103 protein-coding genes and 14 pseudogenes (2 of these 117 running past the window's edge) are annotated in these 115,343 nt (G+C 38.1%); 28 read left to right on the forward strand and 89 right to left on the reverse strand.

What is annotated here, in order from left to right; genetic code table 11:
* The 15 genes from polA to dnaE all read right to left on the reverse strand — a co-directional run.
* Positions 1–1,463, reverse strand: the 5' portion of a protein-coding gene (gene polA, locus ACVIJU_RS14995; protein ID WP_456687718.1) for a DNA polymerase I. The gene continues 1,168 nt to the left of window position 1, outside the view; 1,463 of the gene's 2,631 nt are visible here — the first part of the coding sequence; its start codon is at positions 1,461–1,463; its stop codon lies off the left edge, out of view.
* Positions 1,464–1,552: 89 nt separating this feature from the next.
* On the reverse strand, positions 1,553–2,467 hold the full coding sequence (gene hflC / locus ACVIJU_RS15000) for a protease modulator HflC (RefSeq protein WP_063387405.1): 915 nt from the start codon (positions 2,465–2,467) through the stop codon (positions 1,553–1,555).
* Positions 2,454–3,464 (reverse strand): FtsH protease activity modulator HflK, encoded by a 1,011-nt coding sequence (gene hflK, locus ACVIJU_RS15005; RefSeq protein WP_063387404.1) that lies wholly within the window; start codon positions 3,462–3,464, stop codon positions 2,454–2,456. The genes hflC and hflK overlap by 14 nt, the downstream gene beginning before the upstream one ends.
* 204 nt (positions 3,465–3,668) lie before the next feature.
* Positions 3,669–5,429, reverse strand: coding sequence for a two-component system histidine kinase PnpS (gene pnpS / locus ACVIJU_RS15010; protein ID WP_339197028.1), 1,761 nt, complete (start codon positions 5,427–5,429; stop codon positions 3,669–3,671).
* Complete coding sequence (locus ACVIJU_RS15015; protein WP_063387489.1) at positions 5,422–6,144, reverse strand: response regulator transcription factor; 723 nt, start codon at positions 6,142–6,144, stop codon at positions 5,422–5,424. Before ACVIJU_RS15015 ends, pnpS begins: the two co-directional genes overlap by 8 nt.
* Before the next feature lie 243 nt (positions 6,145–6,387).
* Positions 6,388–7,326 (reverse strand): malate dehydrogenase, encoded by a 939-nt coding sequence (mdh, locus tag ACVIJU_RS15020; RefSeq protein WP_063387488.1) that lies wholly within the window; start codon positions 7,324–7,326, stop codon positions 6,388–6,390.
* Between the two features lie 95 nt (positions 7,327–7,421).
* Positions 7,422–8,693, reverse strand: a complete 1,272-nt coding sequence (icd, locus tag ACVIJU_RS15025; protein WP_066247811.1) for an NADP-dependent isocitrate dehydrogenase — start codon at positions 8,691–8,693, stop codon at positions 7,422–7,424.
* Between the two features lie 96 nt (positions 8,694–8,789).
* Entirely contained in the window at positions 8,790–9,908 is a 1,119-nt protein-coding gene (citZ, locus tag ACVIJU_RS15030) for a citrate synthase (protein WP_063387400.1), read from the reverse strand.
* Between the two features lie 301 nt (positions 9,909–10,209).
* Positions 10,210–10,599: an FxsA family protein gene (locus ACVIJU_RS15035; RefSeq protein WP_311066381.1), complete on the reverse strand. Its 390-nt coding sequence runs from the start codon at positions 10,597–10,599 to the stop codon at positions 10,210–10,212.
* Positions 10,600–10,735: 136 nt separating this feature from the next.
* On the reverse strand, positions 10,736–12,496 hold the full coding sequence (pyk, locus tag ACVIJU_RS15040; protein WP_311066382.1) for a pyruvate kinase: 1,761 nt from the start codon (positions 12,494–12,496) through the stop codon (positions 10,736–10,738).
* 49 nt (positions 12,497–12,545) lie between these two features.
* Positions 12,546–13,505 (reverse strand): 6-phosphofructokinase, encoded by a 960-nt coding sequence (gene pfkA / locus ACVIJU_RS15045; protein ID WP_063387397.1) that lies wholly within the window; start codon positions 13,503–13,505, stop codon positions 12,546–12,548.
* Between the two features lie 179 nt (positions 13,506–13,684).
* Positions 13,685–14,659 carry an acetyl-CoA carboxylase carboxyl transferase subunit alpha gene (gene accA / locus ACVIJU_RS15050; protein WP_063387396.1) on the reverse strand — a complete coding sequence of 325 codons (975 nt, stop codon included), beginning with the start codon at positions 14,657–14,659 and terminating at the stop codon, positions 13,685–13,687.
* Complete coding sequence (accD, locus tag ACVIJU_RS15055; RefSeq protein ID WP_066247816.1) at positions 14,653–15,516, reverse strand: acetyl-CoA carboxylase, carboxyltransferase subunit beta; 864 nt, start codon at positions 15,514–15,516, stop codon at positions 14,653–14,655. Before accD ends, accA begins: the two co-directional genes overlap by 7 nt.
* Positions 15,517–15,708: 192 nt before the next feature.
* Positions 15,709–16,941, reverse strand: a complete 1,233-nt coding sequence (locus tag ACVIJU_RS15060; RefSeq protein WP_456687719.1) for an NAD(P)-dependent malic enzyme — start codon at positions 16,939–16,941, stop codon at positions 15,709–15,711.
* 107 nt (positions 16,942–17,048) lie between these two features.
* The gene (gene dnaE, locus ACVIJU_RS15065; RefSeq protein ID WP_456687720.1) at positions 17,049–20,387 is read right to left on the reverse strand and encodes a DNA polymerase III subunit alpha; all 3,339 of its coding nucleotides are present in this window, start codon (positions 20,385–20,387) and stop codon (positions 17,049–17,051) included.
* Positions 20,388–20,600: 213 nt separating this feature from the next.
* On the opposite strand from dnaE, the gene ACVIJU_RS15070 reads away from it, so the two are divergent.
* On the forward strand, positions 20,601–20,939 hold the full coding sequence (locus ACVIJU_RS15070) for a YtrH family sporulation protein (RefSeq protein ID WP_063387392.1): 339 nt from the start codon (positions 20,601–20,603) through the stop codon (positions 20,937–20,939).
* Positions 20,936–21,439, forward strand: coding sequence for a sporulation membrane protein YtrI (gene ytrI / locus ACVIJU_RS15075; RefSeq protein ID WP_094246336.1), 504 nt, complete (start codon positions 20,936–20,938; stop codon positions 21,437–21,439). Before ACVIJU_RS15070 ends, ytrI begins: the two co-directional genes overlap by 4 nt.
* A 46-nt stretch (positions 21,440–21,485) precedes the next feature.
* Here ytrI and ACVIJU_RS15080 read toward each other — a convergent pair whose 3' ends face one another.
* Positions 21,486–22,424 carry a DHH family phosphoesterase gene (locus ACVIJU_RS15080; protein WP_094246337.1) on the reverse strand — a complete coding sequence of 313 codons (939 nt, stop codon included), beginning with the start codon at positions 22,422–22,424 and terminating at the stop codon, positions 21,486–21,488.
* An 88-nt stretch (positions 22,425–22,512) separates the two neighbouring features.
* Between ACVIJU_RS15080 and ACVIJU_RS15085 the strand changes: the two genes are divergently transcribed.
* A complete protein-coding gene (locus tag ACVIJU_RS15085; RefSeq protein ID WP_063387389.1) occupies positions 22,513–22,812 on the forward strand; it encodes a YtpI family protein in 300 nt (99 codons plus the stop codon).
* A gap of 47 nt (positions 22,813–22,859) precedes the next feature.
* Here ACVIJU_RS15085 and ACVIJU_RS15090 read toward each other — a convergent pair whose 3' ends face one another.
* From ACVIJU_RS15090 to ACVIJU_RS15110, 5 genes are all read right to left on the reverse strand, one after another.
* Entirely contained in the window at positions 22,860–24,179 is a 1,320-nt protein-coding gene (locus tag ACVIJU_RS15090; RefSeq protein WP_066247825.1) for a CBS domain-containing protein, read from the reverse strand.
* A 142-nt stretch (positions 24,180–24,321) separates the two neighbouring features.
* On the reverse strand, positions 24,322–25,002 hold the full coding sequence (locus ACVIJU_RS15095; RefSeq protein WP_094246338.1) for a metal-dependent hydrolase: 681 nt from the start codon (positions 25,000–25,002) through the stop codon (positions 24,322–24,324).
* Between the two features lie 69 nt (positions 25,003–25,071).
* Positions 25,072–25,833, reverse strand: coding sequence for an SDR family oxidoreductase (locus ACVIJU_RS15100; protein WP_063387386.1), 762 nt, complete (start codon positions 25,831–25,833; stop codon positions 25,072–25,074).
* A 229-nt stretch (positions 25,834–26,062) separates the two neighbouring features.
* Positions 26,063–27,433, reverse strand: a complete 1,371-nt coding sequence (argH, locus tag ACVIJU_RS15105; RefSeq protein WP_063387385.1) for an argininosuccinate lyase — start codon at positions 27,431–27,433, stop codon at positions 26,063–26,065.
* Positions 27,430–28,635 (reverse strand): argininosuccinate synthase, encoded by a 1,206-nt coding sequence (locus ACVIJU_RS15110; RefSeq protein ID WP_063387384.1) that lies wholly within the window; start codon positions 28,633–28,635, stop codon positions 27,430–27,432. The genes argH and ACVIJU_RS15110 overlap by 4 nt, the downstream gene beginning before the upstream one ends.
* Before the next feature lie 172 nt (positions 28,636–28,807).
* On the opposite strand from ACVIJU_RS15110, the gene ACVIJU_RS15115 reads away from it, so the two are divergent.
* Entirely contained in the window at positions 28,808–29,104 is a 297-nt protein-coding gene (locus tag ACVIJU_RS15115) for a hypothetical protein (protein WP_375338757.1), read from the forward strand.
* 12 nt (positions 29,105–29,116) lie between these two features.
* Here ACVIJU_RS15115 and ACVIJU_RS15120 read toward each other — a convergent pair whose 3' ends face one another.
* From ACVIJU_RS15120 to sppA, 9 genes are all read right to left on the reverse strand, one after another.
* The gene (locus tag ACVIJU_RS15120) at positions 29,117–29,938 is read right to left on the reverse strand and encodes an EcsC family protein (RefSeq protein ID WP_117017226.1); all 822 of its coding nucleotides are present in this window, start codon (positions 29,936–29,938) and stop codon (positions 29,117–29,119) included.
* Between the two features lie 75 nt (positions 29,939–30,013).
* Positions 30,014–31,471, reverse strand: a complete 1,458-nt coding sequence (locus ACVIJU_RS15125; RefSeq protein WP_456687721.1) for an alkaline phosphatase family protein — start codon at positions 31,469–31,471, stop codon at positions 30,014–30,016.
* A gap of 326 nt (positions 31,472–31,797) precedes the next feature.
* Entirely contained in the window at positions 31,798–32,988 is a 1,191-nt protein-coding gene (locus ACVIJU_RS15130; RefSeq protein WP_063387378.1) for an acetate kinase, read from the reverse strand.
* Between the two features lie 365 nt (positions 32,989–33,353).
* Entirely contained in the window at positions 33,354–34,343 is a 990-nt protein-coding gene (locus tag ACVIJU_RS15135; protein ID WP_144597838.1) for a class I SAM-dependent methyltransferase, read from the reverse strand.
* 90 nt (positions 34,344–34,433) lie between these two features.
* Positions 34,434–34,934, reverse strand: coding sequence for a thiol peroxidase (gene tpx / locus ACVIJU_RS15140; protein ID WP_063387376.1), 501 nt, complete (start codon positions 34,932–34,934; stop codon positions 34,434–34,436).
* A gap of 101 nt (positions 34,935–35,035) precedes the next feature.
* Complete coding sequence (gene ytfJ / locus ACVIJU_RS15145; protein ID WP_066247839.1) at positions 35,036–35,503, reverse strand: GerW family sporulation protein; 468 nt, start codon at positions 35,501–35,503, stop codon at positions 35,036–35,038.
* A complete protein-coding gene (locus ACVIJU_RS15150) occupies positions 35,500–36,204 on the reverse strand; it encodes a DUF2953 domain-containing protein (protein ID WP_063387374.1) in 705 nt (234 codons plus the stop codon). Before ACVIJU_RS15150 ends, ytfJ begins: the two co-directional genes overlap by 4 nt.
* 68 nt (positions 36,205–36,272) lie before the next feature.
* Positions 36,273–36,758 carry an RDD family protein gene (locus tag ACVIJU_RS15155; protein WP_063387373.1) on the reverse strand — a complete coding sequence of 162 codons (486 nt, stop codon included), beginning with the start codon at positions 36,756–36,758 and terminating at the stop codon, positions 36,273–36,275.
* 11 nt (positions 36,759–36,769) lie between these two features.
* Positions 36,770–37,771 carry a signal peptide peptidase SppA gene (gene sppA / locus ACVIJU_RS15160; protein ID WP_063387372.1) on the reverse strand — a complete coding sequence of 334 codons (1,002 nt, stop codon included), beginning with the start codon at positions 37,769–37,771 and terminating at the stop codon, positions 36,770–36,772.
* A gap of 136 nt (positions 37,772–37,907) precedes the next feature.
* Here sppA and ACVIJU_RS15165 point away from each other — a divergent pair, with 136 nt between their 5' ends.
* Positions 37,908–38,708 carry an NAD kinase gene (locus ACVIJU_RS15165; protein WP_094246343.1) on the forward strand — a complete coding sequence of 267 codons (801 nt, stop codon included), beginning with the start codon at positions 37,908–37,910 and terminating at the stop codon, positions 38,706–38,708.
* A gap of 53 nt (positions 38,709–38,761) precedes the next feature.
* Here ACVIJU_RS15165 and ACVIJU_RS15170 read toward each other — a convergent pair whose 3' ends face one another.
* The 7 genes and pseudogenes from ACVIJU_RS15170 to ezrA form a co-directional block, all read right to left on the reverse strand.
* Positions 38,762–38,980: an alpha/beta-type small acid-soluble spore protein gene (locus ACVIJU_RS15170; RefSeq protein WP_063387370.1), complete on the reverse strand. Its 219-nt coding sequence runs from the start codon at positions 38,978–38,980 to the stop codon at positions 38,762–38,764.
* A 92-nt stretch (positions 38,981–39,072) separates the two neighbouring features.
* Positions 39,073–40,290, reverse strand: coding sequence for a tRNA uracil 4-sulfurtransferase ThiI (gene thiI, locus ACVIJU_RS15175; protein ID WP_456687722.1), 1,218 nt, complete (start codon positions 40,288–40,290; stop codon positions 39,073–39,075).
* A 2-nt stretch (positions 40,291–40,292) separates the two neighbouring features.
* On the reverse strand, positions 40,293–41,441 hold the full coding sequence (locus ACVIJU_RS15180) for a cysteine desulfurase family protein (protein WP_429646377.1): 1,149 nt from the start codon (positions 41,439–41,441) through the stop codon (positions 40,293–40,295).
* 172 nt (positions 41,442–41,613) lie between these two features.
* Positions 41,614–41,702 (reverse strand): annotated as a pseudogene (locus ACVIJU_RS15185) (ATP-binding cassette domain-containing protein); the annotation flags it as partial.
* Between the two features lie 236 nt (positions 41,703–41,938).
* Positions 41,939–42,175: a hypothetical protein gene (locus tag ACVIJU_RS15190; RefSeq protein WP_456687723.1), complete on the reverse strand. Its 237-nt coding sequence runs from the start codon at positions 42,173–42,175 to the stop codon at positions 41,939–41,941.
* A gap of 184 nt (positions 42,176–42,359) precedes the next feature.
* Positions 42,360–43,258: pseudogene (locus ACVIJU_RS15195) on the reverse strand (aldo/keto reductase).
* Between the two features lie 494 nt (positions 43,259–43,752).
* The gene (gene ezrA / locus ACVIJU_RS15200; protein WP_456687724.1) at positions 43,753–45,453 is read right to left on the reverse strand and encodes a septation ring formation regulator EzrA; all 1,701 of its coding nucleotides are present in this window, start codon (positions 45,451–45,453) and stop codon (positions 43,753–43,755) included.
* Positions 45,454–45,639: 186 nt separating this feature from the next.
* On the opposite strand from ezrA, the gene hisJ reads away from it, so the two are divergent.
* Positions 45,640–46,437, forward strand: a complete 798-nt coding sequence (hisJ, locus tag ACVIJU_RS15205) for a histidinol-phosphatase HisJ (protein WP_456687725.1) — start codon at positions 45,640–45,642, stop codon at positions 46,435–46,437.
* On the opposite strand, the pseudogene refZ reads toward hisJ, so the two are convergent.
* Positions 46,434–47,071: pseudogene (gene refZ, locus ACVIJU_RS15210) on the reverse strand (forespore capture DNA-binding protein RefZ). The gene hisJ and the pseudogene refZ sit on opposite strands and share 4 nt — an antisense overlap.
* Before the next feature lie 124 nt (positions 47,072–47,195).
* On the opposite strand from refZ, the gene ACVIJU_RS15215 reads away from it, so the two are divergent.
* The gene (locus tag ACVIJU_RS15215) at positions 47,196–47,675 is read left to right on the forward strand and encodes a GAF domain-containing protein (RefSeq protein WP_066247848.1); all 480 of its coding nucleotides are present in this window, start codon (positions 47,196–47,198) and stop codon (positions 47,673–47,675) included.
* A 145-nt stretch (positions 47,676–47,820) separates the two neighbouring features.
* Here ACVIJU_RS15215 and ACVIJU_RS15220 read toward each other — a convergent pair whose 3' ends face one another.
* Positions 47,821–49,626, reverse strand: coding sequence for a diguanylate cyclase domain-containing protein (locus ACVIJU_RS15220; RefSeq protein WP_456687726.1), 1,806 nt, complete (start codon positions 49,624–49,626; stop codon positions 47,821–47,823).
* A gap of 385 nt (positions 49,627–50,011) precedes the next feature.
* Between ACVIJU_RS15220 and rpsD the strand changes: the two genes are divergently transcribed.
* Positions 50,012–50,614: a 30S ribosomal protein S4 gene (gene rpsD, locus ACVIJU_RS15225; RefSeq protein ID WP_063387361.1), complete on the forward strand. Its 603-nt coding sequence runs from the start codon at positions 50,012–50,014 to the stop codon at positions 50,612–50,614.
* A 1,441-nt stretch (positions 50,615–52,055) separates the two neighbouring features.
* On the opposite strand, the gene ACVIJU_RS15230 is transcribed toward rpsD, so the two are convergent.
* The 15 genes and pseudogenes from ACVIJU_RS15230 to ACVIJU_RS15300 all read right to left on the reverse strand — a co-directional run.
* Positions 52,056–52,379: a hypothetical protein gene (locus ACVIJU_RS15230; protein ID WP_456687727.1), complete on the reverse strand. Its 324-nt coding sequence runs from the start codon at positions 52,377–52,379 to the stop codon at positions 52,056–52,058.
* Between the two features lie 87 nt (positions 52,380–52,466).
* Positions 52,467–52,793, reverse strand: coding sequence for a hypothetical protein (locus ACVIJU_RS15235; RefSeq protein ID WP_456687728.1), 327 nt, complete (start codon positions 52,791–52,793; stop codon positions 52,467–52,469).
* Complete coding sequence (locus ACVIJU_RS15240; RefSeq protein WP_161939801.1) at positions 52,777–52,929, reverse strand: hypothetical protein; 153 nt, start codon at positions 52,927–52,929, stop codon at positions 52,777–52,779. The genes ACVIJU_RS15235 and ACVIJU_RS15240 overlap by 17 nt, the downstream gene beginning before the upstream one ends.
* Positions 52,930–54,007: 1,078 nt before the next feature.
* Positions 54,008–54,241 (reverse strand): annotated as a pseudogene (tnpA, locus tag ACVIJU_RS15245) (IS200/IS605 family transposase); the annotation flags it as partial.
* On the reverse strand, positions 54,242–55,033 hold the full coding sequence (locus ACVIJU_RS15250) for a hypothetical protein (RefSeq protein WP_456687729.1): 792 nt from the start codon (positions 55,031–55,033) through the stop codon (positions 54,242–54,244).
* A gap of 4 nt (positions 55,034–55,037) precedes the next feature.
* Positions 55,038–55,280, reverse strand: coding sequence for a hypothetical protein (locus tag ACVIJU_RS15255; RefSeq protein ID WP_117017538.1), 243 nt, complete (start codon positions 55,278–55,280; stop codon positions 55,038–55,040).
* A gap of 11 nt (positions 55,281–55,291) precedes the next feature.
* Positions 55,292–55,732: pseudogene (locus tag ACVIJU_RS15260) on the reverse strand (RHS repeat-associated core domain-containing protein); the annotation flags it as partial.
* Between the two features lie 135 nt (positions 55,733–55,867).
* Complete coding sequence (locus ACVIJU_RS15265; RefSeq protein WP_456687730.1) at positions 55,868–56,089, reverse strand: hypothetical protein; 222 nt, start codon at positions 56,087–56,089, stop codon at positions 55,868–55,870.
* Positions 56,090–56,297: 208 nt separating this feature from the next.
* Positions 56,298–56,957 (reverse strand): hypothetical protein, encoded by a 660-nt coding sequence (locus ACVIJU_RS15270; RefSeq protein WP_130158294.1) that lies wholly within the window; start codon positions 56,955–56,957, stop codon positions 56,298–56,300.
* Positions 56,958–57,164: 207 nt separating this feature from the next.
* A pseudogene (locus ACVIJU_RS15275) lies at positions 57,165–58,111 on the reverse strand (RHS repeat-associated core domain-containing protein); the annotation flags it as partial.
* A 245-nt stretch (positions 58,112–58,356) separates the two neighbouring features.
* A complete protein-coding gene (locus tag ACVIJU_RS15280; protein ID WP_130158295.1) occupies positions 58,357–58,776 on the reverse strand; it encodes a YxiG family protein in 420 nt (139 codons plus the stop codon).
* A gap of 445 nt (positions 58,777–59,221) precedes the next feature.
* On the reverse strand, positions 59,222–60,022 hold the full coding sequence (locus ACVIJU_RS15285) for an ExeA family protein (protein WP_063389145.1): 801 nt from the start codon (positions 60,020–60,022) through the stop codon (positions 59,222–59,224).
* On the reverse strand, positions 60,015–61,265 hold the full coding sequence (locus ACVIJU_RS15290; RefSeq protein ID WP_066252198.1) for an IS481 family transposase: 1,251 nt from the start codon (positions 61,263–61,265) through the stop codon (positions 60,015–60,017). Before ACVIJU_RS15290 ends, ACVIJU_RS15285 begins: the two co-directional genes overlap by 8 nt.
* 140 nt (positions 61,266–61,405) lie before the next feature.
* Positions 61,406–61,609 carry a hypothetical protein gene (locus tag ACVIJU_RS15295; RefSeq protein ID WP_235600483.1) on the reverse strand — a complete coding sequence of 68 codons (204 nt, stop codon included), beginning with the start codon at positions 61,607–61,609 and terminating at the stop codon, positions 61,406–61,408.
* An 87-nt stretch (positions 61,610–61,696) separates the two neighbouring features.
* Positions 61,697–61,969, reverse strand: a pseudogene (locus ACVIJU_RS15300) (DUF6431 domain-containing protein); the annotation flags it as partial.
* Between the two features lie 170 nt (positions 61,970–62,139).
* Between ACVIJU_RS15300 and ACVIJU_RS15305 the strand changes: the two are divergent.
* Positions 62,140–63,308, forward strand: a protein-coding gene (locus ACVIJU_RS15305) for an IS3 family transposase (protein ID WP_456687731.1) whose coding sequence is annotated in 2 segments (ribosomal slippage) — positions 62,140–62,407 and positions 62,407–63,308 — 1,170 coding nt in all. Because the reading frame shifts where the segments join, the coding sequence is not laid out codon by codon here.
* On the opposite strand, the pseudogene ACVIJU_RS15310 reads toward ACVIJU_RS15305, so the two are convergent.
* The 6 genes and pseudogenes from ACVIJU_RS15310 to ACVIJU_RS15335 all read right to left on the reverse strand — a co-directional run.
* Positions 63,283–63,950 (reverse strand): annotated as a pseudogene (locus ACVIJU_RS15310) (RHS repeat domain-containing protein); the annotation flags it as partial. The gene ACVIJU_RS15305 and the pseudogene ACVIJU_RS15310 sit on opposite strands and share 26 nt — an antisense overlap.
* A gap of 50 nt (positions 63,951–64,000) precedes the next feature.
* Positions 64,001–65,578, reverse strand: a complete 1,578-nt coding sequence (gene tnpC / locus ACVIJU_RS15315; RefSeq protein ID WP_327864003.1) for an IS66 family transposase — start codon at positions 65,576–65,578, stop codon at positions 64,001–64,003.
* Between the two features lie 61 nt (positions 65,579–65,639).
* Positions 65,640–65,996: an IS66 family insertion sequence element accessory protein TnpB gene (tnpB, locus tag ACVIJU_RS15320; protein ID WP_157727923.1), complete on the reverse strand. Its 357-nt coding sequence runs from the start codon at positions 65,994–65,996 to the stop codon at positions 65,640–65,642.
* The gene (gene tnpA, locus ACVIJU_RS15325; protein WP_327864002.1) at positions 65,990–66,310 is read right to left on the reverse strand and encodes an IS66 family insertion sequence element accessory protein TnpA; all 321 of its coding nucleotides are present in this window, start codon (positions 66,308–66,310) and stop codon (positions 65,990–65,992) included. Before tnpA (ACVIJU_RS15325) ends, tnpB begins: the two co-directional genes overlap by 7 nt.
* Positions 66,311–66,731: 421 nt before the next feature.
* The gene (locus ACVIJU_RS15330; RefSeq protein WP_261308773.1) at positions 66,732–66,854 is read right to left on the reverse strand and encodes a hypothetical protein; all 123 of its coding nucleotides are present in this window, start codon (positions 66,852–66,854) and stop codon (positions 66,732–66,734) included.
* Between the two features lie 179 nt (positions 66,855–67,033).
* Positions 67,034–68,190, reverse strand: a protein-coding gene (locus ACVIJU_RS15335) for an IS3 family transposase (RefSeq protein ID WP_445659443.1) whose coding sequence is annotated in 2 segments (ribosomal slippage) — positions 67,034–67,929 and positions 67,929–68,190 — 1,158 coding nt in all. Because the reading frame shifts where the segments join, the coding sequence is not laid out codon by codon here.
* 484 nt (positions 68,191–68,674) lie between these two features.
* On the opposite strand from ACVIJU_RS15335, the gene ACVIJU_RS15340 reads away from it, so the two are divergent.
* The 4 genes from ACVIJU_RS15340 to ACVIJU_RS15355 all read left to right on the forward strand — a co-directional run bounded on the left by ACVIJU_RS15340 (position 68,675) and on the right by ACVIJU_RS15355 (position 70,947).
* Positions 68,675–68,914: a type II toxin-antitoxin system PemK/MazF family toxin gene (locus ACVIJU_RS15340; RefSeq protein ID WP_268753444.1), complete on the forward strand. Its 240-nt coding sequence runs from the start codon at positions 68,675–68,677 to the stop codon at positions 68,912–68,914.
* 32 nt (positions 68,915–68,946) lie between these two features.
* Entirely contained in the window at positions 68,947–69,135 is a 189-nt protein-coding gene (locus ACVIJU_RS15345) for a type II toxin-antitoxin system PemK/MazF family toxin (RefSeq protein ID WP_268753445.1), read from the forward strand.
* 868 nt (positions 69,136–70,003) lie between these two features.
* Entirely contained in the window at positions 70,004–70,321 is a 318-nt protein-coding gene (locus ACVIJU_RS15350) for a thioredoxin family protein (RefSeq protein WP_456687732.1), read from the forward strand.
* A gap of 260 nt (positions 70,322–70,581) precedes the next feature.
* Positions 70,582–70,947: a hypothetical protein gene (locus tag ACVIJU_RS15355; protein ID WP_063386436.1), complete on the forward strand. Its 366-nt coding sequence runs from the start codon at positions 70,582–70,584 to the stop codon at positions 70,945–70,947.
* Positions 70,948–70,994: 47 nt separating this feature from the next.
* On the opposite strand, the gene ACVIJU_RS15360 is transcribed toward ACVIJU_RS15355, so the two are convergent.
* Positions 70,995–72,311 carry a (Fe-S)-binding protein gene (locus ACVIJU_RS15360; RefSeq protein WP_063386467.1) on the reverse strand — a complete coding sequence of 439 codons (1,317 nt, stop codon included), beginning with the start codon at positions 72,309–72,311 and terminating at the stop codon, positions 70,995–70,997.
* Entirely contained in the window at positions 72,311–73,723 is a 1,413-nt protein-coding gene (glcD, locus tag ACVIJU_RS15365; RefSeq protein ID WP_063386437.1) for a glycolate oxidase subunit GlcD, read from the reverse strand. Before glcD ends, ACVIJU_RS15360 begins: the two co-directional genes overlap by 1 nt.
* 134 nt (positions 73,724–73,857) lie before the next feature.
* Here glcD and ACVIJU_RS15370 point away from each other — a divergent pair, with 134 nt between their 5' ends.
* Entirely contained in the window at positions 73,858–74,988 is a 1,131-nt protein-coding gene (locus ACVIJU_RS15370) for a CdaR family transcriptional regulator (RefSeq protein ID WP_066249907.1), read from the forward strand.
* Positions 74,989–75,384: 396 nt separating this feature from the next.
* Here ACVIJU_RS15370 and ACVIJU_RS15375 read toward each other — a convergent pair whose 3' ends face one another.
* From ACVIJU_RS15375 to ACVIJU_RS15390, 4 genes and pseudogenes are all read right to left on the reverse strand, one after another.
* A complete protein-coding gene (locus tag ACVIJU_RS15375) occupies positions 75,385–75,957 on the reverse strand; it encodes a DJ-1/PfpI family protein (RefSeq protein WP_063386439.1) in 573 nt (190 codons plus the stop codon).
* 56 nt (positions 75,958–76,013) lie between these two features.
* Positions 76,014–76,724, reverse strand: coding sequence for an iron-sulfur cluster assembly protein (locus ACVIJU_RS15380; RefSeq protein ID WP_117017476.1), 711 nt, complete (start codon positions 76,722–76,724; stop codon positions 76,014–76,016).
* 52 nt (positions 76,725–76,776) lie between these two features.
* Positions 76,777–77,805 carry an amidohydrolase family protein gene (locus ACVIJU_RS15385; protein ID WP_456687733.1) on the reverse strand — a complete coding sequence of 343 codons (1,029 nt, stop codon included), beginning with the start codon at positions 77,803–77,805 and terminating at the stop codon, positions 76,777–76,779.
* A gap of 268 nt (positions 77,806–78,073) precedes the next feature.
* Positions 78,074–78,243, reverse strand: a pseudogene (locus ACVIJU_RS15390) (NAD(P)-binding domain-containing protein); the annotation flags it as partial.
* 408 nt (positions 78,244–78,651) lie between these two features.
* On the opposite strand from ACVIJU_RS15390, the gene ACVIJU_RS15395 reads away from it, so the two are divergent.
* From ACVIJU_RS15395 to rpsN, 3 genes are read left to right on the forward strand one after another with little or no spacing between them, the layout of a single operon-like run.
* Entirely contained in the window at positions 78,652–79,851 is a 1,200-nt protein-coding gene (locus ACVIJU_RS15395) for a GTP-binding protein (protein WP_117017475.1), read from the forward strand.
* Between the two features lie 20 nt (positions 79,852–79,871).
* Entirely contained in the window at positions 79,872–80,414 is a 543-nt protein-coding gene (gene dcd, locus ACVIJU_RS15400; RefSeq protein ID WP_094245416.1) for a dCTP deaminase, read from the forward strand.
* Positions 80,415–80,458: 44 nt separating this feature from the next.
* Entirely contained in the window at positions 80,459–80,704 is a 246-nt protein-coding gene (gene rpsN, locus ACVIJU_RS15405; protein ID WP_456687734.1) for a 30S ribosomal protein S14, read from the forward strand.
* Positions 80,705–81,067: 363 nt separating this feature from the next.
* On the opposite strand, the gene ACVIJU_RS15410 is transcribed toward rpsN, so the two are convergent.
* From ACVIJU_RS15410 to ACVIJU_RS15420, 3 genes are all read right to left on the reverse strand, one after another.
* Positions 81,068–81,592 (reverse strand): GrpB family protein, encoded by a 525-nt coding sequence (locus tag ACVIJU_RS15410; RefSeq protein WP_339212351.1) that lies wholly within the window; start codon positions 81,590–81,592, stop codon positions 81,068–81,070.
* 741 nt (positions 81,593–82,333) lie between these two features.
* Positions 82,334–83,248, reverse strand: coding sequence for a TIGR03943 family putative permease subunit (locus ACVIJU_RS15415; protein WP_066249890.1), 915 nt, complete (start codon positions 83,246–83,248; stop codon positions 82,334–82,336).
* 12 nt (positions 83,249–83,260) lie between these two features.
* Entirely contained in the window at positions 83,261–84,253 is a 993-nt protein-coding gene (locus ACVIJU_RS15420) for a permease (RefSeq protein WP_456687735.1), read from the reverse strand.
* Between the two features lie 896 nt (positions 84,254–85,149).
* Here ACVIJU_RS15420 and ACVIJU_RS15425 point away from each other — a divergent pair.
* From ACVIJU_RS15425 to bioA, 3 genes are read left to right on the forward strand one after another with little or no spacing between them, the layout of a single operon-like run.
* Positions 85,150–85,713, forward strand: a complete 564-nt coding sequence (locus ACVIJU_RS15425) for a biotin transporter BioY (protein WP_063386449.1) — start codon at positions 85,150–85,152, stop codon at positions 85,711–85,713.
* On the forward strand, positions 85,713–86,435 hold the full coding sequence (bioD, locus tag ACVIJU_RS15430; protein ID WP_456687736.1) for a dethiobiotin synthase: 723 nt from the start codon (positions 85,713–85,715) through the stop codon (positions 86,433–86,435). The genes ACVIJU_RS15425 and bioD overlap by 1 nt, the downstream gene beginning before the upstream one ends.
* Positions 86,425–87,798, forward strand: a complete 1,374-nt coding sequence (bioA, locus tag ACVIJU_RS15435; protein ID WP_456687737.1) for an adenosylmethionine--8-amino-7-oxononanoate transaminase — start codon at positions 86,425–86,427, stop codon at positions 87,796–87,798. The genes bioD and bioA overlap by 11 nt, the downstream gene beginning before the upstream one ends.
* Before the next feature lie 316 nt (positions 87,799–88,114).
* On the opposite strand, the pseudogene ACVIJU_RS15440 reads toward bioA, so the two are convergent.
* The 5 genes and pseudogenes from ACVIJU_RS15440 to ACVIJU_RS15460 form a co-directional block, all read right to left on the reverse strand.
* Positions 88,115–88,219, reverse strand: a pseudogene (locus ACVIJU_RS15440) (transposase); the annotation flags it as partial.
* A 235-nt stretch (positions 88,220–88,454) separates the two neighbouring features.
* Positions 88,455–89,427, reverse strand: a pseudogene (locus ACVIJU_RS15445) (carbohydrate kinase family protein).
* A gap of 16 nt (positions 89,428–89,443) precedes the next feature.
* A complete protein-coding gene (locus ACVIJU_RS15450) occupies positions 89,444–90,925 on the reverse strand; it encodes a glycoside hydrolase family 32 protein (protein ID WP_339199309.1) in 1,482 nt (493 codons plus the stop codon).
* A gap of 79 nt (positions 90,926–91,004) precedes the next feature.
* Positions 91,005–92,447 carry a sucrose-specific PTS transporter subunit IIBC gene (locus ACVIJU_RS15455; RefSeq protein ID WP_117017468.1) on the reverse strand — a complete coding sequence of 481 codons (1,443 nt, stop codon included), beginning with the start codon at positions 92,445–92,447 and terminating at the stop codon, positions 91,005–91,007.
* A 96-nt stretch (positions 92,448–92,543) separates the two neighbouring features.
* Complete coding sequence (locus ACVIJU_RS15460; RefSeq protein ID WP_456687738.1) at positions 92,544–93,542, reverse strand: LacI family DNA-binding transcriptional regulator; 999 nt, start codon at positions 93,540–93,542, stop codon at positions 92,544–92,546.
* Positions 93,543–94,561: 1,019 nt separating this feature from the next.
* Here ACVIJU_RS15460 and ACVIJU_RS15465 point away from each other — a divergent pair.
* A pseudogene (locus tag ACVIJU_RS15465) lies at positions 94,562–94,894 on the forward strand (T7SS effector LXG polymorphic toxin); the annotation flags it as partial.
* Between the two features lie 12 nt (positions 94,895–94,906).
* The gene (locus ACVIJU_RS15470; protein WP_066249867.1) at positions 94,907–95,302 is read left to right on the forward strand and encodes a CDI toxin immunity protein; all 396 of its coding nucleotides are present in this window, start codon (positions 94,907–94,909) and stop codon (positions 95,300–95,302) included.
* Between the two features lie 332 nt (positions 95,303–95,634).
* Here the strand turns inward: ACVIJU_RS15470 and ACVIJU_RS15475 are convergent, their stop codons facing one another.
* A complete protein-coding gene (locus tag ACVIJU_RS15475) occupies positions 95,635–95,757 on the reverse strand; it encodes a helix-turn-helix domain-containing protein (protein WP_395994382.1) in 123 nt (40 codons plus the stop codon).
* A 2-nt stretch (positions 95,758–95,759) separates the two neighbouring features.
* Between ACVIJU_RS15475 and ACVIJU_RS15480 the strand changes: the two are divergent.
* The 6 genes and pseudogenes from ACVIJU_RS15480 to ACVIJU_RS15505 form a co-directional block, all read left to right on the forward strand.
* Positions 95,760–96,230, forward strand: a pseudogene (locus ACVIJU_RS15480) (transposase); the annotation flags it as partial.
* A gap of 143 nt (positions 96,231–96,373) precedes the next feature.
* Positions 96,374–96,748, forward strand: a complete 375-nt coding sequence (locus tag ACVIJU_RS15485; RefSeq protein ID WP_094245388.1) for a hypothetical protein — start codon at positions 96,374–96,376, stop codon at positions 96,746–96,748.
* A gap of 11 nt (positions 96,749–96,759) precedes the next feature.
* On the forward strand, positions 96,760–97,053 hold the full coding sequence (locus tag ACVIJU_RS15490) for a hypothetical protein (RefSeq protein WP_066249852.1): 294 nt from the start codon (positions 96,760–96,762) through the stop codon (positions 97,051–97,053).
* Between the two features lie 325 nt (positions 97,054–97,378).
* Complete coding sequence (locus ACVIJU_RS15495; protein WP_456687739.1) at positions 97,379–97,816, forward strand: hypothetical protein; 438 nt, start codon at positions 97,379–97,381, stop codon at positions 97,814–97,816.
* A 7-nt stretch (positions 97,817–97,823) separates the two neighbouring features.
* Positions 97,824–98,105 carry a hypothetical protein gene (locus tag ACVIJU_RS15500; protein ID WP_094245393.1) on the forward strand — a complete coding sequence of 94 codons (282 nt, stop codon included), beginning with the start codon at positions 97,824–97,826 and terminating at the stop codon, positions 98,103–98,105.
* 196 nt (positions 98,106–98,301) lie between these two features.
* A complete protein-coding gene (locus ACVIJU_RS15505) occupies positions 98,302–98,640 on the forward strand; it encodes an immunity 22 family protein (RefSeq protein ID WP_456687951.1) in 339 nt (112 codons plus the stop codon).
* A gap of 103 nt (positions 98,641–98,743) precedes the next feature.
* Here ACVIJU_RS15505 and treR read toward each other — a convergent pair whose 3' ends face one another.
* The 14 genes and pseudogenes from treR to ACVIJU_RS15575 all read right to left on the reverse strand — a co-directional run.
* A complete protein-coding gene (gene treR / locus ACVIJU_RS15510; RefSeq protein ID WP_144598512.1) occupies positions 98,744–99,490 on the reverse strand; it encodes a trehalose operon repressor in 747 nt (248 codons plus the stop codon).
* A 23-nt stretch (positions 99,491–99,513) separates the two neighbouring features.
* Positions 99,514–101,199 carry an alpha,alpha-phosphotrehalase gene (treC, locus tag ACVIJU_RS15515; RefSeq protein ID WP_456687740.1) on the reverse strand — a complete coding sequence of 562 codons (1,686 nt, stop codon included), beginning with the start codon at positions 101,197–101,199 and terminating at the stop codon, positions 99,514–99,516.
* 117 nt (positions 101,200–101,316) lie between these two features.
* Positions 101,317–102,733: pseudogene (gene treP / locus ACVIJU_RS15520) on the reverse strand (PTS system trehalose-specific EIIBC component).
* A 35-nt stretch (positions 102,734–102,768) separates the two neighbouring features.
* Entirely contained in the window at positions 102,769–103,254 is a 486-nt protein-coding gene (locus tag ACVIJU_RS15525) for a PTS sugar transporter subunit IIA (RefSeq protein ID WP_063386461.1), read from the reverse strand.
* 207 nt (positions 103,255–103,461) lie between these two features.
* Positions 103,462–104,037: an HXXEE domain-containing protein gene (locus tag ACVIJU_RS15530; RefSeq protein ID WP_340855642.1), complete on the reverse strand. Its 576-nt coding sequence runs from the start codon at positions 104,035–104,037 to the stop codon at positions 103,462–103,464.
* 1,037 nt (positions 104,038–105,074) lie between these two features.
* Positions 105,075–105,452 carry a hypothetical protein gene (locus ACVIJU_RS15535; RefSeq protein WP_063387544.1) on the reverse strand — a complete coding sequence of 126 codons (378 nt, stop codon included), beginning with the start codon at positions 105,450–105,452 and terminating at the stop codon, positions 105,075–105,077.
* A 1,198-nt stretch (positions 105,453–106,650) separates the two neighbouring features.
* Positions 106,651–106,956, reverse strand: coding sequence for a TIGR04104 family putative zinc finger protein (locus ACVIJU_RS15540; RefSeq protein ID WP_066248242.1), 306 nt, complete (start codon positions 106,954–106,956; stop codon positions 106,651–106,653).
* Between the two features lie 788 nt (positions 106,957–107,744).
* Complete coding sequence (locus tag ACVIJU_RS15545) at positions 107,745–108,995, reverse strand: benzoate/H(+) symporter BenE family transporter (RefSeq protein WP_456687741.1); 1,251 nt, start codon at positions 108,993–108,995, stop codon at positions 107,745–107,747.
* Between the two features lie 97 nt (positions 108,996–109,092).
* The gene (locus ACVIJU_RS15550; RefSeq protein WP_456687742.1) at positions 109,093–109,881 is read right to left on the reverse strand and encodes an enoyl-CoA hydratase/isomerase family protein; all 789 of its coding nucleotides are present in this window, start codon (positions 109,879–109,881) and stop codon (positions 109,093–109,095) included.
* Between the two features lie 30 nt (positions 109,882–109,911).
* Positions 109,912–111,471, reverse strand: coding sequence for a class I adenylate-forming enzyme family protein (locus ACVIJU_RS15555; protein ID WP_456687743.1), 1,560 nt, complete (start codon positions 111,469–111,471; stop codon positions 109,912–109,914).
* 7 nt (positions 111,472–111,478) lie between these two features.
* A complete protein-coding gene (locus tag ACVIJU_RS15560; RefSeq protein ID WP_063387539.1) occupies positions 111,479–111,970 on the reverse strand; it encodes a (2Fe-2S)-binding protein in 492 nt (163 codons plus the stop codon).
* On the reverse strand, positions 111,957–112,844 hold the full coding sequence (locus tag ACVIJU_RS15565; protein WP_456687744.1) for an FAD binding domain-containing protein: 888 nt from the start codon (positions 112,842–112,844) through the stop codon (positions 111,957–111,959). The genes ACVIJU_RS15560 and ACVIJU_RS15565 overlap by 14 nt, the downstream gene beginning before the upstream one ends.
* Positions 112,845–113,430: 586 nt before the next feature.
* On the reverse strand, positions 113,431–113,886 hold the full coding sequence (locus tag ACVIJU_RS15570) for an SRPBCC family protein (protein ID WP_094245378.1): 456 nt from the start codon (positions 113,884–113,886) through the stop codon (positions 113,431–113,433).
* On the reverse strand, positions 113,883–115,343 hold the 3' portion of the coding sequence (locus ACVIJU_RS15575; protein ID WP_456687745.1) for a xanthine dehydrogenase family protein molybdopterin-binding subunit. Its footprint extends 957 nt past the window's final position; only the last 1,461 of its 2,418 coding nucleotides appear in the window; the start codon falls outside the window, past its right edge; it ends in the stop codon at positions 113,883–113,885. Before ACVIJU_RS15575 ends, ACVIJU_RS15570 begins: the two co-directional genes overlap by 4 nt.

Here is a 115,343-nt window from a genome sequence, read left to right on the forward strand (position 1 = left end):
ATGTCAGATAAAATGGCTGACAGCGGAAGCTCCAATTCGCTGAATAAATGAAATTGTTCATTTTCTTCTAATTCTTGTATTAATAATTCTTCCAGCTCATAAATGGCTAACGCTTTTCTGGCAAGATGTTCGCCTAAAATGTCTTCATCAGGGATATGACGTTTAGCGCCTTTTCCGTAAATCACTTCATCCTTTTGAACTAAATGTTTATTTTTTGCCTTTGCAAGCTCGGCTATGTCGTCAATCGTTTCAGACGGGTTTAAAATGTATGAGGCAATGAGAACATCAAACTCAATACCTGCTAAATCAATGTTTCGCCAGCGCAGCGCCACAATTGATTTTTTCGCATCAAACACCACTTTCCGCTTTGTTTCGTCCTTCACCCATTCTATGAACTCTTTTGAATGTAGCGCAATTTCGGCTGGAATATAAAAACATCCATTTTCGTTTGCGATAGAAAACCCGATGATTTCTCCAGTATGATAATTTTCATCAATGATTTCCACTAAAAGAGCTGCCTTCTCTGATAAAACCTTGTCTGACAGCTTTTCAACTTTTTCGAACTTAATCGTCGGCATTTCATCCGCTTCTTCATTCTCATGCTCTCCCATTTTGTCTAGGAGCGATTGGAAGCCTAGTTCCTTAAAAATTTTCACTACTTTTTCTTTGTCATAGCCTTTATACTCAAGGTCTTGAATTTTTATTTCGACAGGAGCTTCACAATTAATTGTCGCAAGCTGTTTGCTCATTAATGCTTGCTCTTTATAGTTTTGTAAGTTTTCCTTTAATTTTTTTCCATTTACTTCTTCAATCGAATTTAAAATATTTTCGACTGTCTCAAACTGTTTCAGCAATTTAATCGCGGTTTTCTCTCCAACGCCGGGCACACCTGGGATATTATCTGATTGATCGCCCATCAATCCTTTCAAATCAATAATTTGTGCCGGGCTTAGCCCATACTTCTCTTGAATCGATTCAGGCGTGTGCGGTTCAACATCCGTAATTCCTTTTTTCGTGATGGAAACGGTCGTTTTTTCAGTTGCCAGCTGTGTTAAATCCTTATCTCCGGAAATAATTTTCACTTCAAAATCTTGCTTCTCAGCTTGTCTCGCAACTGTTCCAATAATATCATCAGCCTCATAATTTTCGAGTTCATATGTTGTAATTTTGTAGGCATCAAGCAAATCCCGTATAAATGGTAGCTGCTCCGACAATTCAGGCGGGGTTTTTTGCCGAGTTCCTTTATATTCTTTAAAAGTTTTATGCCGGAACGTTGTTTTCCCTGCATCAAATGCAACAAGGATATGTGTCGGTTTTTCTTCCTCCAGTACTTTTAACAGCATATTTGTAAAGCCGTAAATTGCATTCGTATAAATCCCCTTATCATTATTTAAAAGCGGCAAAGCGAAAAACGCTCTGTAAGCAATACTGTTTCCATCAATTAAAACTAGCTTCTTTGTCACTACTACTAGCCTCCTTCAACTAAAAAAGCCATGCCTTCCTTCTATTCTACCATTACTTTCAGCAGAAGAAAAAACATGGCTTATCGATTTTATTCTGTTTCTCCCATTAATATTTTGGCGTATGGAGAATCGAACGGGAGAACGATGACTGTTTCACCGTCGATTGTTTTCTTGTAGGATTGAAGTGTTCTATATAATTCATAAAATTTAGGATCTTTTGAATAAGCCTGGTTATAGAGCTTCGCCGCCTCCGCCTCTCCATGACCGCGGATGGTTTCAGCTTGAGCTTCAGCTTTTGCCAGCATTTCTTTTACTTGTCTGTCCGTTTCAGCAACAATTCGATTTTTCTCTGCATCCCCCATCGATAAATATTCTTGGGCTTTTGATTCCCGCTCTGATATCATCCTAGTAAATACCGATTTTTCATTTGCTTCCGGCAAATCCGTCCGTTTAATTCTTACATCAACCACCTTAATGCCGAAATGATTTTGTTCAAGCAGGTTATTAACAATATTTGTGATTTTGTCATTCAGGCTCCCGCGGGAAGACTTTTCATCATTAATAATTTCATCATAATTCAGTTTTCCAAGCTCCGATCTCACAGTGGAAAAGATAAATTCCGACATTTTTGCCTCTGCATTGACAACTGTTCTTGCATTGGCGATCATTTCTTTCGGATCTTCGATTCTCCAAACCGCATAGTTGTCAATTAATATTCGTTTTTTATCCTTTGTATTGATTTCCGCTTCCTCCACATCATACGTTAATTGATGCTTTGGAAGACTTTCAACTGTTTGTATGAAAGGAATTTTTAAATGGAGGCCAGGCTTCTCTATAATTTTTACAACTTCGCCAAATTGGCGAACGACTTTATATTCATTTTCTTTCACAACAAAAACGTTGCTGAATAAAAATAGCAAACACGCAAATAAACCGGCTATAACAGACCCTAGGCGTATGTATTTCTTCCATTCAAAATTAATTTTCTTTTCATTCTTGTCCATTGTTTTCACCTCTTTTTTGCGTGTTCTCGCTCGATTGATCAGCTTTTTGCTGACTTTGCTGATCATTAGGCAGCACTTGCTGCATAGGCTGAACAGGAAAATACTTCATTGTATTTCCATCATCCTTCATAATGTAAATTTGCGCATTTGGCAGCACGCTGTCTATCGTTTCTAAAATTAGACGTTTTTCTGTGATTTCTTTTGAATTTTTGTATTCATTGTATAAAGAATTAAATAGTGCGACTTCCCCTTTCGCTTGTTCAATTCTGGACGCTCTGTCACCTTCAGCTTTGGAGATGATTGCATCGCGCTCTCCTTCTGCCTCTTTTGTTCGTTTATTCCTATATTTATTGGCTTCGTTTATTTTCGTATTCATCATTTCTCTTGCATCCGTAACGTTTGTAAACGCCTTTCGAACTTCTTCGTTCGGCAAATCAACATCCTGCAATTTGACCGCAATGATTGAAATGCCAATATCATACTTTTTCATCAACGAGCTTAATAATTCTTGCACTTGAGCTTCAATTTCCACTTTTCCGCTCGTTAAAGCATTGTCAATTTTTGAACTTCCAATAATGCTTCTTAACGAAGCAGATGTTGCATCCCGCAAAATTTCCTTTGGATTTTCAGCATTGAACAAATATTTTGCCGGATTCGTTATTTTCCATTGAACGACCATATCTGCTAACACAATGTTTTCATCGCCTGTAATCATTTTTGTTTCCTTTGGAAAAGACTCAACTTTTCCATCTTTTTCTTTATATCCAAATTGTAAACTGAATGTTTCTTTGGATAGTTTTTTTACCGATTGAATCGGCCATGGCCATTTAAAATGAAGCCCAGGCTCAGTTATACCCTCTTCCACTTTTCCAAATGTAGTAATAACCGCTTGTTCCGACTCGTCTACAGTAAACCAGGAAGTAATCGCAGCAAGACCGAGAATGCTGATCAGAAAAATAAATCCAATAATTGTTAATAATCTTCTTATGCTTACCATTATATCCCCCCATCTCTCTCTATTTATTATTTCATACGAAAAAAGTACGATTTTGTTTCATTTAAAAAACGCAGCCAAAAAAAAAAGACGGAAACGTAATTGTTTCCATCTGCAAATGGGCTCCTTGGATGAAGGGGTTTTCGAATGCCATTTTAACAATCAAATGTTAACTTAGCATAAATTGGATGTAAATCTTATGTTAAACTATTCATTGTATCTTTGAAAAGTCACAGTAAAAGTCGTTCCAACACCAACGGTGCTTTTGACTGTCAAATTTGCTTGGTGGGCTTCTACTAAATGTTTTACGATCGCAAGCCCTAAACCAGTTCCACCTGAGTTTCTGCTTCTAGCTTTATCAACTCTATAAAAACGCTCAAAAATTCTAGGAATTTCCTCTTCTCTAATTCCAATTCCGGTGTCTTGAACAGAAATGGCTACTTCATCATGTCCAGCCTTAACAGAAAGGGTCACTTTTCCGCCAGCTGGCGTATACATAATTCCGTTGCTGGCTAAGTTTATAAAAATTTGCTTCAGCCGATGAGGATCGCCTTCAATAAAAACAGGCTCGTCTGGAACATCCAATATAAAATCAATATTTTTTTCTTTCGCTTTTCTATCTAGCAAATGATGAATTTCTTTTAAAAACTCGTTTACATTGCATTTTCTAAGCTCCAGCTGAAAGCCCTGCTGCTCGATTTTTGATAAATCTAATAAATCTTGAATTAAAGATTGCATTCGTTCGCTTTCTTTTAAAATGATGGATAAAAAAAAATGCAATGTTTGTTCATCTTTCATGGCGCCATCCAGCAATGTTTCAGAAAACCCTTTGATGGAGGTGATCGGTGTTTTTAATTCATGAGATACATTTGCTACAAAATCTTTTCGTATTTGTTCAAGCTTTTTCAATTCGGTAATATCGTGAAAAACAAGAACGACGCCTTTCCATACTTCGCTTTTTCCAATGATCGGAGCACCGTAAACTTCAAAATGCTTTCTTTCGATGTTAACAGGAAGCATAATATGCTTTCTTATATTTGATTCCGTCAAAAAAATTTCTTCGACCATTTGAATAATTTCTTTATATGCAATCGCTTCTTGGTAAGATTTATATAAATAATCCTCTTGATTAATTTGGAAAATTTCTTTAAAGGCTTTATTCATCAGGCTAATATAGCCACGTTCATCAATGAAAAGAAGACCGCTTCCCATGTTTTCAATCAATGTTTGCAGCCTTTCCTGGTGCAATTCCTGGGTTCTTGTCATGTCTTGAAGGTTGCGTGCCAAAATGTTGATGGATTTGCTCAACATACTCGTTTCGTCGCCTGATGAATTTTCATATGTTCTCGCTTTGTAATTTCCTTTTGCAAGCTCCATCGCCACTTCTGTCGCCGATTCGATCGGTTTCGTATACTGCTTCATAATGCGGGTGCCAAAAATTAAAATGATCGTTAATGCCGCAATAAGACTCCCTATAATGAAAAACCAAATTTCTTTATTCATCGCTTCGAAATATTTGATGGAAGTCCCGAAAACTAAAAATCCCTTTCGTTCATCTTGTTGAAAGATGGGAATACCGTAAAATAACAAATCAGCTTGATCGAGACCTAGGCGAAATCCTTCCTTTGCATTTCGGTGGTTGGTCAAGATCAGTTCTGATAATCTTTCGTCGCTTTGATGAAAGCTAGGACCTGTTTTAAAAACGATGTTTCCGTCCATATCCATAAAAAGAAGGAGTGAGTTTAATTTTTCGCTCATTTCCTCCATTTTATGCTTCATTTCGGTAGAACCTATCTTTTCATTCTCAATGACCAGCTTGATCAACTCGGCTTCTTTTTTAAATTGCTTCTCATAATTGATGAAGTAAAACGATTGAAATAATTGTCCTAAAATAAATCCAAAACCAAGCAGAACAGTAATAATTAATGCTGTAAACGCAAGAAGCAGTTTTGAACGGAACTTACTCATTTAGCTTTGGATCCTCCAGTTTGTAGCCTAGACCTCTGATCGTTTTAATATATTCAGGCTTTTTCGTATTCCGTTCAATTTTTTCTCTTAAATGGCTGATATGAACATCCACAATTCTTGTATCACCGGCAAAATCATAATTCCAAACAGCGCTTAATAACTGATCCCTTGTCAAAACTCGGCCTTTATGTTTCGCAAGATAAAGAAGCAGTTCAAACTCTTTCGGTGTAAAGTCAAGTCTTTCTTGTTCAAAATAAGCTTCATATCGTTCAGGCATAATTTTTAAATCACCGATAATAATGTTGTTTTCTTCCGCTTCTTTTTTTACATGCATGTGAGCATCTTCTGATCTGACACGCCGCAGGATTGCTTTTACCCGAGCGATAATTTCTCTTGGACTGAACGGTTTTGTCATGTAATCGTCCGCACCTAACTCAAGCCCAAGCACCTTATCAAATTCATCATCTTTTGCCGTAAGCATTAAAATGGGCGTCATCACTTTGCGCTGTCTAAGCTGTTTACAAATTTCCATACCATCTATACTCGGGAGCATTAAATCAAGCACAATTAAATCCGGTGCATCTGTAATTGCTTTTTCAAATCCTTCGCTTCCATCCTGAGCAGTAATGACTTCATAGCCTGCTTGTTCAAGATTATACTGAAGAAGAGTCACAATCGATTGTTCATCATCCACTACTAATATTTTTTTACTCATAAAATCCTCCAATAATTTTCTCCTACTGTTCTTATTATTCTTTATTATTATTATAGTCCACGAAGCAGAAAGAACCAATACAAGAAAAGCTGCTTTCAGAAGATTTTAAAGAATCGATAGAAACATGATGGAGCGGTTTTGAAGCGGAAATTGAAAAAGCGGACGAATTTTCTGTGCAAGCTCTCTTTTTTCTTTTATAAGAAAAAGGAGGAACATAACATGTCCTCCTTTTTCTATCATGCACTATATTAATGCTTTCATAACATTTCTTACAGATTCCGCAGATTTTTCCAAAGCTGCTTTTTCTTCATCCGTCAGTTCAAGCTCAATAATTTGCTCTAAGCCATTGCCTCCAAGAATTGTTGGAACGCCTAAATAAATACCTTCAAAACCGTATTCTCCTTCTAAATATGCAATGGCAGGCAATACGCGGCGCTGATCTTTAACAATCGCTTCCACCATTTCTACAAGAGATGCGGCTGGTGCGTAGTATGCGCTTCCGTTTCCAAGCAGGTTAACAATTTCTCCCCCGCCTTTTCTAGTTCTTTCAACAATCGCATCCAATCGCTCTTTCGGAATTAATTTTTCTAACGGAATGCCCCCTGCGTATGAATAGCGAACTAATGGCACCATGTCATCTCCGTGGCCGCCTAACACAAATCCTGTAATGTCTTTGACTGATAAATTCAATTCTTGAGCAACAAATGTGCGGAATCTTGCGGTATCTAAAACTCCAGATTGACCGATGACGCGGTGTTTTGGAAATCCGGATTCTTTATAAACAGTGTAAGTCATTGCATCAACCGGATTTGTCAGCACAATGATAATGGAGTTTGGGGAATATTTTACAACTTCTTTTGTGACGCTTTTCATTACTTTTTGGTTGGTCTGCACTAAATCGTCTCGACTCATTCCAGGTTTTCTTGCAATTCCTGCCGTGATCACAACAATATCGGAATCAGCCGTTTCCTCATAGTTTGATGTTCCGATAATGTTCGCATCAAATCCAAGAACAGGGCTTGATTCAAGCATGTCCAACGCTTTCCCTTTTGTCGGATTCTCTGCTTGCGGAATGTCAACGAGCACAACATCTCCCAGCTCTTTTTTTGCCAGCAAAAAAGCTGTTGTCGCACCAGTAAATCCAGCACCAATGACAGAAATTTTCTTTCTTTTAATCGCCATTTCAAGCATCCATCCTCTCTTTTATGTAAGTGATTTTTCAAAAATGAATCTAAATGGAGAGCTACTTCGTAAAGAAGCAGCTCTCAGTTCTTTGTTTAACCCATGTTTTTAATCAATTCATTGCCGAATTCAGAGCATTTTACTTCCGTAGCTCCGTCCATGAGGCGTGCAAAGTCATAGGTGACAACTTTTGAAGCGATCGTTTTTTCCATTGCTTGAATGATTAAATCAGCTGCTTCTTTCCATCCTAAATGTTCGAGCATAAGCACTCCAGAAAGAATTACGGAAGATGGATTCACTTTATCAAGTCCGGCGTATTTTGGTGCTGTACCGTGTGTTGCTTCAAAAATCGCATGCCCTGTCTCGTAGTTAATGTTTGCTCCTGGAGCAATACCGATTCCGCCTACTTGTGCAGCCAAAGCATCCGAAATGTAGTCTCCATTTAAATTCATCGTTGCTACTACATCAAACTCGCGCGGACGAGTAAGAATTTGCTGTAGGAAAATATCTGCAATTGCATCTTTAATAATAATTTTTCCAGCTTTTTCTGCTTCTTCTTGCGCTTTGTTAGCCGCTTCTTTTCCTTCTTTTTCAACAATGCGGTCATACTCAGCCCATGTGAATACTTTATCGCCAAACTCTTGCTCAGCCAATTCATATCCCCAATTTTTAAACGCGCCTTCTGTAAATTTCATAATGTTCCCTTTATGAACAAGGGTGACAGATTTTCTTCCGTGTTCAATTGCATAGTTAATGGCCGCACGGACAAGCCGTTTCGTTCCTTCTTCAGAAATAGGCTTAATGCCGATTCCGGACGTTTCAGGGAAACGGATTTTGTTTACTCCCAGCTCTTTTTGTAAAAATTCAATGACTTTTTTTACTTCTTCTGTCCCTTTTGCATACTCTATGCCGGCATAGATGTCTTCGGTATTTTCACGGAAAATTACCATGTCTGTATCTTGAGGACGTTTTACAGGGGAAGGAACTCCATTGAAATAACGGACAGGTCTTAAGCACACAAATAAATCCAGCTCTTGGCGAAGAGCAACGTTTAAAGAACGGATTCCTCCACCTACAGGAGTTGTTAACGGACCTTTGATCGCAATCATATACTCGCGTATCACATCAAGCGTTTCTTGAGGAAGCCATTCCCCAGTCTCTTTAAAAGCTTTTTCACCAGCAAGCACTTCTTTCCAAACGATTTTCTTTTCGCCATTGTATGCTTTTTCTACAGCTGCTTCCAGCACTTTTGACGCAGCTCTCCAAATATCAGGACCAGTGCCGTCTCCTTCAATAAACGGAATTATAGGATCATTTGGAACGTTTAAAGTACCATTTGTCATTGTAATTTTTTGACCTTCTGCCACAATCATTACCTCCTAAATATGTATTCTCTATTTGTGTATAAAAGCATGGCCATGCTTAACAGGGAAGAAAAAGGAATCCCTTTTCTATTTTACCTGTTAGCTGCGCTTTTCGATAGGGATAAATACTTGTTTTTCTGGTCCTGTATATTCCGCACGAGGACGAATCAATCGATTGTTTTCATATTGCTCTAAAATATGGGCTAACCATCCAGATGTGCGGCTTATTGCAAAAATCGGCGTAAATAAATCATGATCAATACCTAAGCAATGGTATACAGACGCTGAATAAAAATCAACATTCGGCGGTAAAGATTTTTCAGATGTTACGATTTCCTCAATTTTAGTTGACATTTCATACCATTTCGTTTCACCGGTGATTTCTGTTAGTCTGCGGGACATTTCTTTTAAATGTTTGGCACGAGGATCCCCTTTGCGATAAACTCGATGACCAAATCCCATAATTTTTTCTTTGTTTGCTAATTTTTCGCGAATGTAAGATTCTACATTTTCAGGTTCACCAATTTCTGTTAACATTCGCATAACGCGTTCGTTCGCACCGCCATGCAACGGTCCTTTCAATGCTCCAATTGCCGCAGTAATTCCGGAATAAATGTCCGAAAGCGTTGCCACGCATACTCTTGCAGTAAATGTCGAAGCATTCAATTCATGGTCTGCATGAAGGACGAGCGCTTTGTTGAAGGCTTCAATGGAAGTTTGATCAGGTTCTTCACCTTTTAACATATATAAGAAATTAGCGGCAAAGCCTAAATCTGTTCTCGGTTGAACAGGCTCCAATCCTTTGCGGATGCGGGCAAAAGCAGCGACAATTGTAGAAATTTTCGCCTGCAATCGAATTGCTTTTCGATAATTTGCCTCATCAGACATGTTGTCCGCTTCTTCGTCATACAATCCAAGCAAAGATACAGCTGTTCTCAAAGCTGCCATCGGATGTACTTTATCAATCGGATAAGTTTTAAAATGTTCTAATATTTCATTCGGTATCGACGCATTCTCAGCAAGCTGCTTTCTTAATTCCTCTAATTGCTCCTTATTCGGAAGCTTTCGATGCCAAAGCAGGTAAACAACTTCTTCAAAGCTTGCGTTTTGAGCTAAATCGTCAATATTGTAACCAACATATGTCAATGTATCATCAATAATAGAACTTATTGATGAAGTTGTGGCTACCACGCCCTCTAGTCCACGCGTTGCTGTCATGGCTATCTCCCCTTTACATAAAAATTTTCAACTGCAATTCAAATAGAAATAAACAAAATTCATAAAACTTTCATTTTTTCACAAAAAGAAAATGCTTTCATTTCTTTTGTGAAATATTTTTTATCAGTGAAATGATCACCAAACATATGAATTAAAAAATACACCTCTATTATAAACAATTATCAGACTTTTGTGAATCAGATAAATAAGATATTTTTTACGGAATTCTTTTTTTTAATAAAAAAATCTTATAGAATTGAATAAGAATTACTTATTTCAGCATAATAAATCTTTTATTGAATTATGGCCGAATAATATGGATCGTATGTTTATCAATCCATTTTTTTATGAATTGAATAAGAAAAGGCTTTACCCAATTTCTTGTGATTGGAAATAAAAGAAACAAACCGACGATATCCGAAATAAATCCCGGCGTCAATAGCATGATTCCTCCGACTAAAATAGCAATTGCATCCAAAATGGCATTGCTTGGAATGCGCCCATATTGAATTTCCTTTTGAAGATTTCGCACAGCCTGAATTCCTTGTTTTTTCGCCAAATAAGCCCCAACAAAGCCTGTTAAGATAATCAATAGCACAGTCGGAAGCACCCCGATCGTCTTTCCAGATAAAAGCAAAACCCCTATTTCACAAGCCGGTGCAACAATAAAAAAAATCAATAATGTTCGCATATGCTATCTCCTCCATATATAAAATACCCGTTCCCTACTCTTTACTATACAAAAGAGAGATGTAAAATACTCGTTTCTTAATCTTTACTATACAAAAAAAGAGAAGGAACTGAAATCCTTCTCCTTTCAAGCAAAATTATAGAACGCTCGCATGTCCTTTATATATCATCCCTTGTATTGCATCCACAGTGACTTCCATACCATCCTTCAAAATTTCTGTTGCATTTTCTACCCCGACAATGACTGGAATGCCAAGGCTCAAACCGACTACGGCCGCATGGCACGTTAAGCCGCCTTCTTCCGTAACAAGTGCAGCTGCTTTTTCAATCGCTTCCATCATGTCTATGTCGGTCCCATTCGTAACGAGAATTGAACCTTTCACCATTTTCTCAACAGCTTCTTTACTATTCTTTGCAACGATAACCTTTCCAAATGCCGATGCTCGTCCAATCCCTTGACCTTTTCCTAAAACATCGCCAACAACATGGACTTTCATCAGATTTGTGGAACCTGTTTCTCCTACAGGTACTCCGGCTGTAATAATCACTCGATCTCCATGTGTAATAATTCCAGTGTTTATAGATTCACGCACAGCTATGTCAAGCATTTCATCTGTTGTTGTAGCAATTTGTCCTATTGTTGGATGCACACCCCATACAAGGGCAAGCTTACGGCATACTTTACTGCTGGATGTTACTGCAATAATCGGCGCTTTTGGCCGATATTTCGAAATCATTTTGGCCGTATAGCCGCTGACTGTTGGCGTGATAATGGCCGAAACGTCCAAATTTATCGCCGTATAAGCTACTGATTGTCCAATTGCATTTGTGATCGTTGAATCAGCAACTTTCGTATGTTTCGTTAAGGCTTGGCGATAATCTAAAGCTTGTTCAACGCGGGAAGCAATTTTATGCATCGTCTCCACTGCTTCTACCGGATATAAACCGGCAGCTGTCTCGCCTGAAAGCATAATTGCATCGGTTCCATCAAAAATAGCGTTTGCTACATCGCTGGCTTCCGCCCGGGTAGGTCTTGGGTTTCGCTGCATCGAATCAAGCATTTGAGTAGCAGTAATAACAGGTTTTCCTAATTGATTGCATTTGCGAATCAGTTCCTTTTGGACAAGCGGAACATCTTCAGCGGGAATTTCTACTCCTAAATCTCCTCGAGCAACCATTAGCCCGTCGGAAACTTCCAAAATTTGATCAATATTGTCAACGCCTTCTTGATTTTCTATTTTCGGGATAATTTGAATGTCGTCAGCTTGGTGTTCCTCCAACAGTTGACGAATTTCCAATACATCGGAAGCGCGGCGAACAAATGATGCAGCGATAAAATCGACTCCCTGCTCAATGCCAAACAAAATATCTTTTGCATCTTTCTCCGTAATTCCAGGAAGATTGACACTAACTCCAGGAACATTGACTCCTTTTTTATTTTTCAAAATTCCGCTGTTTAATACCTTCGTTTCAATTTCCTGTTTTTCTTTATCAATCTTTGTAACTTCTAAACCAATTAATCCGTCATCAAGCAATATTTTAGAACCAACGGAAACATCATTGATTAATCCTTTATATGTAACCGAAATTTTTTCTTTCGTGCCGACAACCTCTTCCATTGAAATAAGAAGGCGGGATCCTGCTTCTAATTGTATCTCCCCGTTTTCCATTGTATGCGTTCGAATCTCAGGGCCTTTTGTGTCCAATAATATTGCAACACTTTTGCCCAAGCGCTTCGCTGCCTCCCGAATGTTTTGAATTCTCGCTTTATGCTCCTCATGATCTCCATGCGAAAAATTGAGCCGAGCCACATTCATGCCGGCCTTAATTAGTTTTTCCAACATTTCGATGCTCTCGCTTGCAGGACCTATTGTACAAACAATTTTCGTTTTTCGCATAAATTGGCATACCTCCTAAACATTATGAAAACGATCCCATGTTCATACTTTATATAGAAAGTTCTTTTGAAAGCTTGTACATTGACTTATCAACCGTATGAGGCTGATCCAAAATTTCTAAAATGTCATGATCCACAAGCTGATTATTTTGGATGCCTACACATCGTCCGCCTTTACCATTAAGAAGCAGTTCCACCGCATAAGCGCCTAGTCTGCTTGCCAATACTCTATCAAATGCGGTAGGCGATCCGCCGCGTTGAATGTGGCCTAATACAGAAACACGCGTTTCAAAGTTTGTCATCTCTTTGATCTTTTGGCCTATTTCGACGCCGCTTCCCACACCTTCAGCGACAATAATAATACTATGTTTTTTCCCTCTTTCATGGCCTCGTTTTAATCGATCGATGATTTCCTCTATTTTGAAATCTGCTTCCGGAATTAAAATGGTTTCCGCACCTCCGGCAAGCCCGGACCATAAAGCGATGTCACCGGCATCCCGACCCATTACTTCTATTACGTATGTACGCTCATGGGAGGTAGCTGTATCACGAATTTTATCAATTGCTTGTATCACCGTATTAAGTGCTGTATCAAAACCGATCGTATAGTCAGTTCCAGGTATGTCATTGTCGATGGTGCCCGGCACCCCAACGCATGGATATCCATGTTCAGTCAACTTTTTTGCGCCCATGTAGGAGCCGTTTCCGCCAATAACGACAAGACCTTCAATCCCGAATTTCTTCAATTGTTCAATTCCTTTTTTTTGTCCTTCGATTGTTTTAAATTCTTCGCACCGTGCCGTATAGAGCATCGTTCCACCGCGATGAATGATGTCACCTACTGAACCAAGTTCAAGCTTTTGAATTTTTCCCGAAATAAGACCTGAGTAACCATTATAAATTCCATAAACTTCTAATCCATGAAAAATTCCTTTGCGGACAACGGCACGAATTGCAGCGTTCATACCGGGAGAATCGCCGCCGCTCGTTAAAACGCCGATTTTTTTCATAATTTCACCTCTCTTGGACTGCTCAAACAAAGCTTACATAAAATAATGATCATATTATCTGATAATCGCTGAGCATAGTAAGCTTAGAATAGTTAAATTCTTTATTATTATACACAAAAAGAAGCGATGCGAAAGATAAAAATAAAAAAATAACGTGCGGCTCCATCAAGGAGCGCACGTTACTGCGTATTTGTCACTTGTTCGTCAATAACGGCCCCAATACTTTTAAATTTTTCGTACCGATGCCTGATCAGCTCTTCTCCGCTCATATTGGTCAATTCTTTTAATGATCGTTTTAAAGCCTGTTCAATGTGTTTAGCTTGCAATTGGACATCCCTATGTGCCCCGCCTTTTACTTCCGGAATGATATCATCAATAACACCAAGCTCTTTTAAATCTTGGGCAGTGATCTTCATTGTTTCTGCCGCTTTTTTAGCTAAGCCGGCATCCTTCCATAATAGGGCGGCAGCCCCTTCGGGAGAAATAACTGAATAAGTAGAATTTTCCAACATATATATATGATTTCCTACTCCTAATGCTAATGCGCCGCCGCTTCCCCCTTCTCCAATGACAATACATATAATTGGAACAGAAAAACCGGCCATTTCAAACAAATTTCTGGCAATTGCTTCACTTTGTCCCCGCTCTTCTGCAGCTTTTCCTGGGTAAGCTCCTTTTGTATCGATAAACGTAATAATAGGGCGGTTAAACTTGTTCGCCTGTTTCATAAGGCGCAATGCTTTACGGTAACCTTCAGGATGCGGCATACCAAAATTTCTTCGGATATTGTCTTTCGTATCTTTTCCTCTTTGCTGCCCGATTACCGTTACAGGGATCCCATGAAATTTTGCAACGCCTCCTACAATCGCTTCGTCATCACCAAAATATCTGTCTCCGTGGCATTCGAAAAAATTTTCAAATAACAGCTCAATATAATCAAGCGTTGTAGGGCGATTCGGATGGCGTGCGATTTGGACGCGATTCCACGGGGAGAGGTGATCATATATTTCCTTTTCTAAATTTTTTAGTCTTGTTTCCAGCTTTTCAATTTCAGCCGACAAATCTACATCCGCTGTTTTTGTAAATTCCTTTAATTCATGAATTTTTTTCTTTAATTCTATAATCGGCTTTTCAAATTCCAGTTCTCCTACCAATCTACATCCCCCTTTGCTTGGTGTATATCCAAGAGGTTGATTAACGTATCCCGCAGTTGGTGGCGGTGCAATACAGAATCAAGCTGCCCATGCTTCAGCAGAAATTCAGCAGTTTGGAAATCTTCCGGAAGCTCTTCTCTGATCGTTTGTTCTATGATTCTGCGCCCTGCAAAACCGATTAATGCACCAGGCTCGGCAAAATTGTAGTCACCTAAAGAAGCGAAGCTAGCCGATACTCCCCCTGTAGTCGGATGGGTCATAACCGAAATAATGAGTCCGCCTTCATCGCTGAATAATTTTAAAGCAGCGCTAGTTTTCGCCATCTGCATTAAACTGAGGACGCCTTCTTGCATACGAGCACCGCCTGAAGCTGTGAAAATAATAAAGGGGATGTTTTTTTTCTTCGCTTTTTCAATTGCCCTTGTAATTTTTTCTCCAACTACCGAACCCATGCTCCCCATGCGAAAACTCGCATCCATAACGGCAATCACTACTGGAAATCCGCCGATTGTTCCTTCGCCTGTCACGACAGCTTCATTTAGCTTCGTTTTCTCTTTGTCTTTTTCTAGCTTTTCTAAATACCCTTCAAAATTAAGAGGGTTTTCAGAACGCATATCGCTGTCATATTCTAAAAAGCTGCCATGATCTAAAAGGCTGGCAATTCTTTCTCTCGCTCCCATTTGAAAATGGTAGCCGCAGTTGTTGCACACTTTTAAATTTTTTTCAATTTCTTTTGAGTACATAATCTTTTTACATTTTGGACATTTTGTCATAATACCTTCAGGAACATCATATTTTGCATGTCCGGAAGGGATCGATGCATATTTTTTCTTTTTTGAAAAAATGTTTTTTATCAAAATAGAACCTCCCTTTTTGGCTGAATAATGTCTTCATTGCAAGGGATGACACCTTCAATCAATCTTAAATCTTCCGGATCTTCTTCCTATATCTTTTGAGAGGTATTCAAATATTATAAATATATCATATTTTTCTTTCTCCCAACAGCAGAGAAGAGAGGTTTCTCATTCTTTCGCCATTTGTAGCCGCTTTTATTTTCCAATAATAGCAAGCTTTCTTGTTTTTTCCGCAACTTCTTCCGGATCTACTTTTATGCGTGCAACACCTGTTTCCATTGCCGTTTTCGCAACAGCTGCAGCAACACATGGTGCAACCCTTGGATCAAACGGCGCCGGAATAACATAATCAGGACGAAGCTCATCTTCCTTAATAAGAGAAGCAATCGCTTCAGCAGCAGCCATTTTCATCTGTTCATTTATATGTGTTGCTCTTACATCCAATGCTCCACGGAAAATCCCTGGAAATGCTAAAACGTTATTCACCTGGTTAGGGAAATCTGAACGTCCTGTTCCAATGACTTTTGCTCCAGCTTCTTTCGCATCGTCAGGCATAATTTCCGGATCAGGATTGGCCATAGCGAAAATGATCGGATTATCCGCCATTAATTTTACCATTTCTTTTGTTAGGGCTCCTGCGACTGACACACCGATAAAAACATCCGCTCCTTCGATTATATCGGCCAAAGAGCCCTCTAAGCGATCATGATTTGTATATTTAGCCACTTCAGCTTTTATGCTGTTCATTCCGTAAGGGCGTCCATCGAAAATGGCTCCTTTTGAATCGCACAAAATAATGTCACGAACACCATAGCGATATAATAATTTTATAATAGCTATTCCAGCCGCTCCTGCTCCGTTTGCGACAACTTTAATATTTGACATCTCTTTGCCGACCAGCTTCAACGCATTTAATAAACCAGCGACAGTTACAATGGCGGTTCCGTGTTGATCGTCATGGAAAATCGGAATGTTCGTTTCCTTTTTTAAACGCTCTTCAATTTCGAAGCAATTTGGTGCGGCAATATCTTCCAAGTTTATGCCGCCAAAAGTCGGCTCAAGAAGCTTTACTGTCTCAATAATTTTTTCCACATCTGTCGTATCTATACAAATCGGGAATGCATCGACACCTGCAAAGCTTTTAAATAAAACAGCTTTTCCTTCCATGACAGGGAGAGCTGCCTCCGGTCCGATGTTTCCAAGCCCTAAAACGGCTGTTCCATCAGAGACAACCGCCACCATATTCCCCTTCATCGTATACTCATACACTTTGCTTTTATCATCATAAATTGCCTTGCACGGCTCAGCCACTCCAGGAGAGTATGCTAAACTTAAATCTTTTGCATTTCGTACCGGAATTTTTGATTTTGTTTCAAGTTTTCCCTTCTGAACACTATGAATATGTAATGCTTCTTCTCTTAATGACAACCTTTATCACTCCTTAACAACATGGATAATCGTCAAAATGGAAAGACCACTTTTTAGATATTTCTAAAATATTATACATGCAATCCGTTGTAAAGAAAAAGACATGTTTATTCTCTCAAGGCGACATTCCTTTCTCCGAGCAATGCCCGCAATCGATTCAAACATTGTTCAGACGGTTGTACACCAAATGTTTCGGGAAGCTTGACCGCTTTCTTTTTTCGTTCATGGTAAATAAATACAGGTATGCTGCCTGGATAATCCTGCAATACTTTTTTTATTTCGAGAAGCTTTTGTTTCTCTGATGCTTCATCTGCAATTTTTAAAAATAAAGCACGCTGCCGTTTAAATTCCAAGATGTCTTTTACGTCTTGAATTATATATTGAACATGTTCATTTCTAATTTCCGGTTTTCCGGTCAACAAAAATACATTCCCTTTCTTTATTTTTCCGCTGAACTTTGCGTATTCATTAGGAAACAAGACCGCTTCTACATCCCCGCTTTGATCGCTTATATTGAGAAAAGCCATCGCCTGGCCGCTTTTTGTGCGAATTGCCTTTACGTTCGTCACATACGCGCCCACATGAACTTTTTTTTCAATCCATTGCGATAAATCCATTAATCGAACTGCCCCCAGCTGCTTCAAAACCGAATCGTAAGGCTGAATCGGATGGCTTGATAAATAAAATCCTAATGTTTCCTTTTCGAATTTTAATTTTTCTTCAATGGTGAACGGTTCCACTTCCACATACTTTGGTTTAATCGCAGCAAGATCGTCAAGCGGAAAAACGATTTGCTCTTTTTCATCCATTTTGAACAATTCTGCATGCTCGAGCGCAACATCAATACTAGCAAGCAACGTTGCCCGATCTTGCCCAAAATCATCCATCGCACCAGAAAAAATGAGCGCTTCTATTGTTCGACGATTGACTGCCTTTGAAGACATCCTGATACAAAAATCAAACAAATCTTCAAAAGGCTTCTTTTTTCTTTCCTTTGCAATTTCTTTCATGGCGGCAATGCCAACATTTTTAATCGAGGCAAGTCCGAATCGGATAGATCCGTTTTCCACTAAAAAAGAAAAACCGCTTTTATGAATGGACGGCGGCAGGATTGTAATTCCCATTTCTGAAGCTTCTCGAACATATTGCGCTAATTTTTCTTGATTTCCTCCGATGCTCGACATTAACGCAGCCATAAAATATAAAGGATAGTGGGCTTTTAAATAAGCAAGCTGATAGGCAATCATGCTGTAGGCAACAGCGTGGCTGCGGTTAAAACCGTAGTTGGCAAATTTAACAATGAGATCGTATACTTTATTCGCGGTTTTTTCGTCGTATCCTTTTTTTAAACAACCTATAATAAAGCGATTTCTGTTTTCATCCAAAATCGTTTTAATTTTTTTGCCGACGGCTCGTCTCAACAGGTCTGCTTCCCCTAACGAAAAACCGGCCATTTTCGCTGCGATTTCCATTATTTGCTCTTGATACACAATGACTCCGTATGTCTTTTCTAAAATAGGCTGCAAATCTTTATGCAAATATTCTACCGGCATCCGACCGTGCTTCCGTTCGATATAGACAGGAATGTTTTCCATCGGTCCTGGACGATACAAAGCATTAACCGCAACCAAATCTTCCAAATTAGTAGGTTTTAGCTTTTGTAAAACTTTCCTCATTCCTTCTGACTCAAATTGGAACACACCTGTCGTATTTCCTTCCGATAAAAGGGAAAACGTTTTTTCATCATCATAATTTGTAAAGTGAACAGAGAGCTTTGTTCCCTCGTAACGTTCAATTAAACGTTTGATATCTTCTATTAACGTTAAATTTCGCAGACCTAAAAAATCGATTTTCAACAGCCCGATTTCTTCTAAAAAATCCATTGAATATTGTGTTAAATATATATTGTGATGACCATTTTGAATCGGAATGACTTCAGTCAGCGGATAATCGCTTAGCACCACTCCCGCAGCATGCGTCGATACATGGCGTGGCAAGCCTTCCAGCTTTAAAGCCGTTTCAAAAATTTCCTTTCCTTTTTCCATTGAATGAAGGATGTTTCGAAATGCTGCCGATTGTTCAAATGCTTCTCTTAAAGTAATTCCAAGCTTTGAAGGTATGTGCTTTGCGAGCACATCCACCTCTTTATTCGAAGCTCCAAGCGCTTTTGCCACATCTCGAATAGCAGCTTTGGCCGCAAAAGTACCGAAAGTGATGATTTGAGCCACATGCCCTTTTCCGTATTTTCGCGCAACATATTCAATCATTTCATCCCGTCTTGTATCCGGAAAATCAATATCGATATCTGGCATTGAAACACGTTCAGGATTTAAAAAACGCTCAAACAATAGATTATAGCGAATTGGATCTACATTCGTAATATCTAGTACATATGCCACTAAAGAGCCGGCTGCTGAACCGCGGCCTGGACCGGTTACAATACCTTTTTCATGCGCGTATTTCATAAAATCCCAAACGATTAAAAAATAATCGCTAAAATTCATTTTTTTTATAACAGACAGCTCATACGAAAGCCTTTTGACATACTCGTCCGAAGGGGATGTTACTTTTTTTCTTAATCCTTCAAAGCACAGCTGTTCAAGAAAATCATCGCTGCTCAATCCTCCAGAAAAGGGGTATTTGGGCAATTTTGTTTTGCCTAATTCTATTTCAACATGGCATTCGGAGGCGATCCGAACAGTATTCTCAATGGAATCAGGAAAGTTCGCGAAATTGTTTATCATTTCCGCCGGGGATTTTAAATAATATTCGGAAGCAAACGCTGCGTCTTGTTCTTCTACAGTCGTTCCGTCTTTAATCGCCAGCAAACAGCGGTGTGCAAATGCATCATCCTTTTCAACATATAAAACATCGTTCGTTGCGACAATCGGAACTTTGATCGTTTCTCTCAGCTCCGCAATTTTTTCATTTAATTGCTGCTCTTCCGGCAAGCCGTGATTTTGTACGGATATGTAAAAAGAATTGGGATCGAGCATGCTTTGAAAAAACTCCACCGCTTTTCCTGCCTCTGCAATCTGTCCGTTTATAAGCAGCTGCTCAATCAAGCCTTGTCTGCCAGGTGTGATCACAAAAAGATCCCTGCTGTATTGTTTAAAAAAAGAAAGCGGAAGTCCTTTCGGAAACTTTGTTTGCAGCAAACTGCTTAATTTAAGCAAATTGCGGTATCCGCTGTTATTTTTAGCAAGCAAAACAAAAGGATACGGTTCGTTTTTTATGATAACGGTAGCAGTTAAACCGAAAATCGGTTTAATCCCGTGTTCTTTACAAATTTTATAAAAAGAGATCGCTCCATACATGACATGATGGTCTGTCAAGGCTAGAGCTGTTTGACCAGTTTTTTTCGCATAGCGGACAAGCTTGTCCAATCCAGCAGCACTAGCCAGCAAACTATAGGCGCTCTTCACTTGTAGGTGAACAAAAGGCAATGAAGACCCCACCTTTTTTCAATGATTTCTTAAAACAATTATAGTCATTGTTTTCAATGAAAGACAAACTTCATACTTTCATCTTCCCATCCATATACATATAAAGAAAGAGAATAAACCAAGCCTTTTCACTGCTTGCTGAAACCGGCTATTTAGCAAGTTTATTATAATCATATTTCCCCAATGAACGGAAGAAAGGATGGTGGAAGCTCAATGGAAACAGATACTTTTATTGCAACCTTTATTAAAGTGTATTTTATTGCGTTAGGAGTCATTTTCGGCGGCTCGTTAATCGGCGGTATTGGCGCATATATTACAGGCGATGCTCCTCTCACCTCCATTTTCAGAATGGCAAACAAATTGAAAATTTGGGCTCTTGTTGCAGCTATTGGAGGGACGTTTGATGCGTTTTACAGCTTTGAACGAGGGATTTTTGAAGGAGCGACAAAGGACATTGTGAAACAGATTTTGTTAATCATTTCCGCCATGGGCGGTTCTCAAACAGGCTGGCTCTTAATCTCTTGGTTCACACAGGAGCATGTTTCGCAATGAGAATCCCGCCTTATTATAAAAAGCCTTCATGGCAGCGTTTTTTTGCCGGAGTTGCCGTAGGAGCTCTTATTAGCTGGGGGTTTTTTCTATATTCCTTTGGCTATTACCAAGAAAAACAAGTAAAAATCATTTCAACACAGCAAGAAACGATCGAACAATTAAAAAACGACATTCAAATTTGGCAGAGGGATTACAAAGAGCTAAATAAGAGAAACTTAGAATTATTGACTGTACAGGATGTCGAAATCGAAATTAAAAATGCGGAAAAATATAAGCTGGATGAATTAATGAAATATTCGATTGAAAATACGATCAAAAACGATTTAGCTGATTTAATTGCAAAAGATATTGACAGTGTTGTGAAAACAAGGCATTTAATTGCCAAAACGATTGAAAATAGAAAATATAAAATAGATGACAAAGAATACAACGCTACTGTCGTGGAGCTTGTCATTACACCGACCATTATTGTTGAAGTAGAATTGAAATTGAGCAAATAATAATGCCAACTTTTCTCCTATTATGAGGAGGGAAAAAGCGCCCTCCTTAAGATGTTTTACATAAAGCGACCAGCTCTTGAATGATTTGATCCGCAGTTTCCCAGCTGTTGATCGTAGCTCCGGCCGCAAGCGGATGGCCTCCGCCTTTAAAGCGTTTTGCAAGCTCATTGATCACGATTCCCTTCGAGCGGAATCTGACCCGAATTTCGTTGTTTTCCTCGACAAACAGCACCCACGCCTTGATCCCTTCAATATTTCCTAAAGCACCGACGAGCTGTGAAGCTTCGGAAGGAGTGACGCGGTATTCGTCCAATAGTTCTTTAGGAAGCTTTATATAAGCGGCCCCTGAATCAGTCAAAACGAAATTTTGCAGGACGTAACCGTTCAGCTTCGCCACATTAAGTTTCGTTTTATACATTTCGTCGTATATTTGCGTAAATGAAAACCCATAGTCTATAATCTCGCTTGCATATTGGAACGTTTTTTTCGTCGTATTTGAAAACAAAAATCTTCCTGTATCCCCAACAATTCCGGCATAAATGAGACTGGCTGCTTTTTTCGATAACGTTAAGCCTTGATCTTTGCCAAATAGATAAAATTCATAAATCATTTCGCTGACAGAGCTGGCAGATGTGTCTACCCAGACTATATCTCCATAAGGATCTTCATTTGGATGATGATCGATTTTGATCAATTTTTTCCCTTTATCATATCTTTGATCGCAAATTCGTTCTTGGTTAGCTGTGTCACATACGATGACGAGCGCTTCTTGATAAACGTCATCTTGAATTTCATCCATTTTGTACAAAAACGTTAAAGAAGGCTCATCGTTGCCGACTACATATATGTTTTTTTCAGGAAACGATTCTTTTAACAATTCCGCAAGCCCGCACTGAGAACCGTATGCATCAGGATCCGGCCGGACATGTCTATGTATAATAATCGTATCGAATGCATTTATTTCATTTAAAATCTGTTGTTTCATTTCAGCTCTCCTTTATCATCATAAATGTTTTATTTCATCATTTACTAATGGTAAAATGATAATCGATACTTAGATGGAGGTTGACATCATGCCTGTTTTAGCTATCCTAACGGTCATTTCTTTATCTTTTTATGTTTTTTACAAAATCAAATATTTTCGCACGAAACGTCCGATGGAAAGAAGCTGGATTTCATCTAAATCTAGCATTTCTCTAGGGTTGTTTGTCTTCTTTTTCGGATTAAACCAAATGTTTTTAAACCGATCCACTGTTGCGCTCATCGTCGGTGTTGTTTTTATTATAACAGGTTGTCTGAGCATTTGGGCAGGATATAAAGCTTACAAATATTATTTGCCTTTGGCAATCAAAGAAAGCGAAAATGCCCGCTAAGAAAATTATATGGGAGAGACTGTCCTTATTTTTCAGACAGTCTTTTTTTAATTACGATCCATGATTTGCACCATTAACATAGCTTTGCCGACTAAAGTGTTTTCGTGGAATACTTCCACATCAATTTTCCCGAATTTTCGACCCACGTCTAATATTTTCGGATGAATTTCAATCATACTTTCCATTTGAACAGGTTTCAAAAAATAAATCGTCATATTCTCAACGACAAGCTCGCCTTTCTTTTTCTGTCTCAAATGATAATTGGCCGCTTCTGTAACTAGAGTTGTGAAGGCACCGTATGAAATGGTACCGAACTGGTTTGTCATTTGCGGTGTTACTTCACATTTAAAAATGTTTGATTCTTTTGCTTCATCAGAAAGATTGATCATCTGCCTCGTGATGATGTCATCAATTTTTTCACCTGTGTGCGGCTGCCGTTCAATTGAATGGAGAGCCTTTAAAACGTCCTGTCTGGAAATCATACCTGATAGGCGGCCGTTTCCGTCCACAACAGGCAATACTTCAATTCCTTCCCAAACCATTATTTGCGCAGCTGAAGCGACAGATGTTTTTCCTGTAACGGTTATCGGGCTTTTTGTCATCACTTTTTCAATGGATGTTTTTCGATCTGACGTCATAATATCCTTTGCCGTGACAATTCCAACAACCTTCAAACCTTGATCAATGACCGGGAATCGTCCGTGTCCAGTTTGCCGGTTGTATTCAAACCAGCGTTCAATCGGATCATTCGGGGTTAACGTGACAGTTTTTTCTAATGGGGTCAAAATGTCTTCCACTAACACGATTTCCTTTTTGATCAGCTGGTCATATATCGCTCTGTTTATCATCGTAGCCACTGTAAAAGTATCGTAGCTAGTGGATATTATCGGGAGCTCGAGCTCATCCGCCAGTTTTTTTACATAATCATCCGTGTCAAATCCCCCGGTTATTAAAACGGCGGCACCTGCTTCCAAAGCCGACTGCTGAGCTTTTGTCCTGTTGCCGACAATGAGCAAGTTTCCAGCACCTGTATATCTCATCATCGCTTCCAATTTCATGGCGCCGATAACGAATTTATTTAATGTTTTATGAAGACCGGCCCTGCCGCCTAACACTTGTCCGTCGACAATATTGACAACCTCCGCAAATGTCAGCTTTTCAATATTGTCTTTTTTCTTTTTTTCAATTCGAATGGTGCCGACCCTTTCGATTGTGCTGACAAAGCCTTTATTTTCCGCATCTTTAATCGCACGATAGGCAGTTCCTTCACTGACATTCATAACTTTGGCAATTTGTCTGACAGAAATTTTATCTCCGACGGGCAGAGACTCAATATAGTTCAAAATTTGTTCATGCTTTGTCGCCAATTTCTTCCCTCCTTTTAAGTTGCATGATTGGCAAATTCTTCAAACATTTACTTATTTTTTCCTAAAATTTATTGTTTAACAAACAAATGCTTTGAACTCATAATACGTAAAATGAACGGCTAAAAGCCGTCCATCAACAATCTCACAGTTCGATTGTTTCTCCTGGTTTCAATAGGAGACCGACACCGTCTGGAAGCTTGGAAACAAAATCTTCAGGGTTTTGCTGGATCACTGGGAACGTGTTGTAATGAATCGGCACGACTTTTTTAGCTCGAATCCATTCTGCTGCTGTAAGAGCATCCTCCGGCCCCATTGTATAATTATCGCCAATCGGCAAAAAGGCTAAATCAATTTCATTGCGTTCTCCAATTAATTTCATATCAGAAAACAATGCTGTATCGCCTGCATGATAAATCGTTTTGTCCTCAGCTGTCAACAAAATTCCTGCTGGCATGCCAGTATACACAATATTTTGGTTATCTTCCGTATAGCTGGAGCCATGGAAAGCCTGAGTCAGCTTTACTTTTCCAAACTCAAACACGTATGCTCCCCCGATGCTCATTCCATGGGTTTTAATCCCTTTCCAGCTCAAGTATGTAGCCAGCTCTGCAATCGCCACGACTAACGAATCATTTCTTTTTGCAATCTCAACCGTATCCCCTACATGATCATTATGGCCGTGTGTCAACAAAATGACATCTGCTTTCACATCTTCAACCTTCAAATCGGTTTGCCCGTTCCCATTAATGAACGGATCAATGATAATGTTTTTCCCATTTGTTTCAATTTGAACGATGGAATGACCGTGAAAGGAAACCTTCATAAAAAACCCCTCCTTTTTGAATCTACTTTCATTTTACTGGAAACTTATGCTTTTGAAAACGTTTTATCATTATTGATGAAATCGATGAATGACATTAGCGGCTCCCGTCGCTTCAATTATGGCGCCTGTAATAAAATCTGACTGTTCATCGCACAAAAAGGTTATAATTCTTGCGATATCTTCTCCTGTACCTGATCTTCCAATCGGCGTGTTCACGTCAATATGCTTTCTAGCTTCTTCAATGGTCGCCTCTTTCATTTCCGCCGTAATGTTTCCTGGACAAACCATATTTGCTGTGATGCCGTTTTCCGCCTCTTCAATAGCAATCGTTTTTGTCAAAGAGACTAGTCCGGTCTTAGCCGCGCTGAACGCCGAGCGGTGAAGCCAGCCTGAAGCATCCCCGGCACCTTGGAAGCCGTAGGTAATGATTCGGCCATACTTTTGTTTCCTCATAATCGGGATTGTTCGTTTCACTAAATGAAACACCGAGCTTAAATTTCCTTCAATCATTTCATACCATTCCTGATCAGAATAATCAGCAAGCTTTTTCCTCTCAAATATATACGGACCCGCATTATTAACTAAACAGTCAATACGGCCAAAGCACTGATAAGTTTGATCAATCAGCCGAATTAAATCTTCCTTTTTCGTCACATCACATCGTATAAACAGCAAACGGTCGCGCATAGAAGCATATTTTTCCTGCAGTTGTTCAACTCCTGTTTGATTATTGTGATAACTGACCGTCACGCTGTACCCCTTTTCCAAAAATAATTCGGTCACCTTTCTTCCAAGACCTCTTGAGCCTGCCGTAACAATTGCATGGCGCACCCATCAATTCCTCCCTTTATTTACTACAATCATTTTACAATAATTTTTTAAAATGCAAAAACGGAATAGCTTCCACGATTTTTATCAGCAAGAGGTTGGAATGCAAGTGCAAGGCGGCCTTTCCATACAAAAAAGCGGGCACAATGAGTACCCGCCTGTTTCAGCTTATGCGCAGAAGACTGATTTTTCATTTAATGTCTTTATTCAATTAAAACAAATGGAGTTGGATTTATATAATCGCCTTTGCTTTATTGATTTGCTCCTTTACTTCCTTAAATCCGGTTCCACCTAAGCTGTTTCGTTTGTTGACCGCTTCGTATGGGTTCAGAACTTCATATACATCATTTTCAAACAGAGAGGATGCTTCCTTATACTCTTCTAATGGCAAGTCAAGTAAATAGATTCCTTTTTGAATGCATTTATATACAAGTTTTCCGACTACTTCATGAGCTTCGCGGAAAGGAAGACCTTTTTTCGCCAAATAGTCAGCGAGTTCAGTAGCGTTTGAAAAATCCTGCTTCACCGATTTTTCCATCTGCTCTTTATTTACTTTCAGCGTTTCGATCATTCCCGTCATAATTTGCAAACAGCCCTCTACTGTTTTTACAGTATCGAACATGCCCTCTTTATCTTCCTGCAGGTCTTTGTTATAGGCAAGAGGGAGACCTTTTAAAACCGTCAGCAAACCGACGAGGTTGCCGACGACGCGGCCGCTCTTCCCTCGAATTAATTCCGCCATATCCGGATTTTTCTTTTGTGGCATGATGCTGCTGCCGGTCGAATAAGCGTCATCCATTTCAACGAACTGGAATTCCTGCGAGCACCATAAAATTAATTCTTCGCAAAATCTTGAGAGATGAATCATCAACAGCGAGCTGTTGCTCATAAATTCAACAATAAAATCCCTGTCGCTCACCGCATCCAGGCTGTTTAAATAAACTTCATCGAAGCCTAAAAGCTCAGCCGTATATTTCCGGTCAATCGGAAAGGTTGTCCCAGCTAATGCGGCAGCGCCAAGCGGACTGATATTAATCCGTTTCAAAGATTCTGTAAATCTAGATTTGTCACGCTCAAGCATCCAAAAATAAGCCAATAAATGATGGGCGAATGAAACCGGCTGCGCCCGCTGCAAATGTGTATATCCCGGCAAAATCGTCTCAATATGCTGTTCAGCTTTGTTTACAAGCGCTTTTTGCAATTCTCTGATCAGTTCCACAATGGCTTCAACATGTTTTTTTAAGTATAGATGCATATCGGTCGCCACTTGGTCGTTGCGGCTTCTTGATGTATGCAGCTTTCCACCGATCGGTCCGATTTCATCTATTAACATTTTTTCAATGTTTAAATGAATATCTTCATATTGAACGGAGTATTCAAGCTCCCCATTTTTTGCTTTTTCCAAAAGACGGTGCAGCCCTTTTTCAATCGCTTCTCCTTCCTCTTTTGTTAAAATGCCGCACTTGGCAAGCATTTTAACATGGGCGAGGCTCCCTTGAATGTCTTCCTCTACGAGCTGTTTGTCAAACGTGATCGACGCATTGAATTCGTCGACCCATGCTTCGGGCGTCTTTTGAAAACGGCCGCCCCAAAGTTTTTTCATATTGTCACCTTCTTGTTTTTCACGATGCTGTTCACCGCTGTTGGAAGGCCGAACAGTTTAATAAAGCCGACTGCTGCTTCATGATCAAATGAATCTTCTTGCGTGTAGGTGGCCAGCTTTTCATCATAAAGCGAGTACGGAGATTTTCTTCCTTCAACAATTGCGTGCCCTTTATACAATTTTACGCGCACTGTCCCTGTTACATATTTTTGAGTTTCTTTCAAAAATGCTTCCAATGCGCTTTTCAGCGGAGAGAACCAAAGACCGTTGTAAATAAGCTCGGCAAGCTTTTGTTCGATCAGCGGTTTAAAATGCGCTACTTCTTTAACCTGTGTTAAATCTTCCAATTCTTTATGCGCTTTGATCAATGTCATAGCCGCAGGGCATTCGTACACTTCGCGCGATTTAATGCCGACAAGTCTGTTTTCCACATGATCGATTCTGCCGACGCCATGTTTTCCAGCGAGCGCATTCAGCTTCAAAATAAGTTCATCTAACTGCATTCTTTGACCGTTCACTGCTACCGGTACGCCTTGTTCAAATTCAATTTCGATGATGTCCGCTTCATCCGGTGCATTTTCAATGGAAGAAGTCAGTTCATAAGCATCCTCAGGCGGTGCAGCCCATGGATCTTCTAAAACTCCGCATTCATTGCTTCTTCCCCATAAGTTTTGATCGATGGAATATGGGCTGTCCAGATCAATCGGAATTGGAATGTCATGCTGTTTCGCATATTCAATTTCCTCTTCACGCGACCATTTCCATTCCCGAACAGGTGCCAAAACCTCCAGCTCAGGATTTAACGCTTTTATGGAAACTTCAAAGCGCACTTGGTCGTTTCCTTTTCCGGTACAACCGTGAGCAACTGCGACAGCGCCGGTCTTTTCCGCTATTTCCACTAATTTTTTGGCAATGAGCGGTCTTGAAAGAGCGGAAACAAGAGGATATTTACCTTCATAAAGGGTGTGTGCCTGAAGGGCGATCAACGCATATTCTTCCGCAAACTCTTTTTTCGCATCTATAATATAAGATTGTACAGCACCGACTTTTAGTGCTTTTTCTTTAATAAACTCTAAATCCTTCCCTTCCCCAACGTCCAGACAGCAGGCAACGACGTCGTATCCTTTTTCTTGCAGCCACTTGATGGCGACAGATGTATCTAAACCTCCAGAATAGGCCAATACTACTTTTGGTTTTGACATGTTCATTCTCCTCTCCGATGTATACAAAATGAATAAAAATACTTTTTTATTCATAAAAATGCAATCATTAATTAAAAATGTAACAGTTTTGCTGACTTTTTTCAATAGTTTTTTTAAAAAAGCATTATTTGTTTATGATATAATTTGCATAATAAAAAATGGAGGAATGGAAATGTTTGAATATAACGAAAGATTGGGGATTCCTCTTCCTGCATTCAGCAAGCATTGGGAGGAATATCCAAATGAGGTTCAACAGCAAATTTTATCGGATTGGGAATGTATACGTGGACAAATCCCTGACCGCATTAAACATTTAGAAGCGATAATAAATAAAAAGCAAGAGCAGTTGAATGACGAAGAGGATTTTGAGCTTTCGTGCAGACTAAATGAAGAAATCAGTGAGATTGCTTCCATCATCAATGATTTATGGCTTTGGTACCGGATTGATCCGCATATAACAAAAGCTTGAGAAATTATATTTTCATCTCAAGCTCATGCCTTCATAATGATGTCTATATTGATAAAATTTATGTGCAAACTCAATGGCCACTTTCATAGAACGATAGCGAATGCCGCCTCCGATCATTAAGCTTAAAATCGGTTTTCCCCGAATTGTTTTATATTTGAATGTTTGCACGGCAATGCATTTTAAGATTTGGTTTACAGTTTGATGGTTGACAAATGGTTCGTTCTGCTCATAAAAATAAGCATCATCTCCATTTTGTAATTCCTCTTTTAGTTGATTCCACGCTTCAAATTTTAAATGTTTCGGCATTAAAGAGCTGTGAAAAACCTTTAGAGACAGCATCATTTCATAAGGTGACGAAACTTCATAACCATACGCAAGAGATAATGTTTGCACAGCCCGCATATGAAAAATTATTTGCAGCACAATATCTGCACTTAGCGAAAAAACACCACCGGAAGATGCGATTCCTCCTTGAATAAAGGAATACAGCCGCTGCTTCGCCATTTCCTTCTCAGCCAATTGATAGCATTCTTCTAAAGGGAGCTTTTTTAAATCAGTGATCGTTTGAACTTGATCGGAAATAACACGTGCAAATGAGAGGATCCGCTTCCGTGTTTCTGAATAGAAGATCGAGCTTTGCAAAATCGAATGCATATGAAACAAAACGTAATCGACCTTCTCAAACATTTCTTTTTGAATATGCTCAGGAAGGTCATTCAATCTTGTTTCCAGCCATTTGTCAAATGGAAGCGTGCATTTACATGCACATTTTTCCAACTCTTCCTCCCAGCATTTCATTTGATTTTCCCAGCTTTCTTCCAAAATGGCCCCCAAAAATGCACCGCCTTTCTTTTTAAACAAATGCTCGCAAATATTCAATGATATTATATCACGGAATTGATATAACTCTTAAGAGTCGAGCATTGATAAAATCCAATCCTTTACATCTATCATCCGATTATACTTCGGCAATCGCTCTGTCCCTGAAACGATGATTGCTGCTAAAGAGTCATGCTGGTGTAAACCGCCATGACTCGCACCGCCCACATGCACTGGAGATGACCCGTACTTGAATTCAAAGCCAGGATAAGCGCTAATCATAAGAAATTGTCCTTTATGTGACAAAGCGGCTGCATGTAATCTTGCCAGCGCATCCGGATATTCCCCGTACTTAATTCGGCTTCCTTCCGTGAAAATATCCAACACTTCAATGTCTCCGTTTAAAGTCCACATACTTCCATACGGATCTTCCCATTGACCTCCTTTTTTAAACATCAGCATTCCTTCCCGCCGCCCTGAAACAACTTTTATTTTTTCCTCTTCTTCCCGCCAAGCGATGACATCGATGCGTGCATCTGTTTTCAAAATGTTTGCAATTTCTTCAAGCGAATGGTTCGGCTGTAATAAATATACGAACGCCATGCGTTGATTGACCGCAAGTACGAGATCATCATCCTTCCGTACACCTTTTGACAGCTTGGTAATACGATATGGGCTGAGTAGCTTTTCTAAATGGATCAGAGGATTTTGATTTCTCGGGCGGACAACCGCTTGACCGTTATCGCCCATAATGATCCAAACATTGTTCTTCAGCGCTTCCTCCCATGAATGAAAACTGTCTAACACTTTTTGCAATTCACGATCTGTTTTTACGATTCCTGACAGATCCTCAACTCCTTTTTTATGTATAATTTGATCCATATCAGGAAAATAGACCATTGTAAAAGGAGGCAAAGAATGATTTTTAATAAGATAAATAAGCTCCTGAGCAGAAAATCGATTATTAAAGCCAAATCTTTGCCAGAAGTGTCCATACTTTGCAAATGGGTTTTGTTTAATGAAGGAGCCGTAAGTTAACAAATCCGGTCCCTTAACAGTAAGGCTTCTATGAAAAGTAGGCAGCAAAGATAATAAAAACGGAAGCTGCATTACTTTTTCCTGACTTCCTCGATAGAGAAGTCCATTAATAGACGCGGAATTTTTCCCCTTTTTGCTCAGTTCTTCAAAAATGGTTGCGGCCTTTTTGTTTAAATGCTCATGATTTATATTGTACAGCGGATCCTTTAATGAAGTTGCGAGCCCCAGCTGTAAAAGCTCAGATGCATTTGTTCCATAATTAATGAGACGCTTTTCTTCATCATGAAACCAGACTAATCCTGGAACGTGATGCACATCTGAGTAATGACCGGTAAGCAGACTGCTTTCCACATTGACGGACATCGTCGGAAAAGGACTGATAACTTCTGAAGCAGTACCATGCTTCATGAAAAAGGCGAAAGCCGGCGCCATTTTATTGTCTACTGCTTTTTTCAAAAAAGGGAGCATGAGAGTATCGATAATCAACAATATAACATTTTTTTTAGCCATTTTGTTCCATCCTCATCGTTTATTTGCTATTAGAATTTGTCTAGAAGGTGAAAATCATGCAAAAAACTCCGGTTTTTTAAACCGGAGCAATATTAAACGCTATTATCATTCTCATCACCCTTCAATCATCACTACTTTATTTTTGAAATAAGAAATGTTGGAGGGAATGAATCATTTTAGTTCCCCTGCATCGTTCATCATATAAATAGATTATTTCCACTTTTTATTGGTAAAAAAAACAACCTCCTTTCATATCCATTTCGGAATATGAAAAAAGGTTGCGTTGGTTACGAGTTCAGGTTTTGCTGTTAACCCTCGGCAAAACCTTATAAATTCGCTATTCTCATTACATCTCTTGCAATCATCACTTCTTCATTTGTCGGTATAACTAGAACTTTTACTGGTGAGTGTGGATAGTTAATAAACGCTTCTTTTCCACGTACTTTGTTTAAGGCAGGATCCCAATAAACGCCCATAAATTCCAATCCCCGCAGCACTCGTTCGCGGACAACGTCACTGTTTTCACCAATGCCGGCGGTAAAGATAATCGCATCCACACCGCACATCCGCGCCGCATAAGATCCGATATATTTATGAATGCGGTCAGCAAAAACCGCCAATGCCAATTCGGCGCGAGCATTCCCCTTCGCTGCAGCATCTTCGATATCGCGCAAATCGCTTGAGAAACCGGATATTCCTAAAAGTCCGCTCTTTTTATTTAATACATTAATAACTTCATCAGCGGTTTTACCTGTTTTTTCCATGATATATGGGATAAGCGCTGGATCAATACTTCCGGAACGAGTTCCCATCGCAACACCTTCAAGAGGCGTAAATCCCATCGATGTATCGATTGATTTTCCGCCTTCAACTGCTGCAATGCTGGCACCATTTCCTAGATGGCAGGAAATAAGCCGCAAATGCTTTAAAGGTCTTTCAAGCAATTGAGCTGCCCGTTCCGTTACATATTTATGAGACGTTCCATGGAAGCCGTATTTGCGAATTCCGTATTTTTCATAATAATCATATGGCAAACTGTATAAGTAAGATTGTTCCGGCATCGATTGGTGAAAGGCAGTATCGAACACCGCTACCGCTGGAACGTCCGGAAGCACCTTTTGGAAGGCGCGAATGCCAAGCACATTGACTGGATTATGCAAAGGCGCCAAATGAGAGAGTTCTTCAATTTTCTTTAAAGTTCCATCCGTAATAAGCGCTGAGTCACTGAAGATCTCTCCTCCATGTACAACCCTATGACCGATTCCGTCAATATCATTTAACGTCCGGATAATTCCATATTCAGTTAATTTATTTAGCACAAGCTGTACCGCTATTGAAAAATCGGTAATTTGACAACTTTCTTTCTTTTCTTCTCCGTTAACATATATCTTAAAAAATGATTGGTCCAAACCAATCCTTTCAACTACCCCTTTTGTTAAAACTTCTTCATTCGGCATTTCAAACAATTTAAACTTTAATGAAGAGCTTCCAGCATTTACAGCTAAAATCTTAGGCATGTATTTTCATTCTCTCCTTCTTTTTGTTGATGAAACTTTTTTAAAAATTCCTGCATGTGACATAGAAATTAGCAAAATATGTGAAACACCAGACTTGTCTAATTTTAAAAAGAGAGATGATCGCTCTATACATTTAAACATTGATAAAGCAACATTTCAAGTGAAAAATAAATGTTTATCTGTATACAAAAATTTCTAAAAATAAAAAGCGCTTCCATCCACTTCCTAAATGAAACGGAAAGCCACTATTCGCTAAAACCGAAGATTTCTTTTCTCTAGTTTAGTTTTTATGAAAAATAGAAGAAATAAACCGAATCCTAAAAAAAAAGGCGACATGGCTGTCACCTTTTAGTGTCTTCATCTTTTCATTTATTTGTCCGGAGCCACTCATCAATTTGATCCATAATCGAAGCAAGAGCTTTTTTATTCGAAAATTTCGGTAGATCAACAAGCATAACCCGTTTGGGCGGTACAATTCCTTCTCCCTTTTTTTGCAAAATAAAGATGCTTTTTCGACTATTTTCCGATTTAAACATGGAGCGCGGGAGCTGCAACAGGCCTTGGATCACTGTATTTTCTTTTAAATATCGATTCAATTTTGGAGCTTCAGGCGTCTCAAAAAGATGGTTTGGTATAAGGAAAAACAAATAACCGCCTTCTTTTGTATAGCGGATGCTCTGCTCAATAAAAAGATGATGGGCGTAAGAATGGCCTTCATCAGCCTTCAATTCAAAATGCTTTGCGACGTCATGATCGGGATAATAGCCGACTGGCAGGTCGCACACCACCGCATCCACAGGGTCGATAAAAAGGTTTTTTAAGCTATCCTGATTATAAAAGTCAATAGAATGCTTCTGCAAATTTGCATTCACATAAGCGATTTTAACTAACAAATCATTTATATCGATTCCAATGCTTTCAACTTGCTTTGCTTCCAGTTGGTTTAAGACAGCCGAGAGTAAATTACCCGAACCTACAGCAGGGTCTAAAATCATTAAATTTTTTTCATCTTGAAAAAATTTTTGCACAAGATAGCCGAGCAATATGCAAACGCTGTCAGGGGTCATTTGGTGGATTTGCTGATTATCTTCCTTTAATCCTTTTAAAACAGCGAGCTGAAAAGCTCTCCGAATTTCTTCATTTGAGTAGTGATCCAAATGAAACGTCCGGTATATATTGTTCAGTTTTTTACTTGTAATTTCGCTAATGGAATCTTGAACTGCAGTTCCGTGAAACAGGTTTTCTCCTGTATTCGCTACCGCTTCAATGTATGTACAATTCATTTCGTTTTTAATGATTTCTGCCGTCTCATTAATGAGTGAAAACAGTTTTTCAACATTTGAAAATCCTTGCATAAAGGCTTCCTCCTTTAAGCTCGTCACATCCTTTCATTTTAGCGTTTCATTGTTTTATAAGCAAGAAAAAAAGGACCTTGCATCAGGTCCTTAATTTGCTGCTTTTGCAGCTTCAATCGCCGCTTCATAGTTTGGATGATTTGTCGCCTCGCTGACATATTCTACATATGTTACATTATCGTTTGAATCAACAACAAAAACAGCGCGAGCAAGCAGACGCAATTCTTTGATTAATACTCCGTACGCCTGTCCGAAAGAAGCGTCGCGATGGTCAGATAACAATTGTACATTTTCAATTCCGTTCGCACCGCACCAACGTTTTTGCGCAAAAGGAAGATCCATGCTGATTGTTAAAATTTTAACATTATCCAGCTTGGAAGCTTCTTCATTAAAGCGGCGTGTTTGTGCATCACATACGCCAGTATCGATCGAAGGAACAACAGAAATGATTCGGACCTGCCCTTTTGTATCAGCTAAAGTAACTTCCGACAAATCATTCGCAAGCACTTTGAAATCAGGCGCTTTATCTCCAACCTTCACTTCATTTCCTAAAAGAGTTACCGGATTTCCTTTAAATGTTACGTTTGCCATTTTATCCCCTCCAAATCTATGTATAGTTTAACTATAGCTTGTTTTTGAAGACTTTTCAAAGAAAAAGTGTTTGAAAATTTCAAAAAGCTGCCAAAGCAGCTTTAAATGTCAAAATCAATTTTTTCTTTTTCATTGTTATCGTCTTGTATATGTTTTTTCTTTCGAAACAGTTCTTGAATTTTTTCTACCGTTTGAGGGGTTGCATCTAAAATTTTTTCATAAAGATGGGTATTTTCATCTAAATGAAGAATTTTGATTCCATTTGTTCCAACAATAAGAAATGCGATTGGCGTAATCGATACACCGCCTCCGCTTCCTCCGCCGAAAGGAAGTTTTCCTTTTTCACCTGTAGTGCTGCTTCCATAAGGACTGCTTGAATGTTTTTCACCTGTCGGTCCGTAAAATTCACTGCCACCTGCCGCAAATCCGAATCCCACTTTTGAAACGGTTAGTATAACACTCCCATCAGGAGTTTCAACTGGATCGCCAATTATGGTATTGACATCGATCATTTGCTGCAAGTTTTCCATTGCCGTTTTCATTAACCCTTGAATCGGATGATCGCTCATACTTTTGCCTCCTCTAAACTATGTTCATTCTTCTTGTTTTTCTTGGCAAACGGTAAGTTTCGCCATAATGCTGTTTTTGATCTCGACCATTTTACGAGACGCAATCCTGCTATGATAGCATTCCCAAGTCGGAATTGCATCATACATACAAATGTCGTTTTCAAAACCATTCGGTTGAAATTAGGAAAGATTGAAACAACTGGATAACCTATTAATGTAAAGTATCGGGAAGCGAAATAAATAATAGAGCTTTTCATCCCCCATAGTGTACCCGCCGACATTCCTGTTGAGGCAGCTTCTCCCGTTCCGATTTCAGTACGCCACTCCCATTTCACAATCCGAACCTTCTTCAAAAATTTCCGAATAATAAAGGAAAAATGGATAACATTTTCCAATATTTCTTTAAAATTTTGCAGCTTCTCAAACAGCTCTTCAGGAGTCACTTTTTCGGACGATTTTTGAGTTGAATGTTTCGTTTCTTTTTCTTGTTTATAAACAATATTTGGACCTTCTTGATCCAGTTTTATAAAAGGGATTTTGATTGTGTAGCGAATAAGGCCAAAAAACAATAGAAATGTCACTCTTAACCGATCGTCATATTTATCGTGTTTATATGAAAGTACAATCGTTAATTTTGTCATTGCAACAAGAAGCACAAATATCAAAAATAGGAAAAAGACTATTGCAAGCCAAAATGGCATAATTTCACATCCTTTCAGTGAACCATTATCACCTCTCTATAAAAAAATAAACCTGCCTTTTCGGCAGGTCATCTTGAAAACCGTTCATCATGAATAACTGTTGTATCGCTGAATAAATCGTGCAGTCCTTGTTTCTTTTTTGTAAAAGCAACGATCAAATATCCAATCCACGTAACCTTGGAGATGTACCGTCCGATCCATTCCCTGAAGAAAACATCGGTCCATGTAAGCTTATCATTTTTTAAAGATATAACACGCAGGCCAAAAACCATTTTCCCGAGCGTTTGTCCTAAAAACTTCGTCATAAGAATAAAGTAGGAAAAGAAAAACAAGGCGCTTAAAATTCGATAAGGTGAAAAAATAAAATCGCTTTTTTCCAATCCGATCAGTAAAAAAAGCGGATTGGCAACAATTCGGATGACGCTTGAAACAACAATGAGGTCAAGCAAGTATGCCCAAAACCGCATCCAAAATCCCGCAAAGTGATAAGAGATGTCTGTTTGAACCTCACGCTTTTGTTCAATTTGATTTATTTCTTCAAATGTTCCATCCATGTTGGCACCTCCTACTCCGAATATAAATACATCAGGCGGGGAGAATTCGGTTGTGAAAACAATTTGTATAGTCCCTGCATTTCCAGATCTTTAGAGATCACCTTCCCAGCCATCATGGAAAGGAACGATTCAAATCCAAAGCTCGATTTATATTTGAATACATATGGATCTGATAAGTCTAAGTCTTTTTTCATCATTTCCACCGCATCATCAAAATAGCCTAGCTCGTCAACTAAATGGAGCTGCTTCGCCTGCCGGCCGTCATAAATTCGTCCATCGGCAATTTTCCGCACTTCCCCTTCATCCATCTTTCTTCCTTGCGAGATTACGTCTACAAAGCCTTCATAAGCGTTATTCACCATTTTTTGAAGAATTTCTCTTTCCTCTTTTGTCATATCTCTTGTTGAAGAAAAAATGTCTTTATATGGACCGCTTTTGATCGTTTCTACTTTCACCCCAAAGTTTTTTGCCAATTCACTGTAGTTTATTCCTTGCATAATGACCCCTAGCGAGCCTGTCATCGTATCCGGTGCTGCAATAATTTTATCGGCAGGAGTTGAAATATAATATCCTCCTGAAGCTGCCATGGTTCCCATCGAAACATAAATCGGCTTTTTCGCCTTTTCTTTAACTTCCATTAGTTTTTTATGAATTTCTGCACTTTCCACTACTCCCCCGCCAGGAGAGTTGACTCGCAAAATTATTCCTTTTACGCTTTTATCCTCGCCGGCCTTTTCAATCAATTTCAAAAATTCTTTATGATTGTAGCCTTCACTGGCAAAAATCGATGTAACATCTTCTCCCGTATCTTGAATCACTCCATTTACTTCCAGCACCGCAATTTTTTCATCCGGCATTCCTTCTTCAAGGACTTCCTCGGAAAACTGCGATTCAAAAAAATTCTCAGACAATTTTTCTGCATTTGAAACAGCCATAGAAGTAAAGCTAATGATCATCGAAAAAACAAATAATGCTGCGGCAATTCCTAACGCAGCCCACCTTTTTCCACTCAAGATGTTTACCTCCTTGATTCAATTTCACCTTTTTTGACATGTTCCATTATAAAAATGTTAAACTATATATCATAGTGTATTTTAACATTTATTTATATAATTGTGGAGAATCTTCCAAAAAGAGGAGGTTTTTTTGATGGATCCACGCCGAAATATCTACTTCTTTTACAAACATAGCGATCACCTTGAACAGAAAATAGCTTCGTTGATTGACTTGGCGAAGCAGTATGATTTTCGTCCTGTTGAAGATTGGAGACATGCGAACATTATCGTAGCAATCGGAGGGGACGGAACATTTTTGCAAGCGGTTAGAAAAACGCAATTTCGCGACGACTGTCTGTACATAGGCATCGCAACTGAAGGGCATATCAGTTTTTATTGTGATTTCCATATAGATCAAAAAGACAAATTAGTTGAAGCTTTTCAGCTGGAAAAGGTCGAGGTAAGAAGATATCCAACCATCGATGTCACCGTCGACCATGAAGTAAAGATTTCCTGCTTAAATGAATGCAGTGTCAGATCAGCAATTATTAAAACATTTGTTCTGGATGTATTTATTGATGATATGCATTTTGAAACGTTCCGAGGCGATGGAATGATTATTGCCACTCCAACAGGGAGCACAGCCTACAATAAATCTGTGAAGGGAGCTGTCGTCGATCCGCTCATAGACTGTTTACAAGTAACTGAACTTGCATCTTTGAACAATAATCTATATCGGACGTTAGGATCCTCTTTTATTTTAAGCGGAAATCGAAAGCTTACGTTAAAAGTAGTGCAGGACGGCAACGATTATCCGATTATCGGAATGGACAACGAAGCTCTAAGCATTCGTCATGTCAACCAGCTGGATATTGAATTAGGAAAGAAAAAAATTAAAACTGTTAAATTAAAAGATAATTCTTTCTGGGATAAAGTGAAAAGAACCTTTTTATAAAATGAAAATGAGCGAAAAGGATCACCTTTTCGCTCAAAAGCCAAAATATTCATTTATTGAAATGTTCCGCCACCGCCAGATAGTTGCTGCTGAGCAAAAGATACAAGCCGCTTTGTAATTTCTCCTCCAACGGAGCCGTTCGCGCGGGATGTAGTATCAGGACCTAAGTTTACACCGAATTCTGATGCGATTTCAGTTTTTAATTGCTCAAGTGCTTGTTCAGCACCAGGAACTAAAATTTGGTTAGAGTTGCTAGATCTGTTTTGAGCCATGTGTCATTCACCTCCTTGTGGATATAGAATGTGAAAAAACACATGGCTTCATGCATAAAACGAAATGGTAATTGTTTTGAACTTGTGGAATATTATAGTAAATTTTCAAAATCCTCTTCTATTTTTTCTTGTATATCATGTTTTCTTGGAAATTCAATTGTTACTGTTTCCTCAATCGCCTTCTGAATGAGAGGTTGAAAATCTACATAGCTTTCAAGCTTTAATATTTTCTCCCTTTTCGGCTTCGTTTTCGGTGAAGCTGGTGTAAAAATAGTACAGCAGTCTTCATAAGGTCTGTTTGAAATCTCAAACGTATCAATTTTTTCGGCAATTTCAATGATTTCATTTTTATCCATTGAAATTAAAGGTCTCAGTATAGGAGTTGTCGTCACTTCATTAATAGCATACATGCTCTCAAGCGTTTGGCTTGCTACCTGCCCTAGACTTTCGCCTGTTACAATGGCTAAGGCGCCTCGTTTTTTCCGAATTTCATCGGCAATTTTTAACATCATTCTTCTAGTCGATGTCATTGTATAATTTTCTAATATTTTTTGCTGAATGGTCACTTGAATTTCTGTAAACGGAACGATGTGAAGCACGATTTTGCCGCCAAATTCGGTTAATTTTTCTACGAGATCCATAACCTTTTGCTTCGCTCTTTCATTCGTATAAGGAGGGCTGAAGAAATGGATCGCTTCAATCTCCAAGCCTCTTTTCATTGACAAATACCCAGCGACAGGGCTGTCAATTCCTCCAGAAAGCATCAGCATCGCCTTTCCGCTTGAACCAACCGGAAGCCCTCCCGCCCCTTTAAAATCTTTGCACATTATATATGTGGCATGCGGACGGACTTCTACGCGCACGTTTATGTCCGGATGATGAACATCTACTTTCAAACCGTCAGTATGAATAAGTATATGCCGGCCAATTTCATAATTGAGTTGGTCTGAAGTTAACGGAAACGATTTATCTGCTCTTTTGGCCGACACTTTAAAAGTGTCTCCGTTTTTATACAATTGCTTGATTGCCTGTAAAGCCGTGTCCTTTATGGCTTCGATGTCGCTTTTCGTTCTGATTGCCAAACTGAAGGACTGTATGCCAAAAACTGTTTGCAATTTTTCCGCTACCTTTTCCCCGTCTTCTCCATTTAATTTGATGAAAAGACGATCTCTGTTCGCTGTATACTCTAAAGACGAAAAGGAAGACAATGCAAGTTTTATATTGTTCTTCAAATGGTTAATAAAATGTTTGCGATTTTTTCCCTTTAAAGACATTTCACCATATCTGACTAAAATATGATCATATTGCATGTTTATAACCCCATTATATTTTTTAATTTTTGTATAGATGATGGCAGGACGTCAATCAACGGCTTGACATCATCGATCGTCTGCCCAATTGAAAGGCTTATGCGGATGGCGCTTTCGGTGATGCTGCTTTTTTTGCCCATCGCCTTCAATACTTTGCTTTCTCCCTTTTTCCTTGAAGAACAAGCTGAAGTAGTGGAGACATAAATATTCTCCTCTTCAAGCATATGAACTAAAACTTCCGCTTTTATACCAGGTACAGAAAAGTTGATAATATGAGGGGCGGAAGATTCCTTTGGTGTGTTGATAATAATGCCATCTATTTTTTCAAGCTCATTTATAAGATAGTTTTTCGTATTAATCAGACGATCGATCTTCTCTTCATAGTCGTTGAATGCCAGCCTTAAACCTTTCGCTAGGGACACGTTGCCCGCTAAATTTTCGGTGCCTGATCTAATGCTTGCTTCCTGGCCACCCCCTGATAAAAGAGTGAGAATTGGTGTATTTTTTCTAATGTACAACACTCCTGTACCGTTTAGGGCATGAAATTTATGGCCAGATATTGTACATAAATCAATTCCCGCTTTTTTTATATTTAAAGGAACCTTCCCGACTCCTTGCACGTGATCGACATGATAAACGATGTTCGGATAGTTTTTAAGTATTTCGCCAATCTCTTCAATTGGCTGAATCGCTCCGATTTCATTGTTGACATGCATAACAGACACTAAGATTGTATCGTTACGTACAGCCTTTTGTATGTCAGTTGGAGACACAATGCCATTTTCATTTACAGGAATCCACGTCACTTCAAACCCGAATTCTTTTTCAAGCTGTTCAAATGCTTCGCTGACAGAAGGGTGTTCAATTACAGTCGTAATCAAATGCTTTCCTTTATGTCTTTGTGCAAAAGCCGCGCCTTTAATCGCCAAATTATTTCCTTCCGTTGCTCCAGACGTAAATATGATTTCCTGTCCGCTTACACCTAGCAAATCGGCTACTTGTTCTCTTGCTTTTGTTAAAAGTCTTTCCGCTTGAACACCCAAATGATGAAGAGATGATGGGTTCCCGAAAAACTTTTCCGCCACTTGCCGGTACGTATCAAGTACATCAGGGTAAGGCTTTGTAGTTGCACTATTATCCAAGTAAAGCATCGGTTGTATACCCCTTTGAATTATATTTTCTAACACTTTGCAATGCAATATTAACATAAGTAAATTGAAATGAAAAAGAAAAGATCATCACATAGACGGGCTCATTCAGACGAAAGCCTTTGTCCACGCACGTAAGCCGCTTTTTTTGTGAATTCAACAACGTCATCTTCGATCATCGTCGTCTTCCCGCATCCGCCGATCCCAAGCAGCGTGTAAAACTTCCCGCGTTCAATCTTAAAAACTGACATCATCAAGCACGACTAACCTCGCTCAAAACGGAAGATTTCCCCTTTCTTCGTCAGTCGTTCCCCATTTCTTGAACCGCAAATAAAATTGAGATCAATCTCTTCCTCATTCCTATCAATCACTTTTAGAACACAGCGTAAAGAAATAAAAAAAACTCGTTACCCCTCTAGCATTTTGCTTTAGAGAAACGAGAAAAAGCTGATTTTTGCCGCTGTTCATTATGCCATAAAAAGAGACATCGGCTCTATTTTTCAAAGAAGAACTAAAAATAAGCCGCTCATTAGACGCCTATAGATCAAAAAGTTACGCTGTTCAAGAAAAGACTGCCGGAATCTTGCCACAGCTGCCAGCAGGTGCAATAGTTTAAGCTGCTGATGATTCGTTTCTTGAATCCGTTCATCATCATGTCCTTTAGCTGCCCTTTTTGCTTGCTCCTTGCCTGCCAGAGCTAACTCGGGAAACGTCAATCCTTGAAAAAAAGTTTTCATGACGACCTTCGTTTCTATTTCCTTTTAATGAAGGGGCTGTCTAATAAGTCGTTTTTTCGGGTTATTGACCCCTTTAATGTTTTAGAAACTTTGATATATCGGTGTTTATGATTTTTTGTTTTCGATGGGAGCTTGACTTTCTGGACAACTCCAGCGTATTACCGAATATTGCTTCAGCAACATGTTAAATGATATCCAAAGGCACTTTTTTACGAGGTTTTGGAAATGCCTCATCAAGTCGGTTCAAGTCTTCTTGGGTTAATTCAATAGCAGCAGCTTCAGCATTCTCCAGCACATGCTGCTCTTGCCCAGCTTTTGGAATAGCAATGACATCATTCGTGCGTATCGTCCAAGCAAGTGCAATTTGTAATGGTTTTACATTGTATTTTTTGGCAATTTCATTAACAGTTGGATCCGTCAACAACTGCTTTCTTAATGTACCTCCTTGGGCATGGGGCTGTACGCCATAATCGGTATATGATGTTCCCGGTGCCAAGGCAGCAGATCAAAATCAATTCCTCTCGAACCTATATGATATAACACTTGGTTTGTCGCACAGTTTGATCCGTTGAGCGTGTTCCATAGCTCTTCCATATCGTCTGTGTCAAAATTGGAGACTCCCCATCTTAATATTTTTCCTTCTTTTCGCAGCTTTTCCATACCTTCGATTGTTTCTTCTAAAGGAATGCGGCCTCGCCAATGTAAAAGATATAAATCTAAATAGTCCGTCCCCAGCCGTTTTAAGCTGTTTTCACATGCAACGGAAATCTTGTCTAGTCCTGCATTATGCGGATACACTTTAGAGACTAAAAACACATCATCTCTGCGCCCTTTGATTGCTTCGCCGACTAAGCGTTCAGAAGCGCCATTTCCGTACATCTCAGCAGTGTCAATTACTTTCATGCCCAATTCTATTCCAAGTTGTAAGGCTTTTATTTCTTTAGCTTCCTCCTGTGGCTTATCTCCCATGTACCATGTTCCTTGACCTATACATGGAACAGTCGTGCCATCAGGCAGCTTCACTACTCGTTTTTCAACATGATTTCTTATTTCCATGATTTTATTACTGTCCAATAATCCCATCCACTCTCGACCCTTTCCGTTATATTGTGAATTTCCCATTCTATAAAATTCCGCTTTCATACCTTTTCGACTTCAAAAATATGTACGTGCTTTCGAAACTTGTTTTTAGTGTTTGTTTGATTGCTATTGTTTCCCTTTTACACCTTTATAACAAATGTGGCAATGAATTACAATAAAAAAGCCCTTCACAGCGGCAAGCGCCTAGATGGGACAAATAAAAATAAGGAAAGGACGATTCACAAAATCATCCGGCTGTGGAATTTCATTATCTTATAGATAACAAGCTCTGCAATTGCTCATGTTTGTACGAGTGGAGTTTCAATTTCTTATAGGTTTTCTCATGTTAAGTGAAAAAATATACTCTCCAAACCGACATTTCGCACAGCATTATTGCTTCAACTCCTCATAGTTAAATAAAAATGCTTACTGACTATAGTCCATATGGGAGCATGGGCAATAAAAATGCCCGTCTTTCAAACGAAGACAGGCATAAATCATAGATCTTTCAATTCATTTTCAACAAGCTTCTGTATTCTTTTCATCGCTTCCGAATCGATTTCCTCTATGGCAGCAGCCGCTTGCTCCAAAGATTTGCTGTATTCATAATTTCTGAACAACTGTTCAGCTTCTTTTAATTTTTTATCAAGGCCCGAATACGTGCTGCGGTATCGATTACCGTATTGTATTAATCTTTCGACTAAACAAACTTGGGCAATGATCTCATCTGTGTTTTCTTTTAATTGTTCGATGATGCTCACAGCATCGTTTAAATACGTTTGGACTCGATCCATATCGAGCGGAATTTCTTCAAGCGCATTGCTGACCTTTTCAAACGATTGCTGAGCAGTTTGTAATTGCTCCACGAAGCTTTCCGGAAGGCCGGGAATGTTGTTTTTTCGAATCGCCCGTTTAATCTCAGCCATCATTCGCTTTAGTTCTGCTAATTTGTCGCGCGCGTTTAATTCATCCTTTCTCAATGCCTGAAGCATCGAATGCCATTCGTTGTATTTTTCCTTTGCTTGATCAATTTGCTTATTAAAACTTTCCAGTTCCTCCTGTAAAACGGAATACGCAATATTGGAGTTCTCTATGCTTGCCAAAATATGCTTGTAATGATTTTTCAGTTGGTTCATCAGTTTATCCAACTCTTTTAGCTTGTCGACATCATCATTTGACAGCTGGTAGCTCTGCTGTACAAGACTGACTTGTTCTTTTAAATCATTTTTTTCCTCTAATAAAGATTGCAGCTTTTCCCCGGTTTTTTCCGCTTCTTGTCTTACATATTGGCTCGCATACACTTCCTTCTCAAGCATTTCGTAAATGTTATCAATCGTTTCTTTTATGGAATCAAGACCCATTTTCACGTCTTCTGTCTCTGCTTCACTTAGCTTCTTTTTCAAGCCCTGCATTTTTTCCTCAATATGCGAAATTTCTTTTTCCACTTCCAAATGCTCAAGCTTATAGCCATCCTCGAGCAGTTTTTTATACCCTTCTTTCAATTCGGAAATCTCGTTCGGCACAATCATTTGACATTCAGTTAAAAGCTTTGGAATCTCCTCTACTTTTAATTGGAGTGCTTCAAGCTTCTGTTTTTGTTCATCCAAAATTTCCTTCGCCGTTACGTAATTTCCTGAGTTCATTTCCTCATCAAATTTTTCCATTGTATGTAACATTTCATATAACTCTTTTTCCAGCCGTTCATACGCAGTTCCAAATGTATGGCGATGGGAGAGCAGTGTTTTTTTCAACTCTTTTAGCTGTTGTTTGACTGCTTCACCTTCTGTCTTATTACTGCTTTCTGTTGCAACAAGATCGTTAATGTGCTGAACAATGCCGGCTATTTGTTCTTCTATTTCTTTTAAAACCGATTCAATATGTAATAAAACTTCTTTTGACTTTTTAAAGCGGTATTTTTCAGCATATTCCTCCGCTTCAAACAGAAGCTCTTCCACCTTCGGAAGCCTGCTAGTGACGATATCATCCCAATCTTTTCGCCAGCGTTCAAACAATTCTTCTGTTTCTCCACTCATTATTAATTCTTTTACTTTGGACAGTTCATCTGTTATGGACTGATTCATAATGTCTATTTTCCAAGCTTCAAGACGGTCTACTTCTTTATAAATATTTTTTCGAAATCCATAACCGATTCCAAATAGAAGGAAAATCAATAAAATTAATACGATCACAACTTCCATTATGAGCCCCCTCGGTCCGTTTCACTTTCTTAAAGGGTATATATATATTTTAAACGACGTTGTCGAAAAAACTTTCAAAAGAAAATAATGTGTTCTCAATGTATTTATGATACCATGATAACGACATTTTTTGAGCAAAATTTTTAATTTTTTCACATAAATCTCGACAAACTTGAGGTGATTTCTATGAAAAAAGATGGACATGTTCACACCCCTTTTTGTCCCCACGGTACGGACGATTCATTTGAATTGTATATTGAAACTGCCATAAAAAAAGGATTTTCTGCTATAACCTTTACAGAACATGCTCCATTGCCGGAAGGGTTTGTTGATCCAACTCCCGATAAGGACAGCGCAATGCCCTTCAGTGATATCGACCGCTACTTGTCTATTTTGCTAGACTTAAAAAAACAATATAAACGCGATATCGATATTCATATCGGTTTAGAAGTAGACTATATTAACGGTTTTGAAAGAGAAACAGCGCAATATTTGGACAAATACGGTCCTTTTCTTGATGACAGCATTTTGTCCGTACATTTTTTAAAATTAAATGGACAATATTATTGTGTAGATTTTGATGAACATACGTTTCAAAAAATGGCGGAGCTTTCAGGCGGCATCAATCATTTATACGAATTATATTATGCGACAGTATTAAAAGGGGTTGTTTCAGATCTTGGAAAGTATAAGCCGAAGCGGCTTGGACATATTACGCTAATACGCAAATTTCAAAAGCTTTTCCAAGCCACATTTGATGAAAAGCCTTATATTGAACAGATTTTTGCTGAAATGAACAAAAGGGGGATGGAACTGGACGTCAACACTTCCGGTTTACGAAAAGCCTTTTGCGGAGAAATTTACCCGCCAGAGGATATTATACAAGCGGCAAAAAAACAAAGCATCCCTCTCGTTTATGGTTCTGATGCCCATAGCGCGAAGGATGTAGGCAGCGATTTTTCTCTTTTTGAAAAAATGGTTTAGTCATTTGATTGTTTTTCGTTTTTCTGAAAAAGTATTTGTTCCAGCCATGAAACCAGCTGTTTACTATATTGCTTGACAAAATATTCTTCGTACGGATTAATATGCAAAACTTCATACATGTATTGAGGCTGTAAAAACGGCATATTTATTAAGCTTTTGAATTGTACTAAAAAATGGGGAATGTCTACTTGTTTAAATTGGTTCGATCGCATCCCTCGTTCAAACAGGTTAAGCAAATAATATTTTTCTTTCGCTAAATAAGTCATCATTACCTGGCGAATGAGAGTCGAATCAAGCGTTACTTCTCGGTGGACAAAACGGGCAAGTCGGCGGTTTTCATATTGATAGCGGAGAAGTTCTTCAACGATTGCCATAAGAGAGAGAGTTTTGGAGATTCTGTACATTTTTGATAGCATTGATCGATTACGTCTAAATAACCTTCATAAAACTTGGACACTAAATGTTCCAATAATCCGTTTTTTCCTTTAAAATAGTAAGAAATATGGGCGATATTTGCATTGGCCCGTTTGGCAATTTCCCTAACCGATGTTCCGGTGTAACCTTTTGTATTAAAAAGGAAAATTGCTGCATCAACGATATTTTCTTTCGTAACAGTGTTCGTTTTCGTTTGCAAGTGGATCACTCCTTTTGTTGATGGCTGTTAGAAGTTTTCTACCCGCAACGATATTTTCCTGCTATAATTTCTCGACAAAGTTCGTACTTACTTGTCATTTTGAAAAAGAAAGTGAGGAATTTCCATGTTTGTCGTCGAAAGCTATAATGGAACAAAAGAAGAAAATTATGAGCTTGTGTTAAAACAGCTTACAGCATTGATTGAAGGGGAAAAAAATGTCATAGCGAATTTAGCTAATGCATCCGCCTTGTTGAATCAATTTTTGTCAGAAATCAATTGGGTTGGTTTTTATGTAAAAGACGGAGATGAGCTTGTTCTCGGGCCATTTCAAGGGCTGCCGGCATGCGTTCGAATTCCTATTGGCAAAGGTGTATGCGGAACGGCTGCTTTCGAAAAAAGAACGGTGAGAGTGGCTGATGTAAATGAGTTCCCTGGACACATCGCCTGCGACGCGCGATCACAATCGGAAATCGTTGTCCCGCTTATTAAGAACGATGAGGTAATCGGTGTTTTAGATATTGACAGCCCGATTAAAAACCGATTTGATGAAATAGACCAAAGATATTTAGAAAAATTCACGAATATTCTTACAGAATACCTTTAATAGCCTTGTTTTTCAAACGCCGGAAGTCGTGAACAAGTGGAAATGAGCATTCAACTTTTGAACCCTTTCAAATGATATAAAAAAGGGTCCCTAGTTACGATCTGTCAAACGATTTTAACAAATCAGAGCAATACCTAGGAACCCTTTATGCTCTTTCTTGGTCTAAAACCGATACTTGATTTTTTCCATTGCGCTTTGCCTGATACAAGGCATCATCTGCTCTTTTAAAAAGAAGGGCAGGCGAATCATTTTTATGGGCTGCATCCCAACAGGAAACACCGCATGAAACTGTTACAGGCGGTTTCGTTGATTTCCGCACAGCTGAAACAATTCTGTTTGCCACTTCACATCCGATTTTTAAACCCACTTTAGGAAGATAAATGGCCAGCTCTTCTCCGCCCCATCTAGCTCCTACATCTTCCTCCCGTATGTTGTTCCTTATAGTTTTAGCAATTTGAATAAGCACTTTATCGCCTACTTGGTGGCCATACGTATCATTGATTTGTTTAAAATTGTCTACGTCTATTAAAATTAATGTGCCTCTTTGGTCTTCTTTAAACGATTGATGAACAACCTCGTCAAAATATTTTCGATTAAAAAGATTTGTAAGCGGATCTGTGATCACGAGCAATTCCAGCTTTTCCCGAAGCATGGAGTTCGTAAAGGCGAGTGTAGAATGAGACACAAGCGATTCCATTAATTTGTACATATCAAACGTGAAGGAATACGGTTCTTTACGCAGCACAACAGCAAATCCGATGATTTTTTCACTGTCGATCATCGGAACAGCCATTATTGATTTATAAACGGCTTCCCCGAGAATGGAATTGGAAATATCGCCAGTGAATACACTATTTTGCTCCAATATATTTTGTGCAACCCAATCAACGTAAGCCTTCGATTCATCTGAATGGAAAAACGATGTACTTTCTGAAAGCATGTTCCATTTTTTATTTTCATCAAAAATAAAAAAAGCGGCCTCATCTGCAGAAAATGAACGTAGCATTCTTTTAACCATGTATTTCATCGTATCTGAAATCCGCAAGTTTTTATTAATTTTTCGAGCCGTATCATTAATGAGCTGCAAATCGTTTACATGCTGCTTCGACTGTTCATACAGCTTGGCATTTTCCAGCGCTTTGCCGCCGGCCTTTGCCACTTTTTCGATCATATCGATTACGTCATCGATTTGTTCAATATGAAGTGGGATATGTACATCAATTAAACCATAAACACCCTGTCTTCCTGCAATCGGGACATAAATATAGAGCCCGTTTGACGAGCTTCTTACGAACATATCGCCTTTCAAAAAGGCTGTCATAGCTTCCTCATACTGATCTATTTCCTGCTCCAAATTTTTCACAGGAATTTCATGTCCTAATGAATAATCCATTGGCAAAATGAAATGGCATAATAGGTCGGGATACATTTGCCTCAAAGTGTTATAAAGCTTGTTTAACACTTCTTCTTCTTTCATAATGGAATAAAGTTCATCAGTTAATAAAAACAATTGATAATATTTTTCTTTAAGCGTTTTTTGCAAATATAATTTTTTTCCGTGAAAAAACATGGCAAAACATATTTTAGAAATTTTTTCTAGTTGTTGATTAGAAAGTTTGTGAAGTACACGGCCTCCTCTGAATTCCAACAGCATTTTTGGAGAGGATTCTGCCGAATACTGCAAAAACAATCGTCCTTTTTCTTTGTAAACTACAAATTGTTCATCGTCTTTGAAGTTAAATGATTTCGAAGCACCTTTTACATCGTCATTGCTCGAGTATTGGCATAAAAAAAGATTCGAACCGATCTCTTTCCAAATCGACACATTTTGAAGATTAAATGCTTTGATTAAAATTGCAAACATTTCATTAATAAATTCATCGAAATGCTGTCTGTCCGAATCATTCATAAGTAATCGGAAAAATAAGTTTTCAAAATGATCCCAATCCATACTCCACCACCTATAACCGGGAAAATAGACCTTATTACTTTAATAGTATTATAACATGAAGCACAATTTTTTTTGTGAAATAATTGGTATTTTTTTCACAAAAAATAGAAATAAATGTGTGAAGTTCGTCGGATTAAATATTCCTTTTCGCTGACAGCAAAGGAAATAATCTTGACACCGCTCATTTAAAATCATATAATGATCGTTGTGTAAAATATAGCAGCCTAAGGATTCGACAATTATGATTTCATTTTGTTCCTCAAATCTGAGGTGTACCGTGTAACTCTCTGCTGCTGGAGCGAAGGTACATGAAAACAAAATGTGCATAATTGAGAGAATCAGTCTGTTTGTATTTTACAATCGAAAATACAAAAGGAGGAGCAATATGTCTCGTTATACAGGTCCTACATGGAAAATTTCCCGCCGTTTAGGCATTTCTTTGAGCGGCACAGGCAAAGAGCTTGAAAAACGCCCGTATGCACCTGGTCAGCATGGTCCAGGCCAACGGAAAAAACTTTCTGAATACGGCTTACAATTGCAAGAAAAACAAAAGCTTCGCCATATGTACGGAGTTAACGAACGTCAATTCCGCAATACTTTCGTAAAGGCGGGCAAAATGCCGGGTATTCACGGTGAAAACTTCATGATCCTTTTAGAGTCTCGTTTAGATAACATTGTTTATCGTCTTGGCTTGGCTCGCACTCGCCGTCAAGCACGCCAATTGGTTAACCACGGCCATATTTTAGTGGATGGAAGCCGCGTGGACATTCCGTCTTACCAAGTAAAACCAGGCCAAACGATTTCTGTCCGTGAAAAATCCCGCAACCTTCAAATCATTAAAGAAGCGGTTGAATTAAACAACTTTGTTCCTGAATATTTAACATTTGATCCGGAAAAGCTTGAAGGAACATACACTCGTCTGCCTGAACGCTCTGAATTGCCTGCGGAAATTAACGAATCGCTCATCGTCGAGTTCTACTCTCGTTAATAAAATTAGATTGTATAATTCAGTATTTAAAAACCCTGAAACCCTTGAGAAGAAAGGATTTCAGGGTTTTTTTGTTTCAATTTAGGTTTGATCACAATTTGATCATAATGTATTATTTTGGGGCAAGTGGGGCAGCTTTTGGAGCTACTTTTTATAAAAATGCGGACAGATGCTGAATTATTTTTATATACACGAAAGTACCAAAATGAGATTTAGAACCTGTGGAAATCCTTGAAATCGTATCAGTAAATTCAGATCTATCACGATTCATAAAATGTATGTGCATAGTAAAACGTTTTTATAACTTAAAATTTTCCCTATTTTTAACTAATTCTTTTTACTCACATAAAATACACGGGACATTTGCTCTATTGAATTTAAATTGTTTAGTTTTGTGCCTGCATGCCATATCGTTGCAGAAAAAAGCTTGAAGACTCACTTCTTAAAACAAAAAAAGGAATTGAGTGCATAATGAAGAATATTTATATATGGCAATATTCTATTAGATTTATTTGTAAAATCCCAATAACGAATGCTTTCACAGCTGGTGAAATAATATCGATTAACGATCTTCTAATGAAATAGATGCTGATACATCGGATGACGAAGCAAAACTTGAGGTAGGAATTTAGTTCTTTACTCAAATTTAAAATTAAAAGTTGATGATGAGTAAGAAATCAATTTTTTAAAGGGGCTGCCTGATGAGTCCCTAAAATGAAGGATTTGGGAGAAATACTACTGTGAAGGACAAAAATAATTGAATAAAATTTGTAAATGTCCTTCATAGAGGCAATGAAGCCCAACAAGAAGCAATTATATGTGCTGAATGTCCGTCATAAAAAACTTTTGAAGAACCAATTCAGAAAGAGGGAGCATAAGAAAAGTCCTTCATAAGACTTCTGAAGGATATAAAAAGATAGAAAAAATGGTCTGCCCGATAAGTCCCTAAAATGAAGGGGCTCGAAAAAGTCAGTTAACCCTGACCTTTTGGACAGCTCCTAGTTTCTTTAAATATTACAGTATTTCACGCAGGGGGGGGACGATATATTGGATGATTTTAATTTGATTATATTCTTATGGAGAACTTCATTTGTTATTTCAATACTTACATTTATAATTGGTTTACTCCATCGTTCTTGGCTGTTTATGCTTATTAGTACTGTAACATTTTTACCAGTTGCATATTATTTTCTCGGTGCGTTAAACGCATGGCGGTTAGTTGGATATATACCAATTTTATTATTTTCACTTACAGTCCTGTTCTGGTTTCTTAAAAAAAGAAATAAGAGCGGAGAGAAAATAAAACGATAAGATCTTCCTCTTCAACAAAAGTATTTGAATAGACAAATGAAAAGATTGACCATAAAATTTGGCCAATCTTTTTTGCATAACCGTGTTATGAAAAAACAAGTGGAATATTAAAAAATCCAAGATTTAACATTCAATTGTCTTTCCTTTTCCCAAACCCTACTGCAAGTCCTAAAAAAATGTACGCATAGGACAGGATGATTAATTCCAAAAAGCCAAATTTATGAAAAACAAGCGCATCAGGTGCCTCCTCATCGATATAATATCCTGTTCCTACCATATAAGCTCCGACCAAGAGATAGATCACAATGGATATTGCCAAAAATAATTTACCGAATATAGTAAAACGAAATTTAGAAACAACTAACGCAATTATCATCCAATATCCTAATCCAAGTAAGACTAAAAAAATTGAAATATAATATGGCTCGTAAACAGCCAATTCACTAATTTTCATTGTTATCGTTCTCCTTGATTCCTTTATTATGGATTACATCCTTATATCCCGTCTCCACGGCTCCAAATTCCTTGGGGATTTCCAATTTCAATTCTCTTTCCTTTTCCCAAATCCTACTGCAAGTCCTAAAAAAATGTACGCATAGGACAGGATGATTAATTCCAAAAAGCCAAATTTATGAAAAACAAGCGCATCAGGTGCCTCCTCATCGATATAATATCCTGTTCCTACCATATAAGCTCCGACCAATAAATAAATTACAATGGATATTACCAAAAAAATTTTACCAGAAATCTTAAATTGATATTTAGAAATAGCTAATCCTATTAAAAATAAATAACCTAAACCGAGTAAGATCAACAAGATGGATATATATGTAGGTTCATAAACACTTGGCTCAATATTCATAATCATCTACACTCCTTCTTACAAACAAAAGTGCTCCATCATCCTCTAAGTTTGGGGAATCGACAGAAACCGATAGCTCCGAGCCCGCTTCTTGATCGTCTATGTCAATTTTCACTTCAAATCCATCTTGCCGAGAGATCACCTCTTCTCCCTTCTCCACAGTCGGAACTGTTTCTAAATCTTCAATTAAATCACAGGGCAATTCGTCATATAATCAGGCGATGATAATTGTCTGAAGATTACTTTGTGCATTTACTGGAAAACTCGTATAAAAATAAGGACAAAAAAGTGCAATGAACCCAAACAAATATTTTTAATTTTCATATAATTACCTATATAACTAGTATTTTACAATTAAAATAAAATTTGACAAGCTTTTCTTTATTAAAAACCCACTCCCAAAGAGGGTGGGATGCTATGGATGAAGGTTATTCTTGCACATGTATTGGACATGCACTGTTAGTATTTAACTGTAGATGAGTGAATTCCATTACATTTATTACCATCTTCAAAAAGTAAACAAAGATACCCTTATGCCACTCGTAACTGGTGTTTAATGGAATCTAGTGGCACTCCTCGTTGAGCTTCGTAATAAATAAACTCAATGAGATTGTGAATTTTTCTCGATCTCACACTCGCAAGACCGGTTGAAAAATCACTTGAATGTTCTGTCATGCAATAGATATACGTAAATTGTACGATGACCCAAAATCGTTTAATGCCTCGCTCATGTCGGGGCTGTCTAATAAGTCGATTTTCCGGCTTATAGACGTCCCTTTAATGTTTTAGAAATGTTGATTTTATGATGTTTCGTTTTCAATGGATTTTGACTTTCTGGACAGCCCCTAATGTTTCTTTCGTTTGCCGAAAGTAGATTTCGATCGACCAGCGTTTCGCATAGTATTCAAGAATAGCCTGAAGCTCAGTTTTTGTGTCTGTACTCAAAAAACTACGCAAATGCTCGCTCGTTATCGGTTGATCGGTTTTACAACAAAACAATATTATCATAGGTGTTTATTACATAATAAAAATACAGAGGAGATGTCCGATAAGTCCCTAAATCAAAACCACCCGTGTGAACGGATGGTTTGTTCTACGGCTGAAAGCCTTTGTTACTGGCCAGCCCCTAAAAGAGTATGAAAGGTTCGCCAACCGCACTTCTCTTCCGGCAGCCCTCAAATGGTTACTTTTTATCTCTTTCCTCGTGAACGGATCTATCTTATTTGATCTGTAACTATATCATCCTGTATTTGATTCCGTATATATTCTTCAATTACTTTCTTATTTCTTCCTACCGCATCCACATAAAAACCTCTGCACCAAAATTTTCTGTTGCCATACCGATATTTTAAATGTACATGTCTATCAAATATCATTAAACTGCTTTTCTCTTTTAAATATCCCACAAACGAGGAAACACTCATTTTTGGCGGGAGATTTACTAACATATGAATTTATGAAGAAAGATACGAAACTTTATTTACTTTCCATATAAGCTGCGTTTCTTTTTCTAAAAAAGTTACAGCCCACCCAAAATGATGTAAATGATCGGTAAATGTTACCTTATGATTTAGTGTCCATGTTAAATCACCTAAATATCTCCAATAAAAAGATTCGTGTGGTCTGTCTACTCTTACCAATCTTTCTTTTTTTAAAACCTTATTTCCTTTTCGACGTTTTATTTCTAAATATATATCTACATAAGAGACTTCGTGTTCACATATAATGCTACATATATATCTACGATTAGGGCTGCTCTTTTTCTTATAGATAAATGTATTTTTGTAATTTAATTCTTTTATCTTGTTGTATATTTCACGAAAAATTTGCTTATCCCATCCTCGCTCATCAGCAAGTTTTTCCATACCCTCTTGTAACACTTCTAATACCATTTTCTTTTTTTCCAAGTCATCCGTAAGAGAGAAGTATTGATTATAATCCATTTCAACATAAACAGTAATAAAATCGGGTACCATTTCCATTTCAATTTCTTTCTCGCTTAATTTAGATAGCTCCGGTACGCATTGAATGATAACCCCCTTTTCCCCATCTGTATGAATTTCGGTCAAAAGACAAGTATAAAGTGATGTAATACATCTTGTTTCATAATGAAAGATGGCGGACTTGCTTTGCCTATAATCGGTAAAGGGGCTTGTCTCACCAGTATCATAGTCAACTATTACAGTATGATCAAAATAGTTTATATCACTTGGAATAGAAAGTTGAATATCCCTTATAACAGTCATTTTTTCACTTCCTTTTATTAAATTTATGGACGATAGTGAAATGGAGGTGATAATTTGTTGTTAGGCTGGATTCTATTAATGTATTCCTTATGCTTTTTTTCCATCTCAGTGCATTATACCTACCACGTATGTTAGTTTTTACTATTCGTGAAGCATACCGATCTGTCCTGTATTGCCTATTCCACTTTCTAACTTGTCTTTCAGCGCGATATGATTTTCCCTTTTTAGAAATCCTTCCACTACTAATACCAACTTTAACTACTTTATTAGTTTTTTATCATAAATTTCATATCCATGATGTATCGCAGAATTTCTTTTACGATTCGAATGATATTTTTTTGAAATTTTTTTATACTTCTTGTAGACCTTATAAATCTTATAAGCTCTATAAGCCCCCATTCCAGCTATAATAACAATATGAGCATAATGCCCATCCGGATCGACCAGCATCACCGGGTTGTTGTTCGCATACGTATAGCCGTTTTGCGTCAAGATATCGTCCGAATCTCCTGGATCAAGGTCCATGGATAAGAACACGCCATGAGTTGGATGATAGTATCGGGCGATCAGGTAGTATAGCCCGGTCTCTTCATCATATTGGTATCCTGCGTAGCGATATGGGTTTTCCGCTGCCATATCCCCTGATTGGGAAAGAATATTCCCCCACGTATCGTATTGATAGCTCGAGGCAATGTTTCCTAGATCTAAAAGAAAAAGTGAGGATTTGTTCCCCACTTAAATAATAGAATTCACCTCAAATGTATAAGGCATTAACTCTTTTTTTAACACAAAATTCTAGCAATATCATCTGTATTCGAAGTAATAATTAATTCTTCAGGAGTACGACCACAACTGATTAAAAATTTTCGTTTTTCCTTCTAACAACATTGCTATTCCTGCTTCAAAAGTAAATTGGAGCGCATTTGAATTAGCTTTGCAATAATAATTCTCTTCTGTAAATGTAATCAACTTAAACCCATTTTGAGACTTCATTTTCTTCTTAATTTTTATATATTCTGGTTTATCTTTAGGATTAAACGAATGAAGTTTCAGCATTTCTTTTTCCCTTATCATGATTATAGTAATTTTTTAAATTTTGTAATAAAACTTCAACTTCCATTTTATATACTCTAAAACTATTTTTTTAAAATTTTACTTTTCTTAAACTTATTAACAACAAGCTGAGAAGCCATTGAGTTTTGTTCTCTAGTAAGCTTGAATACGGTATTTGCAAAATTTAATTTCAAACAGAGCATCAGAATTCTTAAATAGTACTTTTGAATGTTTCAATTAACATATTTTCAATTTCTTTTTCACCAACGATTCCAAGAGGGTTAGGGATTTTATCTGCTTCTTCTTTAGAAATCACCTCGCATTCTAAAATTTCCTTTACACTGTCACCAACGCTTTTATAATACTTATCCATAAAATAAATTTTATATGGCAACTGACGTAATTCCTCATCATCAAATATTTTATTAGTATAATTTGTGACTAATATCCATTTTCCCTTTTTAATCCCAGTGATTCCTGTATTGGCTATGAATAAAAATTGTTTCGCTTTTATCATCTGGAAAATCTCATTTATTGGAAGCTTTGTTGAAGAGAACTTGTTCAGATAGCCAATTAAAATTTCTTCGTTTCTGTTTCTACTTATTTCTCCAGATACAACAACACCGTATACATATTTACTAATATCTTCTAAATAAATTTCAAAAATATCCCCTTTACTTATTACGTTAGATTTTAAGTTATTTTTTTTGAATTTTATTTTTACCTCTAATATTGTTTTTTCGGGGGCTTTCCTCCGATCAAAATTTAAAGCTTTAAATAATGTCTCTTCAATCTCCTTTAACGAATCATCGTTCATTTCTTTAAATTTAGAAGTAAGTAATTCATGCAACTCAAGTATTTTTTCATTCATTGCAATTCCCCCATCTACTTTAATTACCTATATACTTTTCTAGATGCACGGATGTAATATTTATAGTTCTTATTCTGACGACTTATCGGTCTAATTTTATTTCTCTCCATATCTTAGATATAGCCTATGTTCTAAACCTCTAGCTTCTGCATAACTCAGATTCTTTTTAACTACATTAAACGTTGAATCGCCATGTTTCCTTTTATGCGCACTTCTTCGATTAGCAATATTTTTTGTCCTCCCCACATATACGACTTTCCCATTCTTTGTCAATGTATAAACACTATGTGTTATTTTCTTAACAGCTTTAATCCGTCCCCCACCAATAAATCCAAACGTCGCTGCAGTTGCGACACCTTTCCATCCTTTTCCTGACTTGTACGCCTTATACCCGTCATAAACCACAAACCCTGCATGATGGCCAGCCATACCCAATGCCCATCCGGATCCACCAACATGACTGGGTTGTTATTCGCATACGTATAGCCGTTTTGTGTCAGGATATCATCCGAATCTCCTGGATCTGGATCCACCGACAAGAACACGCCATGCTCTGGGTGATAGTATCGGGCGATCAGGTAGTATAGACCCGTTTCTCGGTCATATTGGTATCCCGCATATCGGTATGGGTTTTCGTCGGCCATCCCACCTGATTGGGAAAGAATCTTGCCCCATGTATCGTATTGATAGCGCGCGGCAATGTTTCCTTGCGCATCCGTCAAAGCAATGACATCGCCATGGGCGTTATAGTGGTAAAAGTAGGTGGCACTACCTTTTTTCATCGCCAACAGCTGCCCGTTTTCCCCGTATATATACGATCTTACCACATTTCCGCTCGCGTCGGTTTCATATAAGACGTTGAGGCTATCGCCTTGGTAATGATAGTTCGTAATAACGCCATTCACATTCTTTTGAATACGCCGGCCATCTTCATCGTATTTGTATGTGACAAACGGCGTGCTTTCGCCTTTTCTTGTAATCGAAACCAATTGATCCGCTTCGTTCCATTCATATCGATACTGGCCGTCTTCCAATCGGTTGCCGTTGGCATCGTACCTCATCGTTTCGCTGCCAAACCGAATAAGCTGATTGGCCTCGTTATAATCGGCATTGGTCGTCGTCGATTGTCCATCCTTTGTTTTCACAACTTTCTTTCAACTAATTAAATCCGTCATAAGTATAGTTGTTGTTCATTGTAACTGAAGGCTGTCTAAACGAACCTATGTCTTCAAAGGTTAATCAAGCTAAAATTAGGCTAAACGTTGTTTATAAATAATCCTCAAAAATTTAACTATAAAAAAGGGGGTGATTCCCCCTTTTAAACGATAAATTTGCCTCTCATATTTAAGGTTTTAATTTCTTTCTAATAGCCATCCTCAATTCAAAATCAAATAATAAATTATTTTTTTATATTTATTATTTTTCCATCTAGAGAAATTTTTCTTGTCTCAATCAACAAAATTGAATCCCAAATTTCTATTATAATATTTACTTTAGAATGATATTGTTTACTCCATTCCTCCTCATTTGGTAAGCAAAAATGTAGTTCACCTAAAGGTTCGTTTTGATAATGGATGGAGGTTAACTCCAAAAAATCCACTTTTTCCCTATCATAAAAATTAAATCTAAATTCTTCACTATCCTTCACAAAGTAAAATGAAGAAACATCAATAAAAGCTATTTCATGAAATTTTACAACCTTATCATCCGTAATCTTAATCTTAAATTTTATAATGTCATTTAGTAAGTCTACTTGTGTATCTAAAATTTCAGCGCCCCATAGCTTATCAAGTATTTTCTGTATATCAGCGTTCCCCATATTACTCCTTCTTTCTGTTCTAATATTTTTTATTTAAAATATGGCTTATTTCTTTATAAGATTTCCTTGAAAGATTAATATGTGTGTGTAACCTATCACTACTTTTGTTGCCATACCTATCGAATGAACCATATTGGAATGACTTATTCGATAATATGCTTTCTTTCTATTACCAGAGCCAGCATTCATCACTCTAACCCGATAGGAGTGCTTTCCATCAAGTGATGTTAGTCTAAAAATTGGACACGGAGAACAGGGAGATTATAATAATGTAAATTAGCACACTATTTTAGAACCACTTTTTTCAAATTATTTTGGACTAAAATCGGAAATACCTCGCAAAATGTTTGCGAATTCTCTCCGATTTTGCACGCTTTTTCCGATTGTTTGCGCACTATTTCAGACGAGAATCGTAAAACCAAAAGGAGCCGTTCGGCCCCTTTCATTATGCCCCTGTTTCCTCCACCGCCATTCGAACAATTTCTTCGTCAATCACGTCTTTTTTTAGCTGGTAGCCGTATAAAAGGCAGGTAGTCGTTAACGTATTGATGACTCGTGGCCATCCTTGCGACTGTAGGGCAATTGCCTCTAGAGCCGCAGGGGTAAAAATCGAGTGTTTTACCCCTGCTTGCTTCATTCGCTGCTCAATGTACGCTGCCACTTCTTCTTTGGAGAGTGTCCCCATCCGATATCGCATGATGATTCGTTGCTGAAGCGGACGATGGTGATTCAAGCGCAGTCGTATCTGTAAGTGCGGCAGCCCTGCCAAAATCAACACGAACGGATTCGTTGAATCCATGTGAAAATTAAACAGAATGGCGATATCCTGCAAAAACGCATCTTTCGCTAGATGCATTTCATCAAGCAGAATCACAGGGGTGATTCGACGTTCATGATACATTCGTTCAATTCCTTGTTGAATTTGGTAAAACAAGTCCACCTTGCGGTATTTCGGCTCCTCGCCTAACCCTAAGGCTAGTCCTCGATAAAAATCCATCACACCACCCGTTGATAACGGGAAATACACCACGTGATACAACGAAGGATGTAACGATTCTTTGAACGTCCGAAGGGCGAACGTTTTCCCCACCCCCGGCTCTCCTGTCAGTAGACCGATTCCTTTCGTTCGTTTCACGTAATCCAATGCATGTAATGCCTCTTCGTAAGAAGACCCTCGATATGCTTCAGACGGACTTGTGTCTTTCGAAAACGGCTCTCGAGAAAGGGAGTAGAACGTTTTATACATCCGTTCCTTCCTCCTTTCCTAGTCCCGTAAATGGCGATCGATGGCGTTTCACGTGGGCATTATCGTGCAGACGCACCAGCGTCGCTTTCGCTGCTTCTTTGCCGTCTTCGTATACATACACCCCTTGCTCATCATACCGAATTTCCACTGATTGTCCGATAAACCGAGGTGGAACCTCATACAGCTGTTTGTTTAACGTAATCGTCCCATCGGCTTTCACTTTGCGAAACTCTCGCTTCAAAAAGACCGTATCCAGCCAAGTCGCATCCTCCACGAATGATACTACGTGCACTTGCGATTGAAACACTTCATGCGGCGTTTTTCCGTCTAACGACGCATGGGGCTTCCGGTGGTAGTCTTTTTCGAGCCACTTCCAGAAGCGTTCGTTCAGCTCTTGAAGCGACGTAGCCGGTTTCATCTCCAACAACGGGGAAAACCGAGTTTGCACCGTCTTAAAAAATCGCTCGATTTTCCCTTTGCTCTGTGGATCATATGGCTGCGTATGAATGAGCGTGATCCCTAATTCTGCGCAAGCATATTGTAGTGTCTCCGATCGATAAATTTTGCCGTTGTCCGAATAAATTCGTTTCGGCTTCCCGTACCGAAGCAGCGCTTCTTTGGTCACGATCCGCAACCCGTCAAATTTCTCGGAAGAGAAAAACTGAGCGTACGGTACGACCCGCGAACAGTCATCGATGTAGGCAATCAAAAATGTTTTTTGCGCTTTTCCATTCTCTCGTATCATTGGACCATGGGACAAATCCCCTTGCCATAACTCATTGACTCGATCGTACGCAAACCGTTTTCGTTCAGGAATCGGTAAAATTTCTTTCCCCACGAGGTTGTATTTTTTGCACAATCGATATATAGTAAAGTAAGATACAAGTTGTTTTTCGATTTCCCCCTGCTCAATAAGGTGTTGGTAAAACACCGTCACGGGCATGTGGGGAAGTTTTTTTCTTAGGGTTAAAATATGATCTTCGTCTTCAGGTGACAGCCTTCGGGAATGACCACGGTCTGACCGTCGTTTTGGCTTCAGCGCCTCAAAGCCCCCTTTTTTGTACTGCGTGCACCAATCTAGAATCGTCTTCGCTGCGATCCGTTTCTCTCCATAGTGCGGAACCCAATGCATGCGCGTTGACACCTCCTTCAGGTACGATGTCCGATCCACCTGCCCATTGACTAACGGTGCGATCAATCCATACCGAAATAGGGCGATTTCTTGTCTCACCGATTCGTCCATCAGGGTTTCCTCCTTCTTCGATTTTGCGGAAGAACCAACAGGTTCGTCCTGCCTTCATCATAACCCATCACTTTCCACTCGTCGACGCAAAAGGTTTGTGGAATCGATTGCTTTTGGAAATAGATCCAAAAAGAAACAAATTAGGCACCGAATCTATTCGCTAAAAAATGGGTAGATTGTTCATTCCACATCGCTTGGATGAGTTTTTCCAAACAGACCTCCTCCATTTTTTGAATCCACTCCTGTGCTTGAACGAGTGGTTCATCGGACAACCCAAGAATTCGCTTCCCTTTGGTTTGAAAAAACCAACGAAGCCACGGTAAGTTGGAGAGTAGTCGACGCATATAAAAATAGACTCCTTGTCGGGTAGGAAAGAACCTTGACGAACGTGTCCCCTTGTCTAAGAGAAACGAGAGGCGCTCGTTGATACATGGGAGGATCGTCCAAATCGTGTATTGGAAATAAGGGAAGAGAAACGTGGGAAGCACCGTAACCGTCTTTTGGCATATCGTGCATCGATAACGAGCAATCCAAATCCGATAGGCTTCTTGTCCCATTAATGCATTTCGTTCATAATAGCCGTGACGGTAAAGGGTTCGCTTGACTTGGCAATGTGGACAACGATGGATCGACGGAAAAGCATTCTGTTTTCCTAAGTCCGCATAGGTTTGCACATCGATTCCAAAGTCGTACAATCGAATCACGGTCTCGTTCTCCCCCTCCGAAACAATTTACTAAAAATTTAGCACACTCTTTCAGAAAAGGGGAGAAGAACATCCCGAAGGAATTTGCAAAAAAGAAGGCTTTTTATGCGGAGATAAAATGATAATTTACAATAATAAACTTAATTACAATAGGTTCGAGGTGTCCAATCATGAAAAAGAGAACATTTGATCAAGAATACAAGATTCAAGCTGTTGAGTTATGCTTGGAGGGGGACAAGTCCATCGCCCAAGTGGCAAAAGAACTGGGTTTGGCTTACAACACTCTTCATCGTTGGGTCAAAGAATATAAAGAAAGCAATGGAACAAGCTTTGTAGGTTCAGGCAACATCAAGCCACAAAATCAAGAAATCATCGAGTTACGCCGTCGCAATCAAGAGTTGGAGGAGGAATTAGCGATCCTAAAAAAGGCGTTAGGCATCTTCACCAGAAACCAGAAGTAATTTACGCATTCATTTTTCAACACCGTAATGAATTTCGCATGGTGAAGATGTGCCAAGTTTTCGGTGTTTCAAGAAGTGGGTATTACGACTGGCTCAAGCGTGCGAAAAGCAAACAGAAAGAACGAAAAGAACAACTCACTCAACAAATTCGAAATGAGTATCTAAAGTCCCGTAAGATTTACGGCAGTCCGAAAATTACGCAAGAACTACGCAAACAAGGGATTCGTGTGTCTCAAAAGACGGTCGCTCGCATCATGAGCGAAGAAGGCTTGAGATCCATTACCGTCCGTAAATTCAAAGCCACTACGAACAGTAACCATCCTTACAACGTATATGCCAATCTATTGAAACAGAACTTCCAAGCAACGGCTCCGAATGAAATATGGATGGCAGATATTACGTACATTCCTACCGACGAAGGCTGGTTGTATTTAGCGAGTATCATGGATTTATATACTCGTAAGATTGTAGGATGGTATATCGATACACGAATGACGAAAGAGTTAGTCATCAAAGCGTTACAACGGGCTCTAAACAGCGAAAAACCAACGGGACGAGTGATTCATCATTCGGATCGTGGGAGCCAATATGCTTCGAATGACTATCAGCAACTTTTACAGGAACATCATTTTCAAGTGAGCATGTCGAGACGTGGGAACTGTTACGACAATGCTTGTATGGAGTCGTTTCATAGCCTCATCAAGAAAGAGTGTATTTATCTGAATCGATTCCGCACGCGAAAAGAAGCGAAACAAGCCGTTTTTGAGTACATCGAATGCTTCTACAACCGCAAAAGAAGTCATTCAGCCCTTGGCTATGTATCGCCATGTGAATTTGAAGCTGCATATTACGCTAACCAGAGAAAAGTAGCTGCCTAAGTTCAGCTATTTCTCTCTGTTTAATGTGTCCGTTTTCTTGACATAACACCACAAGAATAGATACTTTCCATCCATTGCCCTTAGCTCTTTCCAAAGTACCTCCATGTTTTTTTGCAACTTTTTTCGCTAAACGATAAGTTCTTGAAAATTTACCTGCTTTATATGCTCTATACGCAATTTTGGCACCTTTAAACGCAGCACCACCAACCAGTCCTACGCCAACGGCAATCGCCGCCGCTTTCCAACCGCCTTTTTTAAAGGCTTTATACCCATCATACGCCGCAAATCCCGCATTGATGGCCATCCAAACAAAGTGCCCATCCGGATCGAGCAGCATCACCGGGTTGTTATTTGCGTACGTATAGCCGTTCTGCATCAAGATATCGTCCGAATCTCCTGGATCAGGGTCCATGGACAAGAACACGCCATGAGTTGGATGGTAGTATCGGGCGATCAGGTAGTATAGACCCGTTTCTTGGTCATATTGGTATCCCGCATAGCGGTATGGGTTTTCGTCGGCCAAGGAGCCGGATTGGGAAAGAATCTTGCCCCATGTATCGTATTGATAGCGCGCGGCAATGTTTCCTTGCGCATCTGTTAAAGAAATGACATCGCCTGCGCGTTGTAGTGGTAGAAGTAGGTGGGTAAGCGTAAAATAATCCCCACCTTTTAATGATAGGGATTAAATACTATTATTGTGATAAATTATTAAAAACCCGACAATTCAAAGGAATTGTTTTGGACCAAGGAAGTAGTTGATCAAGCTCATCCATATTGCTTATATCCATATTGGGAAGCCTTTCAAATAAGTAGCGAAGATAATAAAATGGATTTAATTTATTCTCTTTTGCTGTCTCCACAATACTGTAAATGATTGAGCTGACCTTAGCTCCTTTCGGAGTATTGCTAAAAATCCAGTTCTTCCTTCCGATCACAAATGGTTTAATGGATCGTTCACTTCGATTATTATCGATTTCTAAACGTCCATCCTCTAAAAATGCCACGAGTTTTTCCCATTGGTTGAGGCAGTATGTAATGGCTTGACCTAATAGACTCTTTGGTAAAACATTGCTTTTCTCTGTTTTTAGCCATGCTGAAAAAGCCTCCAACAATGGTTGGCTGTGTTTAAGTCGTTTTTTATATCGTTCTTCTGGTGTACATTCTTTCAAATCACGCTCGATGGCAAATAGCTGATTACAGAAATTGAGTCCTTCCCGAGCTGTGACTGCTGAATGACGTTTGGATTCAGGAAGTACGTTTAAAGCCTCATCGAACTTTCTGCGGGCATGAGCCCAACATCCAACTAATGTTACGCCGGATACCTTATGGTATCCTGCATATCCATCGACATGCAGGTATCCTTTAAACCCTTTTAGGAATTCTTTGGCATGTTCTCCTGCTCTAGTTTCCTGATAGTCATAAAGGACAAGTGGTGGATCCTCTCTTCCAGTCCGATAAAGCCACATGTAAGATTTCGATGTACTTGACCTTCCAGGTTCATGTAAAACCTGAACAGTTGTTTCATCCGCATGTAGAATGTCTTTAGAGAGGAGATGCTCTTTCATTCGTTGATAAATTGGCGCAAGCCATTTTTCGGCACCATAAAGCATCCAATTGGCCATGGTTTGCCTGGATAAGATCACACCTAATCGTTTGAACTGTTGTTCTTGGCGATATAGAGGTAGCCCCTCTACATATTTTTGATTCATAATATATGCCATGCTTGACGGTGAAGCTAAACTTTTTGGATACACAGATTTTGGGGCAGGTGCTGTAACGATTGGTGTCTCTATTTCATTACGCTCACAATGACGGCATCCATAGACATATCGAACGTGTTTTAAAACTTTGACTTGAGCCGGAATAATCACTAATTCTTGTCGTACTTCTGTGCTCATTTCGTGTGTTTTTTCACCGCAACACGAACAGACCTGCTCTTCTTCGGGTAAACGATATTCAATCGTTTCCATAGGCAGGTTTTCAAACGTAGCTTGACGTTGACCACGTTTCTTTTTACGACGATATGTAATTGTTTCAACAGTTGGCTCTTCGGCTTTTACATTAGACTCTACCTCTGCTTCATTGAATAAAGGTAGTTCTAATTGATTAGGATTTGTTTTTTCGCTTGAAGAGCCAAATTTTCGTTTTTGACTAAGACGATACTGTTCTTCATACCATCGTAATTTCGCCGTCAATTCAACGATTTGCTGTTGAAGTTTTTCAATTAATTCAAATGGGTTTTGGGTAGGATTCTTTAAATTTTTCATCATGTAGTAATAATTCGACGGTTTTAGCTATTTTCCTCCAAGGTTTTTGTTAAAAGTAAAAAATTCATATAACTGTTCTAGCCTTTACTTCTGGGTGTGCTTTCTTTTGCTCCATTGCAAGACCATCCAATAACCAGCGTAATTGCCGATAACTAATTTGTATCGTTCCAGTGTCATTTTCATTTGGCCATTGAAATTTTCCTTTTTCCAATCGACGATAATAAAGCCAAAAACCATTATAGTCCCAGTGAAGAATTTTTAATTTATCTCGCTTTCGATTACAGAACACAAAATAGCTTGATGAAAAGGGATCTAAATCAAATCCCTCTTTCACCAAAGCAGCTAATCCATCAATGGATTTTCTCAAATCAGTACTTCCTTTTGCCAAGTAAACTCGTTCAGCTCTTGTACCAGCTAACATGTTGATTTCAACGTCCTAACCACTTCTGAAAGAAAGGCCGGATCGAAACCAGGTTTTACTTCAATTGAAATCCCACTAATTTCAATCCGTAATGAATTTTCAACTGTTTGTGAATGATCTTCTAGGGTAACGGATGCCCATTTTGTAGACTTTCCTTGATTTTTTATTGGATTTTCAATTTTTCTTAACCAGTATTTAAACTGGTGAATACTCCATTGATTTTCCTTGCACCAGTTTACTTGAGTTTGACCGCTTTTACGATAGTCAGCGATTCGTTGTTCCCAAACCTTTTGTAATTCAGTATTCTTAGGCATAAAAAAAACCCCCTTCAATTTCATCTTGAGGAGATTATCTCATGAAATTAGCACATCAAGAAGGTGTGCAAGATTTGACGCTTACATTTAAGAGAAACTCCTGCTTCTAACGGAAGGATCTTATCTTTCTCCAACAAACATTTTACTCATACAGAGCGAAGATGCATATGAATGCTAATTTAATAAATGTACAATTTTGATTCTCGCATGAATACTGAACTTGAGGGAAAAGAGGATGCATGTGAAATGAACAATCACAAAAGAGATGAAGAGACCAAAACACTTTTTCTTCTTTTGCTCTTCCTCTTTGGCCACAGTGATCATTTTGTGTGTCTCCATGGATTCCTTTAGAAACCGCGTGAGAAGTTCATCCCTTTCCTTTATGTATTTCTGTTGTTGATCTAACCTCATCATGAGTACTTTAGCAGATCGTTTTGTTTGGCACCATCACTTTTAACGTTTGTATATTATCGTTATAACGATCTAATTCCCGTTTTGTCTTCATTTCGCAAACTGCTACGTTTGATTGTCGAACACATGCCATTACTGCTTCTGCCGCTTGTTTCTGGTGATATTAGGTCAATAAAGTAGACACAAAAATTTATAAATTTTTTTCGCAGCTACCGCGCTATCGCTTGGTGGCCTTTTAAAAATAATTACGACGTTGTCCTAATTATTTTTAAAGGTAAATTTTCGGGTCTAACTATTCTATTAATATGCTCATTAAGCTCCCTTTTTGTCGTACATACGTTCGTATTCAGATGGTGAAAAATACTCTGTTGCGGAGTGAATACGTTTATTATTGTAAAATATTTCTATATACTCAAATATGCTCTTTTTTGCTTCTTCCCTTGTTTTATAACGAGTCTGATAGATTAGTTCTTTTTTTATTATCCCATGAAATGATTCAATACAAGCGTTGTCATAACAATTTCCTTTGCGGCTCATGCTACATTTCATTCCGTATTCCATTAGCTTAGCTTGATAGTCATTTGAAGCATATTGACTCCCTCGATCAGAATGATGGAGGATAGAACCCTGTGGTTGTTGACGCTGATAGGCTTGCTTTAAAGCACTTAACACTAGCTCCTTTTTCATTGAACAGTCTATATGCCAGCCGACTATTTTCCTTGAATACAAATCCATCATACTAGCTAGATAAAGCCAACCTTCATCCGTTGGAATGTATGTGATATCAGCTACCCATACTTCATTTGGTTTCGTAACAGTAAAATGTTGGTTTAAGACATTTTCGTGGACCGGATGGTTATGTTTTGAGTTAGTAGTTGCCTTATGCTTTTTCACGGTACGAGACTTCATTCCCTCTTCATTCATTATGCGGGAAACCGTCTTCTGTGAAACCTTAATTCCTCCATGATTAAGCTTTTTGGTAACCTTGGGACTCCCATACAGTTGGCGGGATTCGATATACACACGACGCACTTCCTGCGTCAATTCTTCTCGACGCTCTTGTCTAGCACTTTTGGGACGATCACGCCATTTATAATAACCGCTTCGAGAAACTTTCAATACTTCGCACATCTTCTCCAATCGGTAATCGAAGCGATGTTTATGGATAAATGAATATTTTACCGATGGTCTTTCGCGAAGAAGTGCATCGCCTTTTTTAAGATGGAGTTTTCCTCCTCCAGATCCCGAATACGTTTCTTCAGTTCACGAACTTCGTGGTCTTCGGATCGAAACGTTTGGGTTTCTGATATTTCAGGTTCTTGCTTATATTTTTTCATCCAGCCGTGAAGAGTATTTTCGTTAATTTTGAGCTCACGAGCCACTTGTGCAACGGATTTCGCTTCCTCCAAAATATAACGAACAGTTTGACGCTTAAAGTCTTCCTCGTACCGCCTTTGTTTTTTTGTCATGTAGACACCTCATTTTTCTCTATTATTACTATAATAATCTGTGTCTACTTTTTAGTCTAACATCACTGGCGTCATATCGCTGCTCTGTTTTATCTCCATAAAACGCTTCAAGAGAATATAATGTCTTTTCTAAATAGCCTCGCTCCCACCCGCGTCTTGCTTGGAGAATGAGAGCATACTTTCTTAAAGCAGATTCCTTCATTCTTAACTAGGTACACACGTCTCTCGGTTCAATCAATATTAGTCCTTCGTCTATATCACTAGTCAAAACACCGATACATTCTGTTATAACACTGTTATATAATCATTCTATTGATGTTTCGGCATACCCTGCAAACGACAAAATAATGGGAATGTATAGCGGAAAAAATATTGAAGCTTTAACAAACTTTAAGATCATGACGTGATACAATCATGAGTGTGACGGTATAAAACAAAGGGAAAGGGAGAAGAAGATGGAATCAGATGCAGTAAAACAGGAGCGATGATTAGTTTAAAAAAAGCTGACAAAAAAGCTAAACTAGACAAATGGTATCCCAATAAGATCACATTAGCTAATGAATGGATTGAGAATGAGCAAACGCAAATGAAACGACTGATCGTTCAAGGGGCCATTTTCACTTGTGAACTCGGGGAAAATATCGGCACAGAGCAAAACGGAGAACGACCGGTGTTTGTCCTTTCTAATAACAGAATTAACTGTACAACCGTAATGTTAAGATAGCTCTGCTGACTACAAAGTTAAAAACCAAAATTATAACAGATCGGAAAGGAAAAACAAAGGTATCGCCAAAACTTGCGACACATTATTTTCTCAAAAAGGAAGTCTATCCGTTTTTAACGCAGACTTCCGCCGTAAAGGTGGAAGAATTAACAACAATCAACAAAGTAAGGCTAAAGCAACATATCGGCAATATAAACAAGGTTGATTTAAATAGATTATGAACCGTGTAAAATGGGTATTTATCTGTAACGTATTGACAGTGTATTGATCATGTATTGACATTTCCCAAGGTTTTTTCTATACTTAAAATACAAAATAAGTTGTCTGTCTCGTCACAGACCTGGATTCGTTTGTGTTTTCCAACGGAGAGGAGCCTAAATGGCTCCTCTCCTTGCATAATATCAGCAAAAAGCTCATAACTTAATGATAAGTTGCCTGCCGCGTCGCAGGCCATTTCACCCCGTCAGCGGGGGATTCATGTTTTTTTGCCCCAGTACTTAGGTGCTGGGGTTTAATGTATTTATTGGAGAAGATTTCTCTCGAAGAAAATCTACATAAAGGTCTGCGATGTTGAATGATTCCGCATCAAAGCGGCTGAATGACTTGTGTAATTCAACATAATTAATGTACGTGTTCACTTACAAGGGGTAGAAAAGAGCATCCGTTGATTTTGCTGCCAGCTGCCTAATAAATAGAAAAAGGTATTTTTGCCCAGCAGATCAACAAACAAGAACAATACGAAGGGCAATAAGTTAAAATTTCTTTGTTATATACAAGAAAGACTTCTAACATCATTCGTTTTTCCGTTTTCTTTCCTGTTAAGGTAAGCGATATCATCCGCACAATTTGAAATCATCGAACGTTTACTCTCAAATTTGATTCATCACTTCCAGTTTTTGTTCATAATCAGTTTTTCAAATATTTCTATTCAAACGATTAAAGAATAGAAGCCGTCAATACACATCTTCTAAAGCCCCTCCAAGTGAATCTCCTGCTTCTCAACGTGTGAAGCATCTGTTCAATTTCTTTATACCTTCCTATGGTATAATGAAGTAAGTTTTTTGATCATGAAAGGAGACGAAATGAATTTTGCAGACAAACCATGATTTATTTTCCATAGAAGATGTCGAGCAATTTATTAATAGTCATCATTTGGCATTTTTATATATATCCAAAACAAATTGCAGTGTTTGTCATGCTTTGCTGCCAAAGGTGGAAAAAGTGCTGGCTGAGTTTCCAAAGATTCAAATGGGCTTTATCAACGCGGATGATATTCCGAACATAGCTGGTCACTTATCCATATTTACCGCACCTGTTTTAATTTTATATGTCGATGGAAAAGAGGTTTTGCGAGAAGCGCGGTTTGTTCATGTTGAGCAGTTTAAGGAGAAAGTGAAGAAAATTTAATTTTTTAGCGGAGCAATCGTAACTTGTTTGCGGGTGAAGGCACCTTTTGGCTGAGATTTTCCACAGAGACGGAATGCTAACTAATGTATTCCATGAGCGGAGTCTTCTACACATAGGGGCTTCTAATAAGTCGATTTTCCGGCTTATAGACGCCCCTTTAATATTTTAGAAACGTTGATATATCAATGCTTATGATGTTTCATTTTCAGTGGATTTTGACTTTCTGGACAGCCCAAAAAATATTCTTGTTCTAAAAGGGAATGAGCCTGCTTAAAGTTAGACTGGATCATCAAACGAAAGCAAACTTGCCAACGCCGCAAGCAAAATCCTCCAATGATGAAAATGAAGTCTGGAATAAAAAGAAACGTTTAGTTATTTCATTTATGAAAAATCTAAATGTTTTGCCAACCGTAAAATCTATCTTGATGGCGGTTGAAATAACGGAATGCATGCGCGGTACATTCCGTTTCTTTTCTTCATTTTATGTTGAATTTAACTTAAAATCAGACACAGATGCTTCCGAAGGTCTGAGAAACTTGAGTAGAAGCTACTTCAAACAAGTCCGCTACTTAGAGAAAGTCCTCCCCCATAATCATCTGAACAAAAAACTGCAGCTTAACAATTAAACATTCACATTAAGTTTCAAAATTACTTCAACTATAGTGCTTGTTCGTTATTTCGCTGCTTCTAACAATAGATCCACAATATGAACAGCTTTTACATCCTTTAATCCTTCTCTTTCAATTCCTAGCTTCATTTGCATGAAACATCCTGGATTAGCTGTTACTATTGTAGTAGCACTGGTTTTTTTCATTTTTTCCATTTTCTGATCTAAAATTTCCATGGATGTTTTCGGTTCGACAATGTTATAAATGCCTGCAGAGCCACAGCAGCTATCGGCATTTTCCATTTCTGTAAATGTTACTCCTTTAATTGAACGAAGCAATTCTCTAGGAGCTTTTGACGTTTTCATGACGTTTCTCAGGTGACAGGAATCTTGATATGTGACGACTTGTTCAGGAAGTGAAAGGCGAAATTGTTTGTGAAAATCAAGCTCATATAAAATGGACGTAATGTCTTTTATTTTTGCAACAAATTTTTCAGCGCGCTCTGACCATTGCGGATCATCTTTTAATAAGTGATCATATTCAATCAAGAAAGCGCCGCAGCCACCTGCGTTTGTTATAATATAATCTACTTCGTTTTTTCCAAACGCTTCAATATTTTGTTTTGCTAATTCTTTCGCTAGTTCTTTTTCTCCGCTATGACCGTGCAAAGCTCCACAGCATGCTTGTGTTTTAGGAATAACAATTTCACACCCGGCTTTTTGCAATAATTGAATGGTTGCATGATTTGTTTCGAGAAACAACGTGTCCATTAAACATCCGGAAAAGAAAGCAACAGTTGCTTTTTTCTCTCCTTTTGGCGGGAAATATTCAGATCGCTGTTTCAGTGTCTTTCTCTCAGGAACATCAGGCAATATTTTTTCCATTTCCCGGAGATGATCTGGAAACAGTTTCATAAATCCTATTTTACGTGCCGCTTTTTGAAGTCCAGATTTTTGATAAAATCCAACTAAGCTAGTTATGTTGATTAAATTACTTTTTTTAGGAAATAGTTGTTTAAAAACCACATTTCGAACTGCCCGCACAGGTAAAGAATGCTTTTTATTTTGGTTAATTATGTCTCTTGCTTCTTCTAATAAATGTCCATAATTCACACCTGATGGACAAACCGGCTCACACGCACGACATCCTAAACACAAGTTTAAAGACTTTTCAAATTCATCATCCGGTTGAAGGACCCCATCATAAACTGCCTTCATTAAGGCAATTCTTCCTCTTGGTGATTGGCTTTCTTTATATCCAGACACAATGTAAGTTGGGCAAGATGGCAAACAAAAACCGCATCTCATACAATTTAACAGCTCATCTTCGTCCATGCGTTCCTTGAAATCTCTTTGGATATTTTGCTTTTCTGATTCTGTCATCATTTTGAGATCACCACTCGTTTTCGTGTATCCTTTGCAAATAATTTCCCAGGATTCATAATATTGTTTGGATCCAATGCAGCTTTGATCGACTTCATCACATCGATGCCAGATTTCCCTAGCTTCCATTCTAAATAAGGCGCTTTCATGGCTCCTACTCCATGTTCTCCAGTAATTGTTCCTCCCAGTTCAATGGCCTTTGCAAATATTTCAGCAAAAGCTTTTTCCACCCGTTCCATCTCATCTTTCTTCCGAATATCTGTCGTGCAGGTAGGATGAAGGTTTCCGTCTCCCGCATGACCAAACGTGCATATTTTTACGTTATGTTTTGCGGCTATTTCATTAATGGCTTTGACCATTTTGGCAATTTCTGATCTTGGAACAGTCGCATCTTCTAAAATGGTAGTTGGTGCCAGTCTGGCTAATGCGGACAAAGCGGTGCGTCTCGCTGTTCGTAAAGCTTCAGCTTCTTCTTCTGACTGGGCAATTTGTACAGATACGGCATTTTCACTCCTGCATATTTCTTCCATGACCTTCATATCTTTACTCACATTTTCAGGCGTTCCATCTTGTTCAATCAGTAATACGGCTTGCACGTCTGTTGGCAGTCCGATTTGTGAATAGTCCTCCACTACTTTTAGCGTCGGCTGATCTAAAAACTCTAAAGTTGCCGGAATTACTTTATTGGCAATAATTTTCGATACGGAACGCGCAGCAGCTTCTAAATCTTGAAATAAAGCAAGCATTGTCTTTTTTGATTCAGGCAGTGGGATCAGCTTTAATGTCGCTTCTGTAATCACTCCTAACGTTCCTTCAGAACCTATAAATAAGCGCGTTAAATCATACCCTGCCACATCTTTCGCTAGCTTTCCTCCTGTTCGAACAATTTCCCCATTAGGAAGAACCGCCTCTAGCCCTAGCACATAATCACGAGTTACTCCATATTTCAGTCCTCTTAATCCTCCAGAATTTTCGTTAATATTTCCCCCAATTGTAGATATTTTCATTGAGCTTGGGTCTGGTGGATAAAACAAACCTTTTTGTTCCACCGCATGGATTAAATCAAGTGTGATAACTCCCGGTTGACATGTGACGGTTAAGTTTTCCTCATCGATCTCTAAAATTTTGTTCATATGTTTAAATAGAAGAACGATTCCTCCTTCAACAGGACAAGTGCCGGCGCATAAGTTCGTACCAGAGCCCCGCGGAACAATCGGTATTTTATTTTCATTACATAATTGCAATATTTTAGATACTTCCTCTGTATTTCTAGGCGAAACGACCGCATCCGGAATCGATTGAAAATTTGGAGTCGCATCATACGAATATACTAACCTTTCAACTTCCGAATCTTCAAAATTTTCTTCTCCTACAATATTTATGAATTCCCTCTTTATATCAGGAGCAATCATTCAAACCCCTCACTTTTATTCTTTTCGTTTTATTATAAAGAATGAGAGTCATATTATCTATGTATGATGATATAATTAACATACCAAAAATGCCTTTTTTATTGTCTTTTTAACCAAAAGGGTGGTGATACGAGTTGCAATTATCCCCAAAGCTGGCTGCTAAAATTATTTCAGAGGTTCAGGACGTAGTCAAAGAGGATATCATATTAGTTGATATTAATGGGATCATCATATCCTCCACTGATGAGAGTCGGATCGGCTCTTTTCATGAAGGAGCTACGATTGTTATTAAGTCCAAACAAAAGCTTTACATTGATCAAATCAAAGCACAAGTGCTGAAAGGAGTCAAAGCAGGAATCAATATGCCCATTATGTTTCATAAGAAGGTAATTGGAGTGATCGGAATAACTGGCGAACCGAAACAAGTGGAGCCTTATGCGGACTTAATTAGAAGAATGACAGAGCTCATTATACAAGAAGCATATTATACTGAAAGAAACGAATGGGAAATAAGAGGAATAGAATCGTATCTTTATGAATGGATCAATGCTTCGTCTGTGGATAAAGATTTTTTAGAGCGCGGGTTTATGTTAGGCATTCCTGTGTATGACACTCATGTTTGCACACTCATGGAATTGGAGATACACACATTAAATAATTACGATATTCATCGAATTCAAAAAGAAATCATAGAATTGTTTTATTCTATCTTCGGGAAAGAAAAACATTTTATTGTTCGATGGGGGCAAGAGCGCTTTTTAGTATTAAAAAAGATGGATGCTTCTTATAAACAAAATTATTTTTACAGTCAGTTAAACGATTTAAAAAAAAGATTCGAAAACAGATACAAAAGCACTTTAGCTATTGGCATAGGAAAAACAGCTTGCAAACACATGATCAATAAATCTTTTAAAGAAGCACAAAAAGCATTAAAGGTAGCGCGAAAAAATAAAGGCATCGTATTTTATGAGGATCTTATATTAGAAATCATCTTGGAAGATATCCCATCAGAGATGCAAAAGGATTTTTTGAAGCGAACCATTCATATGATGGAAAAAGATCAAATTCTAATCGAAACGTTACAACACTATATGAACAATAATCAATCGATCAAAAGAACGGCAGAGGAAATGAATATCCATATTAATACACTGCACTACCGTTTAAATAAAATCGAAGAGCTGACAGGAATTAACCCTAAAACAACAGAAGGAATTGTCATATTTTATATATCGTTACTGTTATTAAATTCTTTAAACCGTTAAGTCCGTATAATTTGATCGAAACGGGAGTGAATGAAAAAAGACAATCGGCAATGTTGTTCGGGGAGACGACCGGCAGGAAAACTTTGGGATTGCTGCCATACGCCAAGTATTTAAGTCCATAGTGTCTTTCAATGGGCAATTTCCTTTTAGACAAGTAATTAAGAACTGCTCTAAATGTGGAGAACGTCTGGACACATGTTTGACATTCCAATGATTTTCTCTAACTGTCTCATTTGAACGTCACTCAAAATCATCCTCATTGGATTTCCTCCGCTTACATCTTGGATTCGATGATAAACGTATTTTTCCTGATGAAACAAAAATCCCGAATATCGAACTTTTTTCAAGTATCCGATATTCGGGTTGCATTTTCAAATACATCAGCCCTTTTATGTTTTAAACAGCAGACTTTTCTCTTACATTCAACAATTTAAAGAATTCTCTCATGAATCCCGGTAAATCCGGCCAAGCGTGGCCCGATACAATGTTCCCATCCACATGAAGCATTTTTTCCACATAAGTAGCGCCTGCTGCTTCCACTTCTGGTCTACAAGCAGTGTAAGCTGTCATCTCTCTTCCTTTGATATATTCTCTTACAGTTGTTAAGACTAATTGTCCATGACAGATCACCCCAAGAGGTTTATTTTCTTTTAAAAAGTGAGCAGCAATTTCCTGAACCTTTGGATTCATACGAATATATTCAGGCGCACGCCCTCCTGGGATAATTAATCCATCATAGTCGGCAGGATTAATCTCATCTACTGATGCATGAGATTCGATTTTATATGCCCATTTTTCTGTAAAAGTCTCCATTTCAGGAAGGAAATCATGGACAACCGTCTGGAGCTTCTTTTTAACAGGTGAGGCAATTGTACAATTAATATTTTCTTCAATACAACGATAATAAGGATAAAACACTTCTAATGCTTCAGCAGCATCGCCAGTAATAATAAGAACATTTTTACTCATCTTACATCACCTTTCCTTTTATTATGAAATTATTTGTACGCTGTAAAAATTATGAATCATTTTGCCAAACTGCCTTCATAAGCAGCAGACAAATTATATCGTGCCTCCAACAATCCCCGGCAATAATGCGCATTAAACTCCATGCTCAACCTTGTCAGCTTGGCGCCTTTCAAGTAATCTGAAAACTCTTCTTCAGTCAATGGTTTCCCTTCTGGAGTTGTTATGGCAAATGTACTTGAGTGATGGAATACTTTTTTCTTCTCCAAATATTTTTCTCTTAACAGCCTCCCTTCTTCGGGCAGGGACAGTTCATTCAGTTCTTGTAGAGATAAAGACGTAATTTCTTCCTTTGACATTCCTATTTTTAGTAGATATTTCATCAGTTTCTCTTGCCTTGCATAGTAGGCTTTTATATCAAAAGTTTTGCGTAATTCTTCAAGATCTCCGTCAGATACATTATGGAAGACTTCGCGAAACGATTTTCCTGCTGATGCTCCGTGATTAATTTCATCGGATGCACAATGATCGAGTAAATGAACTTGAACCGTTTTTACCCATTCAATCTCAGATACATATTTCCTTATATCTTCAGCCATGATGTAGGCAAAGTTAGGAGAGCACCAATAAGTTGGAAGGCGAAAGACTACTTTAACATGATTATCCTTCACTAGGACTTGATCGATAAATCCCAACTCTGTTAACGGCTGATCCAGTTCAGGATCATACACTTTTTCAAGCATGCTATATACTTGCTTTTCTTTATCCATTACCTCGCTTTCACCTCCCTTTTAAGTTTTTTCATCAACTATTCTCTATTCGTCACGCTATCCGTTTGGATAATTGACAATTTTTTAATTTTTCTTTTTGTTTTTCGATATCAATGTTATATAATCTCGCTGCATTTCCTGCTAAAATCTTTTTCTTCACTTCCAAATCAAATGTAACTCCAGTCTCTTCTTGTATATCCTCTGGAAGCTCAAATTCAAGAAACTTTTCAATGATCCATTTCGGTTCCCATATAGCATAGTCACTTCCAAAAATGATTCGGTCTTCATCAAGCCAATACAACAATTCACTTATAATGTGAGCAAAATAACGAGGTCGATCATGAATTAAAGCAATGGCAACTGCCAAACCTGCATAGACATTTTTCTCTTGTGTAGCAATCCAGCAAAAATCTTCTAATCTTGGAAGCCCTACATGTTCGACAATAAAGTTCAGTTCAGGGAAACAGCTTGCTGCATCATCAACATCTGCTACGTCAAATGCATCCCGATTTAAAGGAGTGATCGTCGGTCCCTTATGAATGTGTATGTTTCTTATCCCCAGTTCTTGACATTTTTCAAGATATCTTTTTGACCAATCATCAGATAGTTTATAGCCCTTTGAATTACCATACCAATCAGCTGTATATAACTTGACCCCTTGCCAGTTGTATTTTTCTTTGTTTTCTTCTAATTTTTCTAAGCCTCGTTCGCCATGCCGGGGATCTAATGTTCCATTGCAAATAAAACGATTAGGGTACTTTTTTGAAAGCTCCTCATTTGCATCAAAATTACCAAAGCCATTTTTATAAAACTCTTTTAGAAAAACTGGCTGAAAAATCGCCATATCCACATATCCTTCCATAAACACGTCATTCACAAGTTTTTCTGGAGAATACTTTACAAACTCATCTTTCGGCCACCAATATTCTTTCGGACTTAGATTTTTGTGATAATCATAAAAACAACTAATAAATTGTTCTCCATGGATATTCAATTGATTCTCCTTGCTTCCATCCCATAAGGCAATGTGTGCATCAATAATAAAAATTTCTTCACCATTAGATGCTTTAATCAATTTCATTCCCCCTCACATGAGATTAATTAAATAATTGAAAACGCTATCATTTTTCGCGAATATTCATTGATGTTTATCAGGTAATAATACTTTATTTTCTTTTTATTCAGAAAATTTTAATCAAATTATACTTGGTTCATCCTCAATTTGATATATACACTTAAACAAAAAAACAACCATTTCTCCAGCAATTTTTTGGGTGATTAAACAAATTTTTTTTATAATCAAAAACAGACAGCGAAACAGCGTTTAAATCTAATGCACCAAATCCTTATCCTGTGAACGATGGCGTAATAAATCTCATCTCCTTCGGCCATTGCATAAACATGACCCAATACGGTCACGCTCTAAAATTCCGAAATTTTTAATTCCTAGTCGTTTTAATAATATCCCCATTCCAATCCCGACAGGACCCGCTCCTACGATTAGAATAAAAGGGTTCATCTCTTTTCCACTCCTTGAAAATAGTAAAAACTATACCATCTAAAACGGAATTTGTGAATGGATAATTTTTTTCCATTTTATAAAAGCATTGTGCACATTGATTTCAAGCTTCCAGAAATTGTTCATGATGTGTATTGTACGATTGTTTTGTAGAAGACCTTTCTCTGAAGTATTTTTTGGCAGCTATGGATGGATTGCACCAACCGTTCTGCTTTTGTGTATATCGTTTAATATTCGGCTTGCGGAATTCTAAATCAATACTCCCACAGTTTATTTTGCATTTACGAAAAAAATATGTTTAAATATTATATAAATCGTAATGATTACGATTTATATAAATTGGTTTTCAATTTTCTCGAACCAATCTGAGGTCAAAGAAAAACTTTAATTGTTGAAAGGAAGATGACAATGGATAAAAAAATACCTGTGACCGTTTTAAGCGGCTACTTAGGAGCAGGGAAAACTACCATTCTGAATCATATTTTACAAAATCGCCAAGGGCTCAAGGTAGCCGTTATTGTGAACGATATGAGCGAGGTCAATATTGATGCTGAATTAGTCAAACAAGGCGGAGAGCTTTCAAGAACTGAGGAGAAGCTAGTCGAACTGTCAAACGGATGTATTTGCTGTACGTTAAGGGAAGATCTATTAATCGAAGTAGAAAGGCTCGCTAAACAAGGAAATATCGATTATATCATTATTGAATCGACTGGAATTAGTGAGCCAATCCCAGTTGCTCAGACTTTTTCATATATTGATGAAGAACTAGGAATCGATCTGACGCGCTTTTGTCGATTGGATACGATGGTGACGGTTGTAGATGCCAATCGATTCTGGAAGGATTACCAGTCAGGTGATCGGCTATTAGATAGAAAGCAAGCGTTAAGTGAAGACGATACTCGTGAAATCGCAGACCTTCTTATTGACCAAATTGAATTTTGCGATGTGCTCATCTTGAATAAGTGTGACTTGGTGTCTGAAGAAGAATTGGCAAAGCTGGAAAAGGTATTAAAAACATTGCAGCCAAAAGCGAAACTTATTCGTACTGTCAAAGGTGAGATTGATCCTCGAGAGATTTTAAACACTGGACTATTCAATTTTGAGGAAGCAAGCTCTTCAGCTGGATGGATAAAGGAGTTAGAGCAAGGGCATGATCAGCATACACCGGAAACTGAAGAATATGGAATTTCTTCCTTTGTTTATTCAAGACGTTTGCCTTTCCATTCCGAGCGCTTTTACAATTGGCTTCACTCCATGCCCGAAAATATTGTAAGGGCAAAGGGAATTGCATGGTGCGCAACTAGAAATAACCTTGCCCTTTTGATGTCACAGGCAGGACCTTCTGTTAGTATTGAACCGATCTCTTATTGGGTCGCTTCTTTACCGAAAGAAGAGCAGCAGCAAATTTTAAAGGAAAACCCTCATTTGCTGGACGAGTGGGATGATCAGTTCGGAGATCGGCAAACAGAATTAGTATTTATTGGAATAGATTTACGCCCTGAAGAAATTATAAAGGAATTGGATAAATGTTTACTAACCGACGCTGAGTTTGATCAAGACTGGTCTACTCTTCCAGATCCATTCCCTTGGAATTTACAAAAAGTGTAACTGGAGGAAGGAAAGAAGGAATGATTTTATCTGGAAAAACTATTCTTGAGAAAATACAACATAAAGAATTGGTCATTGATCCCTTAACAAAAGAGCAAATTCAACCTGCTTCAGTAGATTTGCGCCTTGGAAATCATTTTCTTGTGATGGATGAGCACGCCAATGCTCATCTATCATTAGAGGCGAAAGCGAAATATAAAGAAGTAGTGGCTGAAAACGAGAAAATTGTCATTCCCCCCTTCTCTTTCTTGCTTGCTACTACTATAGAAACCATCGAGCTGCCGGAAAATCTTACTGCTTTCGTAGAAGGAAGAAGCTCGATCGGCCGCTTAGGGCTATTTATTCAAAATGCCGGTTGGGTTGACCCGGGATTTAAAGGACAAATCACGTTGGAACTGTTTAACGCGAATCGCCTACCGATTGAATTAACGATAGGAAGAAGAATTTGTCAGATTATCATTTCTAAAGTTGATCAAGAAGCAAAACCATACAGCGGAAAATATCTATTTCAAAAAGGAGCGACAGAAAGCCGAATTTTTCAAGACGATGATGTCACGCAATAATGAGGAATTTTCAATAATAAATGATATGACAGGAAGGACGAACATTGGCTAAAAAATCAAAAATAGCGAAAGAAAGAAAAAGACAAGAATTCGTTGTTAAATATGATGAGCTAAGACGAGAGCTAAAGGAGAAAGGGGACTATGAAGCTCTTCAAAAGCTCCCCCCTATCCGTCTAAAAAATCGTTGTGAAATTACCGGAAGGCCAAGAGGTTATCTCCGTAAATTTAAGCTGTCGCATATTGCATTCTGTGGGTTAGCCTACAAAGGACAAATTCCAGGCATCAAATAAGCAAGCTGGCAGCTAATTTTCAAGAATTTGAGTCAAAAATATTTCACCAATGTCTAATAGTCTGAGGAAATAAGAGCGAGCGCAAGCAAAATTGAGCTCTTTATTTCCTTATGCTTTTTTATAAATAAAAATTGGAGTTGATTTTCATAAAGAACTTTTTTGTTGGTGAGATCAAATTTATTCTGAACATATACAATATAATACATAAATGGTAATAAGGCATCTTGCAAGAAAGAAATAGCTTAAGGGCTTGCAACCAATTTGTTTTAGTCTTCTCCAAAATTTTGGCCAACAAAACAATTTCATAATAAATATATTTTGTTTTTGCCTAGACAACAATTGCTTGACCGAGTTTCTTTTTCTTTATTTATTATTTTTTGATGCCCATTTGAGAGATTTTTCAACCATCTCATTGACAAACGATTCTTTCCCCTTTTGATATTGATGAGTATGATCTGGAAACTGTTTTGCTAATTTCATTTTTAATTCACCATATTTTTTAGCTTCATCTGGATTTTTTATCATGTATTCTTTAAAAAGCAAATGTTTTTCAATATTTTCGTGGCCAATTTGATAAATATGTACATGGTGTGTTCGGTTATCTTGTCCTTTTGGGAAGTATCTTCTACCAGATATCCCATTTTCCCCTCTCGGTTCATATCCCAATTCCTTCATTTTTTCATTGTATAAATCAACCTTTTCAATATCTTTAACAACAATCAAAATATCGATAATTGGTTTTGCGTAGCCGATTGTCGGAATAGACGTGCTTCCTATATGGAATATATCAACGATTTCATCTTTAAAAATAGCTTTAAGTATTTTCGCTTCTTTCTTATACGATTTTTCCCACTCTTCTGTCCACGGAAGTATTATCGTTTTTCTCATATGTCACCCTCTAGATCAATTAGATTTACTTTTTATAATTGAACATAAACATGATAAAGGGGAACCAATTCATCTCGCCTCGCGACAGCACAAATTATGTAAAACTTCTCCTCTTCCATGAGAGCTTGACAACATTTCTGCAGTTTAAAAAAGATTGGTGATCCTCATTATTTTTAACTTTTTTTGCAGTCCCCTTGAAGAAAAAAATAGCGGCTCACGAAATTTTTCTGCTTCCTCCACTCTCTTCTAAGTATAAACCTCTTCCGCATCAAATTGAATATTGTAAATCTTTATGCTTTATTTGGACTTAAACTTAGTTCCCTTTTTGACCATTTGAGCTGCGAAATTTTTGTATTGTTGCTTCTGCTGAAGTATTTTGTGCTGATGAAATGTATAACAGCGCATGAGAAGTTAAACTCATAACAGCTGAAGGAGCGCGATTAGTAGAGATTTGAAAACGGAGAAGTTACATTCAAAACCATTAGGACAAGCATATATAGCGATTGATGAGTTAATCACGAATGGTTTTAAGAAACGGCCTTTCCCCGGTTGAATTCCGAGAAAAGACCGCAGCTTATTACACACTTTTTTCACAGTCTTCTTAACAGGGAGACGTGCACTTAATATACTCTTTTTTCACTGTCTACTTGACAGAGACATGGGAACAAAAGGCTCTCTTTTTTTAGCCTACCATTCTTCAACAAACTTCGGAACGTGCCAGACATCGAACCCTTTAGTCAGTTAATATTCTTCATAAACGTACGGTTGGTCTGGTACCTCGATCATTTCTATAGCGGGTTGTTCAATGACTGGAATGGTTGATTGATGATACGTTGTTTTATGAATGGTACCTGTTACTTTAATCCAAGTGTCATCCTTCAGCTTCGCAACATTTTCTCCCTCCACCAGCATGCCGTAAACACTCGCATCGGCGATACAACATGTAACACCAAAACGAGCCACAACGAGTTGGTTCGAACGAAAATCTCGTTCGCGAAAAACAAAGCCCGTAATTTCGACTTTTTTTCCAATTAATTGTTCGACATTTTCGCTAATCATATTAATGGTAGAAATATATTTTTCATCTGTCACAACAATTTTATCCGTTCCGATTAAATCGTTTTTCAACTGCTCATTTTCCTTTTCTGTACTTTGCACAGCCGAATTGTCCTCTTGCAAAATCTCATTTACTCGCTCGTCTACCTTTTTCATATAACCTTCTGGATCACGCAAATATTCCTCTACTAAATCTTTCTCTTCCGTTTGAACCTGCGAATTGGAACTCTCCGCTAATGGCTGTGCACCGAATTGAACGCCTCGTTTCGAAGCGACAGAACTGTCCAACACATGATTGGACAGCATTAATCCGATCATTACTGGCAGCAAAAAGAGCGAATAAATAAACACCGTACTAGCAGGCGTCTTCGGCATATGATGTTCTCCATCGCAATGACAATGACTCTCCGACGTATTCATGCCGCTCCGCAATATTTGCATTCCTCCTAATATAAGCAGCACAAATAGCGCAAAATATATAAATGGATGCATTTTCGGCGATACATAATTCGCTAATTGAGAAGTCAATAAAAGCTTAAAAAACAATAGTGCATATCCTGCTAATATAATTCCTCGAATGAACATATGAAAAGAACGCATAGTCTCCCTCCCCTATAAAATGTTTAAAGATTGCAGAAGAATGATACTGCCATAAATGACAACCGTTACTACGAAAATGAATACAGCTACAAATTTCGGTTTAAAATAGGCAAACAGCATAAACGTATTTTTTAAGTCAATCATCGGACCGTAAACAAGGAAAGCAACAAGAGAACCGATCGTAAACGTTGAACCGAACGAAGCTGCGACAAACGCATCCGCTTCAGAACATAATGAGAGAATGTACGCTAATCCCATCATGACTGCAGGTGCTACAGTCTGATCTCCCCCGATTTCCAGCAGCGTCGTTCGATCAAAACCCGCTTGAAAAGCACTTGCAACAAGCGCACCAACAATTAAATAGCGCCCCACATCGAAAAACTCATCACTGGCGTGCAAAAGTGTTTCAAGCCAGCGATTTTTTGCATGATGATGATGTTCATGCACGTGATGCTGTTTTTTTAATGGTAAGCTAGTGCGAAAAAAGAAATAAATGATTGCACCGATAACGATCGATGCGACAAACGCTAGTCCCATTCGGGCATAAACGACATCCATATTTGTTTGAAAAGCGTAATATGTAGAGGCAAACACAACCGGATTTAAAATAGGTGCCGTCACCATGATAACGACGCCTAAATGTAGCGGCATTCCCTTTAAAACAAGTCTTCGCACGACCGGAACAATCGCACATTCGCAAATAGGTAAAAATGCGCCAACAATTGCGGCAGGAACGAGAGCGAGAATCGGGTGCTTTGGAATGAAGCGTTTGAGCGTATCCTCTGAAACAAATGTTTGAATGAGCGCTGATGCAAATACACCAAGTAAAATAAATGGAATGGCCTCTAAAATAATGCTTAAAAACAACGTACTTACATTTAAAACTTCTTTTGGAATGAAACTCGGATCAATAAGACGATCCCCGAATAAAAACAGCAATAAAATCCCGCCAAATAAGGCCGTACCGGCAACATCTTTTCCAATCTGTTTCCCTGCATTTTCCATCGTTCATTCTCCTAACATTGTTATTAATAAAACAGAATGATTCTTATTTTCTATATGCCTGTTTATCTTTTAACATACCAATTAGCAGTTGTCAAAGAGAAAAAAATAGCCCTTACCAAACTATGTTTAATAAAGGCAATTTGCAATTAAAGAAAATGCAACAAACTTTTGTCAAATTTTTCTACACATTTTTGTAAACACTATTACTCCTTGAGTTTCCCGACTGCTCATAAATATCTGTTTACCCTTCTGAAACGACGAACTTTGTTGTTTTACTTGAGCTCATCATTCACCAGAAAACTATCCGTCTTGCAAACCGGACACTGCAAAAGAGATGGTGTTTAAAAGATTGCGAAACAGTAATTCATAAACATGAACAAGAACTTTCTTGATTATAAACTGAATTCATCGGCCGCTTGTTCGATCAGATCTTGAACGTGACTGAAGGAGATGAATGAAATCTCCTGCAGCAACGCTACATCTTTCGTGCGCTAAAAAAAATGGTACCCATACGTTTTTCGAAAGTGCGGGTACCAATTTTAGTGATGTCGTTTTTCTTTGCTTCACGGTTTATACCATAATAAGCTTGTGCTCTTTTAATCCGGAAGCAGCGGGCGGAATAATTCGCCGTGTAAGAAAGAATGTGCTGCAGCTCCCGATTGATTTTGAATCGCTTATATCTATCTATTAAAAGTCAACATTATCCGGGTCTGGACCGAAAAAACTTCATGCTTCAATGACAAAATCGGTCTTTCGATGATTGCTGTTATAGTTGGCAAAATTCCCTTCATTAACCTCCTTCTTTTTTAATATGTTAACCAAATAAAATTTTACGTTGACATTTCTATCATTCTTCTTGCATAATAAAAAACAAATATTGTATTAGGAGGAAAAGCATGAAAATCAAGTCGATGGTGTTAATTGCTCTTTTTGCGGCGTTAACGGCGATCGGTGGGTTTATTAAAATCCCTATTCCATATGTCCCATTTACGCTGCAAATTGTATCTGTTTATTTAGCTGGGTGTTTGTTAGGCCCAAAACTCGGAATGTTAAGCCAGCTTGTTTACGTTTTGATTGGACTGGCAGGTGCGCCTGTTTTTGCGGAAGGAGGAGGTCCAAGTTACATTTTTAAACCTACATTTGGTTATTTACTAGGTTTTGTGTTAGGAGCATACGTCAATGGCTGGTTGATTAAGAGATTTCAATTGGTAAAAACATTTTCTATTTTCCTCGCTAATTTCGCCTGCCTTCTTGTAGTGTATCTTCTTGGCTGTCTTTGGTTATATGCAGCAATGAAATTTATTTTCGATAAGTCGTTAACGATTGCTCAAACATTATTATTTGGTTTTGTGATTCCTATACCGGGAGATATTTTCTTATGTATCCTATGTTCCATCATCGCAGCGCAGATTCTTCCACGGACGAACTTTTTGATTCATAAACAAGGAGTTGCATCTTAATGGGAAAAGCGATTTTTATCACAGGGACCGGAACAGAAATTGGCAAAACGATTGTCACTTCCATTCTATTTCTGGTATTGAAAGAAATGGGAGTGAAAACAAAAATATTTAAACCCATTCAAACAGGTGTAGTAGAAGAGAGCGATTCTTTTGCCGATCAATATTGGTATGAAGAAGTGATTGGAGAAGAAAAAGGCTCTACGGGGATGTATTATATGGAGCCTGCTGTTTCCCCTCATTTAGCTTCAGAGATCACAAATACTACGATTCTGCCAAATGAAATAAAAAATAAAATTTTAGAATTAAAAAATCAATACGATGTTGTTCTAGTAGAAGGAGCAGGCGGACTCGCGGTTCCGCTCATTGAACATTCTAATGGATTTTATATGACAAAAGATTTAATTCAAGAATGTGAATTGCCAACAATTCTCGTGTCTTTGGCTGGATTAGGGGCTATACACCATACACTCACAGCTGTAAATTATGCCGAAATGCACGACATTAAAATCCTCGGGCTTATATTTAACCATTTTGACCAATACAATATGATTCATATTGATAATGTACGGACTATACATAAGATGTTGAATCTTCCTATCATCGCTAAATTGCCAACAATGGACTCTTTGTCTAAAGACAGTCTTACTCAATTAGCCAAAACATTGATATCCAAGCAAGAACTTAAGAATGTATTGTCAGGGGGATTAGAAATTGAAGTATAGCTACGAACAGTTAGAACAACTTGATAAACAATATGTATGGCATCCTTTTACCCAAATGCAGTCTTATATCGAAGAAAAGCCGCTCATCATTGAAAAAGGAAAGGGAAGCTACCTTTATGATGTCGAAGGAAAAAAATATTTAGACGGTTATGCATCTTTATGGGTAAATGTTCACGGACACAGTGACCCTGAATTAAACGAAGTGCTTCATGAACAAATTGAAAAAATCTCTCATTCTACGCTTTTAGGGTCCGCGAATGTTCCTTCCATTTTATTAGCAAAAAAACTAGTGGAAATTTGGGGAGGAAATTTATCAAAAGTATTTTATTCCGATACAGGGGCTGCTGCCGTTGAAATTGCATTGAAGATGGCATATCAGTACTGGCAAAACATTGACCCTGTCCGCTACAAAGATAAAAACAAATTTATCTCATTAAAAGAAGCTTATCACGGGGATACGATTGGTGCTGTAAGTGTTGGTGGAATGGATTTATTCCATCGAATCTTTAGGCCGCTATTGTTTGAACGAATTGAAGTACCTTCCCCATATGTATATAGAATGGACGAATATGGCGATGAAGAGGAAATTGTGAATTATTGTTTAAAACAGCTTGAGGAAACGCTTGAACAGCATCATTCAGAAATCGCGGGTATGATTGTCGAACCGCTCGTTCAAGGAGCGGCAGGAATCATTGTGCATCCAAAAGGGTTTTTAAAAGGTGTTGAAAAGCTTTGCCGCAAATACAATATTTTGCTTATTTGCGATGAAGTAGCTGTTGGATTCGGTAGAACCGGAACATTATTTGCCTGCGAACAAGAAGATGTCCAGCCTGATATTGTTTGCTTAGCCAAAGGTATAACAGGCGGATATTTACCGCTTGCGGCAACTTTGACAACAGAGGAAATTTATTCAGCCTTTTTAGGAGAGGTTCATGAAAATAAAACATTTTTCCATGGTCATACTTATACTGGAAACCAATTATCTTGTTCTGTTGCGTTAAAAAATATTGAGTTGATTGAAAAGAGAAACTTAGTATCGGATGTACAACGAAAAGCCCATGCGTTGGCAGGTAAATTGCAAAAGCTTTATGAACTGCCGATCGTCGGTGATATTCGTCAAAAAGGACTCATGATTGGCATCGAAATCGTCAAGGATAAGAAAACAAAAGAAATATTCGAGCGCTCGGAGCAGATTGAGCATAAAATTATTTTAGAAGCTAGAAAGCGCGGGCTCATTATCCGACCATTAGGTCCTGTCATCACGTTTATCCCTGTTTTGGCGATGACCGATGATGAGCTAAAGACCGCTGTTGATATTATTTTTGATTCGATTGCGGAAATGGTAAGCATCAAGCAGTTTTAAGATGAAGGTACTTTATCGTTGCAAGGGGATGTCTCATGTTTTGAGACATCCCCTACTTACAATTAGTCAAGAGTTTTTAGTAAATCTATTTGTTTCAGTGGATTTATTTAGGGGGCTGTCCAAAAAGTCAAAATCCACTGAAAACGAAACATCATAAGCATTGATATATCAACATTAAAGGGGCGTCTATAAGCTGGAAAATCGACTTATTAGAAGCCCCTAACTAAATAAATTTACGCATGCCAAATAGCCCCCACGATTTTTGCTTTTTTTCCTACACAACTACAAAGTTGCTGATGCGATTTCGTAATTGTAGGCGATTATGTAATATTTCCTCCTCATAAACACAAATCTGAGCAGAATTATAAATAACCATATAGCTCTTTCCCATACTAACATCAAAGGCAATGACACTTTGCATAAACCTTCCTCCATTATTTGTAGAAGCCTTCATATAACCTTAATGATTCCCTTTTCTTATCCACGATCTCATGGATCCAACTATTAAATCTGATTCTTATAAGATCCGTGAAGTAGGCCAGTTTTTCATTGCGAACTCATAGTTCTGGGGCTGTCACGACCTTTTCTCCACTCCTACTAAAAAAATAGCAGCACAGACCTTGACCGTGGTCTATGCTGCTAATCTTAATATGTATTTATTTACATGAAATAAAGTTAAGGATTTCTTCTTTTGTCGGTAAGGATGAAATGGCACCTTTTCCTGTTGTTGTGATCGCACCGCTTGCATTGGCAAAGGTGAGGATATCTTGATGGTGCTTATTTAATACATCTATTAAGTTATCATGGTTTACTTCTTTTTCGAGTAGTTTATATAAAAAGCCACCGATAAAGGCATCTCCTGCACCTGTAGTATCCTGAACCTCAACTTTGAAACCAGTTGATTCATATTTGGCATTCTTCGTGTAAAGGTCAGCTCCATTAGCTCCTTTTGTGTAAATAACGGCTTTTACATCACCTGTGAATAAGTTTTCAATCGCCTCTTTTTCATTAGTGATTCCTGTGATAAACGCTAATTCTTCATCGGAAATTTTGATGATATGTGCTTTCGGAATAAATTCTAAAATCGTTTGTCGACAATCCTCTGCACTGTTCCATAGTGGAAGGCGAACGTTAGGATCAAAGCTAATGATTCCCCCATTTTCTTTAACAAGTCGAATTGCTTTTTCATGGGCTTTTTTCATTGGGCTTTCGACTAGATCGACGGAGCAAAAATGTAAAATATCTCCTTTGGCAAACCAACTTTCTTCATTTTCATCTTCTGAAAGCAAAAGATCTGCAGAAGGATTGCGATAGAAGGAAAAATCACGTTCACCATCATCGCGCAGCGAAACAAATGCTAATCCTGTATTCGCTTCCTTTGTTCGCTTTATTTTATCTGTTTTCACACCGATTTTTTGTAACTCTTCAATTAAAAAGTCACTAAAGGCATCCATTCCAAGCTTTGTGATCATTGCAGATTCTGCCCCAAATCTCGCAACAGCTGCTGCAACGTTTGCTGGGGCTTCCCCCAGGTGCACGTTTAAAAGATTGAACATCCTTTAATGCTTTGCCTTTTTGCATTGGAATAAAATCAATTAACACTTCACCAATTGAAAATAAGCGCCCCATTGTCTACACCTCCCTTTTAATTCATAGTGGATAAGTTATATTTCGTTGTGTCTAATGTAACTTTTCCGTTTCGTGCAAAGAAGCGAATATCTGTGCTTTCAAGTCTTGGAAAAATTCGGCTCGTAAATACTTCAACGCCGTCATTGATAAAAATTTCGACAGAAGACGTATCAACAAACAGATGAAGCTTTAACGTATCCCCTTCAACGCTGCACGTTCTTGTTGTTCCATATTCTTTAGCTGGAACCTCCCCTGAATGGGTACGGTCTAAGGTCACCTTTTGTTCCTTTCTGTTATAGGAGATGACCGTTTTTTCATCTTTACATGACCGGAATTCAATCCCGACTTCATCTGCTTCCATGTTCGTAAATTCACAAATAAGTTCATACGTCGTCCCATTGAATCCTTCATACATTTTTTTCTCATCATCGAGAATATCTTTCACATTTACCGAATCTTGTCGCAATGCTTCTAGTTCTTTTACAGGACACTGAATAAGCTTTCCATTTTGAACGGTCAACTCTCTCGGTAATGTTAAACAATGAGCCCACCCATCCTTATCAGTTGGATACTCGATTTCGGGAAGACCCATCCACCCGACTAAAAGGCGACGTCCCTTATGGTCAATTGTCGTTTGTGGTGCATAAAAGTCAAATCCACGGTCTAACTCAACAAACTCACCGTGTTCAAAAACTTTAGTCTTTAAATCTAGTGTGTTCCCTAAAAGATAACCAGATTGATAGATATTTTGAAATTGATCTCCCTTTGGCTCTAACCCTTGTGGTGAGAAGATCAGCACACCTTTTCCATCTAGTTCAAAATAATCGGGACATTCCCACATAAATCCAAATTCCTTTAAGTTTGTTTGAACCTCACCTTCAAATGTCCAATTTTTTAAATCAGGTGATGAATAAAGAACAATACAACCTGTTTTGTTTTCCCTCTGTGCCCCGATAACAGCATAAAAAGTGTCATTTTCCTTCCAAACTTTCGGATCGCGATAATGATCGGTATAACCTTTTGGAACTTCTTTAATAACCGGCTCTTGTAATTTTTCAATACGTCCATTTTCATTCATTACCGCTAAGCATTGATATGGATGACGAACCCAATTTTCATCTCTTGTATTTCCTGTATACATTAAATGGAGCTTACCGTCATGACAAATAGCACTACCTGAATAAGCTCCGTGAGAATCAAAATAATCGTTCGGCTTAATACCAATTCCGACATTTTGCCAATTGACAAGATCTTTTGATTTTGTGTGATACCAATATTTTAATCCATGAACAGGACCTAGCGGAAACCATTGATAAAACAAGTGATATTCTCCGTTAAAATAAGAAAAACCATTTGGATCATTTAAAAGTCCCGTTACTGGTTGAATATGAAATTTCTGACGCCAAATGCTTTTGTTGACTTTTTCTTTTAATGCATTCAATTCTTCTTTTGTCGCTTCTTCGATTCGGCGATACCGTTGTTTTCTCGTCCATTCCATCTTTAAACCTCAAACTCCTTCACGATGTAAACACAGGGCCTGACCTCTTTTTAAGGATCAGACCCCAATATTTAATTTATTAAGATGCTTTTTCTGCTGCTTGTTCTTTTTTCGCTGCACGTTTCGCTAAAATGATGGTTGTTACGAATGCAACGATGAATGAAATAACCATTCCAATTACGTATGGAGCTATGGAATCTGGACGAATTGAAATAATACCTGGTAAACCGGCTGCTCCAAGCGCAACAGCTTTTACTTTAAAGATCGTAATAAATGCGGCTGATACAGCTGCACCTGTAATAGCACCAATAAATGGATAACGTAGCTTCAAGTTAACACCAAACATAGAAGGCTCTGTAATTCCTAAAAGAGCCGAAATACCAGCTGCGGATGCAATACCTTTAATTTTCTTATCATTAATAATCATAAAAACAGCTAATGTTGCTGCACCTTGAGCTACGTTTGACATAGCCGCAACAGGGAAAATAAACGAACCACCTGTTTTAGCAAATTCTGCTAACAATTGTGTTTCAACTGCAATAAAGCTATGATGCATACCTGTAATAACGATTGGGGCATAAACTAAACCGAATAACGCACCACCAATGAGTCCCGTAGTATCATATAACCAAACAAGTCCGTCTGTTAATAAGTTACCTGCAGAACGAGTAATCGGTCCTACTGCTGTAAACGTTAAAATGCCTGTAATAAAAATCGTTAATAATGGCGTTAATAAGTTATCAAGTGCAGACGGAATATATTTGCGTAAGAATTGTTCTGTTTTCGCTAAAATAAAGGATGATGCTAATACAGGTAATACGGTCCCTTGATAACCGACTTTTTCAATTTCAAATCCGAAAATACTCCAAACTGGAATTTCACCGTTCGCTAAGGCGCTACCATAACCCCAACCATTTAATAAATCAGGGTGAACCATTAACATACCTAAAGTAGCTCCTAAGTACGGGTTACCACCAAAGCGCTGTGTAGCGGAGAAACCAATTAAAATTGGCAAAAAGACAAATGCCGCATTGGCAAATGTATTAATAAGTGCTGCTAAGTCCGCTATTTCTGGATATGCATCAATGAGGGACTTACCTTCAATAAATAGATCCTTTGCCGTTAATACGTTATTAATTCCCATTAAAAGACCGCCAGCAACAATGGCAGGAATAATCGGAACGAAAATATCAGAAAGTAGCTTCACTAAACGTTGAATTGGATTTAAATTTTTCGCTCCAGCATCTTTCACATCTTTTGTAGACATTTCTTGAAGTCCAGTTAATTTGGTCAATTCTTGATAAACTTTGTTAACTGTACCTGACCCTAAAATAATTTGGAACTGTCCACCCGTTGAAAAAGTTCCTTTTACATCGTCCATTTTGTCAAGCGCTTCTTGATTTATTTTACTTTCATCATTTAAAACTAGACGTAAACGTGTCGCACAGTGAGCTGCAGCAGAAATATTATCTTTTCCACCAAGAGCTTCTAAAATTTCTTTTGCGATTTGATCGTACTTCATAGCTTCCTCCCCCATTTATTTAGTGGAACCGGTTCCATTTTTCACGATTTAGGAACCGGTTCCAAACTTTATGAAATGGAACCGGTTCCAGTCTGATTATAAGTCATTAGGAATGATTCTGTCAACGCTTTCTCGTTCAATAATTTCATATTTTGATAATGTTCTTTTTGGAACTGACTCCTCATTGACAAGCTTTACAATGTTTTGCGCTGCCATCTTTCCAGCCTCTTTAAAAAACAGTTTTACTGTTGTTAGCCCTGGGTGAATAATTTCCGTCACATCATATCCTCCAAAACCCGTAATAGAAACATCCTTTGGAATGCTCAATCCTTTTAATTGTGCTGCCCTTAAAGCACCAAGAGCAATATTATCCGTTGCACACACAATGCAAGTTGGCTGAAATCCTTCTAGCATTTCTGTTACTCTTTGTTGAGCAGCAAACATATTAAAACCTGTTTCAAAATAACAAACCTCACATCCTTCCGCTTCTGCTATTGCCCTTTTAAATCCTTCCTTTCTTCTTACTCCAACTGCTACATCCTTTTCGGTAACACCTAAGTAAGCAATTTTTCGATGCCCTTTCTCTAATACATATTTTCCAATTGCATAGCCTGCTTCCAAATCATTATGAATCAGACTATGTACATCAGGATGTTCTTGACCAACAAGAAGAATCGGGATGTTCACCTTTTCAAATGCCTCTAAATGTACTTGTGTAATTTGAGTAGCAAGTAAAATAATTCCCGCAACTTTTTGACTAGCCAGACTATAAATCGTTTCAATTTCACGTTCAATTTGCTGATTCGTATTGGATATTAATAATTGAAAATTCAACTCTTTTAATTGTTCATCAATCCCAATTAAAGTATGCGATGCTGCATAGGAATCTAATCGCGGAACAATCGTTCCAATAAAATATGTTTTCTTAGCCTTTAAACTTTGTGCAAAAGGATTAGGTGTATATCCTGTTTCTTTAATGGCAAGTTCAATTTTTCTTTTTGTTGCTTCACTAACAGATCCACCATTTAAGTAGCGAGATACAGTGCTTTTGGAAACTCCCGAAATTTTTGCTATATCTGCAATAGTTTTATTCATTCCTAGTCCACCTCAAAAATGAGTTCTCTTTTTTTTTATTATAATATTAAACCCATTTTTAATGCATGGGGTAACAAAATAAGCATTCGAGATTTAAAATCCTTGTGTTCCGAATAATAAAGCAATCGGTCATTCACCGATTGCTGCAAATTTGATAGGTTACTTCTAGGATCGATTGATTCCTCCACTTTTGCTGGGGATTTAAATCACTTCTGGGATCTTTCCCATCACTTTGGCTAGGGATTCAATCACTTTTAAACGCCATTCCATTACTTTCCCCTAACATTTTTACGCACCTTTCCATCACTTTGGCGGGTGATTCAATAATCAATCTTTTGTTTCCACTACTCGATCGACTCTCAACTTTTGAACATGTAAATAGGTCAATGCCCTATATCTCAAGGATTTATGACCTTTCATTTCGATGATTCCGACTGGGTTCGAACCAGTGACCTCCACCATGTCAAGGTGTAGTAGTAGGATAAATCATAGTCTAATAGAATGCAAAAAATTTATTTTTATCTTAAACAAAAAATACGCCAACAAACATATTATAAAACCAAAAAATCGACGACAAGCTGCCGTCAAGATTACCTGCAAAACAGAATCATTTATCCCCCTTCAAATTTTAAGGGGGATTTTTATTTTAAGACAATATGATCAGTCTCTATTACCTAAATAAGAAAATAATCTAGAAACCTCTTGGTAGTTTTTTGCTAAAATTCCCTTTTTTCATTTCTATTTACTAAAAAATCCTTTATCTGTCTTATAATGAAACAAAAAGCTTTTCCACTTGATGGAAGCCATTTCGTTTCAATCGGAGGCATGTCATAACAAATCTGAAAAATGTGATCCCTGACCGGCAAATGGGATTCGCCATGGAAGGGGTTGGGGATGTTAAGGTTCCGGCGGAGAATACACATGCGGTGGAGAACAAGATTCAAGCTTGGTTAAGTAAGATGAATGGGATAAATGTAGGCGGAGGTAAAGCAGGCAATGATGGCGTTGAACTTAGCACTAAGGGTATTGGTAAAGGGGAACAAGTATTAGATAAAGTCTAGACATATGAACAGGCTAGAAATAAAGCACTAGACCTAGTTGGAAATTTAGGACCAAATTCAAAGCCATATATAGGAACTCTTAAGTCAAGTGCTGGATATGGTAAAGTAATTGGTAGGCAGTCTGCTGACGGAAAAGTAAGATGGAGATTAGACTATGACCCAAATAAGGGGACACATATAAACATTGAAGATTTTCGCAATGGTAAAGGGGCTAATGCTCGAAAAATCGTTATTCCATTCGAGGGTAACGAAAGCACCTTTAAATCTTTATTAAAACATTTGAATAGATAAGGGGGAATTTGAATGAGTTTATTTGATGAGTGTATTGAAGCACTAGGTGAGAATGTACACGTCTTATCTGATAGTGAGAGAGAGCAAGTACTAAGAGATTTTGAGAATTCTTTTCCATTTACTGAGTGGGGGCGTATTGAATGGGAGAAAGTGACTTATCATGCTAAAGTGAATACAGTTGATGAGATCATCTCCTTTTTGAACCAAAACATTGATGAATACAGCAACGTTATATATGTTATTTGGGATGAAAGGACATTACCTATAATTCAATCTGAGTTAAATAAAGTATTTGAAGTTATAGATGATGTTACTGCTGTAAGTTTTGATACATGGATATTTTCACCATCTTCAGGATATGTTATTGAGATATTTCATGACGGTGAAGTAAGAATAGGATTGAAGTAAAATATCATTGAATTAACCCTCAAAAGGTGAATATAAATTCTCTTTTGAGGGTTTTCTACTAGTGACGTAGTGCCGAACGAGCTGCTAGTGATACAATTTGTGCATGTAATCTATTCAAGTTCTATATGATAATTTTTAGAGTTATCTTGTACGCACAAAATGTGTATAAAAAAGATGCCCTATTTTACAATTTTCATCAAATATAACCCACTGAAAAATTATCAGTTACTACCGTTTTTTTCGCCAAAAACCTTACCCTTGTTTTCCCACCATTTTACAAAAATTTTTTCGTAACTTTTTCTTCGCTACCACCGATTACTATAGCGAGAGGATTACTCCACCTCGATTAACTCCTGGATGTCGATGTCCAGCACTTTGCACACTTTTTCTAATGTTGAGAGATAAACTCTGTCCACATTGTCTGAACAAAGATGGCTGATGGTGTTCGGGCGCAGCCTTTAAGAAGCAAAAAATCAAAAAAGTAGATAAAGAGTTAAAAGCACTTATCAAGCCATTAGGGATGCAGCTTGAAACGATGCCAGGCATTAATACGGTGACTGCATCGGCTTTCATTGCAGAAATCGGGGATATTCATCGTTTCACTAATTCCGACAAACTCGCAAGGTATGCAGGTATAGCCCCTGTCAGAATGGGTTCGGGCGGCAAGGAAACTATTCAGAAAAGCAAACAAGGAAACAGGAAATTATACACTATCTTTTATAACTTGGCTGTTCAACAAATACATATTTGTAAAGGCAGTAAAACTCCTCGAAATCCTGTGTTTTATGAGTATTATCAGAAAAAGCTAGCAGAAGGTAAAACCAAACAACAAGCGCTTATTTGCATTATGAGAAGACTTGTCAATATTATCTATGGTATGATGAAACACAAGACCGCTTATATCATGCCTGAACGGAAAGTCAGTTGATATAATGGGTGATGGTTAGTGAAACTGCCGCCCATTTATAAAGTACATTTTTATAATTTCCTAAGGGTACTGGTAAAAAAACAGTTGAAAAAGGAAAAGATTACTCAACTCGTATTGACAATCAGGTAGAGGAAATTGAAAAAATGCCTTTACCTTCGAGTATTGCTACTACATTTAAAGATTCAAATTATAGAACAGTGATTACAAAAGAGAATGTTACAGTCTATAGAGTATTTGGCGGGCATGCAGATGCAGGCGGAACATTTGCTACAACTTCTCCGGCTGTAAATAGGATACAAACTAAAATTGACTTAGCTTTACTCCCAGAATGGAAAAATACGAGGAACTATGAAGCCGTAATTGAAATTCCAAAAGGAACTATATTGAATATTGGCAGAGCTGAAAAACAAATTACTAAAACCGGTAGTATTCTAAAAGGGGATGCTGACCAAATTTTATTACCTTTAAATTATTCTTTAGAATGGATAAAGGAAATTAGGCCAATACCTTCAAAATAGGAGGTTTTGTTATGCAAAACGAAGAAATGGATAATATTAAAATTCAAATACAAAAGGTTATGGATTTAGTTTATGAAAAAAAAAGTCAGAGGGAACATAAATTTTTAGATACATTAATAGATAAGTTGAAAGAATTATCAGAAACTGTAAATACCAATAGCAATATTGATGAATTAAGGAAAGATTCTAAGCTAAAAGGAGCCTTGAGAGCGTATTTTGATACCAACTTAGTTGAGAGTTACGATGAACCACTAGTAATTGAGTTAGATAAATTAGAAGTAATGTTGCAACAGAAGACGAATTAAAGTGTTTTTTTATTTAATATCTACACGGAACATATTTATTCCAAAGAATTTAATGGGGGGAAGGACCAGGAATTTTAAAAATATGTTTCCTCTAAATTTAATATTGGGTAGTATAAACAAAAAATTTACTAAGTATTTAAAAATTATTATCTTCGTATAGTTATGACATCAAAAAATAGACAGTTCAAAATGCATATACAGCTAAAGATGACTCCAGTACAGTTGGGGTCATTTTTTACATAATGAACCGTTGAAGGAGAAATAGAGAAGCCAAATTAAAAACAATAATAAGGGTACTGGTAAACTTTATAGAGGAGATAGTTTATTGCATTCACCTAAAAGATCTAATGGAATTGGTAAGCCATTTATATCAGATTCAGGTAATTTAGTTCCTGCAAATAGTAAAGGTATATACAAAAATCGACAAGTTACTGTTATAGAGCATATTTTAGGAGGTTACAGAAGGGGAGCAAAATCAAATAGCCCTTATATTAGTTTCACTGGTAATAAAGGTATTATTGGAAATTATGGGAATTACTTAATAGAATTAGATATTTCTTCTTTGAGAAAAGCGATTAGATCAGGAGAAGTTAAAAATGTAGCCATTTTATCCCCAAAACAGATTCGAAAATTAATTGAGAGAGATAGCTCTTCTTCTGATTTTTGGAAAAATAGAGCGTTAACTTGGACTACAAGAGACAATGAATATTTGATCAGAGGAGAGATACCTAGCAAATTCATAAAAATTTCTCCTAAGGAGTGAGTATATTATGTTTTTATATTTCCAAGATGAATGTCTAGGCGAAATACAAGATATCAACACTGAAGGCATGTGGATGTATGGTAAACTTATACCTAATCAAAATATAGTAAAGTTTAAAGAGTTTTTTAAGGCTCTGATGGATGAAGAAAACGATTTTAAAGAGAGTGAATATAATGAAGAATGGCTGAAGGATGAAAATTGGTTTATTGTGAATGATCATCAATATAAAAGAGGAATTTATTTGCCGGCTGTGTATGAAGACTGGGAAATAAATTGGAGATGGAGGTAACTGATTTAGAACAAAAACCTTGATTGGCTACAAGCCTTTCAAGTTTTTTCTATTTTAAAGCTAACCGTTACTGCTGCCTTCATGGTTCGGGACTCTCACCCAATAGACTTCACCCATGCCGGGCGCACCAAGAAAAACGCGATTCTTGTATTTCACAAGAACCGCGTCATATCAAGATTTTTGAGGATGATTCCGACTGGTCTCAAACCAGCAACCTCCACCCTGTCAAGGTGGCGCTCTCACTAAAGAAGATGGAGATTTACTACCTTCCGAATTTGAAAAAGACTTTAACATTGATTACTACAATGAAGATTTTAGAGAAATAGAATTCTATGATGAGCCATCGATTGATTGCCGTGTTCTACTTGAAGGCTTTTCTTATGATGAGGAGATAATTCCAAAATTTATAGAGTTTTGCGGTGATCGTTTAAATCAAGAAGCGAACTCAGTTCTTTTACTTTATAATTTTCAATATAATGGAAATGCCAATGAAAAACATCAGTTTAGATTTCTAGGAGCCGTGCAATATAAGTAATTATAAACCCCTTGAATGAGTGTTCGACACTCTTTCAAGGTCAGCTTGTCAACAAAGTCTACAAGCTGAGTGGAGAAAAACAACTCGTTTTTCTCCACTGGCTTCATTTTAAGGACTTATCGGACATCCCCGGGTGATGAGTACGCCGCGCAAAATCAACAAACCGAAATTTATCGAGCCGATGTCTCGATTCGGTATACTGAAACAAGCTCGCATCTTCTAAGTAGACAAAATTTTTCACCACTACTACATGCTCGTAGCCGTTTAAATCCATATATTTTTGATCCTCAGCTGTCACTCGGTCGACAAACATTTCTTTTTTCGCAAAGCTAATGCGAAGCTTTAATTCATTTTCGACATATTCATAAATCGAATTTTCACAAATGCCGCGCGTCAATGTTGGAACGAATTTTTGGCAAAGAAAGTCCTTGTCTAAAATAATTTTCTCTTCTTCTATTTCCCTAGCACGAATCACTTTCCAAACTTTTTCCTTATTTTCGGTTTCCAATTGTCTTTTAATATATTCATCAGGCTCGATCAATTCCAGTTCATGTACGATCGTTCTTGCCGGCTTGTTCATTTTTTGCGCCAATTCTTTAAAGCTGACAAGTCCAGAGACAGGAAAATCATATTTTCCTACATCTAACACAATCGAACCTTTTCCTTTTATTTTTTGAATATAGCCATGCTCTGATAGAAGATTGAGCGCTTTGCGAATCGTCTCACGCGATGTTTGATACCGCTGGGACAATTCATTTTCAGAAGGCAGCTTTTCGTTCGGCTGAAAAATGCCTTTGCGAATATGAAGCAAAAGGTCGTTGTAAATCGCCATAAATTTATTTTCCTTCATAGTCATCACCGAATTGTATAGTATCATTTTGTTAAATGATACACAATCGCTTCATATGGACGCAACATGATTTCTTGTACATGTTCAGAAGAGTCATTATAGTTGGAAAGCAGGATACGGCTTGTATATCCGTTTATATCAAGCTCATTCGGCAAAACAAATTTTGTTTGGCCGCCAAAAAAGTTGGCCACTACTAGAAGCTTTTCACCATCTCCATTGCGCACATAAGCAAAAATTTGCGGATGATTCTCTAACAATAGCTGATAGTTTCCTGTTGTAATAATGTCATAGTTCTTTCGCAATTCAATCAAACGTTTGTAATGGTAAAAAATCGATGTTGGATCCTCTAATGCTTTTTTCACATTAATCTCTTTAAAATTCGGCGCGACATGAATCCAAGGAGTCCCAGTTGTAAATCCGGCATGCGGACTGTCGTCCCATTGCATAGGTGTCCGTGAATTATCGCGCGATTTACATTTTAAAATTTCAAGCACCTCTGCTTCTGTTTTTCCTTGCTCAAGCAAAATTTTATACATATTTAATGTTTCCACATCACGGTATTCTTCAATTCGCTCAAACTTCGGGTTGGTCATGCCAATTTCTTCACCTTGGTAAATATATGGTGTTCCTTGCATCATATGAATAACTGTTGCCAGCATCTTCGCCGATTCTTTATGATATGCTCCATCATTGCCATAGCGCGACACAATTCTCGGCTGGTCATGGTTGCACCAGAAGAGCGCATTCCAGCCTCCGCCTTTATTCATCTCCACTTGCCAAGTAGATAAAATTCGTTTTAGAGCCAGAAAATCGAATGGAGCTGCCACCCATTTTTCACCATTTGGGTAGTCTACCTTTAAATGGTGGAAGTTAAACGTCATATTCAATTCGTTCCGTGCTGGATTAGTATATTGAATGCAATGGTCAATGGTGGTCGATGACATCTCACCGACTGTCATAATATCATATTTAGAAAATACTTCCCTATTCATTTCCTGCAAAAACTCATGGATGCGCGGACCGTCTGTATAAAATCGGCGGCCGTCACCCAATGGCAGGGATTCGTCATCATCGAGAAAACGTTGATCTTTCGAAATCAAATTAATGACATCTAAGCGAAAGCCATCAATTCCCTTTTGAAACCAAAAATGCATCATTTCATAAATCGTTTTGCGCAGCTCTTCATTTTCCCAATTTAAGTCGGCCTGAGTTACATCAAACAAGTGCAGATAATATTGTCCCGTTTGCTCATCATACTCCCAAGCCGATCCGCCAAATTTGGATTTCCAGTTTGTTGGAGGGCTGCCGTCTGGTTTGGCATCCTTCCAAATATAAAAATGGCGGTAGCGGTTTTCTTTTGACGAACGTGCCTGCTGAAACCACTCATGATCGGTCGAGGTATGGTTTACGACCATATCCATTATCACTTTGATACCGCGCCGATGGGCTTCAGCAAGCAAACGCTCGAAATCCTCCATTGTTCCATAATCTTGATGAATGCTAAAATAATCACTAATATCATAGCCATTATCTCGCTGCGGCGAAGCATAAATAGGCGTCAGCCAAATGACGTCAATCCCTAATGTCTTTAAATAGTCTAATTTCTCGATAATCCCTTGCAAATCTCCTATTCCATTTCCCGTCGTGTCTTTAAAACTTTTCGGATAAATTTGATAAACAACGGCTTTTTTCCACCATGGCTGCTTCAATGAATATCACCTCGTTTATAATTTTGAGACTATCGGGAAAAACGATACCATTGGCGGTCATTCACCAATGGTATGAATCTTTGATTATTCATATTTATTATTTAGAACACAGTTCTATTAATTATGATCTTTGCGAATTTTTCCTAACACAAATGTTAGAGCAAACGGCAGCACAATCGCGATCGCCATTCCAATGAAAAACGGCGCCCATTTTTGCTGAACGATTGATAAAAACCCAGGAAGACCGCCAACACCAATAGAAAATGCGATCACTTTATTAAGCGTAATGAACATTCCGCCAATTGCTGCTCCTATCATCGCAGAAATAAATGGATAACGGTAGCGTAAATTCACTCCAAACATGGCCGGTTCCGTGATACCCAAATAAGCTGAAACGGCAGATGTGAATGACAGCCCTTTCAGTTTTTCATCTTTTGCTAAAAACATCATGGCTAATGCCGCCGAACCTTGAGCGATATTAGAAAGAACGAGAATCGGCCATAAAAATGTTCCGCCAGTGTTGGTGATCAGCTGCAAATCAACCGGCAAGAACGTATGATGCATCCCCGTGACAACAAGAGGGGCATATATCGCTCCATATAGAAGCCCGCCAATTGCTGGAATCATTATGAAACACTGAAACAAATACACTTGTAATCCCGTTGCCGATTGCAAATGTAATCGGTCCGATCGCAATAAACGCTAAAAAACCGGTAAATAGCAGCGAAAGCGGAGCGACTAACAGCAACTGAAACGCATCGGGAATTCGTTTACGCCAAAACAGCTCTGTTTTCGCCAGCACGTACGATGCCACTAGCACAGGCAATACTTGACCCTGATATCCTACCTTTTGAACATCCAATCCGAACAAATTCCATACAGGAATGTTTCCTTCTTCTTTCGCTGCTCCCCAGCCCCATGCGTTTAACAAATCTGGGTGAACAAGCATTAAGCCTAGCACAATACCAAGCAATGGACTGCCGCCGAATTTCGTTACCGCTGACCAACCGATTAAACCTGGCAGAAAGACGAACGCCGTATTGGCAATTAAGTTAATAATGCTGGCAAGATCGGCCCACTCTTTATGCACTTCCACAAATGATTTGCCTTCATAAAAAATATTTTGGCCTGTCAGGATATTATTAATTCCCATCAACAAACCTGCTGTCACAATCGCCGGCAAAATCGGAATAAAAATATCAGCTAATGTTTTAATCGCACGCTGAAGCGGGTTTAGCTTCGCTTCCGCTGCATCTTTAATCTCTTGCTTTGTCGCGCGGTCAATCCCCGTCAACTCCACCATTTCGTTGTACACTTTATCGACAAGCCCTTGTCCAATCACGACTTGAAATTGACCGTTTGCCGAAAAGGAGCCTTTGACGAGATCAATGCTTTCCAAAGCCTCTTTATCTACTTTTCCCTCATCCTTTAATGCAAATCTTAACCGGGTAACACAATGTGTTGCCGCTACAATATTCTCTTTTCCTCCAACAGACTCAACAATCTTTTCAACTGATTGTTTGCTGATATTCATGATGATCCCCCCCGTAATCGTTTACAAAACAAGTGTTATTTTGCTACGACAACCATAAATGAATCCGTTCCTGCCTGCACGCTTTCGAGCGACTTCTTTTCGAGTGATTGAACGGCATCCATATTGGTGATGACAATCGGTGTGATCGTGCTTGCTGCTTTTTCTTTGATCAATGCAAGATCGAATGTCAGTAAACTGTCTCCCGCCTTGACTTTGTCACCGACCTTCACATGTCCAACAAATCCTTCACCGTTCATCATAACGGTGTCTAAACCGATGTGGATCAATAGCTCCAGTCCCGTCTCAGAACGAATACCAATCGCATGCTTCGTATGGAAAAATTGAATAACTTCCCCATTGACCGGCGAAACGACAATTCCGTCTGCAGGATCAATAGCCACTCCATCCCCCATGAGCTTTTGGGAAAATGCTGGATCAGGAACTTGTTCGATCTCGACTATTTTTCCGGTTAAAGGGGCTAAGAGCGTTTCCTCTTTTTTTCGAAACCATTTTTTTAACATTATGAACTCTCCTTTTAACCGCTTTCAAAACTTGTATATACAAGATGCTTTTATTTTAACCTGTATATACAAGTTCGTCAATAAAAAAGTGGCTCGGTTACATGATAGCCACTGAAAAAGTACTATATTTATTGGAGCCATTCTCAAAAAGAGAATGCATCCCCCCTATTTGAAATTCCATTACAGAGATACCCTATTTATCTTACATTACAAAAAATTCTTGTCGGCACCATCTTCCTCAACTTTTTTTGTAGCTTTATTTCTTCCATTCACTAGAAACAGAAATAATATTGGTACGATGATGATTGCTCCAATTATACTCCACAATATATCTGTTCCGCTTATGACTTGTTCTTTCAGCAATCGATAGTAGGTATATGAAGAATAGGGTAGCACTAGAAAGATGGAAGTGATTACACCAGGAGTGTATTTCCTTAGATAGAGTGCTTGCCCTAAATGTGTGAACACATGGGCAAAAAAGATAAACAGTAACATTAAAAAAATATAGTAAAAAGAGAAAATGACGGCTAAACATGTTGCTGTTGTAATGGTATGGAAAATCCAAAATACATCGTTCGCAAATTGAACAGTTGTCATCTGAAAGCTGCTATAAAAATATTTTCGTATTGATTTAGGTAAAACCGCAAGAACTTGTTCTTTGTTCTGTTTGGTCCACTTCTCTACCGTAAGAATCTCTTCGAAATCATGAAACATAAACAAAATGGGAAATAACCAAAGCACGCTAATCAAATGAAGTTGAGAATCCAACCAATCTAATACCATCTCAATCACCGCTTTTCGAACGATTTTGAATTCCGCTCAAAAACATCTGTCCTACTTTACTTTTTCTCCTGTTAATAAATATCGATGTACCAATCGTTCTATAATAGCAGCGATGGCCTCTGCTGCCACCCTGTGTCAATTTTTTCTTTTACAATTCCGAATCGCTTGTTATTGAACATATCAATCTTATTCGAATCTGATCACTGTCTCCTTGTCTGATTTGTTTTTTCTAAAAAAGTAAACAATTTGATAAACATGTTGGTTACAAAATTTTTGACTTCCGATAGCGATAGTTCAACAGATTTTTCCAACATCCCTTAGTTTTATTAACTGTTGATCAAAATTTTGAAATATTTGTTGAAAGATATCTTCCTTACTTTTGAAACGCAGCTTGTGTTAAGCTTTCGTTTGCAACAAATTCGCTTCTTTTGGTACTTTGAAAACCTTTTTTCGTAAAAAGCTCTTCTGGCATAGAAATAACTTTCTCTTACTCACTTCGCCTTTTTTTACAGCCAACAAGAGCCCCCTTTTTTATAACTAACTAATTAGTTAGTTATAATTATAGGAAAAATTTGCTTTGTTGTAAATAGGTTTTCAAAACAGTGAAGAATGGAAAGTACCGAAAGTAAAAAGCCTGAGGCGCTTAAAGCTAATGTCAGTCTTTACTTTCGCTGATAGAAAAAATTATTGCATTTATAATAAAAATTAATCAATAAGGTGAAAGCATAACGAGGCTGCCGCAATGGCCGTTAAACCGATGAGACAGCCGCTGTTTTTTGAATGGGGATTTATCCTTTGTTGCGCCTTTTTTCTCACACTGTAGACAGCACAAGCCAGATCCTATTCCGGGGATTATGTGTTAAAACAAGGATAGTATTAATTGGATATTAATAGGAACGAATAAAGCTAAATAGAAAACGGCGAAGAAGTTTGGACATTATTTTGAAGAAAACAGGGAGGCGAAAAGCTAATTTCAGACATCATTTTGTTTTTATCTCACGGTTTTGTCCAAAAAAACGCTTAATAGATCATTGCGGTTAATATATGTTTAAAATATTTTTGACTCGCTTGATTTCTTTCTTATTTTCAAACAACTCTTCCACAAGAATTTTTTGACCGTTTGCTACATCAGTGAGCTGTTTGTCCATCTCCTCGATCTTTTGTTCAACTTGGTCGAGCCGCTCATTGATTTCGACCAATTGCTGCTTCGTTTGTTCAAACTGCTGATCGGTTTGTTCAAATCGTTGGTCAATTTGTTCAAACCGCCGATCAATCTGCTCAAACCGTTGGTCAATTTGTGCAAACCGTTGGTTAATTTGTTCAAACCGGTTATTCGTTTCTTCTGAATGGTTTTTTAGCTGCTCAGCCAGTTCTTTAATCGCTTGTAAAATCATTTCATTTGTAATTTCAGCCATCAGTATGCTCCTTTCTTCATTATAAATATAACTATTATTATACCATATTGCGGTCATTTCGATATAATTCACATCAACTTTCATATAGTCACATGGTAATTGGAGTATGATGTTTAAAAACACTTTAAGCAATGTCTCTCTCAAATAGAGAAAGTTCGACACTCTCTACATTCTGTTTTCTGCAAGAAAAAAATACAGAGTGTTGCAGTATATCTTTATCAAAATTTTGAATAAATATACATATATGTGATCTATCCATCAAGGGCTTGACATGGATCCTCTGTAGCCATGATTCTTTAGCCAAGCGCCAGCTTCAACAGTTTTGGCAAAACCAAAAAAGGTTATCATGGCTCCTCCTCCATGTAAAGCCCCATTGCATATCACTGCATAAGGATTTTGCAATTCTCTGCACTTTTATTTTGCAAAAAACATACATTCGCAAGAGCGGTTATAGATACTTTTTGTTGATCTATTAAGAATCTATCACATTATTTCAGAATAATTTTCGCTGATTTTTCCATTTTCGGTTTTTCGAACGATTGTCTTTTGTTGCGTTTCATAATTTAACAACGATGTTTCGCTTATTGATCATTTAATACGATCAAATGATTATTTGTAATCTTTAACCATACTTCTTTTTGCGCAAGTTCAGAAGATGTTGAGTAGAGATTTTTTCATAACGTACTTTGTGTTTCTATCCCTTTTTTGCTCTTACTAATCGGTAGAGATCAAACGATGTCCTCGTTAACAGTCCGAATGTCTTTTCGTCTTCCTCAAAAAAAAAAATAGAAATTTCGGAAAAACTCTCTTTCGTTTTTGAAAGGCATCGCTTAAATAGATCCAACCTACTTTCTCATTAATTTCGAAGGAGCAGTTGAGAGATTGAATAGATTTCTGAACTGTTTTCGATCCTCAATTTCCTTATATTATTAGAAAATATTCATTCCTCTTTCATATATCTCTCTTCTCGTAATCGTAAACGACAGCTTCTCTCATTGACACTATAGTTATATGCCGGGATTTTTTTCAGGCGATACGGGGGTACCGGTTCTGACGTCCTTTTGATGAAAAATCGGGATTATTGAATTAAGATGAGAAGCTAAAAACTTTACACACAAATATTCTCCATAAAACTCCTCTCTATCATCAAGATTACGCAAAAACCCTTTTATCATCAGCTTTAACAATACGTCCTTTTTCACCAAAGGGGCTCCTCATGATCGACAAACGAATATAAAAATGGCAGCAATATCATACCCAAAACTGACAACAACAAAAATATCAACATAGTAAACTTGAATGGAAGCCCAAATACCTGTAATGCAAAAGATATGACCAATGGTACAAAAGTTGCTATACCCATTTTTTGTCTTGATTTCATTGTTGGATACATTTTTGTTCCACACTTAGGGCACTTTATTTCTTGGCTAAATTTGAACGAAGCACAAAATATGTTTCTCCAACTAAATGGATGGTTACATTTACAACATTTTGGCAATCCCATTGAAACTACCCCTTTTTACTTTATTTTACCATATGATATATATTTCTCTATGATTGATAACAACAATCTTTTAGAGAATAGCTTTTATTTTACACTGATGTAACCTGTTACAAATCCGTGGAGTGTATCATGTTTTCATGAGTGAAATGTTTGGATATTATGTGTGAAAATAAAGGCAGAAATTACACTTATTATCGGCATATAATAAATAATAAGTGTATGTATTAAGATGAAAAAGAGGAATATTGCAAATAATCAAGAATGATCAATGCCGATCTTTAGGTGAAAAGAGTAATAATAGCATGAAAAAGATATTTTTTATGAGTCAAAAGGATTTGTTAAGACAGAAGACTTAACCAAAGAAGGATTAAGCAAATATTATCGAAAGTTCGAACAAAATAATTAGGATCAAACGTGGATTTTACTGTTAAGCTGAATTTAAAAATAATGGGATCGATATGTTTCTCGTTTCAATGAATAAGTTCGGAACATAAAAAATATGATAAAGTAGAGTAAATATTTATGGATAAAATCAATTAACCTCCTTCTTTTTGGACGTTTTAAAGAAGGAGGTCTAAAAGCAATCGTACGATAGGCTTGTACAAAACAGATCTTATTTAGAAAAAATTTTTTCATCCTGTTGTTGTTAAGGCTGTTTTCGTAAGATTTGCTGCTTTGCGACTATCTAGGACAATCAAAAAGAAATAGTAAAACAACAATCTTTTAGGCAGAACCTAAACGATTTTTAGAAAGCGATTTTAATTTGTGTCATTTTGAATTTGAACACCTTAAAATGTTTCAGAAATGGCACGATCCATTTTCTCAGGAAGATCAAAATTATCCTCATGTTCTTTTTGAAAATGATGAGGTTCGATTAACAAGGAAACCAACACTCCTCCAACTAATGCCCAAAACGGTGAACTAATATTAAAAAAACTAATATCCGACATACCAATGATTAATGCGAAAAACGCTCCAACTTGAAATTTAGTTTCAGAAAAAGCACTTTGTAAAGAGTTCACCAGTACGCTAATCATTGCTAGACCAGCAATAGTACCAACGAGTACAGATGGTAGAGCCGTTACAAACGGTACGACGATGCCGGCAAGTAATCCAAATAAACTGAATAAAATACCGTTTACCACAACAGATGCATAACGTCCTTCCTTATTTTTCCCCGCTTCCTCTGAAGCACAAATGGCCGTCATAGGACCGGCAATATTTGCATTATGTCCTCCAAAGAAAGAAGTGACCATCCCACCAATTCCGCTTATTATTGTCATAACATTGACAGGCGGCTTGTATCCTTGAGCCATTAATACACCGGTTGCTTGAGCATTTTCTGCTCCGATAACTAAGAAAGCAAGCGGAATTGAAACAGATACTATTGCCTCAAGACTAAATGAAGGTATTAAAATTTGTGGAAGAATAAAACTACTTTGCTGATCTTGAATTTGAAATTCGTTCATGATTACTACTAAAATAACAGAAACAATGAAAGATGTTAAAATTGGCGGTATGACTTTAATAAATCGTACTGATAGCAAGTATACGAGAACTGCTACCCCTGCGATCAACGGGGCTTTTTCAATAGATGTAATCATTCCGGTTCCAAACCGGATCATGGCCCCAACAATCATCCCCATTACGATCGGAACGGGTATCCAGTTCATTATCTTTCCGATTGTACGAGTAATTCCTAGTAGTAAGACAATGACACCAGCCACAAAATAAGCACCCGCTATTTCATCTAAAGAAAACTGTGATAATGCACCTGCAACAAGTACTGCACCTGGAATAGAGTAAGCTCCTGCAATCGGCTGGCGATATTTTAAAGCCAAATAAATCCCCAACAATCCACCAAAGAAATAAACAGCAAAGAGCCACGAGATCGTCTGCTCATGTGTTAAACCACCGTCTGCTGCTCCACCAATAATAATTAAAGCTGGACCAGTACATCCAAAAATAGCGGCAAGTGTACCAGCGCTCACTGTGTTAATATTTAAATGTTTCGTAAATCCTTTTCGTTCGGTATTCATCGTATACCCCCTTTTATTATGAATTTTCTGAAAATAACTATTTTTTATATGCTCCCTCAACTATAGTTGGGGAGCACGAATAATTCGTATTTCAATATTATTTTCCTGTGAAATTCGGCTTTCTTTTTTCGACGAATGCTTCGACTCCTTCTTTGAAATCTTCTGTAGTGCGAAGCAATCCATAGGCTTTTCCTTCTATTTCAATTCCTGCACTAAGCGGTGTTTCTTCGGCTGCATTGAGTACTTGTTTACATACTTTTAATGCAAGCGGAGAGAAGTTTACAAGCTCTTCAACGAGTGAATCGACAGCGCTTTCTAGTTCTTCCTTTGGAACAACCTTTGTAATAAGGCCCCATTGATACGCTTCCTCAGCAGGAATTCTTCTTGCACGCATAATCATGTCTTTTGCGCGAGTTAATCCTACTGCTTTGGCCACCCTTTGTGTTCCGCCGCTTCCTGGAATCATACCAAGATTCATCTCAGGCAGTGCTAATAATGTGTCATCTGCTGCAATTCGAAAATCACATGCCATAGCAATTTCAAAACCGACTCCAAACGTATAGCCTTGAAGCTGAGCAATGACAGGCTTTGGAGAACGTTCTGGTGCTGCAACGTTTACAGCAAGATGTGATAATTCTTCTTGATGCACTTCCAAAAATTCAGGGATATTCCCTCCTGCACTAAATGCCTTATCTCCTTCACCTTTAATAATAATGACGCGAACATCATCATCTTTATTTAACTCATCAAAAATTTCTGGAAATTGCGAGCGAGCTAGCATGCTAATATAATTCATTTTTTCTGGACGGTCGAAAACAATTGTTGCCGTCTTTTTTTCCGGATTTTTTTCAACTCGAATGTGATCATATTGTTTTACTGCTTCCATGTTTTGGTTCCCCTTTCTTTTTTGAAAAAATTAAACGATTTTTTCACTTTCATTTATATATAGTTCAAATTCTCCCGTTTTGAGTTTACGACGGAGAATTTTCCCAACAGCGCTTTTCGGTACTTCTTGAATAAATACATATTTTCTTGGACGTTTAAAGTTTGAAAGTTTTGTATTATTTTTACAATAATCGTCAAGTTCCTGTATGGTAAGTGACGGATCTTTTGGTACGACATAGGCAGAAACAACTTGGCCCCAGCGCTCATCTTCTTCACCAATTACAGCAACTTCATGCACTTTCGGATGCTTGGCTAAAACATCTTCTACTTCAAGAGGATGTATATTTTCTCCGCCGGAAATAATCATATCATCGACACGTCCGACGACATATAAATCTCCATCCTCATCTAATTTGCCAAGGTCTCCAGTAAAATACCATCCATCCCGAATGGCTTTTTTTGTTGCATCCGGTCTATTCCAGTAGCCTTTAAAGCTTTCTGGTGATTCAATATTGGCAATAATTTCTCCCAGTTCTCCTTTTTCCACCACATCCTCTGGAGTTGCATGGCCATCAGGATCTGCCTTAACAATGCGGATATTTTGATGAAAGCCTGGCTTACCAGCACATCCTGGCTTTTCCATCACATTTGGATTGATCGTAAATGTATAAATTTCAGTGCTGCCATAATGGTTCACAAACACTTCAGGCTTTAACATTTCAATACATTTTTCCGTTAAAGCTGTTGTCATGGAAGCGCCCGCATAACCGATTTTTTTCAACTTAGACAAATCGTAATTAGGAAATTCAGCGTGATTTAACATATCGTGATATAACGTAGGTACTAAGTAAAGGCATGTAATTTCTTCACGTTCTATTAATTCCAACGCTTCCTTTGCATCAAAATCAGGTAGAACAACATATTTACCATTTAAAAACATAATAGATAGAAGGGAGCGCATTCCCATCGTATGATAAAGCGGCATTGTCCCTAATGTACTTTCCCCGTCTTGATATTGGTTTTGGATAATATGGGCTAGCGCTGCACTATATTCATTTTTGTGCGTTCGTGGAACTCCTTTCGGTTTTCCTGTTGTTCCGGACGTATAAAGCATAAGAGCGATATCGTTATCATCTATCGTTGGCTTTTCCAAGCTGCCAGGACTTCTTTCAACAAGTTCATTATAGTAGATATCAGCACCTTCCACTTCGCCAAGACCAATCAGTATTGGCTTTTGCTGAAGATTTGCTTTCAAAACGGATTCCTGGCTTACGATTTCGTATATGACAGCAGCAGCCTCTGCATCATTGACACAATACTCAACTTCTTTCACCGAAAGGCGAAAATTAATTGGAGTGTAAACGGCTCCAATTTTTTGCAGAGCCCAATAAATCACTGTGTTTTCAAGACGATTTTTTAAAAGGATCATAACGCGGTCATGCTGTTTAATGCCGATTTTTTGAAGTGAAGCAGCGACTTTTTCCACTTCGTTATGATATTGCCTGTACGTATACCTTCTGTCTCCTTCTACAACAGCAAGTCGATTTGGATGACGCTCAACAGCAAATTCAAAAAGAGTTAAAAGGTTCATATCATCATCACCTTTCCACCCGAGCATGATTACTATTTTCTTCAACTGTTTTTTGAATTGCTTCTATAATTCCAACATAACCCGTGCATCGGCATAAATGTCCTGATAGCATTTCTTTTATTTCTTGAACGGAAGGATTCGGATTTTTTTGTAAATAGTCAGTTGCTGACATTAAGATTCCAGGTGTACAGAACCCGCACTGAAGGCCGTGACATTCAATGAAATTTTTTTGTAATGGAGTTAATTGACCGTCTTCTCCCAAACCTTCTACTGTTGTGATCTCCTGCCCATCCACTTGAACCGCAAATATGAGGCAGCTTCGAACAGCTGAACCATTTAAATGGATCGTGCAAGCACCACACACACCATGTTCACAGCCGACATGCGTGCCAGTGAGACCGCACGTTTCTCGTAAAAAATCACTTAACAGCAATCTTGACTCAACTTGTTCTTTATACTTTTTCCCGTTGATCGTCACTTCAATTTCATGAACGCTCATTGGCTTCACCCCTCGCTCGTTCGTAGGCTGATTTCACCGTACGCACTGCCAATTTTTTCGAAAGATGTCTTCTATATTCAGCAGTTGCGTGTATATCTGACTCTGGATCTACCATTTCATCCACTATATCCTCGACTTTTTGGAGAAGGGAGTCAGATAAAACCTCTCCTTTCATCCATTCGTTTGCCCCTTCTATTAACAATGGCGTTGCTTCAACACCGCCTAATACAAGTCTTACATTTGTAATGCGATCTAAATGATCAATCGTTAATTGACAAGCAGAGGCAACGAGTGCAAAATCACCGTGACGACGAGAAACTTCATAAAATGAATATCCATTTCTTTCTTGTTCTATAGGAATGTGAATTTCCGTCAGCATCTCATTAGGCATTATGTCAGTTGTTAAATAAGTAATAAAGAAATCCTCGACGTTTACTTCTCGCACCTCTTCTTTAGAAGCAATATGAAGGGTCCCTCCGAGCGCCATCAATGAAAGAGGAATTTCAGCTGTTGGGTCAGCATGAACAAGACTTCCTCCAAATGTTCCCCGATTTCTCGTTTGAACGTGCCCAATAAAGGGAACCGCTTCACTTAGAAGCCCTAAATGCTTCTGAACTATATCCGATCTTTCAACTTCCGCCTGCCTCGTTAACGCACCAATTTTAACTTTGTCACTATCAAACTCAATAAATTGCAAATCATGAAGCTGATTAATGTCAATTAAACATTCTGGCGATGATAGTCTCATGTTCATTATTGGTACAAGACTTTGACCACCGGCAATGATTTTCCCGTCAAATCCTGCTTCTTCTAAAAGTGTTAAAGCTTCATCAACTGTTTTCGGGGAATAATAATCAAATTTTACGGGTTTCATATACTCCCCTCCTCGTTTAGTATTTTTAGAATCCTCTTTAGAGAGAGGCATTTTCCAGTTAGACTCTTTGATAACTTTTTCAGATAGTGTTGCTAACTGGCACTATCTGAAAAAGTTCCATTTTAGGGGTAGACTTTTCGTGATGCCCCTAGATAGTAGTATTAAGGATCATTGGGAGAAATCCATCAGCTATGACTACTTATAAAGTCTGTTTCTCCAGCTCTTGTTCGAGCTTCTAACCCGCAATCTTGTTCCCTCTGGCCACCAATGCTGAATGTGACAGCTTCCAGACAGCATGGATTAAAGCAATTTCTCGTGATTGATCAACAAGTGGGCTGGGGACATCCCGAATAGTCCTTTCCACAGATCCTTACATGAAAGGGGTTATTTTCAGGAAAAGGGCAAAAATCGCTTTACTGATGCTAAATGTAGCAAACTCCATTCAAAAGGCAGCCAGATTTTCTTATCGGTGCAGAAGACTCAATCGACCTTTTCATTTCGTCCACTCACAGTATGATCTAGCAGTTCAAAGGATTTGGAATTTCCAATTCCTTTGATTTTTGTGCTTGACTTGTATTTTCTCTATTTAAATAGATTGTTCGTTTTTCGCTAGTTCTTTATTAAACTTTTTAAAGAAGTCCTGAATGATTAATTTAGCTACACCATTTAGCATTCTTTGCCCAACCATTGCCACTTTTCCGCCAACTTCCGCTTCATACGTATAGTTCAATTCCGTCTTGTTATCGTCAATTGGAACAAGATCAACAACTCCTGTTGCTTCAACACTTCCTGGTCCGCCTTCCCCTTTTACAACGAGCTTATAATGGTTCGGTTTTTGAACATCAGCAATTTCAATGGTTGATTCATATTTTCCTTTCACAGCAGCAATTCCAATAGATACTTCCGCTTCATATTTGTTTTCATTGACAGGCTCTAATTTTTTACAGCCCATAATGCAATTTTTTAATGCCTCTGGGTCCAGCAGCACTTCCCATGCTTTTTCAATTCCTGCATTTAATGTTACGCTCCCTTTTCCGTTCATGATGAAACCTCCTGTTTTTTAGACTGATTCAAAATGTTCCATACTTTATTTGGTGTTACTGGTAATGAATCAATCGTCACACCATATGGCTTCAACGCATCATTTACTGCATTTGCAATGACAACAGGTGCACTCATTGTATTTCCTTCTCCAAGACCTTTAGCGCCTAATGGTGTAAGTGGTGACGGCGTCTCGATATGTTTGATCGTTACATTTGGTACTTCAGGCGCTGTTGGACATAAATAATCCATAAACGATCCAGTTAAAAACTGACCTTTTTCATCGTAGACAAGTTCTTCATACATGGCGCCGCCAAGCCCATGGACTAGGCCTCCCAATATTTGTCCATCGACAATAAGCGGATTTAATAGTTTTCCTGCATCGTGAACCGTGAAATAATCAAGAATGTGAATGTCACCTGTCTCTGGATCAATTTCAACTGTCACTAAATCAGCAACAAATCCATACGTAACCGATGAATTAATTAAATCCTGGTCATCCGGCGGTTCAGCCTGGGCTGTATAATAGGCTGTTTCATAAATTCCAGGCTCCATCCCTTCAGGTAAAGAAAGCGGATTCCAATGGGCTGATCCAACAACCCTTTTTATAGAAATAGATTTAGATGGATCGGTTTTGGAAACAATGTTGCCTTTTTCAATTGTTAAATCTTCTTCCTTAGCTTTTAAAAAATGTGCAGCAATTTTGATAAGCTTATTTTTTACCTTATGTGCTGCATAGTACACTGCACTTGATCCGAGTGACGCAAACCGGCTGGAATAGCTTCCAGAAGCAATGGACCATGCACTTGTTGCTGTATCAAGTTCAGCTACAACATTAATTTTTTCATGCGGAATTCCGAGAATTTCCGATACGATTTGGCTAGCGACCGTTTCATGCCCTTGTCCGGACGGTGTTGTACTAATGCGCACATTCACATTTCCCATAGGATCCATCGAAATCGTCGCCGCTTCTGAACAACCAGATTTCGGCAATCCTGCTTTTCTTTCCTCTGGAGTTAAGGCGATCGTAATGTACCCCATATTCGAACCGGATGGTTCAACGATAACAGCGAGGCCAACACCAAGAAGCTTCCCCCTCTTGCGTGCTTCAGCTTGTTTTTTTCTGAATTCATCATATTTACCGATTTTTAATAACAGATCAAATGCTTTTTCATAGTCGCCGCTGTCATACACTCCACCAGATGCCGTTCTGTATGGAAATTGTTCTTTTTTAATTAAATTCCGTCTGATCACTTCAGCTGGCTCTAATTTTAATTCATCTGAAATGATTTGCATGATCCGTTCAAGAGGGAAATACGTTTCTTGTCCCCCATATCCGCGTATAAGCCCTGTTGGCAATTTATTCGTCATAACGGCATACGCATCAATCATTAAGTTTGGAATATCATAGGCGCCGGTTGTGTTTGCATGGTTCCGGTACAGACATGCCGGCTCTGG

It is taken from the genome of Aeribacillus sp. SP014 (assembly GCF_054055575.1).

Excerpts from the sequence above, each read along its gene's own strand:
- tpx (WP_063387376.1), bottom strand. The coding sequence starts at position 34,934 with ATGGCAAACGTAACATTTAAAGGAAATCCGGTAACTCTTTTAGGAAAT.
- ACVIJU_RS15525 (WP_063386461.1), bottom strand. The coding sequence starts at position 103,254 with ATGTTAAAAAAATGGTTTCGAAAAAAAGAGGAAACGCTCTTAGCCCCT.
- hisJ (WP_456687725.1), top strand. The coding sequence starts at position 45,640 with ATGAAAAAAGATGGACATGTTCACACCCCTTTTTGTCCCCACGGTACG.
- ACVIJU_RS15460 (WP_456687738.1), bottom strand. The coding sequence starts at position 93,542 with ATGAATAAAACTATTGCAGATATAGCAAAAATTTCGGGAGTTTCCAAA.
- ACVIJU_RS15535 (WP_063387544.1), bottom strand. The coding sequence starts at position 105,452 with ATGGCTGAAATTACAAATGAAATGATTTTACAAGCGATTAAAGAACTG.
- ezrA (WP_456687724.1), bottom strand. The coding sequence starts at position 45,453 with ATGGAAGTTGTGATCGTATTAATTTTATTGATTTTCCTTCTATTTGGA.
- pfkA (WP_063387397.1), bottom strand. The coding sequence starts at position 13,505 with ATGAAAAAAATCGGCGTTTTAACGAGCGGCGGCGATTCTCCCGGTATG.
- tnpB (WP_157727923.1), bottom strand. The coding sequence starts at position 65,996 with ATGTTAGCTGGTACAAGAGCTGAACGAGTTTACTTGGCAAAAGGAAGT.
- ACVIJU_RS15330 (WP_261308773.1), bottom strand. The coding sequence starts at position 66,854 with ATGGCATGTGTTCGACAATCAAACGTAGCAGTTTGCGAAATGAAGACA.
- ACVIJU_RS15355 (WP_063386436.1), top strand. The coding sequence starts at position 70,582 with ATGAGCCTGCTTAAAGTTAGACTGGATCATCAAACGAAAGCAAACTTG.
- treR (WP_144598512.1), bottom strand. The coding sequence starts at position 99,490 with ATGAAGGAAAATAAATTTATGGCGATTTACAACGACCTTTTGCTTCAT.
- ACVIJU_RS15360 (WP_063386467.1), bottom strand. The coding sequence starts at position 72,311 with ATGACAGAATCAGAAAAGCAAAATATCCAAAGAGATTTCAAGGAACGC.
- ACVIJU_RS15215 (WP_066247848.1), top strand. The coding sequence starts at position 47,196 with ATGTTTGTCGTCGAAAGCTATAATGGAACAAAAGAAGAAAATTATGAG.
- ACVIJU_RS15565 (WP_456687744.1), bottom strand. The coding sequence starts at position 112,844 with ATGAAACCCGTAAAATTTGATTATTATTCCCCGAAAACAGTTGATGAA.
- ACVIJU_RS15080 (WP_094246337.1), bottom strand. The coding sequence starts at position 22,424 with ATGAAACAACAGATTTTAAATGAAATAAATGCATTCGATACGATTATT.
- ACVIJU_RS15555 (WP_456687743.1), bottom strand. The coding sequence starts at position 111,471 with ATGAACCTTTTAACTCTTTTTGAATTTGCTGTTGAGCGTCATCCAAAT.
- ACVIJU_RS15285 (WP_063389145.1), bottom strand. The coding sequence starts at position 60,022 with ATGTATAAAACGTTCTACTCCCTTTCTCGAGAGCCGTTTTCGAAAGAC.
- ytrI (WP_094246336.1), top strand. The coding sequence starts at position 20,936 with ATGAGAATCCCGCCTTATTATAAAAAGCCTTCATGGCAGCGTTTTTTT.
- ACVIJU_RS15550 (WP_456687742.1), bottom strand. The coding sequence starts at position 109,881 with ATGGAAGCAGTAAAACAATATGATCACATTCGAGTTGAAAAAAATCCG.
- ACVIJU_RS15220 (WP_456687726.1), bottom strand. The coding sequence starts at position 49,626 with ATGGATTGGGATCATTTTGAAAACTTATTTTTCCGATTACTTATGAAT.
- ACVIJU_RS15415 (WP_066249890.1), bottom strand. The coding sequence starts at position 83,248 with ATGCGTTCTTTTCATATGTTCATTCGAGGAATTATATTAGCAGGATAT.
- glcD (WP_063386437.1), bottom strand. The coding sequence starts at position 73,723 with ATGATTGCTCCTGATATAAAGAGGGAATTCATAAATATTGTAGGAGAA.
- ACVIJU_RS15035 (WP_311066381.1), bottom strand. The coding sequence starts at position 10,599 with ATGCGAACATTATTGATTTTTTTTATTGTTGCACCGGCTTGTGAAATA.
- ACVIJU_RS15295 (WP_235600483.1), bottom strand. The coding sequence starts at position 61,609 with ATGCGTCGACTACTCTCCAACTTACCGTGGCTTCGTTGGTTTTTTCAA.
- thiI (WP_456687722.1), bottom strand. The coding sequence starts at position 40,290 with ATGCAATATGATCATATTTTAGTCAGATATGGTGAAATGTCTTTAAAG.
- hflC (WP_063387405.1), bottom strand. The coding sequence starts at position 2,467 with ATGGACAAGAATGAAAAGAAAATTAATTTTGAATGGAAGAAATACATA.
- ACVIJU_RS15115 (WP_375338757.1), top strand. The coding sequence starts at position 28,808 with ATGTTTGAATATAACGAAAGATTGGGGATTCCTCTTCCTGCATTCAGC.
- ACVIJU_RS15340 (WP_268753444.1), top strand. The coding sequence starts at position 68,675 with ATGATTAGTTTAAAAAAAGCTGACAAAAAAGCTAAACTAGACAAATGG.
- ACVIJU_RS15375 (WP_063386439.1), bottom strand. The coding sequence starts at position 75,957 with ATGAGTAAAAATGTTCTTATTATTACTGGCGATGCTGCTGAAGCATTA.
- ACVIJU_RS15155 (WP_063387373.1), bottom strand. The coding sequence starts at position 36,758 with ATGGATGGAACATTTGAAGAAATAAATCAAATTGAACAAAAGCGTGAG.
- hflK (WP_063387404.1), bottom strand. The coding sequence starts at position 3,464 with ATGGTAAGCATAAGAAGATTATTAACAATTATTGGATTTATTTTTCTG.
- ACVIJU_RS15280 (WP_130158295.1), bottom strand. The coding sequence starts at position 58,776 with ATGGGGAACGCTGATATACAGAAAATACTTGATAAGCTATGGGGCGCT.
- rpsD (WP_063387361.1), top strand. The coding sequence starts at position 50,012 with ATGTCTCGTTATACAGGTCCTACATGGAAAATTTCCCGCCGTTTAGGC.
- ACVIJU_RS15395 (WP_117017475.1), top strand. The coding sequence starts at position 78,652 with ATGGATAAAAAAATACCTGTGACCGTTTTAAGCGGCTACTTAGGAGCA.
- ACVIJU_RS15560 (WP_063387539.1), bottom strand. The coding sequence starts at position 111,970 with ATGAGCGTTCATGAAATTGAAGTGACGATCAACGGGAAAAAGTATAAA.
- ACVIJU_RS15290 (WP_066252198.1), bottom strand. The coding sequence starts at position 61,265 with ATGGACGAATCGGTGAGACAAGAAATCGCCCTATTTCGGTATGGATTG.
- ACVIJU_RS15150 (WP_063387374.1), bottom strand. The coding sequence starts at position 36,204 with ATGCCATTTTGGCTTGCAATAGTCTTTTTCCTATTTTTGATATTTGTG.
- citZ (WP_063387400.1), bottom strand. The coding sequence starts at position 9,908 with ATGACAGCAACGCGTGGACTAGAGGGCGTGGTAGCCACAACTTCATCA.
- ACVIJU_RS15500 (WP_094245393.1), top strand. The coding sequence starts at position 97,824 with ATGTTTTTATATTTCCAAGATGAATGTCTAGGCGAAATACAAGATATC.
- ACVIJU_RS15420 (WP_456687735.1), bottom strand. The coding sequence starts at position 84,253 with ATGGAAAATGCAGGGAAACAGATTGGAAAAGATGTTGCCGGTACGGCC.
- ACVIJU_RS15095 (WP_094246338.1), bottom strand. The coding sequence starts at position 25,002 with ATGAAGGTTTCCTTTCACGGTCATTCCATCGTTCAAATTGAAACAAAT.
- ACVIJU_RS15540 (WP_066248242.1), bottom strand. The coding sequence starts at position 106,956 with ATGGGATTGCCAAAATGTTGTAAATGTAACCATCCATTTAGTTGGAGA.
- ACVIJU_RS15130 (WP_063387378.1), bottom strand. The coding sequence starts at position 32,988 with ATGCCTAAGATTTTAGCTGTAAATGCTGGAAGCTCTTCATTAAAGTTT.
- ytfJ (WP_066247839.1), bottom strand. The coding sequence starts at position 35,503 with ATGAGCGATCATCCGATTCAAGGGTTAATGAAAACGGCAATGGAAAAC.
- ACVIJU_RS15135 (WP_144597838.1), bottom strand. The coding sequence starts at position 34,343 with ATGCAAGGATTTTCAAATGTTGAAAAACTGTTTTCACTCATTAATGAG.
- bioD (WP_456687736.1), top strand. The coding sequence starts at position 85,713 with ATGGGAAAAGCGATTTTTATCACAGGGACCGGAACAGAAATTGGCAAA.
- ACVIJU_RS15125 (WP_456687721.1), bottom strand. The coding sequence starts at position 31,471 with ATGGCTAAAAAAAATGTTATATTGTTGATTATCGATACTCTCATGCTC.
- pnpS (WP_339197028.1), bottom strand. The coding sequence starts at position 5,429 with ATGAGTAAGTTCCGTTCAAAACTGCTTCTTGCGTTTACAGCATTAATT.
- ACVIJU_RS15190 (WP_456687723.1), bottom strand. The coding sequence starts at position 42,175 with ATGAAAACTTTTTTTCAAGGATTGACGTTTCCCGAGTTAGCTCTGGCA.
- ACVIJU_RS15165 (WP_094246343.1), top strand. The coding sequence starts at position 37,908 with ATGGATCCACGCCGAAATATCTACTTCTTTTACAAACATAGCGATCAC.
- ACVIJU_RS15015 (WP_063387489.1), bottom strand. The coding sequence starts at position 6,144 with ATGAGTAAAAAAATATTAGTAGTGGATGATGAACAATCGATTGTGACT.
- dcd (WP_094245416.1), top strand. The coding sequence starts at position 79,872 with ATGATTTTATCTGGAAAAACTATTCTTGAGAAAATACAACATAAAGAA.
- ACVIJU_RS15570 (WP_094245378.1), bottom strand. The coding sequence starts at position 113,886 with ATGAACGGAAAAGGGAGCGTAACATTAAATGCAGGAATTGAAAAAGCA.
- ACVIJU_RS15070 (WP_063387392.1), top strand. The coding sequence starts at position 20,601 with ATGGAAACAGATACTTTTATTGCAACCTTTATTAAAGTGTATTTTATT.
- ACVIJU_RS15410 (WP_339212351.1), bottom strand. The coding sequence starts at position 81,592 with ATGAGAAAAACGATAATACTTCCGTGGACAGAAGAGTGGGAAAAATCG.
- ACVIJU_RS15490 (WP_066249852.1), top strand. The coding sequence starts at position 96,760 with ATGCAAAACGAAGAAATGGATAATATTAAAATTCAAATACAAAAGGTT.
- ACVIJU_RS15250 (WP_456687729.1), bottom strand. The coding sequence starts at position 55,033 with ATGACTGTTATAAGGGATATTCAACTTTCTATTCCAAGTGATATAAAC.
- ACVIJU_RS15425 (WP_063386449.1), top strand. The coding sequence starts at position 85,150 with ATGAAAATCAAGTCGATGGTGTTAATTGCTCTTTTTGCGGCGTTAACG.
- ACVIJU_RS15265 (WP_456687730.1), bottom strand. The coding sequence starts at position 56,089 with ATGCTGAAACTTCATTCGTTTAATCCTAAAGATAAACCAGAATATATA.
- ACVIJU_RS15385 (WP_456687733.1), bottom strand. The coding sequence starts at position 77,805 with ATGAAATTGATTAAAGCATCTAATGGTGAAGAAATTTTTATTATTGAT.
- argH (WP_063387385.1), bottom strand. The coding sequence starts at position 27,433 with ATGAAAAAACTTTGGGGCGGCCGTTTTCAAAAGACGCCCGAAGCATGG.
- ACVIJU_RS15085 (WP_063387389.1), top strand. The coding sequence starts at position 22,513 with ATGCCTGTTTTAGCTATCCTAACGGTCATTTCTTTATCTTTTTATGTT.
- ACVIJU_RS15110 (WP_063387384.1), bottom strand. The coding sequence starts at position 28,635 with ATGTCAAAACCAAAAGTAGTATTGGCCTATTCTGGAGGTTTAGATACA.
- pyk (WP_311066382.1), bottom strand. The coding sequence starts at position 12,496 with ATGCGAAAAACGAAAATTGTTTGTACAATAGGTCCTGCAAGCGAGAGC.
- ACVIJU_RS15230 (WP_456687727.1), bottom strand. The coding sequence starts at position 52,379 with ATGAAAATTAGTGAATTGGCTGTTTACGAGCCATATTATATTTCAATT.
- ACVIJU_RS15170 (WP_063387370.1), bottom strand. The coding sequence starts at position 38,980 with ATGGCTCAAAACAGATCTAGCAACTCTAACCAAATTTTAGTTCCTGGT.
- ACVIJU_RS15235 (WP_456687728.1), bottom strand. The coding sequence starts at position 52,793 with ATGATTATGAATATTGAGCCAAGTGTTTATGAACCTACATATATATCC.
- tnpA (WP_327864002.1), bottom strand. The coding sequence starts at position 66,310 with ATGCCTAAGAATACTGAATTACAAAAGGTTTGGGAACAACGAATCGCT.
- tnpC (WP_327864003.1), bottom strand. The coding sequence starts at position 65,578 with ATGATGAAAAATTTAAAGAATCCTACCCAAAACCCATTTGAATTAATT.
- ACVIJU_RS15545 (WP_456687741.1), bottom strand. The coding sequence starts at position 108,995 with ATGAATACCGAACGAAAAGGATTTACGAAACATTTAAATATTAACACA.
- mdh (WP_063387488.1), bottom strand. The coding sequence starts at position 7,326 with ATGGCGATTAAAAGAAAGAAAATTTCTGTCATTGGTGCTGGATTTACT.
- ACVIJU_RS15180 (WP_429646377.1), bottom strand. The coding sequence starts at position 41,441 with ATGCTTTACTTGGATAATAGTGCAACTACAAAGCCTTACCCTGATGTA.
- ACVIJU_RS15455 (WP_117017468.1), bottom strand. The coding sequence starts at position 92,447 with ATGAAGTACGATCAAATCGCAAAAGAAATTTTAGAAGCTCTTGGTGGA.
- ACVIJU_RS15470 (WP_066249867.1), top strand. The coding sequence starts at position 94,907 with ATGAGTTTATTTGATGAGTGTATTGAAGCACTAGGTGAGAATGTACAC.
- ACVIJU_RS15485 (WP_094245388.1), top strand. The coding sequence starts at position 96,374 with ATGCCTTTACCTTCGAGTATTGCTACTACATTTAAAGATTCAAATTAT.
- ACVIJU_RS15380 (WP_117017476.1), bottom strand. The coding sequence starts at position 76,724 with ATGGATAAAGAAAAGCAAGTATATAGCATGCTTGAAAAAGTGTATGAT.
- ACVIJU_RS15450 (WP_339199309.1), bottom strand. The coding sequence starts at position 90,925 with ATGGAATGGACGAGAAAACAACGGTATCGCCGAATCGAAGAAGCGACA.
- ACVIJU_RS15530 (WP_340855642.1), bottom strand. The coding sequence starts at position 104,037 with ATGGTATTAGATTGGTTGGATTCTCAACTTCATTTGATTAGCGTGCTT.
- ACVIJU_RS15270 (WP_130158294.1), bottom strand. The coding sequence starts at position 56,957 with ATGAATGAAAAAATACTTGAGTTGCATGAATTACTTACTTCTAAATTT.